Annotated in this window: 112 protein-coding genes, 1 tRNA gene and 1 riboswitch (1 of these 114 only partly in view); of the genes, 54 read left to right on the top strand and 59 right to left on the bottom strand. The window is 67.1% G+C overall.

The features are described from left to right. Positions 1-202 carry the 3' end of a 3-mercaptopyruvate sulfurtransferase gene (gene sseA / locus ACWIGM_RS16900; RefSeq protein WP_454027125.1) on the top strand. 653 nt of this gene lie to the left of the window's left edge, so 202 of the gene's 855 nt are visible here — the last part of the coding sequence; its start codon lies off the left edge, out of view; the stop codon is at positions 200-202. A 3-nt stretch (positions 203-205) separates the two neighbouring features. On the opposite strand, the gene ACWIGM_RS16895 is transcribed toward sseA, so the two are convergent. Next, entirely contained in the window at positions 206-1,129 is a 924-nt protein-coding gene (locus tag ACWIGM_RS16895) for a glutaminase (protein ID WP_454027124.1), read from the bottom strand. A 128-nt stretch (positions 1,130-1,257) separates the two neighbouring features. On the opposite strand from ACWIGM_RS16895, the gene ACWIGM_RS16890 reads away from it, so the two are divergent. After that, positions 1,258-2,007 carry a proteasome-type protease gene (locus ACWIGM_RS16890; RefSeq protein WP_454027123.1) on the top strand — a complete coding sequence of 250 codons (750 nt, stop codon included), beginning with the start codon at positions 1,258-1,260 and terminating at the stop codon, positions 2,005-2,007. Here the strand turns inward: ACWIGM_RS16890 and ACWIGM_RS16885 are convergent, their stop codons facing one another. From ACWIGM_RS16885 to ACWIGM_RS16870, 4 genes are all read right to left on the bottom strand, one after another. Continuing rightward, entirely contained in the window at positions 2,008-2,637 is a 630-nt protein-coding gene (locus ACWIGM_RS16885; protein ID WP_454027122.1) for an ankyrin repeat domain-containing protein, read from the bottom strand. A gap of 292 nt (positions 2,638-2,929) precedes the next feature. Further along, positions 2,930-3,541 (bottom strand): hypothetical protein, encoded by a 612-nt coding sequence (locus tag ACWIGM_RS16880; protein ID WP_454027121.1) that lies wholly within the window; start codon positions 3,539-3,541, stop codon positions 2,930-2,932. A gap of 119 nt (positions 3,542-3,660) precedes the next feature. Next, positions 3,661-4,152 (bottom strand): tRNA (N6-threonylcarbamoyladenosine(37)-N6)-methyltransferase TrmO, encoded by a 492-nt coding sequence (tsaA, locus tag ACWIGM_RS16875; RefSeq protein WP_454027120.1) that lies wholly within the window; start codon positions 4,150-4,152, stop codon positions 3,661-3,663. A gap of 8 nt (positions 4,153-4,160) precedes the next feature. Then, on the bottom strand, positions 4,161-4,367 hold the full coding sequence (locus ACWIGM_RS16870) for a TOBE domain-containing protein (RefSeq protein ID WP_454027119.1): 207 nt from the start codon (positions 4,365-4,367) through the stop codon (positions 4,161-4,163). Between the two features lie 114 nt (positions 4,368-4,481). Here ACWIGM_RS16870 and modA point away from each other — a divergent pair, with 114 nt between their 5' ends. Genes modA through modC form a run of 3 tightly spaced genes read left to right on the top strand, consistent with a single transcriptional unit; the run spans position 4,482 to position 7,085 of the window. Next, a complete protein-coding gene (gene modA / locus ACWIGM_RS16865; RefSeq protein ID WP_454027118.1) occupies positions 4,482-5,288 on the top strand; it encodes a molybdate ABC transporter substrate-binding protein in 807 nt (268 codons plus the stop codon). 10 nt (positions 5,289-5,298) lie between these two features. Next, complete coding sequence (gene modB, locus ACWIGM_RS16860; protein WP_454027117.1) at positions 5,299-5,997, top strand: molybdate ABC transporter permease subunit; 699 nt, start codon at positions 5,299-5,301, stop codon at positions 5,995-5,997. Then, positions 5,994-7,085 (top strand): molybdenum ABC transporter ATP-binding protein, encoded by a 1,092-nt coding sequence (modC, locus tag ACWIGM_RS16855; protein ID WP_454027116.1) that lies wholly within the window; start codon positions 5,994-5,996, stop codon positions 7,083-7,085. The genes modB and modC overlap by 4 nt, the downstream gene beginning before the upstream one ends. A gap of 4 nt (positions 7,086-7,089) precedes the next feature. Here modC and ACWIGM_RS16850 read toward each other — a convergent pair whose 3' ends face one another. The 3 genes from ACWIGM_RS16850 to ACWIGM_RS16840 all read right to left on the bottom strand — a co-directional run bounded on the left by ACWIGM_RS16850 (position 7,090) and on the right by ACWIGM_RS16840 (position 9,066). Next, positions 7,090-7,491: a winged helix-turn-helix domain-containing protein gene (locus tag ACWIGM_RS16850; protein ID WP_454027115.1), complete on the bottom strand. Its 402-nt coding sequence runs from the start codon at positions 7,489-7,491 to the stop codon at positions 7,090-7,092. A gap of 26 nt (positions 7,492-7,517) precedes the next feature. Continuing rightward, positions 7,518-8,153 carry a pyridoxamine 5'-phosphate oxidase family protein gene (locus ACWIGM_RS16845; protein ID WP_454027114.1) on the bottom strand — a complete coding sequence of 212 codons (636 nt, stop codon included), beginning with the start codon at positions 8,151-8,153 and terminating at the stop codon, positions 7,518-7,520. Between the two features lie 85 nt (positions 8,154-8,238). Continuing rightward, on the bottom strand, positions 8,239-9,066 hold the full coding sequence (locus tag ACWIGM_RS16840; protein WP_454027113.1) for a phosphogluconate dehydrogenase C-terminal domain-containing protein: 828 nt from the start codon (positions 9,064-9,066) through the stop codon (positions 8,239-8,241). A 220-nt stretch (positions 9,067-9,286) separates the two neighbouring features. On the opposite strand from ACWIGM_RS16840, the gene ACWIGM_RS16835 reads away from it, so the two are divergent. Genes ACWIGM_RS16835 through ACWIGM_RS16825 form a run of 3 tightly spaced genes read left to right on the top strand, consistent with a single transcriptional unit; the run spans position 9,287 to position 12,154 of the window. Next, positions 9,287-10,480: a CaiB/BaiF CoA transferase family protein gene (locus tag ACWIGM_RS16835; RefSeq protein WP_454027112.1), complete on the top strand. Its 1,194-nt coding sequence runs from the start codon at positions 9,287-9,289 to the stop codon at positions 10,478-10,480. Positions 10,481-10,490: 10 nt separating this feature from the next. Next, positions 10,491-11,273, top strand: a complete 783-nt coding sequence (locus ACWIGM_RS16830) for an enoyl-CoA hydratase/isomerase family protein (RefSeq protein WP_454027111.1) — start codon at positions 10,491-10,493, stop codon at positions 11,271-11,273. Beyond that, positions 11,270-12,154, top strand: coding sequence for an NAD(P)-dependent oxidoreductase (locus tag ACWIGM_RS16825; protein WP_454027110.1), 885 nt, complete (start codon positions 11,270-11,272; stop codon positions 12,152-12,154). The genes ACWIGM_RS16830 and ACWIGM_RS16825 overlap by 4 nt, the downstream gene beginning before the upstream one ends. A 7-nt stretch (positions 12,155-12,161) precedes the next feature. Here ACWIGM_RS16825 and ACWIGM_RS16820 read toward each other — a convergent pair whose 3' ends face one another. Next, positions 12,162-12,896 carry a GntR family transcriptional regulator gene (locus ACWIGM_RS16820; RefSeq protein ID WP_346359627.1) on the bottom strand — a complete coding sequence of 245 codons (735 nt, stop codon included), beginning with the start codon at positions 12,894-12,896 and terminating at the stop codon, positions 12,162-12,164. Between the two features lie 119 nt (positions 12,897-13,015). Between ACWIGM_RS16820 and ACWIGM_RS16815 the strand changes: the two genes are divergently transcribed. The 8 genes from ACWIGM_RS16815 (at position 13,016) to ACWIGM_RS16780 (ending at position 21,594) form a co-directional block, all read left to right on the top strand. Beyond that, positions 13,016-13,687: a cyclase family protein gene (locus tag ACWIGM_RS16815; RefSeq protein ID WP_454027109.1), complete on the top strand. Its 672-nt coding sequence runs from the start codon at positions 13,016-13,018 to the stop codon at positions 13,685-13,687. Between the two features lie 39 nt (positions 13,688-13,726). Then, positions 13,727-15,124 carry a flagellar biosynthesis protein FlgA gene (locus ACWIGM_RS16810; protein WP_454027108.1) on the top strand — a complete coding sequence of 466 codons (1,398 nt, stop codon included), beginning with the start codon at positions 13,727-13,729 and terminating at the stop codon, positions 15,122-15,124. A gap of 166 nt (positions 15,125-15,290) precedes the next feature. Then, positions 15,291-16,256, top strand: coding sequence for an amidohydrolase family protein (locus ACWIGM_RS16805; protein ID WP_454027107.1), 966 nt, complete (start codon positions 15,291-15,293; stop codon positions 16,254-16,256). Then, positions 16,256-16,798 carry a TRAP transporter small permease gene (locus tag ACWIGM_RS16800; protein WP_454027106.1) on the top strand — a complete coding sequence of 181 codons (543 nt, stop codon included), beginning with the start codon at positions 16,256-16,258 and terminating at the stop codon, positions 16,796-16,798. The genes ACWIGM_RS16805 and ACWIGM_RS16800 overlap by 1 nt, the downstream gene beginning before the upstream one ends. Then, positions 16,798-18,081 (top strand): TRAP transporter large permease subunit, encoded by a 1,284-nt coding sequence (locus ACWIGM_RS16795; RefSeq protein ID WP_454027105.1) that lies wholly within the window; start codon positions 16,798-16,800, stop codon positions 18,079-18,081. The genes ACWIGM_RS16800 and ACWIGM_RS16795 overlap by 1 nt, the downstream gene beginning before the upstream one ends. 38 nt (positions 18,082-18,119) lie before the next feature. Continuing rightward, positions 18,120-19,115, top strand: a complete 996-nt coding sequence (locus ACWIGM_RS16790; protein WP_454027104.1) for a TRAP transporter substrate-binding protein — start codon at positions 18,120-18,122, stop codon at positions 19,113-19,115. 286 nt (positions 19,116-19,401) lie between these two features. After that, positions 19,402-20,727: an LLM class flavin-dependent oxidoreductase gene (locus tag ACWIGM_RS16785; protein ID WP_454027103.1), complete on the top strand. Its 1,326-nt coding sequence runs from the start codon at positions 19,402-19,404 to the stop codon at positions 20,725-20,727. A 375-nt stretch (positions 20,728-21,102) separates the two neighbouring features. Beyond that, positions 21,103-21,594: a GAF domain-containing protein gene (locus ACWIGM_RS16780; RefSeq protein ID WP_454027102.1), complete on the top strand. Its 492-nt coding sequence runs from the start codon at positions 21,103-21,105 to the stop codon at positions 21,592-21,594. 4 nt (positions 21,595-21,598) lie between these two features. Here the strand turns inward: ACWIGM_RS16780 and ACWIGM_RS16775 are convergent, their stop codons facing one another. Together ACWIGM_RS16775 and ACWIGM_RS16770 are read right to left on the bottom strand one after the other, a co-directional pair. Then, the gene (locus ACWIGM_RS16775) at positions 21,599-22,645 is read right to left on the bottom strand and encodes an aldo/keto reductase (protein WP_454027101.1); all 1,047 of its coding nucleotides are present in this window, start codon (positions 22,643-22,645) and stop codon (positions 21,599-21,601) included. A gap of 139 nt (positions 22,646-22,784) precedes the next feature. Further along, complete coding sequence (locus ACWIGM_RS16770; protein WP_454027100.1) at positions 22,785-23,555, bottom strand: DeoR/GlpR family DNA-binding transcription regulator; 771 nt, start codon at positions 23,553-23,555, stop codon at positions 22,785-22,787. Here ACWIGM_RS16770 and ACWIGM_RS16765 point away from each other — a divergent pair. The 6 genes from ACWIGM_RS16765 to ACWIGM_RS16740 all read left to right on the top strand — a co-directional run bounded on the left by ACWIGM_RS16765 (position 23,532) and on the right by ACWIGM_RS16740 (position 29,671). Next, entirely contained in the window at positions 23,532-23,837 is a 306-nt protein-coding gene (locus ACWIGM_RS16765; RefSeq protein ID WP_454027099.1) for a hypothetical protein, read from the top strand. The two genes, ACWIGM_RS16770 and ACWIGM_RS16765, sit on opposite strands and share 24 nt — an antisense overlap. Further along, the gene (locus ACWIGM_RS16760; protein WP_454027098.1) at positions 23,834-24,748 is read left to right on the top strand and encodes a PfkB family carbohydrate kinase; all 915 of its coding nucleotides are present in this window, start codon (positions 23,834-23,836) and stop codon (positions 24,746-24,748) included. Before ACWIGM_RS16765 ends, ACWIGM_RS16760 begins: the two co-directional genes overlap by 4 nt. A gap of 189 nt (positions 24,749-24,937) precedes the next feature. Next, positions 24,938-26,344: a class II fructose-bisphosphate aldolase gene (locus ACWIGM_RS16755; protein WP_454027097.1), complete on the top strand. Its 1,407-nt coding sequence runs from the start codon at positions 24,938-24,940 to the stop codon at positions 26,342-26,344. Positions 26,345-26,427: 83 nt separating this feature from the next. Next, positions 26,428-27,708, top strand: a complete 1,281-nt coding sequence (locus tag ACWIGM_RS16750) for an ABC transporter substrate-binding protein (RefSeq protein ID WP_454027096.1) — start codon at positions 26,428-26,430, stop codon at positions 27,706-27,708. A 179-nt stretch (positions 27,709-27,887) separates the two neighbouring features. Then, positions 27,888-28,781, top strand: a complete 894-nt coding sequence (locus ACWIGM_RS16745) for a carbohydrate ABC transporter permease (protein WP_454027095.1) — start codon at positions 27,888-27,890, stop codon at positions 28,779-28,781. After that, complete coding sequence (locus ACWIGM_RS16740; protein ID WP_454027094.1) at positions 28,778-29,671, top strand: carbohydrate ABC transporter permease; 894 nt, start codon at positions 28,778-28,780, stop codon at positions 29,669-29,671. The genes ACWIGM_RS16745 and ACWIGM_RS16740 overlap by 4 nt, the downstream gene beginning before the upstream one ends. 129 nt (positions 29,672-29,800) lie before the next feature. On the opposite strand, the gene ACWIGM_RS16735 is transcribed toward ACWIGM_RS16740, so the two are convergent. Beyond that, complete coding sequence (locus ACWIGM_RS16735) at positions 29,801-30,280, bottom strand: Lrp/AsnC family transcriptional regulator (RefSeq protein ID WP_454027093.1); 480 nt, start codon at positions 30,278-30,280, stop codon at positions 29,801-29,803. A gap of 117 nt (positions 30,281-30,397) precedes the next feature. On the opposite strand from ACWIGM_RS16735, the gene ACWIGM_RS16730 reads away from it, so the two are divergent. Next, complete coding sequence (locus ACWIGM_RS16730; protein WP_454028013.1) at positions 30,398-31,594, top strand: diaminopropionate ammonia-lyase; 1,197 nt, start codon at positions 30,398-30,400, stop codon at positions 31,592-31,594. Further along, positions 31,594-32,223 carry a glutathione S-transferase family protein gene (locus ACWIGM_RS16725; RefSeq protein WP_454027092.1) on the top strand — a complete coding sequence of 210 codons (630 nt, stop codon included), beginning with the start codon at positions 31,594-31,596 and terminating at the stop codon, positions 32,221-32,223. Before ACWIGM_RS16730 ends, ACWIGM_RS16725 begins: the two co-directional genes overlap by 1 nt. A 5-nt stretch (positions 32,224-32,228) precedes the next feature. Here the strand turns inward: ACWIGM_RS16725 and ACWIGM_RS16720 are convergent, their stop codons facing one another. Then, entirely contained in the window at positions 32,229-32,858 is a 630-nt protein-coding gene (locus ACWIGM_RS16720) for an FMN-binding negative transcriptional regulator (protein ID WP_454027091.1), read from the bottom strand. 73 nt (positions 32,859-32,931) lie between these two features. Here ACWIGM_RS16720 and pdxR point away from each other — a divergent pair, with 73 nt between their 5' ends. Together pdxR and ACWIGM_RS16710 are read left to right on the top strand one after the other, a co-directional pair. After that, a complete protein-coding gene (gene pdxR, locus ACWIGM_RS16715; protein ID WP_454027090.1) occupies positions 32,932-34,374 on the top strand; it encodes a MocR-like pyridoxine biosynthesis transcription factor PdxR in 1,443 nt (480 codons plus the stop codon). A gap of 60 nt (positions 34,375-34,434) precedes the next feature. After that, entirely contained in the window at positions 34,435-34,884 is a 450-nt protein-coding gene (locus ACWIGM_RS16710) for a hypothetical protein (RefSeq protein ID WP_454027089.1), read from the top strand. A gap of 12 nt (positions 34,885-34,896) precedes the next feature. On the opposite strand, the gene ACWIGM_RS16705 is transcribed toward ACWIGM_RS16710, so the two are convergent. Beyond that, a complete protein-coding gene (locus tag ACWIGM_RS16705) occupies positions 34,897-35,694 on the bottom strand; it encodes an aldolase (protein ID WP_454027088.1) in 798 nt (265 codons plus the stop codon). 208 nt (positions 35,695-35,902) lie between these two features. Between ACWIGM_RS16705 and ACWIGM_RS16700 the strand changes: the two genes are divergently transcribed. Next, on the top strand, positions 35,903-36,460 hold the full coding sequence (locus tag ACWIGM_RS16700) for a L,D-transpeptidase (protein ID WP_454027087.1): 558 nt from the start codon (positions 35,903-35,905) through the stop codon (positions 36,458-36,460). Positions 36,461-36,478: 18 nt separating this feature from the next. Here ACWIGM_RS16700 and ACWIGM_RS16695 read toward each other — a convergent pair whose 3' ends face one another. Beyond that, entirely contained in the window at positions 36,479-37,978 is a 1,500-nt protein-coding gene (locus ACWIGM_RS16695; protein ID WP_454027086.1) for a tripartite tricarboxylate transporter permease, read from the bottom strand. Beyond that, the gene (locus ACWIGM_RS16690) at positions 37,975-38,475 is read right to left on the bottom strand and encodes a tripartite tricarboxylate transporter TctB family protein (protein ID WP_454027085.1); all 501 of its coding nucleotides are present in this window, start codon (positions 38,473-38,475) and stop codon (positions 37,975-37,977) included. Before ACWIGM_RS16690 ends, ACWIGM_RS16695 begins: the two co-directional genes overlap by 4 nt. A gap of 136 nt (positions 38,476-38,611) precedes the next feature. On the opposite strand from ACWIGM_RS16690, the gene ACWIGM_RS16685 reads away from it, so the two are divergent. Next, on the top strand, positions 38,612-39,679 hold the full coding sequence (locus ACWIGM_RS16685; RefSeq protein ID WP_454027084.1) for a mandelate racemase/muconate lactonizing enzyme family protein: 1,068 nt from the start codon (positions 38,612-38,614) through the stop codon (positions 39,677-39,679). 7 nt (positions 39,680-39,686) lie between these two features. On the opposite strand, the gene ACWIGM_RS16680 is transcribed toward ACWIGM_RS16685, so the two are convergent. Beyond that, entirely contained in the window at positions 39,687-40,658 is a 972-nt protein-coding gene (locus ACWIGM_RS16680) for a Bug family tripartite tricarboxylate transporter substrate binding protein (protein WP_454027083.1), read from the bottom strand. Between the two features lie 73 nt (positions 40,659-40,731). Then, a complete protein-coding gene (locus ACWIGM_RS16675) occupies positions 40,732-42,195 on the bottom strand; it encodes an aromatic amino acid lyase (RefSeq protein WP_454027082.1) in 1,464 nt (487 codons plus the stop codon). 195 nt (positions 42,196-42,390) lie between these two features. Between ACWIGM_RS16675 and ACWIGM_RS16670 the strand changes: the two genes are divergently transcribed. Beyond that, positions 42,391-43,140 carry a GntR family transcriptional regulator gene (locus ACWIGM_RS16670; RefSeq protein ID WP_454027081.1) on the top strand — a complete coding sequence of 250 codons (750 nt, stop codon included), beginning with the start codon at positions 42,391-42,393 and terminating at the stop codon, positions 43,138-43,140. 22 nt (positions 43,141-43,162) lie between these two features. Here ACWIGM_RS16670 and ACWIGM_RS16665 read toward each other — a convergent pair whose 3' ends face one another. Genes ACWIGM_RS16665 through ACWIGM_RS16645 form a run of 5 tightly spaced genes read right to left on the bottom strand, consistent with a single transcriptional unit; the run spans position 43,163 to position 47,288 of the window. Further along, a complete protein-coding gene (locus ACWIGM_RS16665; RefSeq protein ID WP_454027080.1) occupies positions 43,163-43,942 on the bottom strand; it encodes an enoyl-CoA hydratase/isomerase family protein in 780 nt (259 codons plus the stop codon). Positions 43,943-43,967: 25 nt separating this feature from the next. Further along, the gene (locus ACWIGM_RS16660; RefSeq protein WP_454027079.1) at positions 43,968-44,843 is read right to left on the bottom strand and encodes an amidohydrolase family protein; all 876 of its coding nucleotides are present in this window, start codon (positions 44,841-44,843) and stop codon (positions 43,968-43,970) included. Next, entirely contained in the window at positions 44,843-45,454 is a 612-nt protein-coding gene (locus tag ACWIGM_RS16655) for a carboxymuconolactone decarboxylase family protein (RefSeq protein ID WP_454027078.1), read from the bottom strand. Before ACWIGM_RS16655 ends, ACWIGM_RS16660 begins: the two co-directional genes overlap by 1 nt. A 21-nt stretch (positions 45,455-45,475) precedes the next feature. Then, the gene (locus ACWIGM_RS16650; protein WP_454027077.1) at positions 45,476-46,678 is read right to left on the bottom strand and encodes a CaiB/BaiF CoA transferase family protein; all 1,203 of its coding nucleotides are present in this window, start codon (positions 46,676-46,678) and stop codon (positions 45,476-45,478) included. Then, complete coding sequence (locus ACWIGM_RS16645) at positions 46,671-47,288, bottom strand: glutathione S-transferase family protein (protein ID WP_454028012.1); 618 nt, start codon at positions 47,286-47,288, stop codon at positions 46,671-46,673. Before ACWIGM_RS16645 ends, ACWIGM_RS16650 begins: the two co-directional genes overlap by 8 nt. 261 nt (positions 47,289-47,549) lie before the next feature. Here ACWIGM_RS16645 and ACWIGM_RS16640 point away from each other — a divergent pair, with 261 nt between their 5' ends. Together ACWIGM_RS16640 and ACWIGM_RS16635 are read left to right on the top strand one after the other, a co-directional pair. Then, positions 47,550-48,563 (top strand): amino acid ABC transporter substrate-binding protein, encoded by a 1,014-nt coding sequence (locus ACWIGM_RS16640; protein ID WP_454027076.1) that lies wholly within the window; start codon positions 47,550-47,552, stop codon positions 48,561-48,563. 168 nt (positions 48,564-48,731) lie between these two features. Further along, positions 48,732-49,451, top strand: a complete 720-nt coding sequence (locus ACWIGM_RS16635; RefSeq protein WP_454027075.1) for a response regulator — start codon at positions 48,732-48,734, stop codon at positions 49,449-49,451. Here ACWIGM_RS16635 and ACWIGM_RS16630 read toward each other — a convergent pair. The 5 genes from ACWIGM_RS16630 to ACWIGM_RS16610 form a co-directional block, all read right to left on the bottom strand. Beyond that, the gene (locus tag ACWIGM_RS16630; protein WP_454027074.1) at positions 49,448-52,117 is read right to left on the bottom strand and encodes an ATP-binding protein; all 2,670 of its coding nucleotides are present in this window, start codon (positions 52,115-52,117) and stop codon (positions 49,448-49,450) included. The genes ACWIGM_RS16635 and ACWIGM_RS16630 overlap by 4 nt on opposite strands. Next, positions 52,114-53,061: an ABC transporter substrate-binding protein gene (locus tag ACWIGM_RS16625; RefSeq protein ID WP_454027073.1), complete on the bottom strand. Its 948-nt coding sequence runs from the start codon at positions 53,059-53,061 to the stop codon at positions 52,114-52,116. The genes ACWIGM_RS16630 and ACWIGM_RS16625 overlap by 4 nt, the downstream gene beginning before the upstream one ends. 161 nt (positions 53,062-53,222) lie before the next feature. Next, positions 53,223-54,785: an ABC transporter substrate-binding protein gene (locus ACWIGM_RS16620; protein WP_454027072.1), complete on the bottom strand. Its 1,563-nt coding sequence runs from the start codon at positions 54,783-54,785 to the stop codon at positions 53,223-53,225. Between the two features lie 84 nt (positions 54,786-54,869). Next, on the bottom strand, positions 54,870-55,769 hold the full coding sequence (locus ACWIGM_RS16615; protein WP_454027071.1) for an ABC transporter permease: 900 nt from the start codon (positions 55,767-55,769) through the stop codon (positions 54,870-54,872). A gap of 8 nt (positions 55,770-55,777) precedes the next feature. Continuing rightward, the gene (locus tag ACWIGM_RS16610) at positions 55,778-56,719 is read right to left on the bottom strand and encodes an ABC transporter permease (RefSeq protein ID WP_454027070.1); all 942 of its coding nucleotides are present in this window, start codon (positions 56,717-56,719) and stop codon (positions 55,778-55,780) included. A gap of 196 nt (positions 56,720-56,915) precedes the next feature. Between ACWIGM_RS16610 and ACWIGM_RS16605 the strand changes: the two genes are divergently transcribed. From ACWIGM_RS16605 to ACWIGM_RS16575, 7 genes are all read left to right on the top strand, one after another. Continuing rightward, positions 56,916-57,947 carry a LacI family DNA-binding transcriptional regulator gene (locus ACWIGM_RS16605; protein WP_454027069.1) on the top strand — a complete coding sequence of 344 codons (1,032 nt, stop codon included), beginning with the start codon at positions 56,916-56,918 and terminating at the stop codon, positions 57,945-57,947. Beyond that, positions 57,937-59,343: an amidase gene (locus ACWIGM_RS16600; protein WP_454027068.1), complete on the top strand. Its 1,407-nt coding sequence runs from the start codon at positions 57,937-57,939 to the stop codon at positions 59,341-59,343. Before ACWIGM_RS16605 ends, ACWIGM_RS16600 begins: the two co-directional genes overlap by 11 nt. A 163-nt stretch (positions 59,344-59,506) precedes the next feature. Continuing rightward, positions 59,507-59,701 (top strand): hypothetical protein, encoded by a 195-nt coding sequence (locus ACWIGM_RS16595; RefSeq protein WP_454027067.1) that lies wholly within the window; start codon positions 59,507-59,509, stop codon positions 59,699-59,701. A 213-nt stretch (positions 59,702-59,914) separates the two neighbouring features. After that, positions 59,915-60,125, top strand: a riboswitch (cobalamin riboswitch). A 108-nt stretch (positions 60,126-60,233) separates the two neighbouring features. Next, a complete protein-coding gene (locus tag ACWIGM_RS16590; protein ID WP_454027066.1) occupies positions 60,234-61,373 on the top strand; it encodes an ABC transporter substrate-binding protein in 1,140 nt (379 codons plus the stop codon). Next, entirely contained in the window at positions 61,370-62,413 is a 1,044-nt protein-coding gene (locus ACWIGM_RS16585) for a FecCD family ABC transporter permease (RefSeq protein ID WP_454027065.1), read from the top strand. The genes ACWIGM_RS16590 and ACWIGM_RS16585 overlap by 4 nt, the downstream gene beginning before the upstream one ends. Further along, entirely contained in the window at positions 62,410-63,189 is a 780-nt protein-coding gene (locus ACWIGM_RS16580; RefSeq protein ID WP_454027064.1) for an ABC transporter ATP-binding protein, read from the top strand. The genes ACWIGM_RS16585 and ACWIGM_RS16580 overlap by 4 nt, the downstream gene beginning before the upstream one ends. After that, positions 63,186-63,842 carry a class I SAM-dependent methyltransferase gene (locus ACWIGM_RS16575; RefSeq protein WP_454027063.1) on the top strand — a complete coding sequence of 219 codons (657 nt, stop codon included), beginning with the start codon at positions 63,186-63,188 and terminating at the stop codon, positions 63,840-63,842. Before ACWIGM_RS16580 ends, ACWIGM_RS16575 begins: the two co-directional genes overlap by 4 nt. 138 nt (positions 63,843-63,980) lie before the next feature. On the opposite strand, the gene ACWIGM_RS16570 is transcribed toward ACWIGM_RS16575, so the two are convergent. Further along, positions 63,981-64,054: transfer RNA gene (locus ACWIGM_RS16570), tRNA-Gln, on the bottom strand. A 169-nt stretch (positions 64,055-64,223) separates the two neighbouring features. Further along, on the bottom strand, positions 64,224-65,711 hold the full coding sequence (glpK, locus tag ACWIGM_RS16565) for a glycerol kinase GlpK (RefSeq protein ID WP_454027062.1): 1,488 nt from the start codon (positions 65,709-65,711) through the stop codon (positions 64,224-64,226). Positions 65,712-65,960: 249 nt separating this feature from the next. On the opposite strand from glpK, the gene ACWIGM_RS16560 reads away from it, so the two are divergent. Both ACWIGM_RS16560 and ACWIGM_RS16555 read left to right on the top strand, forming a co-directional pair. Next, a complete protein-coding gene (locus tag ACWIGM_RS16560; protein ID WP_454027061.1) occupies positions 65,961-67,061 on the top strand; it encodes a Ppx/GppA phosphatase family protein in 1,101 nt (366 codons plus the stop codon). Then, positions 67,058-67,768, top strand: coding sequence for an RlmE family RNA methyltransferase (locus ACWIGM_RS16555; RefSeq protein WP_454027060.1), 711 nt, complete (start codon positions 67,058-67,060; stop codon positions 67,766-67,768). Before ACWIGM_RS16560 ends, ACWIGM_RS16555 begins: the two co-directional genes overlap by 4 nt. A gap of 5 nt (positions 67,769-67,773) precedes the next feature. On the opposite strand, the gene ACWIGM_RS16550 is transcribed toward ACWIGM_RS16555, so the two are convergent. Genes ACWIGM_RS16550 through ACWIGM_RS16540 form a run of 3 tightly spaced genes read right to left on the bottom strand, consistent with a single transcriptional unit; the run spans position 67,774 to position 70,718 of the window. Continuing rightward, positions 67,774-68,451, bottom strand: coding sequence for an ABC transporter ATP-binding protein (locus ACWIGM_RS16550; protein WP_454027059.1), 678 nt, complete (start codon positions 68,449-68,451; stop codon positions 67,774-67,776). After that, complete coding sequence (locus ACWIGM_RS16545; RefSeq protein ID WP_454027058.1) at positions 68,448-69,695, bottom strand: ABC transporter permease; 1,248 nt, start codon at positions 69,693-69,695, stop codon at positions 68,448-68,450. The genes ACWIGM_RS16550 and ACWIGM_RS16545 overlap by 4 nt, the downstream gene beginning before the upstream one ends. Positions 69,696-69,698: 3 nt before the next feature. After that, positions 69,699-70,718 carry an efflux RND transporter periplasmic adaptor subunit gene (locus tag ACWIGM_RS16540; RefSeq protein ID WP_454028011.1) on the bottom strand — a complete coding sequence of 340 codons (1,020 nt, stop codon included), beginning with the start codon at positions 70,716-70,718 and terminating at the stop codon, positions 69,699-69,701. Positions 70,719-70,857: 139 nt separating this feature from the next. Here ACWIGM_RS16540 and ACWIGM_RS16535 point away from each other — a divergent pair, with 139 nt between their 5' ends. Beyond that, complete coding sequence (locus tag ACWIGM_RS16535; RefSeq protein ID WP_454027057.1) at positions 70,858-71,547, top strand: TetR/AcrR family transcriptional regulator; 690 nt, start codon at positions 70,858-70,860, stop codon at positions 71,545-71,547. A 6-nt stretch (positions 71,548-71,553) separates the two neighbouring features. Here ACWIGM_RS16535 and ACWIGM_RS16530 read toward each other — a convergent pair whose 3' ends face one another. From ACWIGM_RS16530 to dctP, 4 genes are all read right to left on the bottom strand, one after another. Beyond that, positions 71,554-71,994, bottom strand: a complete 441-nt coding sequence (locus ACWIGM_RS16530; RefSeq protein WP_454027056.1) for a type II 3-dehydroquinate dehydratase — start codon at positions 71,992-71,994, stop codon at positions 71,554-71,556. 18 nt (positions 71,995-72,012) lie between these two features. Then, positions 72,013-73,308, bottom strand: coding sequence for a TRAP transporter large permease (locus tag ACWIGM_RS16525; RefSeq protein ID WP_454027055.1), 1,296 nt, complete (start codon positions 73,306-73,308; stop codon positions 72,013-72,015). Then, complete coding sequence (locus tag ACWIGM_RS16520; protein ID WP_454027054.1) at positions 73,305-73,823, bottom strand: TRAP transporter small permease; 519 nt, start codon at positions 73,821-73,823, stop codon at positions 73,305-73,307. Before ACWIGM_RS16520 ends, ACWIGM_RS16525 begins: the two co-directional genes overlap by 4 nt. 88 nt (positions 73,824-73,911) lie before the next feature. Then, positions 73,912-74,895: a TRAP transporter substrate-binding protein DctP gene (gene dctP, locus ACWIGM_RS16515; protein ID WP_454027053.1), complete on the bottom strand. Its 984-nt coding sequence runs from the start codon at positions 74,893-74,895 to the stop codon at positions 73,912-73,914. Between the two features lie 179 nt (positions 74,896-75,074). Between dctP and ACWIGM_RS16510 the strand changes: the two genes are divergently transcribed. Beyond that, the gene (locus tag ACWIGM_RS16510) at positions 75,075-75,749 is read left to right on the top strand and encodes a GntR family transcriptional regulator (RefSeq protein WP_454027052.1); all 675 of its coding nucleotides are present in this window, start codon (positions 75,075-75,077) and stop codon (positions 75,747-75,749) included. 73 nt (positions 75,750-75,822) lie between these two features. On the opposite strand, the gene glpX is transcribed toward ACWIGM_RS16510, so the two are convergent. Continuing rightward, the gene (gene glpX, locus ACWIGM_RS16505) at positions 75,823-76,821 is read right to left on the bottom strand and encodes a class II fructose-bisphosphatase (RefSeq protein ID WP_454027051.1); all 999 of its coding nucleotides are present in this window, start codon (positions 76,819-76,821) and stop codon (positions 75,823-75,825) included. Between the two features lie 95 nt (positions 76,822-76,916). After that, positions 76,917-78,257, bottom strand: coding sequence for a homoserine dehydrogenase (locus ACWIGM_RS16500; RefSeq protein WP_454028010.1), 1,341 nt, complete (start codon positions 78,255-78,257; stop codon positions 76,917-76,919). Between the two features lie 108 nt (positions 78,258-78,365). Between ACWIGM_RS16500 and ACWIGM_RS16495 the strand changes: the two genes are divergently transcribed. After that, positions 78,366-78,713, top strand: coding sequence for a VOC family protein (locus tag ACWIGM_RS16495; RefSeq protein ID WP_454027050.1), 348 nt, complete (start codon positions 78,366-78,368; stop codon positions 78,711-78,713). A gap of 15 nt (positions 78,714-78,728) precedes the next feature. Here the strand turns inward: ACWIGM_RS16495 and ACWIGM_RS16490 are convergent, their stop codons facing one another. The 4 genes from ACWIGM_RS16490 to ACWIGM_RS16475 all read right to left on the bottom strand — a co-directional run bounded on the left by ACWIGM_RS16490 (position 78,729) and on the right by ACWIGM_RS16475 (position 81,868). After that, on the bottom strand, positions 78,729-79,160 hold the full coding sequence (locus ACWIGM_RS16490; protein ID WP_454027049.1) for a hypothetical protein: 432 nt from the start codon (positions 79,158-79,160) through the stop codon (positions 78,729-78,731). Positions 79,161-79,432: 272 nt separating this feature from the next. Next, positions 79,433-80,653, bottom strand: coding sequence for an LL-diaminopimelate aminotransferase (locus ACWIGM_RS16485; protein WP_454027048.1), 1,221 nt, complete (start codon positions 80,651-80,653; stop codon positions 79,433-79,435). Between the two features lie 150 nt (positions 80,654-80,803). Continuing rightward, positions 80,804-81,430 (bottom strand): glutathione S-transferase family protein, encoded by a 627-nt coding sequence (locus ACWIGM_RS16480; protein WP_454027047.1) that lies wholly within the window; start codon positions 81,428-81,430, stop codon positions 80,804-80,806. 84 nt (positions 81,431-81,514) lie between these two features. Continuing rightward, positions 81,515-81,868, bottom strand: coding sequence for a hypothetical protein (locus tag ACWIGM_RS16475; RefSeq protein ID WP_454027046.1), 354 nt, complete (start codon positions 81,866-81,868; stop codon positions 81,515-81,517). 200 nt (positions 81,869-82,068) lie between these two features. Here ACWIGM_RS16475 and ACWIGM_RS16470 point away from each other — a divergent pair, with 200 nt between their 5' ends. After that, positions 82,069-83,817 carry a PHA/PHB synthase family protein gene (locus ACWIGM_RS16470; RefSeq protein WP_454028009.1) on the top strand — a complete coding sequence of 583 codons (1,749 nt, stop codon included), beginning with the start codon at positions 82,069-82,071 and terminating at the stop codon, positions 83,815-83,817. A gap of 145 nt (positions 83,818-83,962) precedes the next feature. Here the strand turns inward: ACWIGM_RS16470 and ACWIGM_RS16465 are convergent, their stop codons facing one another. After that, complete coding sequence (locus ACWIGM_RS16465; RefSeq protein ID WP_454027045.1) at positions 83,963-85,282, bottom strand: OmpP1/FadL family transporter; 1,320 nt, start codon at positions 85,280-85,282, stop codon at positions 83,963-83,965. A gap of 464 nt (positions 85,283-85,746) precedes the next feature. Here ACWIGM_RS16465 and ACWIGM_RS16460 point away from each other — a divergent pair, with 464 nt between their 5' ends. Next, entirely contained in the window at positions 85,747-86,595 is an 849-nt protein-coding gene (locus tag ACWIGM_RS16460) for a fumarylacetoacetate hydrolase family protein (RefSeq protein WP_454027044.1), read from the top strand. Positions 86,596-87,033: 438 nt separating this feature from the next. Here the strand turns inward: ACWIGM_RS16460 and argC are convergent, their stop codons facing one another. The 13 genes from argC to ACWIGM_RS16395 all read right to left on the bottom strand — a co-directional run bounded on the left by argC (position 87,034) and on the right by ACWIGM_RS16395 (position 97,341). Next, entirely contained in the window at positions 87,034-87,966 is a 933-nt protein-coding gene (gene argC, locus ACWIGM_RS16455; protein WP_454027043.1) for an N-acetyl-gamma-glutamyl-phosphate reductase, read from the bottom strand. Positions 87,967-88,400: 434 nt separating this feature from the next. After that, positions 88,401-89,357, bottom strand: a complete 957-nt coding sequence (gene speB, locus ACWIGM_RS16450) for an agmatinase (protein WP_454027042.1) — start codon at positions 89,355-89,357, stop codon at positions 88,401-88,403. Positions 89,358-89,378: 21 nt separating this feature from the next. Next, entirely contained in the window at positions 89,379-89,657 is a 279-nt protein-coding gene (locus ACWIGM_RS16445) for a hypothetical protein (RefSeq protein ID WP_454027041.1), read from the bottom strand. 111 nt (positions 89,658-89,768) lie between these two features. Further along, positions 89,769-90,524 (bottom strand): SDR family oxidoreductase, encoded by a 756-nt coding sequence (locus ACWIGM_RS16440; RefSeq protein WP_454027040.1) that lies wholly within the window; start codon positions 90,522-90,524, stop codon positions 89,769-89,771. 48 nt (positions 90,525-90,572) lie between these two features. Next, a complete protein-coding gene (locus ACWIGM_RS16435) occupies positions 90,573-91,556 on the bottom strand; it encodes a TRAP transporter substrate-binding protein (protein WP_454027039.1) in 984 nt (327 codons plus the stop codon). Further along, positions 91,547-93,409 (bottom strand): TRAP transporter large permease, encoded by a 1,863-nt coding sequence (locus ACWIGM_RS16430; RefSeq protein ID WP_454027038.1) that lies wholly within the window; start codon positions 93,407-93,409, stop codon positions 91,547-91,549. The genes ACWIGM_RS16435 and ACWIGM_RS16430 overlap by 10 nt, the downstream gene beginning before the upstream one ends. Before the next feature lie 19 nt (positions 93,410-93,428). Next, on the bottom strand, positions 93,429-93,743 hold the full coding sequence (locus ACWIGM_RS16425; RefSeq protein ID WP_057192325.1) for an NIPSNAP family protein: 315 nt from the start codon (positions 93,741-93,743) through the stop codon (positions 93,429-93,431). A 245-nt stretch (positions 93,744-93,988) separates the two neighbouring features. Then, the gene (locus ACWIGM_RS16420; RefSeq protein WP_454027037.1) at positions 93,989-94,492 is read right to left on the bottom strand and encodes a GNAT family N-acetyltransferase; all 504 of its coding nucleotides are present in this window, start codon (positions 94,490-94,492) and stop codon (positions 93,989-93,991) included. Between the two features lie 88 nt (positions 94,493-94,580). Beyond that, the gene (locus ACWIGM_RS16415; protein ID WP_454027036.1) at positions 94,581-94,814 is read right to left on the bottom strand and encodes a hypothetical protein; all 234 of its coding nucleotides are present in this window, start codon (positions 94,812-94,814) and stop codon (positions 94,581-94,583) included. Positions 94,815-94,897: 83 nt separating this feature from the next. Beyond that, positions 94,898-95,104 (bottom strand): hypothetical protein, encoded by a 207-nt coding sequence (locus ACWIGM_RS16410; protein ID WP_454027035.1) that lies wholly within the window; start codon positions 95,102-95,104, stop codon positions 94,898-94,900. Between the two features lie 218 nt (positions 95,105-95,322). Continuing rightward, the gene (locus ACWIGM_RS16405) at positions 95,323-95,547 is read right to left on the bottom strand and encodes a hypothetical protein (protein WP_454027034.1); all 225 of its coding nucleotides are present in this window, start codon (positions 95,545-95,547) and stop codon (positions 95,323-95,325) included. 9 nt (positions 95,548-95,556) lie between these two features. Further along, positions 95,557-95,805 carry a hypothetical protein gene (locus ACWIGM_RS16400; RefSeq protein ID WP_092157061.1) on the bottom strand — a complete coding sequence of 83 codons (249 nt, stop codon included), beginning with the start codon at positions 95,803-95,805 and terminating at the stop codon, positions 95,557-95,559. Positions 95,806-96,015: 210 nt separating this feature from the next. Further along, entirely contained in the window at positions 96,016-97,341 is a 1,326-nt protein-coding gene (locus ACWIGM_RS16395; protein ID WP_454027033.1) for an MFS transporter, read from the bottom strand. Positions 97,342-97,586: 245 nt separating this feature from the next. Between ACWIGM_RS16395 and cyoA the strand changes: the two genes are divergently transcribed. Genes cyoA through ACWIGM_RS16370 form a run of 5 tightly spaced genes read left to right on the top strand, consistent with a single transcriptional unit; the run spans position 97,587 to position 102,405 of the window. After that, positions 97,587-98,609, top strand: coding sequence for a ubiquinol oxidase subunit II (gene cyoA, locus ACWIGM_RS16390; protein WP_454027032.1), 1,023 nt, complete (start codon positions 97,587-97,589; stop codon positions 98,607-98,609). A 25-nt stretch (positions 98,610-98,634) separates the two neighbouring features. After that, positions 98,635-100,635, top strand: a complete 2,001-nt coding sequence (gene cyoB / locus ACWIGM_RS16385) for a cytochrome o ubiquinol oxidase subunit I (protein ID WP_454027031.1) — start codon at positions 98,635-98,637, stop codon at positions 100,633-100,635. 9 nt (positions 100,636-100,644) lie between these two features. After that, positions 100,645-101,274, top strand: a complete 630-nt coding sequence (cyoC, locus tag ACWIGM_RS16380) for a cytochrome o ubiquinol oxidase subunit III (RefSeq protein WP_454027030.1) — start codon at positions 100,645-100,647, stop codon at positions 101,272-101,274. Further along, the gene (cyoD, locus tag ACWIGM_RS16375; protein WP_454027029.1) at positions 101,271-101,648 is read left to right on the top strand and encodes a cytochrome o ubiquinol oxidase subunit IV; all 378 of its coding nucleotides are present in this window, start codon (positions 101,271-101,273) and stop codon (positions 101,646-101,648) included. The genes cyoC and cyoD overlap by 4 nt, the downstream gene beginning before the upstream one ends. A 10-nt stretch (positions 101,649-101,658) precedes the next feature. Next, positions 101,659-102,405 carry an SURF1 family protein gene (locus tag ACWIGM_RS16370; protein WP_454027028.1) on the top strand — a complete coding sequence of 249 codons (747 nt, stop codon included), beginning with the start codon at positions 101,659-101,661 and terminating at the stop codon, positions 102,403-102,405. Positions 102,406-102,423: 18 nt separating this feature from the next. Here ACWIGM_RS16370 and ACWIGM_RS16365 read toward each other — a convergent pair whose 3' ends face one another. Further along, entirely contained in the window at positions 102,424-103,317 is an 894-nt protein-coding gene (locus ACWIGM_RS16365) for a helix-turn-helix domain-containing protein (protein ID WP_454027027.1), read from the bottom strand. A 246-nt stretch (positions 103,318-103,563) separates the two neighbouring features. Here ACWIGM_RS16365 and ACWIGM_RS16360 point away from each other — a divergent pair, with 246 nt between their 5' ends. From ACWIGM_RS16360 to ACWIGM_RS16345, 4 genes are all read left to right on the top strand, one after another. Further along, on the top strand, positions 103,564-105,762 hold the full coding sequence (locus ACWIGM_RS16360; RefSeq protein ID WP_454027026.1) for a TonB-dependent siderophore receptor: 2,199 nt from the start codon (positions 103,564-103,566) through the stop codon (positions 105,760-105,762). Between the two features lie 69 nt (positions 105,763-105,831). Further along, the gene (locus tag ACWIGM_RS16355) at positions 105,832-106,719 is read left to right on the top strand and encodes an ABC transporter substrate-binding protein (protein WP_454027025.1); all 888 of its coding nucleotides are present in this window, start codon (positions 105,832-105,834) and stop codon (positions 106,717-106,719) included. Beyond that, positions 106,712-108,709 carry a Fe(3+)-hydroxamate ABC transporter permease FhuB gene (gene fhuB, locus ACWIGM_RS16350; protein WP_454027024.1) on the top strand — a complete coding sequence of 666 codons (1,998 nt, stop codon included), beginning with the start codon at positions 106,712-106,714 and terminating at the stop codon, positions 108,707-108,709. The genes ACWIGM_RS16355 and fhuB overlap by 8 nt, the downstream gene beginning before the upstream one ends. Continuing rightward, on the top strand, positions 108,702-109,502 hold the full coding sequence (locus ACWIGM_RS16345; protein WP_454027023.1) for an ATP-binding cassette domain-containing protein: 801 nt from the start codon (positions 108,702-108,704) through the stop codon (positions 109,500-109,502). Before fhuB ends, ACWIGM_RS16345 begins: the two co-directional genes overlap by 8 nt. A 79-nt stretch (positions 109,503-109,581) precedes the next feature. Here the strand turns inward: ACWIGM_RS16345 and ACWIGM_RS16340 are convergent, their stop codons facing one another. Then, positions 109,582-110,286: a L,D-transpeptidase gene (locus tag ACWIGM_RS16340; protein WP_454027022.1), complete on the bottom strand. Its 705-nt coding sequence runs from the start codon at positions 110,284-110,286 to the stop codon at positions 109,582-109,584. Positions 110,287-110,469: the final 183 nt, after the last annotated feature.

Raw genomic sequence — 110,469 nt, 5'->3', positions numbered from 1 at the left:
AGAGATCGTCTCGGCCTTCCGGAGCGCCGGCGTCGATCTCGACCGGCCGGTGATGACGACCTGCGGCTCCGGCGTCTCCGCCGTGATCCTGTCGACGGCACTGGAATCGATCGGCAAGTCGACCCGCGCGGTCTATGACGGCTCCTGGTCGGAATGGGGCGCGAGCGAGCGGCCGATCGCGACCGGGCCGGCGAAAGCCTGACCTTCAAAACACCGACCAGCCGGTGCGCTCGACCAGGCGTTCGAGCGCGATCGCACCGACATGCGAGGTTCCCGCGGCATTGAGCCCGGGCGACCAGACCGCGATCGCCGCCTGCTTCGGCACGATGGCGAGGATGCCACCGCCGACGCCGCTTTTGCCGGGCAGGCCGACCTTGAAAGCGAACTCGCCCGAGGCGTCGTAATGGCCGCAGGTCATCATCAGCGCCTTGACGCGGCGGGCCCGCGCCGGGCGGCAGACCATGTCGCCGGTCAGCGGGTCGACGCCGTCGCCGGCAAGGAACAGGCCGGCACGCGCGAGCTGGGCGCAGCTCAGGCTGAGCGCGCATTGGTGGAAATAGACGTCGAGCACCTGGGCGACCGGGTTCTTCAGGTTGCCGAAGGCGCGGATGAAATTGGCCAGGCTGGCATTTCGGAAGCCGGTCTGCGCCTCCGAACCCGCAACCTCGTCATCGATCGAGACTGAGCGGTCGCCCGAGCGCTCGCGCAGGAAGGCGAGAATCTCGGCCACCGTCTTCTTCGGCGTCCGGCCGGTCAGCAGCGAATCGGTGACGACCAGCGCCCCAGCATTGATGAACGGATTGCGCGGCACGCCGCGCTCCTGCTCGAGCTGGACGATCGAGTTGAAGGGCGAGCCTGAGGGTTCGCGCCCGACCCGGTGCCAGAGCCGGGCACCGACCCGCTCCAGCGCCAGCGTCAAAGTGAAGACCTTGGAGATGCTCTGGATCGAGAACGGGACATCGGCGTCGCCAGCCTGCGCGCGCTCGCCGGCGCAGGTGATGACGGCAAGGCCGAAACGGCGCGGATCGACGCGCGACAGCGCCGGAATGTAATCCGCCACCTTGCCGGCGCCGATGTGCTCGGCGACGTCGTCATGAACGGAAGCGACGATGTCCGACAGGTTGCGCATGCCCGAACTCCGCCACTGCCCAAGTCGAGGCGACCTTGGCATTCGGCCGAACGTGTCGCAATCGCGTCAGCGAGAGCTTGGCAAAGTCCTCGCTGCTACGCATGCTGTCCGGCGCTGGGGAGCCGCCAATGACCTATTGCCTCGGGATTCTGTTGCCGTCAGGGCTGATCCTCGCTTCCGATTCCCGCTCCAGCGCCGGCGTCGACCAGATCGCTGTGGTCAAGAAACTCGCTCTGTTCGAAGTGCCGAACGAACGGGTGATCGCGATCCTCTCGGCCGGAAACCTGGCGACGACGCAAGCCGTGATCACCATGATCCGGCAATACACTAGGCATAAGCAGGATCTTTCGACCGGGGCAGAGAACCGCGACATCCTGGCGGCGCGCACCATGTTCGACGTGGCGCAGATCGTCGGCGGCGTGCTGCGCGAGGTGCTGCGCGCCAATCGCGCCTTCGTCGAACCCTATGGTGACCCGAACGGCTCCTTCATCGTCGCCGGCCAGATCGCCGGCGAACCGCATCGGCTCTTCCAGGTCTACTCGGCCGGCAATTTCGTGGAGGCCTCGGGACGCACCCAATTCCTCCAGCTCGGCGAGACCAAATACGGCAAGCCGATCCTCGACCGGGCGCTGCAAGAGGCAAGCGGGCTCGACGAGGCGGCCAAGCTCACCTTGCTCTCCTTCGACGCAACGGTGCGTTCCAACCTCTCGGTCGCGCCGCCGATCGACCTGCTGCGTTACGAGGCCGACAGCTTCTCGACCCGGCATCTCGCCAAATACGACAGCAATCACCCCTATTGGGCCGATCTGCGCCAGCGCTACAGCGACGGGCTGACGGCGCTGGTCGCGAGCTTGCCGGCGCCGGATTTCCCGGCCTGACTACTGCAGCAACGCGACCATCGCCGCATAGCCGCGGCGGCGGGCATGTTCGAGCGGCGTCGTGCCCTCGCGGTCGGCAAGGTCGCGACGCGCGCCCGCCCCGACCAGCGCCCGCACCGTCTCGACATGGCGCGGCCCGCCATTGCCGAGGATCACCGCCTCGATCAGGGCGGTCCAGCCGAGATTGTTGACATGGTCGAGCGGCGCACCGGCCGTGATCAATTCGCGCACCACGCCGTCATGGCCAAGATGGGCCGCCGCGATCAGCGCCGTGCCGCGATAGGGACTGGTGATCGCACGTGGGTTTCCGCCGATGGCCAGCGCAGTGCGCATCGTCTCGATGTCGTCAGCGACGCCTGCAATCGTGATCGCGTCATAAGCCTGACCGTCGAGGGCGCGAGGATCGGCGCCGGCCTTGACGAGTTCGCGCATCGCCTCGCGCTGGCGAGCATGGGCGGCGACATGCAGCGCGGTGCGGCCCTGGCTGTCCCGGGCATCGAGCCCGCCGCCGGTCGCGGCCGCTTGCCGGAGAGCCGCGAGATCGCCGCGATAGGCCGCAAGATGCAGCCCGCCATAGGCGGACACTTCGGCCGCGGACGGCGGAACCTGGGCAGTCGCGGTCCCGCTCACGCTCAGAACACCAGCGACGACCAGACTCAGAAACGCGCCTCGGCAAACGTTCTCCCCGCGTCGTTTCGTCTCAGCCATCTGCTGGCGCCCCTCAATTTCGCTCGATCGGCGCGAAAAAACGCAACCTGCTCAAAATAGGGTCAGCTTTGCTGTCCCTTCCCCCTTGCGGGCTGAGCCGGGTCGCCCTATCTCCTGTGCACCGCAGCAGAGATGCTGTGGCGCCCTCCTTGGGCGTTTCCTCCCTAGACTTGGGCCTGCGCTCCGGCGTGGGCCTTTTTCTTTGCGCGGAAGGCTAGCGCGACTTACCTCCGCCAGACAACAGCGGCTCTTCGTCAACGGGAGCGAATCTCCAGATCACCATGCGCCCGACGGCCGCAGGATGCTCTAGCGAAACTCGATTCTCGCCAGCCCCCCGCACGCTCCGGGCGCCGCGCTTGTCACCGGGCACGATGAGGCGCAACCCATCCCGATCGGACAATGTGCGCCCGTCAACCCGCTCGGCCACCATCACGGCCCTGCCTCCCAGGTCAGGGATGATCTCGCCCAGCGAGAACGCGACGGAATAGCCGTCTCGACCGGTGACGACGAATGTGCGCTGAAGATCAGCGTGGGACGATGGTTGCTTGGCAAGGCCAAGGCTCAACAGGAGCTCCCACAGCAGGACACCTTCGAAGCGGCCGCTCTGCTCGCCCTTCGACGACAGGAAAGCGACGGACTGCTCGATGCGAGGGAGCCTGTCGAGACTGGCCGGCCCGAGCTGTACCCTCGTCCCTCCCGAACCCGTGATCTCCAGGCTTGGCCCTGGGCCCGGCCTGTCACCCGAGCCTGCCTCCTGCCCGGACACCGGCGCGCAGAAAATAAGCGCGAGGCCGATCATGATGACGCCGCAACGCCGAATGAGCATATCAACACCTCGTAATATCCGTTCGGATATTACGCTAGCGGCTCGAAACGGCATTTCCAATAGCCACGCCGACGCCGGGCCGCGGTTGGGCAAGCCCGGTCCCAAACCCGAATCCGAGGCTAACCGACCTCGTAGTCACCCGGTTGCGGCGGGGCGATTGGCGTGAACAGGCTTCGGTCGGGCTTCAAGTCGAGCAATGGCGTGCCGTCGAGGCAATCGAGGCCGCGGACCGAGAGGATGGGCCCCTCGCGCGAAACGAAGGTCGCTATCGAGGTCCCGATCGGGTTCGGCCTGACCGGCGTGCGCAAGGCGAAGGTGCCATGGGTCTCGCCATTGTTCGCCGGGCTCTGGCGCACGAGATCACGCCGCGATTCGTGCAGCCAGTAGAGCACCTCCAGCCGTTCGAAAGCCTCGACGCCATCGAGCGCGGCATCCCAGGGCGCGAACAGCTCGATCGTGCAGATCGGCCCGTCCGCCCTGCCCTGCCGCGGGCAGGTCAGGCGCGAGGTCCAGGGCGTATGGATGCGGCCGATGAAGACGAGACCCGCATCGGTCGCCGCTGGCGGCTCGACTGCGACCTCGGCTCGGCGAATCTCGTTCTCGCGGACCATCGCAGCGGTCAGTCGATCGCGATCATCACATCGGAGGCCTTCACCACGGCATAGGCCTTCTGCCCGACCGCGAGCTTGAGCTCGTCGACGGCGGCATTGGTGATCGCCGAGGTGACGATGACGCCGCCGACATCGAGCTTCACATGGGCGGTGGTCGCGCCCTTGACGATCTCGGTGATGGTGCCTTTGAGCTGGTTGCGGGCGGAAATCTTCATGCTGGTCTCCCCGATCTGACAAGCTTGCGAGCCGGCCTCCGCCGGACTCGACCTTTGGTCGCTCGCCGTTATATTCGGCTGCACATAGCGACAGCAACCGCAGCGAGGACCCTCATGCCGTCGAACCGCCGAAACGTTCTGGGTTTCACCGCCGCGCTGCTGATCGGCGTCGCGTCCTTCACCGGCCCTGCCCTCGCCCAGAGCAAGGAACTGGTGATCTTCGCCGCCGCCAGCCTGAAGAACGCGCTCGACGAGGCGGCGGCCAACTGGGTCAAGGAGAGCGGCAAGCCGGCGCCGAAGATCTCCTATGCGGCAAGCAACGCGCTGGCGAAGCAGCTCGAACAGGGCGCGCCGGCCGATCTCTTCCTCTCGGCTGATCTCGACTGGATGGACTACGCCCAGCAGAAGAACCTGATCATCAAGGAGAGCCGGGTCAGCCTGCTCGCCAACCGGATCGCGCTGATCGCGCCGTCCGATGCCACGACCAAAGCCACGTTGGCGCCGGGCGTCGACCTCACCGCCGCGCTCGGCCAGGGCCGGCTCGCCATGGGCAATGTCGATTCGGTGCCGGCCGGCAAATACGGCAAGGCGGCGCTGGAGAAGCTCGGCGGCTGGGACAAGGTCAAGGACAAGATCGCGCAGAGCGACAATGTCCGCGCCGCGCTGCTGCTGGTCTCGCGCGGCGAAGCGCCGCTCGGCATCGTCTACACCACCGACGCTGCCGCCGACCCCAAGGTCAAGGTGATCGCGACCTTCCCGGAGGACACGCACCCGCCGATCATCTACCCGGTCGCCATCACCAAGGATTCCGCCAATCCCGATGCGCAGGGCTTCCTCACCTATCTGCGCGGCAATGGCGCCAAGGCCAGCTTCGAGAAGCAGGGCTTCACGGTGCTGAACAAGCCCGCCAGCTCCTCATAAGGGACTGCTCGTGAGTGACTGGCTGACGCCGGAGGAGTGGACGGCCGTCCGCCTCAGCCTCGTCGTCGCCACCACCGCCATGCTGGCGAGCCTGCCTCTGGGGCTCGCCATCGCCTGGCTGCTGGCGCGCGGGCGCTTCTGGGGCAAGTCGCTGCTCGACGCCGTCATCCATCTGCCGCTGATCCTGCCGCCGGTCGTCACCGGCTATCTCCTGCTGATCGGCTTCGGCCGGCGCGGGCCGATCGGCCAATTCCTCTATGACTGGTTCGGCATCGTCCTCTCCTTCCGCTGGACGGGCGCCGCGCTCGCCTGCGCGGTGATGGGCTTTCCACTGATGGTCCGGGCGATCCGGCTCTCGATCGAGGCGATCGACCGCAAGCTCGAGGATGCCGCTGGAACGCTCGGCGCCGGCCCGTTCTGGGTGTTCCTGACCGTGACGCTGCCGCTCGCTCTGCCCGGCATCCTCGCGGGCATGATCCTGTGCTTTGCCAAGGCGATGGGCGAATTCGGCGCGACCATCACCTTCGTCTCCAACATCCCAGGCGAGACGCAGACCCTGCCCTCGGCGATCTACACCTTCACCCAGGTGCCGAACGGCGATGCCGGGGCGATGCGGCTGACCCTGATCTCGATCGCGATCTCGGTCGTGGCGCTGTTCGCCTCGGAATTCCTGGCGCGATTGGTCGGCCGGCGGATCGCCGTCGAATGAGCGCGGTCATCGAGGTTTCCGTGGCGCATCGGCTCGGCGCCTTCGCGCTCGATGCCGCTTTCGCTTCGGATGGGCGCCTGACGGCGCTGTTCGGCCGCTCCGGCTCGGGCAAGACCTCGCTGGTCAACGTCATCTCCGGACTGATCAGGCCGCAATCTGGCCGCGTCGTCATCGACGGCCGCGTGATGGTCGACAGCGCCGCCGGCATCTTCGTGCCCAAGCACAAGCGCCGCATCGGCTATGTCTTCCAGGAAGCGCGGCTCTTCCCGCATCTCTCCGTCAGGCAGAACCTGCTCTATGGCCGCTGGTTCGCGCCGAAGGCCGAGGATGGCGGCAGCAAGCTCGACGACGTGCTCGACCTGCTCGGCATCGGCCATCTGCTGCAGCGGCAACCGGGCGCGCTCTCCGGCGGCGAGAAGCAGCGCGTCGCGATCGGCCGGGCCTTACTGGCCAAGCCGCGCCTATTGCTGATGGACGAGCCGCTCGCCTCGCTCGACGAAGAGCGCAAGGCTGAGATCCTGCCCTATATCGAGCGCCTGCGTGACGGCTTCGGCATTCCGATCGTTTATGTCTCGCATTCGATCGCCGAGGTGGCGCGGCTGGCGACGCATCTCGTCATCCTCGACCAGGGCAAGGTGTCGATGAGCGGGCCAACCGCCGAATTGATGTCGCGCCCCGACGTGCCGATCCTCTCCCCTTCGGCGGAGGCCGGCGCGATTCTCGACGCGCGCGTGCTGCGCCACGAGCCGGAGCACGGCCTGACGATTCTGGAGACCGCAGCCGGGCCGTTGCAGATCGCCCGGCGCAATGTGCCGGAGGGGGCGGCGCTGCGCGTGCGAATCCTCGCCAGCGACGTGATGCTGAGCCTGAAGCCGCTCGACGGGATCAGCGCGCTCAACGTCCTGCCGGGACGGGTCTCGGCGATCGGCGCGCCCCACGGCGATGGTGGCGCATTGGAAGTCAGACTCGACTGCAACGGCGTCGGCCTGCTCGCCCGTCTCACCGTGAAATCGGCCGAGCAGTTGCGCCTGGCCCCCGGCAGCGCGGTCTATGCGGTGATCAAGAGTGTCTCGATCGATATGCCGTGAGCGCTCAGGCCTTCCTGCCGGGCTCGCGCGCCGCAGGGGCCGTTGGTGAAACCGCGTCGCGCAGCGCGGCGATTTCCTTCTCCCCCGCTGCCAGCGCCTTCGCCTCGATCGCGCGATAATTCGCGACGATCTCTCGCCCGAGCGCCGTCAGATGGGCGCCGCCGCCCTTCGCCCCGCCCGGCTGCGCCTCGACCAGCGGCGCGCGGAAGATGCGGTTGAGATCGTCGACCAATAGCCAGGCACGGCGATACGACATCTTCATCGAGCGGCCGGCAGCCGAAATCGAGCCGGTCTCGCCGATTGCCTCCAGCAACTGCACCTTGCCCGGACCGAGGCGACCGCCCGGCGCGAAGTCGAGCCGGAAGCTGAAGCGCGTCGCCGGCAAGGACTGGTCAGCCTTCGGCATAGCCTGCTCTCCGCGGCCGCGCGCGCTCAATAGAGCCGCGAGCGGTAGGCCTCTTCCAGATTAGCGTCGGCCTCGGCGGCATCGACCGCCCTGGTCTGCTCAGCGACGATGCGGCCGAGCGTCGGGAAGCTCGAGCGCTCGACCTGCGCCTCCTGCGCCCAGAGCTTCGAGCGGAGCAGCGCCTTGCCACAATGGAAATAGGCTTCGTCGACCTCGACGATCAGGCCGAGCTTCGGCGCCTTCTCCTGCATGGCCATCGGCTCCAGCAGCGCAGCGTCCGTCGTCATCCGGGCCCTGCCGTTGACGCGCAGCGTCTCGGTGATGCCCGGCACGAAGAAGACCAGGCCGACGCCCGGCGAACTCAGCACGTTGCGGAAGGAATCGACCCGGTTGTTGCCGCGCCGATCGGGGATCAGCAGCGTCCGCTCGTCGAGCACCTCGACGAAGCCCGGCCCGTCGCCGCGCGGGCTGGCATCCACGCCGCCCTCGCTGTCGGCGGTGGCCAGCACGAGAAAGGGCGAGAGCGCGATGAAGTCGCGGCAAAACTTGTCGAGCCGGTCGAGCACCTTCTTCTGCACGACCAGGGACTCTTCGCCAACGATCGCGCGCAGTTGAGCTGCATCGTCGACCGTCGTGCCCGGCTTCTGGCTGATCGCGCTCATTTCATGTCTCCAAAAGCATGCCGACCCGGCCGGCGAAGCAGGCATAACATGGCTTCGAAATCGACCGAAGCCTCGCCGCACAACCTCAGGTGATGCGCCGGACGCTGTCGGCGATCTCCTGCGGCTCGAACAGGCGCTTCCAGTCAGGTTTCAGGATCGTCTCCTTGCCGAAGACAATCGCCTTGTTGCAGGCGTCGGAGAACACGCCCTGGACTTCGCCGAAGGTCACGGCCGCCAGGATGTTCATATGACCGAGCAGGAAATCGCGCGCCGCCTCGCGCGGCACGCCGCGGGCGATCGCCTCCTCCATCGCCTCGCGCATCGCGTCGAGCAGCGTGGCGCAGACGGTTTCCGATAGGCCGGGCTCGAGGATCGCCATCTGCTCGACGGTAACGCGGTGCGAGCGCATCACCGGCGCCCAGATCGCCCGCGCCACCTCCTCGCCGAGGGCGTAGTGCGCCTCCGGCCCCTGCATCAATGCATTGACGATGTGCTGCTTGGCGGCGATGCCGCCGAAATGATCGGCGCGCGCCGCCTCCTCGGTCTCGTCATTGAAGATCGGCGGATGGCAGGGATGGGTGACGAAATAGGTGATGTCGGCCCGCTCAGGCAGATGACCGGCATGGGGTGCCGCGGCGTCGAGGATGATAACGATCGTCCCGGCCGCCAGCTTTGGCACGAGACCGGCGGCCACCGCGCCGACGGCTGTATCTGGCACGGCCAGGATCACGACGTCAGCCCCGTTGATCGCCGCATCCGGCGCGGTGCAGGCGGCGCCAAAAGCCTCACGAATGCGCTCCTGGCCAGCCGGGCTGATCTCGACATGGCGCGTCTCGAAGCGCGAACGGGCGAGATTGCGGCCAAGCCGCATGCCCATCTTGCCGCCGGCACCGAACAGTGCGACCACCGTCATCGTCGTTCTCCTGCGTGCGCGCGTCCGTTGCCGACGCTGTCCGACAAGCTCGCAAGGCTTTCCGCCGGACGTCAACGCCGGTGTTCCAACGCTCGTGTACTCCCGTTGTCCGGCTGACGCATGGGTCGCCTGCCGATCTTGCATGCAAGATGGCGTCAAAGATTGACGCCCCGGAACGATGACGGGATAGTCGGCCCCCTCGTCACGCATCCGGATCATCATGCCTCGCCCGACGCCGTCCACCGCCCTCGAACGCTTGCGCGTGCTCGACCTGACGCGCGTGCGCGCCGGGCCGACCTGCGCCCGCATCTTCGCCGATTTCGGCGCGGACGTGATCAAGATCGAAAGCCCACCGGGGCTCGATCCGAACGAAAACATGAGCGGGCCGCGGCATGGCTACGACATGCAGAACCTGCACCGGAACAAGCGCTCGCTGACGCTCAATCTGAAGACCGAGTCCGGCAAGGCGATCCTGCGCAAGCTGATCGCCGATGCCGACCTGCTGGTCGAAAACTTCCGGCCGGATGTGAAGGAGCGGCTCGGCCTCGATTTCGAGACGCTGCATGCGCTCAACCCACGCCTGATCCTGGTCTCGATCTCGGGCTTCGGCCAGAGCGGGCCCTATCGCCTGCGCGCCGGCTTCGACCAGATCGCCCAGGGCATGGGCGGGATGATGTCGGTGACCGGCCTGCCCGGCCAGGGGCCAGTGCGCGCCGGCATCGCCGTCGCCGATTCCGCCGCCGGGCTCTATGGCGCGATCGGGGCGCTGGTGGCGCTGCAGGAACGCGCCATCTCCGGCAAGGGGCAGTGGGTGCAGACCTCGCTGCTCGAAGCGCAGATCGGCATGATGGACTTCCAGGTCGCGCGCTATCTGGTCGAGGGCAAGGTGCCGCCGCAGGCCGGCAACGACCATCCCTATGCGACGCCGATGGGCGTCTATGCGACGCGCGACGGCCACATCAATCTCGGCGTCGGTGCCGAGGGCCATTGGCGCTCCTTCTGCGGCGCGCTCGGCCGGCCGGAGCTCGCGACCGATCCGCGCTATGACAGCATGGAGAAGCGCTTCGCGGCGCGGCCGGAACTGCGCGTGCTGCTCGAGGAGATCATGTCGACGCAGGACAGCGCCTACTGGCTCGACGCCTGCGAGAAGGCCTCGGTGCCGGCCGGGCCGATCTATGCGGTCGATGCCGTCTTCGACGATCCGCAGGTGCAGCACCTCGGCATCGCGCAGCCGGTCAATCATCCCGCGATCGGCGACATCCGCGTCGTCGGCCAGCCCGTCAGCCTGTCACGCACGCCCTCCAGCATCGCGACGCCGACGCCTGACGCCGGCGACCACAACCTCGAAATCCTCACCGAGCTCGGCTTCGACGAGGCGGCCATTGCCGGCCTCAAGGCCGAAGGCGCGATCTGAAAGGCATCCGATGAACGACGAGATTCTCTACGACGTCGCCGATGGCGTCGGCACGGTCACGCTCAACCGGCCGCAGGCGCGCAATGCGCTGACCTTCGCCATGTATGAGGGGCTGGCCGAGATCCTCGGCAACCCCGAGAAGCATGGCGCGCCGAAGGTGTTCGTCGTCACCGGCGCCGGCGAGAAGGCCTTCGCCGCCGGCACCGACATCTCGCAGTTCCGCGAGTTCAAGACAGCGGAGGACGCCCTCGCCTATGAGAACCGGATCGAGCGGGTGATCACCACGATCGAAAGCTGCATGGTGCCGACCATCGCGGCGATTGCGGGCGCGGTCACCGGCGGCGGCGCGGCAATCGCCTGCGCCTGCGACCTCCGGATCGCGACACAATCGGCCCGTTTCGGCTTCCCGGTGGCGCGCACGCTCGGCAACTGCCTGTCGATGGCGAACTATGCCCGGCTCGCCAGCCTGCTCGGCCCGGCCCGCGTCAAGGACATCATCTTCACCGCAAGGCTGGTCGAGGCCGAAGAAGGCCATCGCATCGGCCTCTACAACGAGCTTGTCGCCGACCATGCCGCGCTGATGACGCGGGTGAAGGAGCTGGCGGAGACGATCCGCGGCCACGCCCCGCTGACGATGCGCGCCACCAAGGAGGCGCTGCGCCGGCTCACGGCCGCGGCGAGCGCCGATATCCACGGCGATGACCTCGTCACACTCTGCTATACCAGCGCCGATTTCCGCGAGGGCATGGAAGCCTTCCTCGGCAAGCGCACGCCGAACTGGCAGGGCAAATGAGCGAGACGATCGGCTTCATCGGCCTCGGGCTGATGGGCGCTGGCTTCTGCAAGCGCCTGATCGCGACCGGCCGCAAGGTGGTCGGCTACGATCTCGACCCGGCCCGGCGGGCTGAAGCCGAGGCGCTCAGCGTTACCCTCGCCGCCTCCCCGGCCGAGGTCGCCGAGCGCGCCAATCCCGTCTGCATTGCGGTCACCACCACCAAGGCGGTGCAGATGGTGGTAACAGGCGAAGGCGGCATCCTCTCTACGAAGCCGAAGCCGGGCGCGATCGTCATCGACTTCTCGACGACCGAGATCGGCGTGACCAAGGCACTCGGCGTGGCGCTGGCGGAAGCCGGCATCGGTTTCATCGATGCGCCGGTCTCGGGCGGGCCACCAGCAGCGGAAGCCGGCAAGCTCGCGATCATGGCCGGCGGCGCGCCGGAGACGATCGAGGCTGTGCGGCCGCTGGCCGAGAGCCTCGGCCTCTTCACCCATATGGGCGCGGTCGGCGCCGGCCAAGCCACCAAGCTGGTCAACCAGGCGCTGTGCCTGACCAACTATGTCGTCGTGGCGGAATCGCTGCGGCTGGCCGAGGCCTATGGCGTCGATGCCGACAAGATCCCGGCGGCGCTGGCGCCGGGCCTCGGCAATTCGGCGGTACTGCAGGCGATGATGCCGCGCATGGTCGCGCGCGACTTCGCGCCGAAGGGCTATGCCAGGCAGGTGCTGAAGGACCTGGAGATGCTGATGGAGGCCGGGCGCGAGCAACACCTCGCCATGCCGATGGTCGCCCAGGCAACGACGCTCTATCGGATGCTGGTCGCGCAGGGCGATAGCGAGCTCGACGCGATCGCAGTGCTGAAGCTGCTGCCGGAGGTCGAGCAGCCTCCACACTGACCTGCGATCAGGCGCCGTCCGGCTTGGCGGCCTTGTCCTTCAGCGCCGCGACGAGCCCGGAGAGACCATTGCGGACATGCTCGCGCAGGCGCTGGCTCGCCAGCGCGGCATCGCCGGCGGTGAGCGCTGCCAGGATCTGCTCATGTTCCTGGATCGCCATCTTCCAGCGCTTCGGCCAGAGGTTCGAGGAGTAGCGGGCGCGGTCGACCCGGAGCGCCAGCAGTTCCCAGATCCAGAGCAGGACGGGATTGCCGGAGAGTTCGACGATGCGGCGATGGAAGGCCTTGTTGGCCTCGAAATAACCCGGCAGCTCGTCGCGGGTGTGATGCAGCATCATCCTGTAATGCAACATGCCGATCTCGGCGACGGCTTCGTCGGTGGCGCGCGCCGCGGCGAGTTCGCCGGCCAGGCCCTCGATCGTCGAGACGACATCGATCAGCGCCTCGATCTCGCCGACATCGAGCTCGGCTACCACCGACGACTTGTTCGGCAGCGCCCGCAACAAGCCATCCTGGGTCAGCGTCTTGATCGCCTCACGCACCGGCGTGCGTGAGACGCCGAGCTGCAGGCAGAGCTCGCGCTCGTTCAGCTTGGCGCCCGGCGCCAGCGCCCCGGTGACGATCAGATTGCGTAGTTTTGCGACCGTGCTGCCGTGCAGGGCGCCCTTGCGCCGGCCCGGCTCGGGCTGCGGAACCTGAGCGAGAAGCGCTGCGAGCGGGGTCGTGTCGGCCGGACTATCCATGACGCTCTGTATATCGCGTGGCCGCTCCGCTGTCGAAAAATTCTTGCATACAAGAATTCAGGCACCTAGAACGGAGCCGCCGGCGAGCCGGCATCCCTTTCCGCAATCCGGACAGCGCCATGCACATCGTCGACCTTTCCATGCCGATCGCGCCGCATTTCCGCTGGCCGGTGGAGCTTTCGATCAAGGGCGACATCGCGGCGGGCGACCAGTTCCGGGTGTCGAAGATCAACGGCCCCTGCCATGGCTTCTCGCATGTCGATGCGCCCGCCCATTTCGTCGCCGGCGCGCCGACGATCGAGGCGACGCCGCTGAGCCGGGTGGTCGGCCCCTGCCGGGTGCTCGATTTGAGCGGGCGCCCCGCTAACGAGCCGATCGGCCCCGAGCACCTCGCCGCTGCCGATGCCGGCGGGGCCGATGGCGAGATCCTGCTGCTGGCGACGCAGTGGAACGACCGGCGCGACTATCATGACAAGAGATTCTGGACCGAAGCGCCCTGGCTGACGCTGGAGGCGGCGCAGTGGCTGGCGGAGCGCAAGCCGACCGCCGTCGCCTTCGACTTCCCTCAGGACTATCCGATCCGCCTCCTGCTCGAAGGCAAGGAGGTGCCCAAGCCCGAGCATGTCACCCACCACGTCCTGCTCAGCCACGGCGTCACGCTGATCGAATACGTCGTCAACACCAGCAGACTGACGGCGCCGCGCAACCTGTTCTCGGCAGCGCCGCTGCTGATCCCCAACGCCGACGGCGCCCCCGCCCGCATCTACGCCATTGAGGGCCTGGCCGTCTGACGGCCGCCGCCCTGCCCCAATCGAACGAAAGCGACCCCAGTGAACATCGAGAACCTGTTCGCGCTGAAGCCCAGCGCGCCCGATCGCGTGATCTCCGCCGCCCTGGTCGGCGCCGGCGAATTCGGCGCGAGCTTCATCGGCCAGGCCCGGCGGGCCCCGCATATCGAGCCGCGCGTCGTCTGCGACCTCGACATCGGCCGCGCCCGCAAGGCGGCGCTCGCCGGCGGCCTGAGCGAGGGCGAGATCATCGCCTGCCATAGCACCGCCGAGGCCAAGGCCGCGCTCGATCGCGGGCTGGTCGCGCTGATCGGCGATGCCGCCCATCTCGAAGGGTTGCCGGTCGATGTCGTCGTCGAGGCGACCGGCGATCCGGAAGGCGCAGCGATGACCGCACTCGCGGCGATCGAAGCCGGGCGCCATCTCGTCATGGTGACCAAGGAGGCCGAATGCATCATCGGCCCGATCCTGGCGCATCGTGCCAGGCAGAACGGCGTTGTGCATACCCCGGTCGACGGCGACCAGCCGAGCCTGCTGATCGGCCTGATCGGCTGGGCCCGCGTACTCGGCCTGCCGATCGTCGCCGCCGGCAAGTCATCTGAATCCGATTTCGTCTGGGATCCGGAGGCCGGCACTGTGACGGCCTGGGAGAAGGCCGTGCCGGCAGCCGATTTCGCCGCGGCCTTTGGCAAGCTCGGCAGCGATCCGCGTGGCCTGCTCGACGCCCGCGCAAAGCTGCCCTTCCCGCGCGCCACCGTGCCCGATCTCTGCGAGATGGGCATCGTCGCCAACCATACCGGGCTGATGCCGGACGTGGCCGCGATGCATGCACCGATCGCGCGAACCACCGAATTGCCGAGCCTCTTCCGGCCGGCGGCCGAAGGCGGCCTGCTCTCCGGCACCGGCCGCGTCGACATGTTCAACTGCCTGAGAAGGCCGGACGAGCTCTCCTTCGCCGGCGGCGTCTTCGTGATCGCCGAGACGCCGGACCTCGCCACCGGCAAGCTCTTTGCCGGCAAAGGCATCCCCTGCTCGCCGGATGGCCGCTACGTCCTGCTGCACAATCCGGTGCACCTGCTCGGGGCAGAGGCGCCGATGTCGGCGCTGTCCGCCGCGCTGCTCGGCCAGTCGACCGGTGGCGCCGAGGTGCTGCCGCGCGTCGACCTGACGGCACGGGCGAGCCACGACCTCGAACCCGGCGAGACGCTGACCATGGGCTATCGCCATGTCATCGAGGGGCTGGAGCCGCAATTGACCCCTGCCCGACCGCTCGGGCCGAGCGAGCCGGTTCCGTATTACCTCACTGCCGGCCGGCCGGTGGTGCGCAAGGTGGCGCGCGGTGCCGTCGTCACCTGCGCCGACATCGCACTCGACGAAAGCACCACACTGGTTCGCCTGCGCCGCGAGCAGGACGCGCTGTTCAACCCCGGCGCGCTTTGACTTTGCGGCAACATTCTGTATGCAGCATACAACACTCAGATAAAACTAATCGAAAGCGGGCGACCGCTGAGGAAACCATCGGGAGGCAGGGATGACGGGCGCGAGCACCGGACCGGCCGGGCACAGCCCGAACCACACCTGCCTTCCGCCGCAGCGGAGCTGAGCCATGGTCGCCAGCTCCGACCAGCGCGCCCGCTTCCTCGCCTCCGGCGCCGATGATGATCTGCCGATCATCGACGCCCACCACCATTTCTTCGATCTTGCGCGCAATTATCACCCCTGGCTGAGCGACCACCCGGTCGCCTTCCGCTATGGCGACTACAGCGCGATCAAGCGCGACTTCATGCCGGCCGATTATCGCCGCACCATCGACGGACATCTCGTCGTCGGCAGCGTGCTGATGGAAGGCGAATGGGACCCGCGCGATCCGATCGGCGAGATGCGCTGGGCTTCCGAGGTCGCGCTGGAGCACCGTCTGCCGAGCGCCGCGATCGGCCAGATCTGGCTCGATCGCGACGATGCCGCCGAGGTCGTCGCGGCCTATCGGGAGATGCCGCTGGTTCGCAGCGTCCGGCACAAGCCCAAGGCCGTCGCCCGCGCCGATCACCGACCGGATTTCGCCGCGCCCGGCTCGATGCGTGATCGCAGATGGCGCGACGGCTACGCCCTGCTAGCCGGCGCCGGGCTCAACTTCGACCTGCAGACGCCGTGGTGGCATCTGGACGAAGCCGCCGAGCTCGCCCGCGATTTCCCCGAGACCACCATCATCCTGAACCATGCCGGCCTGCCTGCCGATCGCAGCGCCGAGGGGCTAGCCGCCTGGCGCGCAGCCCTGGACCGGCTGGCGCACGAGCCCAATGCGGTCGCCAAGATCTCCGGCATCGGCGTACCCGGGCAGCAGTGGACGTTGGAGTTGCAGGCGCCGGTGATCGACGGCGTGATCTCGGCTTTCGGCATCGAGCGCTGTGCCTTCGCCAGCAATTTCCCGGTCGACAGCCTCTGCGCTCCGTTCGGCACGATATTCGACGTGTTCAAGGCGGCGGTCCATGAGCGGCCGGCCACTGAGCGCCTCGCTTTGTTCCACGACAACGCCGCGCGCTGGTACGGGCTCGCCGCCAACGGAGCCGCCTGATGAAACTACGCGCCTTGCTCCTGCGCCTGACCGAAGACGTACTGATCGCCGGCTTCGTCGTGATGATCGCGATGGTCTTCGGCAATGTCGTGCTGCGCTACGCCTTCAGCTCCGGCATCATCTCCTCGGAGGAATTGTCGCGGCTGATCTTCGTCTGGCTGACCTTCGGCGGCGCGTTCCTGGTGGCGAAGGACGGCCAGCATCTCGGCATGACCACCGTCGTCACCATGCTCGGCCGCAACGGCCGCTGGTGGTGCCGGCTCGCGGTCGAGGCGCTGTCGCTGCTCTGCATGGGCATGCTGATCGTCGGCTGTTGGCAGCAGGGCGTCATCAATATCGAGAACCACCAGCCGGTCACCGGCGTGCCGGTCGCGGTGACCTACCTCGCCGGCCTCGTCGGCGGCATCGGCATCGGCGCGCTCAATCTGATCGCGCTGACGCGTCTCCTGACCGGCCGCATGCCGGATGACGAGCTCGTCGTCGGGGCGGAATCGGAAGAGCTCACCGCCTTCGAGAACCAGCAGGCGGCGGAGAAGCGCTGATGACCGTCTTCATCTTCCTGGGCTCGCTGATCGGGGCGATGGCGCTCGGCATGCCGATCGCGATGGCGCTGCTGGTCTGCGGCGTCGCGCTGATGCTGCAGCTCGACACCTTCGACTCGCAGATCCTGGCGCAGAACCTGATCGGCGGCGCCGATTCTTTCCCGCTGATGGCCGTGCCCTTTTTCATGCTCGCCGGCGAATTGATGAATGCCGGCGGCCTGTCGCGCCGGATCATCGCGCTCGCGGTGACGCTGATCGGCCATGTCCGCGGCGGGCTCGGCTACGTCGCGGTGCTGGCGGCGCTGGTGATGGCGAGCATTTCCGGCTCGGCCGTCGCCGACACCGCCGCGCTCGCCGCGATCCTGCTGCCGATGATGAAGCAGGCCGGCTACAACCTGCCGCGCGCCGCCGGACTGATCTCGGCCGGCGGCATCATTGCGCCGGTGATCCCGCCCTCGATCGGCTTCGTCGTCTTCGGCGTCGCCGCCGGCGTCTCGATCACGCGGCTGTTCATCGCCGGCATCGTACCCGGCATCCTGATGGGCGTCGCCTTGCTGATCACCTGGTACATCGTCGCCCGCGACGAGCCGGCCGCCCGCGTCAAGCGCGCATCCTTACGCGAGATTGGCCAGGCGGTCCTCGACGGGCTCTGGGCGCTCGGCCTGCCGGTATTGATCATCGGCGGCATGAAGGCCGGCGCCTTCACGCCGACCGAAGCGGCTGTGGTCGCTGCGGTCTATGCCGCCTTCGTCGGCGGATTCATCTATCGCGAGCTGAAATTCGAGCATCTGCGCCCCGCTTTGCTCGCGGCGCTGAAGACCTCGGCGGCTGTGATGTTCCTGGTCGCGGCGGCGATGGTCTCGGCCTGGCTGATCACCATCGCCGACATTCCCGCCCAGGTCTCGGCCCTGCTCGGCCCGCTGATCGACAACAAGACCCTGCTGATGCTGGCGATGATGCTGCTCGTCGTCGTCGTCGGCACCGCGCTCGACTTCATCCCGACCGTGCTGATCCTGACGCCGGTGCTGATGCCGATCGTCAAGCAGGCCGGCATCGATCCGGTCTATTTCGGCGTGATGTTCATCATCAACAACGCCATCGGCCTGCTCACACCGCCAGTCGGCACGGTGCTCAACGTCGTCTGCGCCGTCGGCCGCATCCCGATGGACCGCGTCATCAAGGGCGTCATGCCGTTCCTGCTGGCGCAGCTCGCCGTGCTGCTGCTGCTGATCTTCGTGCCCGAGATCGTCACGGTCCCGGCGCGCTGGCTCTACGGGCGCTGAGGCGCCCGCCCCCACAACAAAACAGGGAGGACAAGCTCATGACCATCACCCGCAGGACCGCTTTGACCGGCGCTGGCGCCGGCATCGGCCTCTTCGCCATCGGCCACCCGGCCTTGGCGCAGGCGGTGAAGCTGCGCTTCGCCCACCCGCACCCGGAAGCCGACAGCTGGCACAAGGCCGCCCTGCTCTTTGCCGAGCAGGTCAAGGCCAAGAGCCAGGGCCGCTATGAGGTCCAGGTCTTCCCGAACGGTGCGCTCGGCTCCGATGCCCAGACGATCAGCGCGGTGCGCGGCGGCTCGCTCGACATCTGCCTGACCGGCAACCCTTTCTTCACCGGCCTGGCGCCCAAGCTCAACGTGCTCGACCTGCCCTTCCTGATCCAGAGCCGCAAGCACGCGGCCGCCGTGATGGACGGCCCGATCGGCGACGGCCTGCGCAAGGAGCTCGAAGGCTCGAACCTCAAGGCGCTCGCCACCTGGGAGATCGGCTGGCGCAACCTCACCAACAACCGCCGTCCGGTCGCGGCCGCCCCCGATCTCAAGGGCCTCAAGATCCGCACCACGCCGAACCCGGCCCATATCAAGGCCTTCCAGCTGCTCGGCGCGATCCCGACCCCGATGGCCTTCACCGAGCTCTTCACCGCGCTGGAGACCGGCACGGTCGACGGCCAGGAGAACCCGGTGACACTGATCCTCAACGCCAAGTTCAACGAGGTGCAGAAGCATCTCTCGCTGACGCGCCATGCCTTCACCACCGGCCCGGTCGTGATGAACAGGAGCAAATTCGACGCGATGCCGGCCGATATCCAGCAGATGCTGGCTGCCATCGCGCTGGAATGCGCCGGCATCCAGCGCAAGATGAACGAGGATACGGAAGGCTCGAGCCTCGCCGAATTGAAGAAGGCCGGCATGCAAGCGGTCGAGACCCCCGATCGCGACTCCTTCGCCAAGATCGTCACTGCCGAGGTCGAAAAGGAGTTCGTCGGCAAGTACGGCAGCGACGTGCTGGACGCGATCAAGAAGGCGGCTGTCTGAGGGACGGACGCCAACGCCGTCATGCTCGCCCTTGTGGCGAGCATCCACGTCTTGAACACTGCGCTGGCCGAGTGAAGACGTGAATGGTCGGGACAAGCCCGACCATGACGCGAATGGCTCCGCCGAAGGGAGAGCAATTCTCCCTATCTCTCAGCCCAGGAAGACAATTTTGGCGTAGCTGCTGATCCAAAGAGAAGATTCTTGGCTTTTTGCGCGAAGCCATGGCGCAGCGGCGGACACAGGCATAGCTCAGCCTCCACTGAGCAACCGCCTGCCGAGGCCAGCCATGACGACCGCGCGCCAGCTTCACTTGGGGGCCTTCATGCGCCCCGTCAGCATCCATACCGGCGCCTGGCGCTATCCCGGCGCCTATCCCGATGCGAACTTCAATTTCGACCACCTGAAGCGCTTCGCCAGGAAGCTCGAGGCCGGCAAGTTCGACGCCTTCTTCATGGCCGACCATCTCGCCGTGCTGAACATGCCGGTCGAGGCGCTGAAGCGCAGCCACACGGTGACCTCGTTCGAGCCGTTCACCCTGCTCTCGGCGCTTGCCGGCGCGACCGAGCGCATCGGCCTCGTCGCCACCGCCTCGACCACCTTCGACGCGCCCTATCACATCGCCCGGCGCTTCGCCTCGCTCGACCATATCAGCGGCGGCCGCGCCGGCTGGAACATCGTCACGACCTCGAACCCGGACGCGGCGCTGAACTTCGGCCTCGATGCCGAGGTCGACCACGGCGAACGCTATGACCGGGCGCGCGAATTCTACGATGTCGTCACCGGGCTATGGGATTCCTTCGCCGACGACGCCTTTATCCGCGATCGCGAGAGCGGACTCTATTTCGACCCGGATAAAATGCGGCGCATCGATCACAAGGGCGAACATCTCTCGGTCCGAGGGCCGCTCAATATCGCAAGGCCGCCGCAGGGCTGGCCGGTGATCGTCCAGGCCGGCGCCTCCGAGCTCGGCCGCCAGCTCGCGGCCGAGACGGCAGAGGTCGTGTTCGCGGCGCATGGCACGCTCGCTGCCGGCCAGGCCTTCTACGCCGATGTGAAGGGCCGGATGGAAAAGGTCGGCCGCAATCCCGATCACCTCAAGATCCTGCCGGGCGTGCTGACCGTGGTCGGCGACAGCGTCGAGGAAGCCCGCGAGAAGCGGGCGCTGCTCGATTCCTTCGTGCACTATGACAGCGCCATCGCCTCGCTCTCGATCGCGCTCGGTCATGACGCGACCGGCTTCGATCCGGACGGCCCTCTCCCCGAGATTCCAGAGACCAACCACAGCAAGAGCGGCCGCGAGCGGACGATCGCGCTCGCCCGCCGCGAGAACCTGACCGTGCGCCAGCTTGCCCAGCGCCTCGGTGGCTATGGCGGGCTCGCTTTCGTCGGCACGCCCAAGACGATCGCCGACGAGATGGAGCAATGGCTCACCGAGCGCGGCAGCGACGGCTTCAACGTGATGTTCCCCTATCTGCCGGAAGGGCTCGACGACTTCGTCGACAAGGTCGTGCCGGAATTGCAGCGGCGCGGCCTGTTCCGCCGGGAGTATCAGGGGCCGACGCTGCGCGACCATCTCGGCCTGCCGCGGCCGGCCAATCGCCATTTCGCCTGAACCTTCCCCGGCGAGACGCCGCCGCGGACGATTTCGCCAATTGTCATCAAACCTTTGAACAGCCGTTTCATTGACCCCGGAGCGGCGATTGCGAATGATCTGAACATCGAACCGCAGCGATGCGGGCCGATCGCGGGATTTGCCGGAGCAGCTTGCACCGCGTCACCAAAGCTAAAAGCGCCACGAGATTGTCGTGGGCTCCCGATCTGGAGACGCATGATGGTCTACGTGCTTTACTTCGCCAGGCGGCAGTTGCGGCGGCTCTCCGCCTTCCTGCTCTGGACGCGCAGCTGCCCCCCGCCCTCCGGCCGGCAATAGCCCTCGCAAAACCCGCTCCGGCGGCGCATATCCAGCCGCGACTTTACGGAGGCGACGATGTTCCAGGCGGCGACGATCTCGGCCAGCGACAAGCCGGGCTTCTACAGGGATCTGGTCCAGCAGCTCGAAGGCCTGCTGCATGGCGAGCGCGATGCGATCGCCAACGCCGCCAACCTGTCGGCGCTGCTCTATGATGCGATGCCGCGGCTGAACTGGGCCGGCTTCTATCTGATGCGCGGCGGCGAGCTGGTGCTCGGACCTTTCCAGGGCAAGCCGGCCTGCGTGCGCATCCCGGTCGGGCGCGGCGTCTGCGGCACGGCGGTGGCGCGACGCGAGTCAGTGCTGGTCGAGGATGTGCATGCCTTCCCCGGCCATATCGCCTGCGATGCCGCCTCGCGTTCCGAGCTGGTCGTGCCGCTGATCCGTGATGGCGAGGTCATCGGCGTGATCGATCTCGATAGCCCGGAACCCGGCCGTTTCGACGCCGACGACCAGGCCGGCATCGAAGCGATCGCCAGCCTCTATCTCGAAGCCAGCGACCGCTTCTGACGGCTCAACCCACCCGGCGCGGATCCGGTTTGCTGCGGTTCGCGCCCTGGCGCTCCAGCATCCAGCCCGGATATTCCTTCGGCAGAGCACTGACGGCGTCGAGCTTCGCCAGCTCTTCGGCCGTGAAGGTGATCTCGCTCGCGGCAATGTTCTCCGCGAGCTGCTCGGGCCGCTTGGCGCCGACGATCACGCTGGTCACGGCCGGCTGGTGCAGCAGCCAGGCGAGCGCGACCTGCGCGACCGAGGCCTTGTGCGCCTCGGCGATCGGACGCATCGCGTCGATCACGTCATAGCCGCGCTCGCGATCGACCGGCGGGAAGTCGAAGCTGGCGCGCCTGCCCTCACCGCCCTGCTCGTTGCGGCGATCGTATTTGCCGGAGAGCAGGCCGCCGGCGAGCGGGCTCCAGACCATCAGCCCGACCTTCTCGGAGAGCAGCATCGGCGCGATCTCACGCTCGAGGTCGCGGCCGGCGATGGTGTAATAGGCCTGCAGCGAGGCGATGCGGGCAAGGTGCCGCCGCTCGCTGATGCCGAGCGCCTTGGCGACCTGCCAGGCCGCCCAGTTGGAAACGCCGACATAGCGCACCAGCCCCTGCCGGACGAGCGCGTCGAGCGCTTCCAGCGTCTCCTCCATCGGCGTGACGCTGTCGAAGGCGTGGATCTGGTAGAGGTCGATATGGTCGAGCTGGAGTCGCTTCAGGCTGGCCTTGGCCTGTTCGAGGATGTGGTAACGGCTGGCGCCGGAGCCGTTCGGCCCCTGCCCCATCCGGCCGTAGACCTTGGTGGCGACCACGACCTCGTCGCGGGCGATGCCGAGATTGCGCAGGGCCTGCCCGGTGATCCGCTCGGAATTGCCTTCGGCGTAGACATTGGCGGTGTCGATGAAATTGATGCCGGCAGCGAGCGCGGTCTTCACCAGCGCATCGGCCTCCTGCTGGTCGAGCCGGCCGATATTGCCCCAGATGCCAGTGTCACCGCCCCCGAAGGTCATGGTGCCCAGGCACAATTCGGAGACGAGCAGGCCGGTCTGGCCAAGCGTTTGATAGCGCATGACGTGTCTCTTTCGACGATAGGATTTTTCGACTGACGAGGCCGCGGCGGGAAGCGCCCATATGGCGCGGGGCGGCCTGCACATAGGATAGGAGCCCGACCTGCCAACGCGCAACGCGCCGGCGCTCACCGTTGCGTGATCAGCCGGCTACAATCAGTTCGCAACGCGCATCGCGGATCATCTGCGCCGTCGCCGCTGCCGGCTGCCGATCGGTCACCAGCGTCGAAATCTCGCTGAGATGCGCCAGGCGCGACATCGCCACCCGGCTGAACTTGGTGTGATCGGCGAGCAGGACCGAGCGACGGGCATTGCGCAGCATGGTGCGGCCGACCACCGCCTCGTCGTCGCGATATTCGAGCAGGTTCCCGGCCGCATCGATGCCGCCGATGCTGGTCATGTGCAGGTCGCAGCGATAATTCTCGATGAAGGCGGCGGCGTGCATGCCGCCGCAGGCGCGGTTCGGCCCGAGCCAGTGGCCGCCGGTGATCAGGATCGAGATCTCCGGGCATTTGTCGAGGATCGCGGCCGCAGCCGTGCTGTTGGTGACGACGCGCAGGCCGCGCGGGCGGCGCTCGGCGATCGCCTTGGCGAGCGCGTCCATGGTGGTGCCGGGCGTCATGAACAGCGAGGTGCCCGGCGTCACCAGTTCGGCGGCCGCCTGGGCCATCGCGGCTTTCTCGCTTGCCGTCTCGACAACCCGCAAGCCGTAGTCGGTGTTCGCGGTCGAGAGATTGGCGCTGGCGCCGCCATGATGGCGGCGTAGCAGGCCACGGTCGGCGAGGTCCTGCAGATCACGCCGCACCGTCTGCGGCGTGACATTGAAGGCCGAGACGATCTCCTCGATCGCGACATAGCCGCGCTTGCCGAGGATATCGAGAATGTCAGCGTGACGTTTGCTCAGCGGTTCCATGGCAGGCCTGCTTCAGAGCCGAACCCGGGCGGGTTGCACAACCTGATCGTTGAAACCGTCTCTACGACCACTCGCGCCCTTCACGCAATGCGCGTTTGCGAAAATGGTGTTGCGAAAGTGAAAGCGTCGGGCATCATCTCCTTCGCCGCGCAACCGGATCCTGCCGGCACGACAGAAAACGAGATCCGGCCGGGACGAAACATGCTCACCAAGCGGCCAGGACGCCGGCGGATACGCCGCATTGAATCGATCGTCGTTCCCGGCAAGGGATGCCGGGCATGAGCGGCCGCCTGATCGTCTGCGTCGGCAATCTCGTCCAGGACGAGGTCTTCGAGGTCGAGGCCCTGCCCTCCGCCGGTATCAAGACCGGTGTGCTCGGTTATGTCGAGCGCTTCGGCGGGCCGGCCGCGACGGCCGCCGTGGCGATCTGCCATCTCGGCGGGCAGGCCGCCTATTGGGGTCGGGTCGGCGCCGATGCGGCCGGCGAAACTGGCCTGCGCCTGCTACGCGGCCATGGCGTCGATTGCAGCGGCGTCGCCATCCTGCCCGAAGGGCGCACGTTGCGGGCGATCGTCCTGGTCGACAGGCGCGGCGAGCGCAGCATCGTCTCGAACCGGCGCAGCCTGTCACAGGATGCGAGCGTGCTGCCGCAGGACGGGCTGGACCAGGCTGGCGCCGTGCTGGCCGACACGCGCTGGCCGGGCGGGGCGGCGATCGTGCTCGATCGCGCGCATGCTGCCGGCATCCCGAGCGTGCTCGATGTCGACGGCGGCACGCCGGAGGACAACCGCCGCCTGATCGCCAAGGCCGACCATATCGTCTTCTCGGCCGAGGGCCTGCGCGATTACGCTGGCGACGGCCCGGCCGACGAACTGCTGCGGCGCTGCGCCAACGGCTCCGGCAAGGTCTTCGCTGTGACGCGCGGCAGCGCCGGCAGTCTCTGGCTGATCGGAGGCGAACTCGTCAGCGTCCCTGCCTTCAAGGTCGCAGCGAAGGACACCACTGGCTGCGGCGACGTCTTCCATGGCGCCTATGCGCTCGGGCTGTGCGAGGGGCAAAGCCCCTTCGAAGCCGCACGCCTCGCGGCCGCTGTCGCGGCCCTCAAGGCCGAGCGCGCCAATGGCTGGGACGGCATGCCCGATCGCGCCGCCGTCCAGGCCCTGCTGACGACCGGTGAAACGCATCCGAACTGAGAGCCGAACCGATTGCGCATTGCAACATAGCTTATGCTGCAATGCGCGAAAACGATAATATTACTTGCGATAACGAAAACAACATGCATTGATTGCGAATGTGATGAGGCGGCTCCCCAGCCCGCCCGCCGGAAGCCCGGAAGCCCGCCGGCGCTGTCCGTTTCGAAGCCGTTTTCGAAGGTATGACCCATGGCATGCGCCTCGCTCGCTGAGCTGACCGACGACCTCAAGACGATCGGCGTCGATCTTGCCGGCTCCTCGCCCGACTTCAGCAAGAGCAAGCGCCCGCCGGATGCGATGCTCGACCGGTGGGCTGAAACCGCAGCCCTCGCAGAGCCGGAAGCGCGCGCGGTGGCGATCTGGGCGATCCGCGAGGCCGCCCATGCCGCGGGCATCGTGCCGGCCTCGATCCAGGAGCTCTATCTCGCCTGCGCCGCCGGCAAATGGTCGGGCAAGACCGTACCGGCGATGAACCTGCGCGGCTGGAGCTATCATACCTGCCGCGCGGTCTTCCGCGCCGGCAAGGAGCTCGATTCCAAACTCTTCATCTTCGAGCAGGCGGTGGGCGAAGCGCTTTACGCCCAGCAGCCGCCGCTGGAATACGCCGCGGCGGTGCTGGCCGCAGCGCTGCGCGAGGGCCATACCGGCCCGGTCTTCCTGCAGGCTGACCACGACCAGATCAACGCCAAGGCCTATCTCGCCGACCCGAAGGCGGAAGTCCGCAAGCTCGAGAACATCATGCGCGAGCAGATCGCGGCCGGCATGTACAGCATCGACATCGACGCCTCGACGGTGGTCGACCTGTCGCTGGCGACGGTCGAGGACCAGCAGCGCGTCAATGCCGAGCTGACCGCGCATTTCACCGAGTTCGTGCGCGGGATCGAGCCCAAGGGCGTCTCGATCTCGCTCGGCGCCGAGATCGGCGAGGTCGGCCACGAGAACACCACGCCGGAAGAGCTGCGCGCCTTCATGAAGGTCTATCTGGCGGAGATGGCCAAGCGCGCCGCCAAGCTGCCGATCGTCAGCAAGATCTCGATCAATTCCGGCACCTATCACGGCGGCAAGGTCCTGCCGGACGGCACGCTTGCCGAGGTCAACGTCGATTACGACCTGCTGAAGACGATCTCGACGATCTGCCGCAAGGACTACAACATGGCGGGCGCAGTCCAGCACGGCGCCTCGACCCTGCCCGGCACGCAGCTCGCCAAGCTTCCGGTGGCGGAAGCGGTCGAGGTCCATCTCGCGCTCGGCTTCAACAACCTGATCTTCGACCACCCTGCCCTGCCGCAGGCGATCAGGGATCAGATCAAGGAATACACCTTCGCCAATCACCTCTCCGAGAAGGGGGTGGGCGAGACCGACGCGCAGTTCTTCTACAACACCCGCAAGAAGTCCTGGAAGGTGATGAAGAAGCCGTTCTGGGAGATGCCGAAGGCAGCCGAGACCGCGATCATGGCCTCGCTGCAGGAGATGTTCCGCAACATGTTCACCTGGATGAATGTAGGCGGGACCAGCAGACTGGTCGATGAGAACACCACGCTGGTCAAGGTCGCCCCGCCGGTGCCGGAAGCCCTGCTCAAGGCGCGCGCGGCCTGAAGCCGCCGGACCACGCATCCGCAGAAAGCGGAGCGACAATAAAAAGATCGAACAAAATCAACGATCAACGGGAGGAAACGCATATGGATCAGCATCGCAGGTCTTCCTTGCTGACACTCGCGGCGATGGCGCTCGCCTCGGCGATCAGCCTGCCGACGCTCGCCCTGGCCCAGCAGAAGGAGGTTCGCTGGGGCCAGTGGAAGGGCACCGAGGTCGGCGAGAAGTTCATGGGCGAGCTCAAGGCCGCCTTCGAGAAGGACCATCCCGACATCAAGCTGACGCCGGTCGACTCGCCGTTCACCGGCTTCCACGACCGCGCCATCGTGCTGCACCAGGCCAAGAAGCTGCCGGACGTGCTGCTGGTCCAGGTCGACTGGGTGGCCGAGTTCGCCGATCTCGGCATGATCGAGCCGATCGATGCGCGCATCGCCAAGGAGCCGAAGGAGTTCTTCGCGAACATCCCGGAGACCTTCCACGCCAAGTGGAAGGGCAAGCAGTACTACCTGCCGATCGAGAGCGGCGCGGTCGCGCTGTTCTGGAACACCGACCTGTTCAAGGCCGCCGGCCTCTCCGGCCCGCCCAAGACCTGGGAGGAGTTCGCCGAGTACTCGCGCAAGCTGACCAATCCGGACAAGCGCCAGTTCGCGGTCACCGGCACGCTCCAGGCCGAGCCGCCGACCAACATGACCTACGACATCTATCCGCTGCTGCTGCAGGGCGGCGCGACGATCATGGATCCGGCGACCAGCAAGGCCGTGTTCAACAGCCCCGAGGGCGTCGCCGCGATCGAGTGGTATATCGAGCGGATGAACAAGGACAAAGTCTCGGTGCCCGGCGTGCTGAGCAATGGCGAGAAGGAGAAGCGCGCCAACTTCGCCTCCGGCAATGTCGCGATGATGTTCGAGGGGCCCTGGGGCGTCGCCATCCAGAAGCAGCTCAACCCGAACCTCAATTACGACATCGCCCCGCTGCCGAAGGGCAAGAGCACCGGCACCATGGTGCGCGGCTCGCTCAACACCATCAGCAGCCAGGCGCAGGACAAGGACGCGGCCTGGACGTTCATGAAATGGCTCTCGGGGCCGAAGGGCATCGAGATGTGGGCGAAGGGCACCGGCGGCTTCCCGGCCCGCACCGATGTCTCCAGCCAGGACTGGTTCAAGGAGCGCAAGCTCTTCCAGGCTTTCGTGACGCAGATGGCGCAGCCGAACGCGCAGTCGCCGTTCCTGTCGATGCCCAACGCCGTGCAGATGAACAAGGTGATGACCACCGAGATTCAGAACGCAGTGCAGGGCAAGAAGACCGCCAAGCAGGCGCTGGATGACGCCGCGGCCGAATGGAACAAGGTCCTCGCCGCGGCGAAGTGACATCGAAGCACTCGTCGTCCCGGGCGACCGAAGGGAGACCCGGGACCCACGCCTGAGCCTTTCGTCCGTGGGGCTCGGGCACGGATCCCGGATCGGCGCGGCTACGCCGCTTGTCCGGGGTGACCCCGATTTTCTGACAGGCCGGCCGTAAGCCGCCCTTCCGCAACGATCGGCGAGTCATGCTGCTGACGCTCAAACGCAAATACCGCGAGGAATTCCTGGCCGCGTCCTTCCTGTGGCCGTCCTTGCTGATCCTCGTCGCGCTTCTGATCTACCCGCTGATCGACGTGGTCCGCCTGAGCTTCCACGACAGCAACCTCCAGCGCGAGGTCTGGGTCGGCTTCGGCAACTATATCGCGCTCGCCAATGACCCGCTGTTCTGGCGTGCCTTCTGGCAGACCGTCGTCTTCACCTTCTTCAGCGTCGTGTTGCACCTCGTGATCGGGCTCGGTCTCGCGCTGCTGCTCAACATGAATCTCGACCCGGCCTTCCGCACCCTCGCGCGTGGCCTGCTGATCGTGCCCTGGCTGCTGGCGCCGACCGTCGCCGGCATGATCTGGGTGCTGATGCTGCAGCCCTTCGGCGTGCTCAACGGCCTGCTCGCCTCGCTCGGCATCATCGACGCCAACTTCACCATCTCCTGGCTCGGCGATCCCGCGACGGCGCTGGGATCGGTGACGGCGATGAATGTCTGGCGCGCCTTCCCCTTCTTCATGGTGATGCTGCTCGCCGGCCTGCAGGCGATCCCGAAGCAGCTTTATGAGGCCGCGGAGATCGACGGCGCCTCGCTGTTCCGGCAGTTCTGGCACATCACTTTGCCGCAGCTGCGCGGCGTCATCACTACGATCGTGCTGCTCGACTCGATCTGGACCTTCCGCGCCTTCGACCCGGTCTATGTGATGACTGGCGGTGGCCCGGCACACGGCTCGGAAGTGCTGGCGACGGCGATCTATTTCGACGGCTTCCAGAAGCTGAAATTCGGCTACGCCTCGGCCGAAGCCGTGGTCATGTTCATCGTGCTCTTCATCGTCAGCGCCATCTATGTCCGCCGAACCATGAGCAATCAGCAATGACCCTCGCCCAGCCTATCGCCGCGGCGCACCCTCGCCCCTATCTCGGCAAGATCGGCATTCGCGGGCGTGAGCGACTGATCAACGCCGCCTCCTATCTCCTGCTGCTGATCGCGATCGGGATCGTGTTCTTCCCGCTCGCCTGGATGCTGACGGTCTCGGTCAGGCCGAACATCGAGGTGATGCGGATGCCACCGACATGGCTGCCGCAGGTGTTCACGCTCGAGGGCTACCGCAAGATCTTCGCCAGCCCGCGCTATCTCCTCGTCTTCGCCAACACGATGGTGATCTCACTCCTGCTGACAGTGCTCTCGCTGATCCTCGGGGCGATGGCGGCCTATGCGCTGGCGCGCTTCAAGTTCGCCGGGCAGCGGGCGGTGCTGATGTTCCTGATCACCACACAGATGTTCCCGCTGGTGCTGCTCTGCATCCCCTATTTCCGGATCTTCATCACGCTCGGGCTCTACGACACCCGCACCTCGCTGATCGTGGTCTACCTGACCTTCACCTTGCCCTTCTGCATCCTGATGCTGCGCAGCTACTTCATCAACATTCCGCGCGACATCGAGGAGGCGGCGATGGTCGACGGCTGCTCGCGGCTGGGGGCGATCTTCCGGACGCTGGTGCCTATGTCCTATCCGGCCTTCATCGGCGCCGGGCTCTACACCTTCCTGCTCGCCTGGAACGAATTCCTGTTCGCTGTGGTGCTGATCGAATCCTGGGAGAACCGGGTGCTGACCATGGCGATCTACAGCCTGATGGCCGAGTTCGTCACCGACTGGAACACCATGATGGCCTTCTCGGTGCTGGCGAGCCTGCCTCTGGTGATGGCCTTCATCTTCCTGCAGAAGTTCATGGTCCAGGGCATGACCGCAGGCGCGCTGACGTCTTAGCGGAGGCTCGCCGCCTTCCATCTCGTCATGCTCGCCCTTGTGGCGAGCATCCACGTCTTGAACACCGCCCAGCCCGAAGCAAGACGTGGATGGCCGGGACAAGCCCGACCATGACAGGGAGGCTGCGTTTTACCCCACCGGCACGCAGAGCCCCGCCTTGACCCGGTCCATTGCGACGAAAGTCCGGAACTTGCGGATATTGGCGTCGGCGAAGAAGAGCCGGCGGGTCAGCGCCTCATAGGCCGTCATGCTCGGCACCAGCACGACCAGCATGAAATCGACCTCGCCGGTGACGTAGTAGCATTGCTGTACCTCAGGCGCGGCGAGGAAGGCGCGCTTGGCGGCGTCGATGTCTTTTGCCGTCTCGCTGACCAATTCGATCTCGACGAAGATGGTGATCGGATGGCCGAGCGCCGCCGGCTCGACCACCGCGACATTGGCGGTGATGACGCCGTCCTTCTCCATCCGGCGGATGCGGCGCTGCACGGCCGGCGCAGACAGATTGACCTTCTCGCCGATCACGCGCTGCGGCGTCGTGTTGTCCTGCTGCAGGATGGCGAGGATCGCCCGGTCGAAGGCATCGAGGGCGGAAGCGGACGTTTCACTCAAGCGCAGCTCCAGGGGCAATGATCGTGAAACAAACTTGCAAGGCTGACGGGTGATTGCAGCGCCTTTTTCGCGACGCTTGCAATATCTCTTCACCTGGACATCTCAATGAGGCAAGCCGTGCTCCTGCTCAACCAGCTCCCGGACTTCCGCCAGCCGCTCCACCCCGTCGATGCGGAAACGCTCGGCCCCGCCGGGGCCGACGCGATCGAGCGGCACCTCGCCTGGCGGGCCGAGCATGTGCAGACGCCCCTGCGGGCCCTGCCCAATCTCGCTTCGGAGCTCGGCATCGGCGCGCTGCATCTCAAGGACGAAGGCCAGCGGCTCGGCCTCGGCAGCTTCAAGGCTCTGGGAGGCGCCTATGCGGTGACGCGCCTGGTACTGGAGGCGGAGAGCGAACGGCTCGGACGAACACTCGACGAAGCTGACCTGAACTCGCCCGAGGTCCGCGCGATCGCGGCCGGGATGACCTTCGCTTGCGCCACCGACGGCAATCACGGCCGCTCGGTCGCGCAGGGCGCGCAACTCGTCGGCGCGCGCTCGGTGATCTTCATGCATGGCGGCGTTAGCGAGCCGCGTGCCGCGGCGATCGCCCGCTTCGGCGCGCAGATCGTGCGCGTCCCCGGCACCTATGACGACTCCATCGTCGAGGCCGCCCGCGTCGCTAATGAACAGGGCTGGACCACCGTCTCCGACACCTCCTGGGACGGCTATGAGCGCATCCCCGGCCTCGTCATGCAGGGTTACACCGCAATCATCCGCGAGGCGCTGCGCCAGTTGCCGGAGCTGCCGACCCATGTCTTCGTCCAGGCCGGAGTCGGCGGCATCGCCGCGGCGATCGCGGCGCAGCTCTCGCTGGTGCTCGGCGACAAGCGGCCGGTCTTCACCGTGGTCGATCCGGCCCGCGCCGCCTGCCTGTTCGAGAGCGCCCGCGCCGGACGGCCGACCAAGATCGCCCATGGCGCGCCGACGGTGATGGCGATGCTCGAATGCTATGATCCCTCGCCGCTCGCTTGGCGCGTGCTGTCGCGCACGGCCGATGCTTTCATGACGGTGGAGGACGAGGTCGCGGTCGAGGCGATGAACCGGCTGGCGCGCCCGGCCGGCGGCGACCCTGCGATCGTCGCCGGCGAGAGCGGCGCGGCCGGTTTCGCCGGTTTGCTGGCAGCGTTGCGCGATCCGCAGGCGCGCGCGGCGCTGAAGCTCGACGCGTCCTCGCGCGTCTTCGCGGTGATCACCGAGGGCGCGACCGATCCGGAGCGCTATGCCGAATTGGTCGGGCTGACGCCGGCCGAGGTCACCGGGAAGACCGCGTGATGTCCGGCAAGCTCACTTTGCTCTACCAGAGCCACTCGCCCTATGCCCGCAAGGTACTGGTCAGCGCCCATGAGCTCGGGCTGGCTAACCGTCTCGACGTCGTCCATCACGAGACCAGCCCGACCAATCGCAACGACGCCGTCTTCGCGCAGAACCCGCTCGGCAAGGTGCCGGTGCTGCTGACGCCCGATGCCGGTGCGCTCTTCGATTCCGTGGTGATCTGCGACTATCTCGACCGGCTCGCCGGAGAAGGCACGCTGATTCCGCGCGAAGGGCCGGCGCGTTACGAAGCCTTGCGGCTACAGGCGCTGGCGCAGGGCCTGTGCGATGCCGGGATTGCGGTACGCTGGGATACCGAGCGCCGACCCGAGGCGTTGCGCTACCCAGCGCTCGCGGCGGGCCAGACGACCAAGCTGCTCGAAGCCTATGACTACCTGGAAACGCTAGCCGACCTCGACGGCCCGGTGACCGTCGGCGAGATCGGTCTGGCGACGGCGCTGGCCTGGGTCAGCTTCCGGCGCCTGCCGGATTTCCGCGAGCGGGCGCCGCGTCTCGCCGGCTGGTATGACCGCTTCAACCAGCGCCCGTCGATGCGCGCCACGCCCTATGAAGGCGAGACGCACGACTGAACACTTCAGCCCTCGGTCGGCACCATCGCCGCAACAGCCAGGTCGCTGGCGCGCTCGCTCGTGGATAGCCCCTCGGCAACGCCGACGCGATCGGCCAGCGGGCGGTTCTGGCTCATCTTGCGCTTGCCTTCGAGCCGGGTGATCGGGATGCGCAGGCCGACGATGCCGCGCAGCTGCGCCCGCACGAAGTCGGGCGGCGCGTCATCGACTGCCCAAGGCTCGGAGCGCGGACCCTCGTGCAGATTGGTTAGGCGCGTCACCGCATCGAGCAGGCGCTCGGGATCGTCGAAGAACTCGGCCGGGCCATAGGCGTGGACCGCCTGGTAGTTCCAGGTCGGCACGACCTTGCCGGTCTCCCGCTTGGTCTCGTACCAGGACGGCGTGACATAGGCATCGGGCCCGCTGAACAGGACCATGGCCTCGCCGATCGCCGCGGCCTTCCATTGCGGATTGGCGCGGGCGAGATGGCCATGGAGCACGCCGAACTCACCCTCCTCCGCCGCCAGGATCAGCGGCAGCGGCGTCGCGAGCAGTCCCTCAGCCGTGGCGGTGACGAGGGTGGCGAGCCGGCAGGCACGCATCATCGCGTGGATCTCGGCGCGGTCGTCGACGCGGAAGGCCGGCGGCGTGTACATCGAATGGTCTCCTTGCGGTCGCCGCCGTCATGCCGCTAATCTGGCCTGTGTGAAACGACCAGTTTCGAGCAATATGACCGGACCAGTTGGAGCTGAGATCGGCGCCCAACGCCAAGTCGTCGCAGCGATCAAGCGGGAGATCGCGGCCGGTGTCCATGCACCCGGCTCGTGCCTGCCCTCGACCCGCGCGCTCGCGGCCGAATGGGGCCTGTCGCGCACCACCGTCACCGCCGCCTTCGAGCAATTGGCGGCCGAGGGCTATCTCGAGACCCGGCCGGGAGCGCGGGCCCGGGTCGCCACCGGCCTGGCGCAGCCGGAGCCGGCTGGGGGAAGCGCGCCGGCATCGCGCCCGACCGAACTTTCCGCCTATGGCAGGCGGCTCGCAGCCGCCGCACCGATTCCGTGGAATCCGCAGCCCTTCGCGCTCGATTTCCGCTATGGCGAGCTCGCCGGCGGCGACTTCCCGACGCTCGCCTGGCGGCGGGCGCTGGCAAATGCAGTGACCAGGCGGCCGGCCCGCCTGCGCTATGGCGATCCGCGCGGCCTGCCGGAGCTGCGCGCGGCGCTGCAAGGCTATCTCTGGCGTGCCCGCGGGATGCGCTGCGAGGCCGACGACATCCTCGTCGTCAACGGCTCGCAGCAGGGCTTCGACCTCTGCACCCGACTGCTGCTCGATCCCGGCGACCGCGTCGTCATCGAGGATCCCGGCTACAATCTGGCGCGCCAGGCCTTTCTGACAGCGGGCGCCGAGCTTTCGCCGCAGTCGGTCGATCGCGAGGGCATGCAGACCGCTACGTTGCCGCCGGCACGGCTCGCCTTCGTCACGCCCTCGCATCAGTTGCCGCTCGGCAGCATCCTGTCAGCGCCGCGCCGGCAGGAGCTGCTCGCCTGGGCGGCGCGCCATGGCGCCTTCGTCATCGAGGATGATTACGACGCCGAATACCGCCACGGCGTCGGCCCGGTGCCACCGCTGCGCTCGCTCGATCGGGCCGGCAGCGTGATCTATCTCGGCACGGTGTCGAAGACGCTCTCGCCGACCTTGCGGCTCGGCTATCTCGTGCTGCCGCCGGCGCTGCGCGAGGTCTTCGCCCGGGCCAAGCGCATGATCGACCGGCACACGCCCGAGCTCGAACAGGCGGCCCTGGCCGAGCTGATCGCAAGCGGCGCCTATGAGCGGCATGTCCGCCGTATCCGGCGTCGCAATGGCGAGCGGCGAACTGCCTTGCTGAAAGCGCTGCGCGAGCGGTTGGGCGAGCGCGTCACCATCACCGGCACCGATGCCGGCCTGCATGTCCTCGTCTGGATCAATGGGCTGCCGCAAACACGCGAGGCGGAGCTGACGGAGCGGGCCGCAGCGGCCTCGCTCGGCCTCTATGGCGTCAGCGGGCTCTATGACCGGCCGGACGATCCCGAACGCCGCGCCGGCCTCGTCATCGGTTACGCGGCGCTCGACGAGGCGCAGATCGCGGCCGGCATCGCGCGGCTGGATGGCTTGCTGTTGGAGCTGGGCTCCTAGAGCACCTAGACTGCTTGGCACCGCCAGGTGGTCAGCGGCAGCGGGGGGCAGGATGTCGTCATGAGCGCATCCATTGAACGAGCGCTGAAGCTGGCGGGCGCGTTCGCGGCGCTTTCAGTCGTCTGCTGGTTTGCCATGGAATGGTGGGTGACGCGATCGGCTGACATCCTCGTCATCGAGAAAGGCTCCGGCACCCTGCAGCCCAATGGCCCGCATTTCGTCGTCGTCGATGGCGGCCAGGCATTCATGGTCGGCATCTCCACCTTCGGGAGCGAAGATCGCAACGCGCTTTGGGAAAAGCTCAAGCCGGGTTGCCGATACAGCATCCGCTACATCGATCAGAGCCGCTATCCCATCCCCCGCGGGAAGAGCGGGATGAGTGGCGACTTCATCGCCAGCGCATCGCCGCTCGATTGCCCCGGCCTGTCGGTCGAAGCTGAAAGGAAAGCGCCCTCCGCGGAAAAGCTGCTCGACGGGCTGATCCGCGCTCGAAAGGCTCCTCAGCCCTAGCGGCGCCAGGCCTCAATCGCGATAGACCGGCTCTTCGGTATCGAGCTGGCGGCGGATCGAGGCCAGATGCAGGCGCGCCGATTCCGGATCGCCCTCGCGCATCTGTTGGTAGGCCGCCTCGGCAATCTCCGGCTTCACCGGCAGCACCTTGCGGCCGGTCGAAAGCGCCAGGGTCTGCACCTCGCAGGCGCGCTCGAGATAATAGAGATCGTCCCAGGCCTCGGCGATGTTGGGGGCCAGCACCATGACGCCATGGTGCTTCATGAAGACGATGTCGGCTTCGCCGACCGCACCGGCAATGCGGTCGCCTTCGCGCTCGTCGAGGGCAAGGCCGTTATAGTCGCGGTCGAACGCGGTGCGGCCATAGAACTTCAGCGCGGTCTGGCCGGCGAAGATCAGGGGGTCGCCCTCGGTCATCGAGAGCGCCGTCGCATAGGGCATGTGGGTGTGGAAGGCGACGCGGGCGCGCGGCAGGTTCTTGTGAACGCGCGCGTGGATATAGAAGGCCGTCGCTTCAGGCTGGCCCTCGCCGGCGACGACATTGCCGTGGAAGTCGCAGATCAGCAGCTTCGAGGCGGTGAGCTCGCGGAAGGCCCAGCCATAGGGGTTGACGATGAAGAGGTCGTCATAGCCCGGCACCAGCGCCGAGAAATGGTTGCAGATGCCCTCCTCGAAGCCATAGCGCGCCGCCATGCGGAAGCAGGCGGCGAGATCGCGCCGCGCCTCCCAGACCGCATCGGAATCGAGGTTCGGCTGGTTCAGGCCGGCGGGGATTGCCGGCGCCGCGCCGGCTTTGAGGGAGTGTGCCATGGCGTTAGTCTAGGGCCGCATCGACGCCGGGCAAGCGGGCCGCCCTGCACCAGGAGAACAGGCCTGCGGTGGTCGCCGCATACCGGCGATGATCTCGCCAGGCTCGTTTTGCGCGGCGGCATGATCGCCAGGACTGTCGGCGCTTCTGCCTTGACCCGGTTTTACCTCTTCCCCTTATATCCGGGCGGGGGGCCTTCAGAGGCCTATCATGCTACGCATCACCATACTCGCCGCCACATGTCTCGCTTTCGCGGCGCCTGCCCAAGCCTACAACAACCCGATCAGCCGCGGTCTCGCGGACTTCCTCAACATCTTCAGCGAACAGCCGATCCCGCGTCAGGTCGTGCCCTGGACCGGCAGGGAGGCGCCCGGCACGGTCGTGATCTCGACGAGCCAGCGCCGGCTCTACTACGTGCTCGGCCGTGGACAGGCGCTGCGCTATGGCGTCGGCGTCGGACGGCAGGGCTTCAGCTGGTCAGGCACCAAGACCGTGACGAGGAAGCGCGAATGGCCGGACTGGCGCCCGCCTGCGGCGATGCTCAAGCGCCGCCCAGACCTGCCACGCTACATGCCCGGCGGCATGGAGAATCCGCTCGGAGCCCGGGCGATCTATCTCGGCTCGAGCCTCTACCGCATCCACGGCTCCAACGAGCCCGACACGATCGGAGCCGCCGTCTCGTCGGGCTGCATCCGCATGACCAATCGCGACGTCATGGATCTCTATGACCGCGTCAGGCCAGGCACCAAGGTCGTGGTGCTGCGGTGACCCGGTCATCCCGCGCCATTAGGCCTCGGCTGCCACCGCCCTGACGCGCCGGAACGAGGGCAGCAGGATCATCGCCAGCAGCGCCGCCGCCATCATGAGCAAGGCGATGCAGACGGGACTGGCGAAGATGTCGACGCTGCCGTTCGACAGCAGCATGGCGCGGCGCAGGTTCTCCTCCATCGCCGGCCCGAGGATGAAGGCGAGGACGAGCGGCGCCAGCGGACAATCCAGCAGCGAGAGGACGATGCCGAGCACCCCGAACAGGGCAAGGAGCGCGACCTCGAAGGGGCTGTAATTCACCGAATAGATGCCGATGCAGCAGAACAGCAGGATCGCCGGGAACATCAGCCGGTAAGGCACCTGCAGGAGCCTGACCCAGAGGCCGATCAGCGGCAGGTTGATGACGAGCAGCATCAGATTGCCGAGCCACATCGAGGCGATCAGCCCCCAGAACAGCCCGGGTTGGACGGAAGCGAGGTTCGGGCTCGGCGCGATGCCGTGGATCAGCATCGCGCCGGCCATCATCGCCATCACCGAGTTGCTGGGGATACCGAGCGCAAGCATCGGGATGAAGGAGGCCTGGGCGCCGGCATTGTTGGCGGCCTCGGGGCCAGCAACGCCTTCGATCGCGCCATGGCCGAAGCGCTCGGGCGATGATGACAGCTTCTTCTCGGTCGAATAGGAGGCGAAAGAGGCCATCATCGCGCTGCCGCCCGGCAGGATGCCGAGCAAAGCGCCGATGCCAGTGCCGCGCAAGGCAGCGGGCCAGGCCGCCCGGAAATCAGCCGCGGTCAGCCGCAGCGTCGAGACGGCCTGGGCGCGCTCGCCGCCCTGCTCCGGCCGCGCCAGGTTGAGCACGATCTCGGCGATGCCGAACACGCCCATCGACAGGGCGGCGATGCCGATGCCGTCGCGCAGTTCGGCGACGCCGAAGGTGAAGCGGTCGAGGCCGGTGTTGACGTCGGCGCCGACCAGGCCGAGCAGCAATCCGACCAGGATCATGCCGAAGGATTTCAGCAGCGAGCCCTGCGCAAACACGATCGCCGCGATCAGCCCCAGAACCATCAGGCAGAAATACTCCGCCGGGCCGAAGCGCTGCGCTACGGCGGTCAGCGCCGGGCTGAAGAAGGCGATCAGCAGGGTCGTGACCGTGCCGGCGAGGAAGGACGAGAGAGCCGCGGCAGCCAGGGCCGCCCCCGCCCTGCCCTGGCGCGCCATCTCATAGCCGTCGAGACAAGTGACGACCGAGGAGGATTCGCCCGGCAGCCGCATCAGGATCGCTGTGGTCGAGCCGCCATATTGCGCGCCGTAATAGATGCCGGCGAGCATGATCAGCGCCCCGGTCGGCTCAAGGTAATAGGTCAGCGGCAGCAGCATCGCCATGGTGGCGATCGGCCCGAGCCCGGGCAGCACACCAATCAGCGTGCCGACCAGGGCGCCGAGGAAGCAGTACCAGAGGTTGATCGGCGTCGCGGCGACCGTGAGCCCGACGCCGAGCGATGAGATGATCTCGCTCACAGCGGCCAGACCCGGACCGGAAGCTTCAGCAGATAGCCGAACAGCAGCGCGCAGAACCCGGCGAACAGCACGGCGACCACCGGCACCTCGCGCCAGCGCGGCTGCGGATCTCCAAGCGCCGCCACCAGGATGCAGACGAGGCAGGCGAGGAACAGACCGGTCCGCTCGACCAGGCCGGCGAAGAGCAGGATCGCGGCGGCGATCCAGCCCATCGCCCGCAGCGGGAAGTCCGGCCAGCGAAAGGCCCGCAGCCGCATGCCCCTGATCATCACGACGAGGCCGGTGAGGACCAGAGCACCTGCGACGACGCGCGGCAGATAGCCGGGCCCCATATCCAGCGAACTGCCGACCGGATAGGCGCGGCCGATGAGAAGCGCGGCGATGCCCAGAGCTGCGAACAGCAGGCCTGCGAGGATATCACCGGTCGCGCGCACCGCCTGATCGTCGGCAACGATCTCTGCCGGCCCCGTCGAAGGAGCCTGATCCCCGTCCTGCATTCAGCCTCCCGCCGCACAACTGGCGGCCTTGACCGGCCGCTTATGTCATTAGGTCAGTTTTATATACTATTGACCTGATGACAAGCTCGGTGTGATAGGGTCAGCTGCATCGATCAATCACAGCCTGGGAATCTCGATGGCCATCAGCGCAGTCAGGACGGTCGCCATCGACCAGACGCTGTCGGATCCCGAATGGCGCTTCGCGCAGGGGCCGCTCACGCGCATCCGGGGCTTCGCCGTGATCGTCAGCGACGAGCAGGGCATCGAAGGACATGGCTATGTCCGCGCCATGCCACCCTGGACCGAGCCGCTGGAGGTGGTGAAGGCGAGCTTCGACTATCTCTGCGACGGCCTGGTCGGCCAGGACGAGACGGCGATCGGGGCGATCAGGGACCGGCTCGACCGCCGGCTGCACGGCGCCCTGCCGGTGAAGGCCGGGATCGAATGCGCCCTGCTCGACTTGAGGGCGCGGGCGCTCGGCGTGCCGCTGCACGATCTCTATGGCGGCAAGCGCCAGGACCGCTTCGCCAATACGCGGATCATTCCGCTGAAATCGCCGGAGCGCATGGCAGAGGTCGCCGAGGGGCTGGTCGCCGCCGGCTTCCGGCATCTGAAGGTCAAGGTCTCAGGCGAGCCGCAACTCGATCTCGACCGTGTTCGCGCCGTTCGAAGCGCGGTCGGAACCGAAATCGCGCTGATGATCGATGCCAATGAATCCTACACGCCGAAGGCGGCGGTGAAGGCGATCAACGCCATGGCGCGCTTCGGCCTGGAACTCGTCGAGCAGCCGACGGCCGCCACCGATTTCAAGAGCTTCATCGCCGTCGCGAAGGCGCTCGATGTTCCGGTCGAAGCCGATGAGAGCGCGCAGGACCTGCCCTCGATCCTGCAGATCGCCGAGGCCGGCCATGTCGAGTCGATCAATCTGCGCATCCTCAACCATGGCGGCCCGAGCCGAACGGCGCAGGCGGTCGCGATCTGCCGCGCCGCCAATCTCGGCTTCCGCTTCGGCGCGGTGTTCGGCTCGAGCATCATCCACGCCCACACCGTGCATCTGGCGGCGAGCCTGCCGGCGCCGCGCTTCCCGCACGAGTTCTCGGAGATGGCGCTCCTGAACGACGACCGCTTCTCGGGCCTGAGCCTGGAGCGAGGCGAGGTCGCCGTACCGGCCGGAGCCGGTACGGGCCTGACGCTCGCGGACTGAGGCCGGCCTATTCGAACTTGAGCCCGGCCTTGGCGATGATCTCGGCATAGATGGCGATATCGTCCGCGATGATCTTGCCGAACGGGGCTGCCGGGAGATAGGCCGGCTCGCCGCCGAGCCCGCGCAGCTTCTCCTGCGTCGCCGGATCGGCCATGACACGGGCGAGCGTCACGTTCAGCTTGTCGGATATCGCCGACGGCAGCTTGGCCGGCCCGACCAGCCCGACCCAGGAATGCGCGACGAACTGCGGAAAGCCGCTTTCCTTCATGGTCGGCACGTCCGGGAACTCGGGCGAGCGCTTCTCGTTGGTGGTCGCCAGGATGCGGATCTTGCCGGCCTTGGCGAGGTCGCCGAGCTCGCCGCCGATCATCAGCGGCACGTGTCCGGCGACGATATCGTTCAAAGCCGGCCCACTGCCGCGATAGGGGATGTGCTTGATCGGCGCGCCCGAGGCGATGGCGACGAGCTCGCCCGCAAGATGGCTGTAGGTGCCGATGCCGCTGGAGGCATAGCCGAGCGTGTTCGGCTTCTGCTTGGCCAGCGCGACCATCTCCGCGATCGACTTCACCGGCAGGCCGGGATAGGCGCCGATGAAAGTGAAGCCCTCGATCAGCCGGGCGACAGGCGTGAAGTCCTTGACCGAGTCATAGGGCAGCTTCTTGTCGACATTCGGCAGGATCGCCAGCACGCCGGCCGAGGAGAGCAGCAAGGTGTGGCCGTCGGGCTGGGCCTTTGCGACGAAATCGGCGCCGATCGCCCCGCCGGCGCCCGGGCGGCTTTCAACCAGGAAGGGCTGGCCGAGATCCTTGCTCAGCGCATCGGCGATCAGCCGCGCGACCGCCTCGACGCGGCCGCCCGGCGCGAACGGCACGATCATCCTGACCGGCTTGGTCGGATAGCTCTGGGCGGCGGCTCCGCCAAGGCTCAGCGCGAGCAGCCCGAGCGCAGCGGCAAAACTTCGAAAGCGCAGTGATTTCATGGTCGTCTCCCCTTTTTCTATTGTATTGAATCGGCCCGCTCCCGGTCGGGCGGGTCGGTCCCGCCCGGGTGGATCAACTCTCCTGCGCCGGCGCCATCAGCCCATCGACCCGCGCCGCCTGCGCATCGAGATGGTCGAGCAGCGCCTTGATGTGGGGCACGCGCTGCCCCGGCCCGGCATAGGGGACCGCCTCACGCACCAGGGCGAAGAGCCGGCCCGTGACCGCACCCAGCGGCGAGACCTTGCGCATCTCGACCGCCTGCGCGGCGACGAGCAGCTCCATCGCGAAGATCGAGCGGCACAGCGTCGCAAGATCGCCGGCGCGGCGGGCGGCGAGACCGGCCATGCTGGCACGGTCGAGGTTGCCGTTCGAGTGGCTCGAGCTGGCGAGCTCACTCACGACCGGCGCCGCCAGCAGGCGCGCCTCCGAGGTGATCGACTTGTGGAACTGCGCGAGGCCGTTGAAGCCGGGCAGCCCGACCCCGTCTTCCTCGATCAGGCCGACGCTCAGGCCGGACCAGAAGGAATCGGCCTGCTTGGCGAGGCGCTCGGTCGAGCTGGTGACCACCGGCGACAAGGCGAGCCGCGCGACGTCGAGCGCCATCGCCAGCGCGACCATGTCGAAATTGGCGACCGAGACCAGTTCGCCCTGCTCGATGGCGACGACCGGGTTGTTCTGGCTGGCGCGCAGCTCTATCGCGATCTGCCGGCCGGCGAAAGCGAGGCTGTCGGCAGCGGTCCCGTGGATCAGCGGCAGCGAGCGGAAGCTCAGCGGATCCTGCAGATGGCGGGGACCGCCCGGCTTCGCGATGTAGCTGCCGGCGAGATAGCGCCGGATCGCGCCGCCATGGCTCAGCACGCCGTCGAACGGCCGCGACGCCAGGGCAGCGTCCGAGACCACCGACGGGTTCGCCGCGAAACCTTCCATGCTGAGCGCGCCGACCAGGGTGGCGAAGTCCAGCATCCGCGACAGGTCATGGTACGCCATTGCGCCCATGCCCAGCGAGAGCGCGCTCGAATTCAGCAAAGCAAGCGCCTCGCCGGCCGCGAAATCGTGGTCGCGGTAGAGCTCGAGGGCGAGATCGGAGATCGGCGACATGTCGCTCTCGCCCATCGAGCCCCAGAGATGCACCGGGATCTGGCGGTTCGTGTTGAGGGCATCGACGAGCCGGTCAGCGAGCACGCGCCGGACACCGAGATAGCCGCTCGCCATCCCGTTCAGCAGCACGGCCATCATCGCCCTCACCGCCTCATGCGAGGCGAGCGGCCCGTGCCCCATATTGTGGGTGAGCAGCAGGCGCCGGTTGAACTCGGCCACCCGCTCCGGCGCGAGCATGACCCCGGTCTTCGCGCCGACGCTGCTCGTGACGCCATAGACCTTCTCACCGCGACGCACGATGTCGTCGACGACCTTGCGCGAGGCCTCGATCCGGCTGAGGGCCTCGGCACTGAGCGCGACTTTCGCGCCCTGGCGCGCGATCCGTACGATCGTCGCGGGGTCGAGATCCCGCCCGGTGATATCGATCGTGCCAGACATTCCACTCTACCCTTCCAATCAGCCAAGGCCGCCAGGCGCCATCGCGGGCCCGATCATGCGCATTCGAGACATAAAGGGCAATAAGCTAGTTGATTATGTTTTATGATCGAAAGCCGGCCACCGGGCTTACATTTGGCGGGAGGATGAGCTAACTTGTCTGGCTAGCCGGGCAGTCGCGCCGGCGAAGGGAGCCGCATGACCGTCAGCCGCGCCGCAGCGAAGCCGCTGGATTTCAGACGCACCGGGGTCTCCCGTTACAATCAGCTCGCGACCCTGTTCCGCCGGAGGATCGAAGCCGGTCAGTGGCCGGTCGGCGGCCAGATCCCGACGGTCGACGATCTCGCCGTCGAATGCGGTGTCGCACGCGCGACGATCCGCCAGGCGCTCGACCTGCTCGAGGCGGAGCAGTTGATCGAGCGCTACCGCGCCAGAGGCACCTTCGTCCGCAAGCGGCCTACCGAGGATCTATGGTGCGAGGTCGGCACGGACTGGTCCGGCCTGCTGCGGCCGAGCTACAGCGCCACGATCGAGATTCTGCGCGACGTACCGGACCGGATCCTGCACCCGTTCGAAGGACAGATCGGCGAACTCGCGCCAGCCTATCGCGAGGTCAGGCGCCGGCATTGGCGGCATGGCCAGCCCTTCCTCCTGGCTGATCTGCATATCGACGAATCCCTGCGCGAGCGGATTTCGCAGCACGACCTCGAATCGAAGACGGCGCTGCGCCTGATCTCGGAGGTGCCCGGTGTCGAGATCGCCGACGCACGCCAGACGCTGACCGTCGGCACCGCCGATGTCGAAACCGCCGAGGCCCTGACGATCTCGCTCGATGCGCCGGTCGCCTTCGTGCATCGTCAGGCCGTCGACCAGCGCGGCGTGCTGGTCCTCAGTGCGAAGGGCCTTTACCGGGGCGACGTGGTCAGGTTCGACGTCAAGCTGAAGTGACGCGACTGCCCGCGGGCGGCGATCAGCGCCCGGTGAAGACCGGCTTGCGCTTCTCGGCGAAAGCGCGCTGCGCTTCCTTGGTGTCCTCGGTCTGTGCCAGTGCGACGGTCTGTGACTGCTCGAAGCGATAGGCATCCCGCAGCGCCAGCCCCTCGGTCACGTTGAACGAGCGCTTGGCGGCCTGGACCGCGAGCGGGCTCTTGCTCGCGATATCGCGCGCCATGTCCTGCGCGAAACCGAGCAGCTCCGCTGCCGGTATGCAGGCCGAAGCGACGCCCATCCGGTAGAGGTCCGGGCCATGGATCCGCCGCGCCGTGTAGATCAGCATGCGGGCGTCGGATTCGCGGAAGAAGCGGCGGATATGGCTGACGCCGCCGGCGAGGCCGACATCGACCTCGGTCATGGCGAAGAAGCCCTCCTCCGCCACGAGGATGATGTCGCAGCACAGCGCCAGCACGCAGCCGGCGCCAATCGCGGCGCCGTTGACGGCGGCGATCACCGGCTTGCCGCACTCCATCACAGCGTCGAAGGAAGCGCGCACCAGCCGGTTGTGGCGCGGATAGGCTCCGGCTTCGTCCGCAAGGCCCGGCCGTTCCTTGAGATCGGCGCCGGCCGAGAACGCTTTGCCAGCACCTGTCAGCACGATGGCCCGGACCTCGGCACTGTCGTTCAAGCGGTCGAAGATGGCGACGATCTCCTCCCGGAACCGGCGATTCTGGGCGTTCACGGGCGCACGATCGAGCGTCACGGTCGCGACGTGGTCGGCGATCTCAACCTTGAAGCACTCATAGCTGTCGGTCATGTCGGTCTCCTTCGTCCGCGCTGGCTCAGAAGCCGTAGAGCGCGCGGGGATTGTCCACGAGAATGCGCTGCCGGAGCGCCTCGTCCGGAACCCAGTCCCGGAACAGGTCGAGCAGATGGCCGATATCGGGCGCCTTGTCGGCGAGGCGCAAGTGCGGCCAGTCCGAGCCCCAGACCATTCGCTCCGGATTGGCGTCGATCAGCGCGTCGTGGAACGGCCGCAGGTCGGCATAGTCAGGAAATGCCTGCGAGCAGCGGCAGAGCACGAGCTTGACCCAGAGCCAGCCCTCGCGGACCGCCGCCAGGATCGCCCGGAAGGCAGGGTCGTCGACACCGCGCGCGACGACGAGGCCGGCCATGTGATCGAGCGCCACCGGCAGGCCGGCAGCCCGATAGAGCGGCAGCAGCGCGACATGCTGGTCGACGCTTGCCCAAACCTCGGCATGCCAGCCGCGTGCGCCTAGCCGAGGCGCCAGCTCCATCAGCGCATCGCTGCCGACGGCACCCGGAAAGCGCCCGGTGCCACCCGGCACCGTCATGTCGTTGAAGCGCAGGCCGCGCACGCCGAGCTCGTGCCAGTCGTCGAGCTGGGCGTCGGTCACGCTGGCGTCAGCCGCCGCCACGCCCCTGATCCGCCCGCCCGATCGGCCTGTCGCATCGAGGATCGCGGCGGGATCGCTGCCATAAGCGCCGGGCTGGACCAGGACGCCGCGGGCGAGCCCGATCTCGTGGAGCATGTCGCGATGTGCCGCCGCCGGCGCCAGCGGCGGCACATAGTGCATCGCATGAGACACCGGAAAGGCGTCGTAGGGGCCAAAGACATGGGCATGGCAGTCGCTGGCGCCGTCAGGTAGCGCCCAGCCCGGCGCCCGATGCGAGCGCGGTGTCGTGGTCTCGCTCATCACACCTGCACCGCGCTCTCGGCCTGCCGCGGCGCCGGCAGTATCGTCGGACCGGCTCCCTCGACCGCCAATGGCGGCTGTGCGCCATCGGGCAGCGGGATCTCATGCGCGTTCAACGTCAGCGACACCATGGTGTAGTAGCCGATGACGCCGGTCAGCTCGACCGCTCCGCGCTCGCCCCAGCGCGCCACGACGGCCGCATGAACCGCATCGGGAAGGCGCCCCGTCTGCAGCAGCAGCCGGGCGTAATCGTAGATCTCGACCTCGGCCGCCTCCGCGAAAACGGGGCTCTCGCCGAGCCGAATCGCCTCGATGCACGCAGGATCCAGCCCGGCCGCACGCGCCGCCTCGGCATGGATGTGGAATTCGAGCTGGCTGTTCCAGTAGCGGCCGACGACGATGATCGCGAGCTCGTTTAGCTTTGCCGGGAGCGAGGTCGAATAGCGCAGGAACTCGCCCATGCGTGACCAGCGCGTCGCCAGCTCGGGGCTGTGGATGACTGCGCGCAGCGGCCCGACGAGCCGGCCGCGCGGGCCCGAGACGACCTCATCATAGACCTTGCGCTGCTCGTCGCTCAGTTCGTCGGGTGTCGGGAGGTGAAGGCGGGCCATGCTGATCTCCAGGGGCCGGCCTCAGGCCAGCCCGATCTCCTGCAGGATCTCGTCGGTGTGCTGTCCGAGCAGCGGTGGCGCCCGGTCAAAGGCGAGCGGCTCGTTGCGGAAGTTCAGCGGGCTGATCACCTGCGGAACCTGTCCGGCGCTGGGATGCGGCAGTTCCCGCAACAGGCCGCGATGCTTGACCTGCGGATCGTCGAAGACCTCCGGCACGGTATTGATCGGTGCGCAGGGCACACCGGCCGCGTCGAGAGCCGCGATCAGGTCATCGCGATTGCGGCCCGCAAATGCTGCCCGCAGCATCGGATCGAGGAGAGCGTGGTTGCGGACGCGCGCCGGGTTGGTGGCGAAGCGCTCATCCGATGACCAGCCGGGCTGCTCCAGGATAGCGGCGAGCTTGGCGAACTGGCCGTCATTGCCTACGGCCAGGACGATCGAGCCATCGGCGCAGGGAAAAACGTCCTGCGGCTGAATGTTGGGGTGACGATTACCGCCGCGCGACGGGGGCTTGCCCGAGAGCAGCCAGTTCATCGCCTGGTTGGCGAGAAAGGCCGTCTGCACGTCGAGCATGGCAAGATCGATATAGTCGCCCTGCCCCGTCTCGCTGCGCCGCGCCAGCGCCGCCAGCACGCCGATGGTCGTGTACATGCCAGTCATGATGTCGACGATCGGAACGCCGACCTTCTGCGGCCCGGCACCGGGCATGCCGTCGCGCTCACCGGTGATGCTCATCAGGCCGCCCATTGCCTGGATCGCGAAATCATAGGCGGCAGCCTCCCGGCGCGGGCCGCTCTGCCCGAAGCCGGTGACCGAGGCATAGATCAGGCGCGGATTGACGGCCTTCAACGCGTCGTAATCGAGCCCGTAGCGCTTGAGGGCACCAACCTTGTAGTTCTCGACGACGATGTCGCTGACGGCGGCGAGGCGGCGGATCGCCTCCTGGCCCTGCTCCGTCGCGATGTCGAGCGTGATCGAGCGCTTGCCGCGATTGACCGAAAGATAGTACCCGGCCTCGCGCGTCGACTGCCCCTGCTCATCCTTCAGGAAAGGCGGGCCCCAGGAGCGCGTGTCGTCGCCGACATCCGGGCGCTCGACCTTGATCACATCGGCGCCGAGATCGGCGAGGATCTGGGTCGCCCACGGCCCGGCCATGATCCGGCTGAGGTCGAGCACGCGGACATGGCTCAGGGGCCCCTGCCGGGAGTGGCCAGCGTCAGACATCGTCGACGATCTCGGTTGCGATTGCGGAGGGGCGCTTGCGGAATTCCTCGTGCCAGGCGGCAAGCGCCGGGCGCCCTGCCCGCCAATCGAGATCGGTGAAGCGGAAATCGAGATAGGACAGGCAGCAGCCGAGCGCGATGCCGGACAATCCGAGCGGGCCTGGCGCGATCGGGCCGGCCTCGCGCTCCAGACGTGCGAGCGCTGCCAGGTACTTGGTCTCGAACGCCGTCAGCCACGCTGCGGTCTGCGCCTCGCGCGGCTTCCCGCGCTCGTTGCGCCAGAGGATCATGACGTCGAGGAGACCGGTTGCCAGAGCATGCCGGCTCAGTTCCCGGAAGCGCTCCAGACCACTGGCCGGGATGATGAGCCCCCCGCCCGCGAGCGAGTCGAAATACTCGCAGATGACGCCGGAATCGATCAGGACCGTGCCGTCATCGAGCACCAGCGTCGGAATCTTTCCCAGCGGATTGTGGGGGAGCAGATCAGGATTCGGCGCCGTCATCGCCGCCACCGTTCGCCGCAGCGTCAGCCGGTCGACCAGACCGAGCTCATGCGCAGCGACCATCACCTTGCGGACGAAAGGTGATCGCGGCGACCAGTGAAGCAACATCTTGCCCAAGCGAGGCCTCTCCCATTTAGCTTATCAGCTAGTTTTATGGCCTATATCAGCCGCCCCTCCCCTTGTCGAGGCGGCAGGAAAGGCCTCCACAACGGCAAGAGCTGAATAGAACCCTTCACGAGACCGGCCTGAGACCGCTGTCTCCGCACAGCCATGGCGGCCATGTCGAAACTGCAAGGTCCTGCGATTGACCCGATCATGAACGGAATATAGGCTAGTTTAATGACCTAAAAACAATCGGGAGGAGAAGCTATGAAACTGGCATGGGCTACGCTGGGCGCGCTGAGCATCGCGATTCCGTTGACGACGGCCGGGGCTGCGACATTGGACACGGTGAAGTCGCGTGGCCAGCTGATCTGCGGAACGAGCCCGGGCGTGCCCGGCTTCTCCCTGCCCGATGGGCAGGGCCAATGGAACGGGCTCGACGTCGATCTCTGCAAGGCGGTCGCGGCGGCGATCTTCGGCGACCCGGCCAAGGTCAAATATGTCCCGCTGAACCCGAAGGACCGCTTCGCTGCGGTCCAGTCGGGCGAGGTCGACGTCCTGTCCCGGCAAGCGACCTGGACGCTGTCGCGGGACAGCTCGCTCGGCCTCTCCTTCTCGCCGATCACCTATTTCGACGGGCAGGCCCTGATGGTGAAGAAGGCGCTCGGCGTCAAATCCGCCAAGGAGCTGAACAGCGCCACGATCTGCGTCCAGGGCGGCACCACCACCGAGCTCAACATCGCCGATTTCTTCCAGAAGAACGGGCTGAAATACGACCCGGTCTCCTTCGCCTCCGGCGACGAGGCGATCAAGGCTTTCGAGGCCGGACGCTGCGACGCCTTCACCACCGATGCCTCGGCCCTCTACGCCTACAGGCTGAAGGTGGCGAACCCGCAGGACTTCGTCGTCCTGCCCGAGCTGATCTCGAAGGAGCCGCTTGGCCCGGCGGTGCGCCGCGGTGACGAAGCCTGGGCGAACATCGTCAGATGGACCCACTACGCGATGGTCAACGCTGAGGAATTGGGCCTGACCTCGGCCAATGTCGACCAGCAGCTCAAGTCGGACAATCCAGAGGTCAAGCGTTTCCTCGGCGTCGACGGCAAGCTCGGCGAAGGCCTCGGCCTGTCCAACGACTGGGCCTACAGAATCGTCAAGCAGGTCGGGAACTACGGCGAGAGCTATGAGCGCTCGCTCGGCCCGAACTCGCCCCTCGGCATTCCGCGCGGGACGAACAACCTCTGGACCAAGGGCGGGCTGCAATACGCCCCGCCGCTCCGATAGGAGCGGCCCCCGCGCAAAAGCGCCCGCGGGTCGATGGTTCGGTGAACAACCGTCAACAATCTGGCCCGCAGCCGCTTGCAGTACATCGATCCCTGTTGGATCGTCCGCTCAGCCGGAATCCCGGAAGGCCCATGGAAGCGGGCCCGGCTGGCCAGGAAACCAGAGCTGATGAATGCGACACCTCGCGAGCGGCTCGTCATCGTGGAGGACGATCCCGTCACCCGCGCGGTGATTGCGGGGTACTTCACGGATCAAGGCTTCCATGTCGAGGAAGCGGAGACCATCGCGCAGGCGAAGCGCGCCGTCCGCAGCTTCAAGCCTGAGCTGGTCTTCATCGACGTCGTCCTGCCCGACGGGGATGGGTTCGACCTGGCCCGCGAGCTGCAATCGTTCTCGGACGCCGGCATCATCTTCGTGACGCACCGCGATGCCGACACCGACCGGATCGTCGGCCTCGAACTCGCCGGTGACCATTATGTCAGCAAGCCCGTCGACCTGCGCGACCTTCTCGCCAGGACCCGGTCATTGCTGCGCCGGCGCAGGATCGAGCGCGACACGGCACGCCGCAACACCACCGCCACGTTCGGCCCGTTCCATATCGACCTGTTGCGGCGCGAGCTCGCGACGATCAACGGCGAACCGATCCGCCTGACGCGCGGGGAGTTCGACCTGCTCGCGGCGCTCGTCGAGAGCGACAGCCACCCCCTGACCCGCGACTACCTGATCGAGGTCGTCAGCAATCGCAACACCAATGTCGACGCGCGCAGCGTGGACGCGTTGATCGCACGCCTGCGGAAGAAGCTGCGCGATGCAGGTGCGCCAGGGCTGATCGTGACCGTCGGCGGGATCGGCTACAAGCTCGGCGTGCCCGCCGAACGAGACGTCTAGGGCGCGGTCGCGGCGATAGGCGCCTGCTCCAGCTTGGCGAGGACTGCGAAGGCGTCGCTCCGGGCCTCGTGGAGCGCCTCGATCGCCAGCGCCAGCGCCTCGAGGTCGGTGCCGACCGCATCGCGTTCCAGCGCAGAGGCCAGCGCGAAGACCCGGCCGAAACCGACAGCCCCGGCCGAACTGGCGAGCTGGTGCGCCAACCGCCTGAGCTCGGCCCGATCCGGCGCCGCCAGCGCCGCCTGCATCTCCCTCAGGATCGCCTCCGACACGCTCGTGAACAGAGAGACCAGCTGCCGCGTGCGCCCCTCTCCGATCAGGCGGCTCTGGGCCTGAAAGAAGACCAGGTCGACGGATTGGTCCGCCGACAGGGCCGAGACCGGCCTCGGGCCGCTACGCCCCCGCCCGATCACCTGCAGGAGGGCCACGGAGGTGATCGGCTTGGACAGGATCGTCGTCAGCCCCGCCGCCCGCATCCGCCGCATCGTCTCCGGGGAGACATCGGCCGTCAGCGCGACGATCCGCGGCAGCGCGATGCCGGGCAAGGCGCGGATCGCCAAGGCAGTTTCGATTCCGTCGATCCCGCTCATGTGCATGTCGAGCAGAACGAGGTCGAAAGCGCTCTTGCGCAGCGTTTTCAGCGCCGCCTCACCCGAGGGCACAGCCTGCACCTTGTGCCCGGCCTTGCCGACCATGAGCCGGGCGACCTCTCGCGTCACAGGATCATCATCGACCACGAGAATCCGTTGCAACTGCCCGATCGCCATCTTTCCCGACTGCGCCGCAGCCTTCGCCGCAGCAATCGGCAGGTTGACCGAGAAGGTGCTGCCTTGCCCACTGGCGCTGACGACCGAGATCGAGCCGCCCATCAGCTCCGCCAGCTTGTTGCAGATCGCCAGACCAAGCCCGACGCCGCCATTGCGGCGACCGGTTTCCGGATCGACCTGCACGAAATCCCGGAAGATGGCGCCCTGCATTGCCGGATCGATGCCGATGCCCGTGTCGCGCACCGTCAGCATCAACTCCCCGCCCTTCCCCGGCTGCGCGGACTGCAACTCGGCGCCGAGCTCGACCTCACCCCGTTCGGTAAAGCTGATCGCGTTGCGCAACAGGTTGACCAGGATGCGGTGGATCTTGCCGGCGTCGCCGTGGAGGCGCATGCCATCGGGCGGCCGGCGTAGCGTCAGGGCCAGCCCCTTCTGCTCGGCCAGGGGGCGCATCAACGCCGCGGCACCACCAAGCAGGACCCCCAGCTCGAAATCGCGCGGATCCAGCCCCTCGGTCCCGGCCTCGAGCCGCGACAGGTCGAGCGTCGCATTGGCCAGGTCGACCAGGGCCTCGCCGGAGGCCGCAGCCATGGTGACGAGGCGTCGGTCGCGCTGGCTCAGGCGGCCTCGGTCGATCAGCTCCAGCACGCCGAGCACGCCCGCGAGCGGGGTGCGGATGTCGTGTCCGACCACGGCGAGGAACCGGGACTTCGCCCGCGTCGCTTCCTCGGCCGCCTTCTGCCCGGCGGAAGCGAGTTCGAGCGCCTTCGCCAGAGCCTCGGTGCGCACGGCGACCCGGTCCTCCAGAACAGTGCGGCTCTCAGCGAGGCGCTGGGCCATCAGGTTGAACTGTTCCCCGAGCTCCTGCAGCTCGTCGCCGGTGCGGATGTCGATCCGCTCGTCGAGCTGCCCCTGGCCGATCCGCGCTGCGCCTGCGCCGAGGGCCTTGATCGGAGCGACGAGCTTGCGGCTCAGCACGATGCCGGCCAGGACCGCGATGACCAGCGTGATGGCAAGAAGCGCCAGCGAGCGCAGGATCGAGGCGTATATCGGCGCGAAGGCCTCGCTTTCCGGGAGGTCGACCACGACATTCCAGTCCAGAGCCGGGACGGCCGCCATCACGGACAGGACCCTTCGGCCCTCGACATCCGTCACCAGAAGCCCGGCGCCCCGGTCACCCGCAGCTCCATGCGCGTTCACCAGATCGGCGAGGTTGGTATTGCGGAGGACGAAGCGAAGATCCGGATGCGCGATCAGCCGTCCGGATCGCGTGACGATATAGGCGCGGCCCGCCTCTCCAACCTTGAGCCGGGACACCAGATCACGAATGAAGACGAGATTGACGGTCGCCTGCGCTACCCAATTGGGCGCGGATGCTGAGCGCCTGAGCAGCACCATATGAGGCTCGGAGCCGCGCCGGAACTCGACATCTCCATAGAAGCTGCCTTGCTCGCGCGCCGCCAGAACGCCGGGGTCAGCCGACCAGTCGATGCCACTGCCTGTCCGGTCCTTCGCGAAACGCGAGAGCAGGAGCTGTTCGCGTCCCGCCGGATCGATCAGACGCAGCTCGAGGATGGCAGGAACCTGGCGCAGCAGCCGCAGGCCGTCGAGGCGGCGCTCCTCAGATGAGCTGTTGCCGGCACCGCTCTGGGCCGCCCAGTCGAGATGCCCCATGATCTCGGCAACGAAGGCGCCGATCCGCTGCGCCGCGGCGCGGGCCTGCTCCTGCTGGACCCGCACCAGGAGCGCCTTCTGGTCCGAAAAGGCGGAGAAGGTCGTGACGGCGGCGTTGAGCCCGAGGGCAAGACAGATCGCGATGCCGACGAAAATCGCATACTTGCGGGCAAGGCCGCCGCGCGGATGCGGTCCCCTGCTGCTTGCGCCCGTGCCGCGCTCGATCACGAGATGATCCGATTCGCGCGGATGCGCAGCGATGGCGGCAAGCTCAATCCCAGGGCGGCGGCAGCGCCTTCATGGATGACCAGCTCGAAGCTGCGCGAAAACTGCACCGGCAGCTCGGCGACATTGGCGCCGCGCAGGATGAGATCGACATAGGATGCCATCAGCCCGGCCGCTTCCTCCCGCGCACCGGTATATGACATCAATCCGCCCTGCAGCGTGAACGTATCGAACGGGTAGATGGCCGGCAGCGCCTCCCGCGCGGCGGCGGCTGTGCAGGCAGCAGCATGACGGAATGTGAAGCTGTCCGGCAGGAACAGCAGGCCGCCCCCTGCCCCTGCGGCGGCGAACCGGCCGATCTCGCTCCCGATCGCGGCCGGCTCGGTCACGTGAATGATCTCGACGGCGAGCGCCTCTCCCGAAGCGCCGGCCCGCAGGCTGGCCAGATAGGTCTTGCCGGCGGCCGGCGTCGTATGCGGGTTGAAGACGACGCCGATGCGGCGCGTCGCCGGCGCGATCTCGGCCAGCAGCTCGACCCATTTTTCCGACATGGCGGGCGCGTTGTTGCTGAAGCCGGTGGCATTGCCGTCCGGGCGCTCGAGCGTGCGTACGAAGCCGCTGCCGACGGGATCGGATGCCGTGGAGAACAATACGGGGATCTGCCGGGTTTCGGCCAGGACGGCGGCAGTCTCGGCGCTGGAGCCGACGAGGATGATATCGGGCCTGTCGCGGACCACCTCGGCGGCGGCCCGGACCAGATCATCGTCGCTCGGACCCGAGAAGCGCCAGGTCACGCGCAGATTGCGTCCCTCGACCCAGCCCCGCTCGGCCAGCAACTGTTTGAATTCGATGATCCTGGTACGCACGAGCGGATGATCGAGCGGGACTCCGACCATGACCGAGAGCCGCCTGACCGGCTCAGCCGACCGGGCCAGACGAGCGGGCATGGCGAGCCCGCATGTTGCCAGAGCAACCAGAAGGGAGCGGCGACGCATGAGCAAACCAGGATGGACGAGGGGCGCCCCAGCCGCGCCCCTTGCGCCAAGCTTCGCATGCTCCGCCGGGGCGCGTCGAGAGAGTCGCGCCCCAGCTTCCTCAGCGGGCAAGTTCAGCGCGCGCGGCTGACGTTCCAGTAGACCGGCACGCCCGGTGTGAGCAGCCCGGCCAGGTTCGCCTGATGGCCGCGGACGAGCCAGAACTGGCCGACCGGGACGTAAGGAACGGTCTCGACGGCGCGTTCCTGGATCTGGCGCGCGATCGCCTTGCGGCCATTCAGGTCCGGTGCGGAGGTGAAGGCTTCGCGCAGCTTCTCGATCGCCTCGTCGCAAGGCCAGCCGAACCAGGCCTTGTCGCAGTTCGAGCGCAGAGCGAGATGCCCGACCGGCTCCGACATGTCGGGCGCAGCCGGGCCGGACAGGAAGGCCGACCAGCCGCCCTGCTCGACCGGATTCTTGCTGGTGCGGCGGCTGGAGAGCGTGCCCCAGTCCATCGCCTGGTAATCGACGTTGAGGCCGATATCCCGCATCATCTGCGCCACCACCAGCGTATGGGGGCTGAGTGCGGTTTCGGTCGCATCGAGAAGCACTATCTTCTCGCCCTTGTAGCCGCTTTCGGCGATCAGCTTCTTGGCTGCCACCGCATCGGGCTTCGGCCAGGCGGCATCGGTGAAGTACGGCGAGTCGCACATGTAGACGGAGGGGCAATTGGCATAGAGCGCCTTGTCCTCGACATAGGCGCGCAGGGTCAGCTCCTGATCGACCAGGCGCAGGATCGCCTGGCGCAGCTTGGGATTGCTGAAGGGCGGCTGCAGCTGGTTCATCCGGAAGACACCCTGCAGGGCCGAGAGCCTGGCGATCTTGACGCGCGCATTGCCCTTGACCAGCGGGATCATGTCCGGCGGCAACTCCTCGAAGATGTCGATCTCGCCGGCCTGAAGGGCGTTCAGGGCGGTCTGCGCATCCGGCATGATCTGCCATTCGACCCGATCGACCTTGGCGACCTTGCCGCCGGCGAGCCCGTCCGGCTCCTCGCTGCGCGGGAGATACATCGGGGCCTTCGCGTAGACGATTTTGGCGCCGGGCGACCATTGTTCCTTGACCAGCATGAACGGCCCCGACCCCGTCGCATCGGTGATGTTCTGGCTGGAGGGCGTCGCGGCGATCCGGGCCGGCATGATCACCGGCAGCATCGAGCTCGGCTTGCCGAGCGCCTCGAGGACGAGCCCCCAGCGGTTCTTCAGGACGAGCGTCACCGTCCTGGCGTCGGTCGCGCTCAGCGAAGCCGTGTTGGCGAAGAGCTGCTGGCCGAGCCCGTCGCGCTCGCCCCAGCGCTTCAGCGAGGCGACGACGTCATCGGCCGTCACCGGCTGGTTATCGTGGAACTTCAGCCCGTCGCGCAGCACGAAGGTCCAGGTCAGCCCGTCCGGCGAGGCCGTGTAGTTCGCGACCATCTGCGGCTTGATCAGCCCGGCCGAATCCTGCGCGAACAGCATGTCGTAGACCATGTAGCCATGGTTGCGGACCATGTAGTCCGAGGTGGTCATCGGATCGAGCGTGCGCAGGTCGCCGAAGGGCCTGACCTTGAGTACGCTCTGCGCCGCCGCCGGCAACGCGGCGAGCGTCAATGCCAGCGCCGCCGAACCGAGCGCCATTCGCCTGATGAAACCCGTCATCCTGTCCTCCCTGATTGCAGCCTGTCCCAGCCCGCCTGAGCGGCGGCGTTCTTCTTGATGTCTCCCAGGCGCCTGCCGGCCAGCTCAACTCCTGAGCTTGCGGGCGAGGCGCGGGTCGATGGAATCGCGCAAGGCGTCGCCGAGCACGTTGACGGTGAGCACCAGCAGCGCGAGCGCGATCCCGGGAAAGGCGATCATCCAAGGCGCGCGCTGCATGAAGGGCCTGGCCTCGGCCAGCATGTTGCCCCAGCTCGGTATGGTCGGCGGCGTGCCGGCGCCGAGAAAGGACAGGATCGATTCCACGATCATCGCCGAGGCGAAGACATAGGTCGCCTGCACGATGATCGGCGCCGCGGCGTTGGGCAGGATGTGGACGAAGAGCATGCGCGGCAACCGCACTGCGCTGGCGGTGGCCGCCTCGACATAGGCGTGCTCGCGCACGACGAGCACGGATGCGCGCACGATCCGGACCATGCGCGGGGTCTCGGCGACGCTGATCGCGATGACGACATTCGTCACGCTCGAGCCGAACAGCGACATCAGGGCGATGGCGAGCAGGATGCCGGGAATGGCCATGATCCCGTCCATGACCCGCATGACGATGCCGTCGAGCCAGCGGACATAACCGGTGACGAGCCCGACCAGCAGGCCGACGACGACCGTGACCGCCATGACGAGCGCCCCGACGGTCAACGAGATCGCCGCCCCGTTCATGGTGCGCGAGAAGGTCGAGCGCCCGACCTGGTCGGTGCCAAAAAGATGATCGAGGCTGGGCGGGCGCAAGCGCTGCAGCGGGTTCAATCGCACGGGATCGACCAGCAGGACCGGCGCCAACAGCGCGACTAGCACGAAGAAGGCCACGACGCACAGCCCTGCAAGGATGACCGGGTTGGCCCGAACGAAGCGCCAGGCCGCAACCGCCAGCGCGGATTTGTTCGGCGCTACCGCGCCTGGTCCCGAGTGCTCGGTTTCCACCATCGCCATCGCTCGCCTCAATAGCGAATGCGCGGGTCGAACAGCGCGTAGCTGAGATCGACCAGGAAGTTCACGACGACGTAGATGACCGAGAAGACCAGGATCAGCCCCTGCACCACGGGGTAGTCGCGGCGCAGGATCGCATCCGTGGTCAATCGGCCGAGGCCAGGGATGTTGAAGACCGTCTCGGTGACGACGACGCCGCCCAGCAGCGCGGCGATGCCAACGCCGACCACCGTGACGATCGGGATGGCGGCGTTCTTCAAGGCGTGCCGGATGACGATGCGGCGCGGCCCGACACCCTTGGCCCGGGCCGTGCGGACATAGTCATCGGCCAGCACCTCGAGCAGGCTCGCCCGGGTGATCCTCGCCAGCAGCGCCGCATAGAGCATCGCCAGAGCCGTCCCGGGCAGGACGAGGCTGTGCAGGCAAGGCAGCAAACCTTCGGCGAGCGGCACATAGCCCTGCGTCGGGAACCAGCCAAGCGTCAGCGCGAAGACGTAGACGAGCAGGAAGGCGACGACGAAGACCGGCGACGAGAAGCCGAGCATCGCGAAGGCCATCACCGCCCGATCGAAGCGGCTGCCCGCCTTCACTGCAGCGATGGTACCGAGCGGCAGCGCGATCACCAGCGCCATCACGATCGCGACCAGCGCCAACATGGCAGTCGGCTCGGCCCGCATCCGGATCAGTTGCGTGACCGGCATGTCGGAGAAGACCGAGCGCCCGAGATCGCCGCGCGCGATCTGACCGGCCCAGGCGGCAAGCTGGTCGATCAGGGGCCGGTTGAGGCCGAGCTGCTCGCGAATGGTCTCTATCTGCGCCGTCGTCGCCTGATCGCCCGCGATCAGGATCGCAGGATCGCCCGGGGTCAGGCGCAGCAGAAAGAAGACGAAGAGCGCGACGAAGGCGAGGACCGGCACGGTGGCGGCAAGGCGGCGCAGGAAGAACGGCATCATGATGCGCGTCTCCCATTTCCGCGCCGGCGGCAGCACGGCTTCGACACGTTAGCCTCCCTAGGCAGCATTCACATTTTGAAACGTTTCAATGCAAGCTCTCACACCTTATAACCAGTCGCAAGCCCCGCACTACGGCAACTTGCGTCAAAAATGCTTGGCCTCTAGAAGTAGTTTGAACCGTTTCACAGAGAGGCTCATGGCGACGATCCGTGACGTGGCTCGCTTGGCCGATGTGTCGGTGGCGACCGTCTCGAATGCCCTGAACAATGCCGAGCGCGTCAGCCCGGAGCTGCTCGGCCGCGTTCGCGCTGCCATGGCGAAGCTGAACTACGCCCCGCATGCCGGCGCACGCTCGCTCAGGAAGCGCTCGAGCGGGCTGCTCGGCCTGATCGTCGCCGACATCACCAACCCGTTCTTCTCCGACCTGTTCGAGGCGATCGAGGACGCGGCGGCGGCCCGCGGCTATCTCGTCCTGCTCTGCAATTCGAGCGAGCGCAGCGAGCGGGAGGAAGCCCATCTGCGCATGCTGCGGAACCAGCGGATCGACGGGCTGATCCTGGCGCCGACCGGTGCGGTCTCGATCCATCGCGCCTCGCTCCTCGCGCAGCTCGAAGTACCGATCGTGCTGGTCGACCGGGCGATGGACGGGCTCGGCTACGATGCCGTCACCCTCGACAACCGCAAAGCAGGCTTCGAAGCGACGAGCCAGCTGATTGCTTGCGGACACGGGCGCATCGCGCTGATCAATGGACCGGAGATTCTCAGGACCGCGGCCGATCGCATGCAGGGCTATCGAGAGGCCCTGCTGGCCAATGGCCTCCCCTTCGATCCGGCGCTTGTTCGCGATGCCGGCTTCCAGGAGCAGCCGGCCGTCGAGGCGCTCTCCGACCTGCTGGCGCAGGACGACCCGCCGACGGCCGTGCTCGCGACCAACAACCTCATGACCATCGGCGCGATGAAAGCTTTGGCCGATCGCGGCCTGGCCTGCCCCGACGACATATCGCTCGTGGGCATCGACGACCTGCCCTGGGCCGATGCAGTGCAGCCGCGACTCACCGCCATGGTCCAGCCGGTTCGCGCCATGGGCGAGGCAGCCTTCGACATGCTGGCCCAGCGGATCGCCGGGACGCGGCTCGGCCCGGGCAGCACCGTCGTGATGCCAGCGGATCTCATCGTCCGCCGCTCCTGCGGTGCGCCCCAGCCCATCCGGAGCTTCCATGGCGAATGATCTGACGTCGCTCAGTGCCGTAGCCGTGCGTGGGCTGCTGCAGGCCGGCAAGGTGAGCTCGGTCGAGCTCGTCCAGGCGGCGCAGGCGCGCCTCGCCATCGTCGAGCCGCTGGTCAACGCCGTGCCAACGCTCTGCATCGAGCGGGCCCTGGCGCAGGCCACAGAACAGGACACTCAGCGGCGCGCCGGCCAGAGCAGCGTTCTGGGCGGCATCCCGATCGTCGTGAAGGACAACAACGACGTCGGCGGCGTGCGCAACACCGGCGGAACCTCGATCTTCCGCGACCGGATCTCTGAAGCTTCCGACCGCACCGTCGCCTTGATGGAGACCAATGGCGCGGTCGTGCTCGGCAAGTCGAACCTGTCGGAGCTCGGCGGTGCGCAGACCACCAACAGCGTCCACGGCACGACGCGTAACCCTTACGACATCCGCCTCACCTGCGGCGGCTCCTCCGGCGGCGCGGCCGTCGCGCTGGCGACCGGCGAAGCCTGGCTGGCGCATGGCAACGATTATGGCGGCAGCCTGCGTATCCCCGCGGCCTTCTGCAACGTCACGGGTTTGCGCCCCACCCCCGGGCGTATTCCGCGCAAGCGCCTCGCCGATCCGTTCGACACCATCGCCGTCGAAGGACCGATGGCGCGCGACGTCGCCGATCTTGCGCTGTTCTTCGACGCGATGACCGGCTTCGATCCCGGCGACTTCCTGACCAGTCCATCGCACGAGCCGCTCTTCCTCGCCGCCGCGCAGGACCCGAGGCGACCGGCCCGGGTCGCCCTGTCCGCCGATCTCGGCGAGCTACCTATCGCTCCGGCGATCCGGAATGCCCTGGACCGTTTCGCGGTGCTGCTGGAAAAGGCCGGAACCATCGTCCATCGCGGCGCTCCCTCGGTGGCCGGAGCGATGGACGCGTTTCGGGCGCTGCGCGGCGAAGGCTTCTTCGCGACCTGGGAGCCCCTGCTCGATACCCATCGCGAGCAGTTCCCGGCGCCGGTGATGGCCGATCTCGTTCGCGGCCGCGATCAATCCGGAGCGGCGATCGTCGCGGCCAATCGCTATCGCAGCGAACTCTACCGCCGCACCGTCGATCTCCTCGACGAGCACGACTTCCTGGTCTGCCCGGCAACACAGGTCCTGCCCTTCCCGGCGCAAACGCTGTTCCCGACCGAGATCGAAGGCCGGCCGATGCAGGACTATCTCGACTGGATCTCGATCACCGCGATCTGGTCGCTGACCGGGCTTCCGGCGATCGCAATCCCGATCGGCTTCTCGCCGGAAGGCCTGCCGATCGGCATCCAGATTTTGTCGCATGGCCGGCGCGAAGCGGACCTGTTCAGGCTCGCCGCCTGGATCGAGCGCGAGCTCGCACTGCCGACCGCGCCGATCGATCCGCACTGAGCCGAGCGCGACAGTTCACAGGAGATCGATCGGCGCCGAAGATCGCCTCGCCGTGGCGCCGATGACGGCTCCGTCAAGACGGCCAGGGCTTGAACAGGCCACGAGACTACCCAAATCGCTACTCGAAAGGGGCCCTCGCCGCATCGCGCAACGGAGCTTCGCCATGGATACCGAGAAGCTGAAGCAGTTTCGTAAGCAATCGATCGAGAAGGCCCTTCGTGCCGGGCTCCCCGCCTATTTCCTCGACGAATGCGCCGATGACGGGGTGATCCGCGTCAAACCCAATGGCGTCGCGGAGCGGATCGTCGTCCTGCAGGGCCAGGCCCGGATCAGCCCGTTCGAGTGCCGATCCTGCTGAGCTTTGGCTCCGGCCGACCTCGCCGTCGATCGCGGTGAGGCCGGACCATCATCGTCATCCGGAGAGGCCGGTTCGCGACGATCCAGCTGGCTTGCGGGGCGGCTCGCTCCTGGCCTGGCAACCGCCCGAAACACGGCCAGGACCTTGCGATCCCCGACACCGGCGTCACGACGGCGATCACCAGCGGCGCTTGACGGTTCGGCCCGGCCCTATAGGTTGAGCCGCGATCGAGGTTCTCCGGGCTGTCCCCCGGAGCTAAGAGGGAATTCGGTGGGGCGCCCAGCGCCGAAGCCGAGGCTGCCCCCGCAACTGTAAGCGGCGAGCTCTCTGTCCATCGTCCACTGGCGCATCTGGCGCCGGGAAGGCCGGGCGGAACCGGCATCGACCCGCGAGCCAGGAGACCTGCCCCGGTCGTCGAAGACGTCTTTCGGACGGGGTGTTCCGGAGCTGTGTGTCGATGGCGGCCTTGGCCTCCATCCATCCACGCCCCTGCGCAGCTCCTCGTTCGTCATCTCGGGGAGCGATGAAATCCATGTTCATGCAGATTGCCGCCCGCGCCATCGCGGAGACCTTGACGGCTGAGCGCAGCCAGTCCTATCAGAAATGCAACATTGTAACAATCAAGGTTGCTTCTGTGCCGACCCCGCACCAGTTCGCTCGCCGTCTCCGCCTGCCGATCGCCGGGCTCCTCGGCTTCCTCGCCGCGGGCGCGGCCTGCGCCGCACCGACGCAATACCCGCTGACCCTTGAGAATTGCCGCGAAAGCGTGACCTTTACCGCTCCGCCCAAGCGCGTCGTCGCGATCGGCCAGACCCAGACCGAGATCCTCTACGCACTCGGCCTCGGCGACCGTGTCGTCGGCACGGCGGTGTGGTTCTCGCCGGTCGCAAAACCCTATGAAGCGGTCAACGCCAAGGTGAAGCGCCTCGCGGACAATGATCCGAGCTTCGAGGCGGTGCTGGCGCAGGAACCCGACCTCGTCACCGCGATGTTCGAATGGCATGTCGGGCCGAACGGCATCGTCGGCAAGCGCGCCCAGTTCGCGGGGGTGAAGGTACCGACCTATGTCTCGCCGACCGATTGCATCGGCAAGGACAATTCCGGCGCGGGCGACGGCGTGCGCACCCAGATGTTCACGATGGAGCTGGTCTATCGCAACATCCGCGAATTCGGGCAGATCTTCGACGTCGCCGAGCGGGCCGAGACGCTCGTCGCCGAGCTGAAAGCGCGCGAGGACAAGGCGGTCGCGGCCGTCGCCAGCCTCAAGGCCAGGGACGTGCCGGTCGTGGTCTGGTTCTCCAGCCGCGACATCAAGGGCGACGGTTTCATGGCCGGTAAGAACGGCGTGCCGGCCTATATCCTGTCGAAGCTCGGCGCCCGCAACATCATCAGCACCAATGAGGAATGGCCGCTGGTCGGCTGGGAGAGCATCGCCGGCGCCAACCCGGCGGTGATCGTCACGGTGAAGATGGATCGCCGCCGCTTCCCGGCCGACGATATCGAGAAGAAGCTCGATTTCCTGAAGACCGATCCCGTCGCCAGCAAGCTCGATGCGGTGAAGAACAACCGGATCGTGATCCTCGATGTCGGTGCGACCCGCGCCGGGCTCGACACGGTCGACGGCATCGAGACGCTCGCCAAGGCGATCTCCGGCTTCGGCCTTTCCCCTTGAGCCACGCCGCCCACGGCCCGAACTGGCCGGCGCGGATCGCGATCGCGCTGGCCTCGCTCGTCGCGCTCACCATCTCGGTGGCGCTGGCGGTGACGATCGGCGAGATGCGCATTCCTCTGGGCACCGCGCTGCGGGCGCTCGGCAACGGGCTGTTCAAGCTCGATTTTCCGGTGAGCGCGATCCAGCAGGGCGTGATCTTCGATTATCGCCTGAGCCGGGCGCTGATGGCCGGGCTCTGCGGCGGCGCGCTCGCGCTCTCGGGCGCGATCCTGCAGGCGCTGCTGCGCAACCCGCTGGCAGAGCCCTATGTTCTCGGCATCTCCGCTGGCGCCTCGACCGGCGCCGTCGCGGTGCTGATCCTCGGCGTCGGCATTGGCGGCACCGCGCTGACGCTCTCGGCCGGCGCCTTCATCGGCTCCTGCGCCGCGCTTGCCGTGGTCGCCCTGCTGGCGACGGGTGCGGGCGGGGCGAGCGATCGTGTCATTCTTGCCGGCGTCGCCACCTCGCAGCTCTTCAATGCGGCGACGGCGACGATCGTCACGACGATGGCCAGCGCCGAACAGGCACGCGGCGTGATGTTCTGGCTGCTCGGGAATTTCGGCGGCGTGCGCTGGCCGGATCTGTGGATCGCGGCGCCGGTCGCCTTCATCGGCTTCGGCATCTGCATGCTGCACGCCAAGGCACTCGACGCCTTCGCCTTCGGCGTCGATGCCGCCGCCTCACTCGGCGTCGCGGTGACGCGGGTCAAGGTCGTGCTCTTCGCGACAACCGCCGTGATGACCGCAGTGATGGTCTCGATTGTCGGCACGGTCGGCTTCGTCGGTTTGATCATCCCCCATGCCGCCCGTTTCCTGGTCGGCTCCGGCCATGCCCGTCTGCTGCCGGCCTGCCTCGTTGTCGGCGCGATCTTCATGATCCTCGCCGACATCCTGTCGCGCGTGCTGATCCCGCAGCAGATCCTGCCGATCGGCGTGGTGACGGCGCTGTTCGGGGCGCCGGTCTTTGCGCTCATCCTCTATCGGGCAAGGCGGCCGGCATGACGCTCGCCACGCGTGAGGTGCGCTGGGGCGCAGCCGGCCGGATGATCGTCGACGGGGTGACGCTGCAGGCGGCACCCGGCCGGGTGCTCGGCCTGATCGGGCCGAACGGCTCGGGCAAGTCGAGCCTGCTGCGATTGCTCTGCCGCCTGCGCAATGTCGCGAGCGGCGTCGTCACCCTCGACGAGCGCAATATCGCTGCCGTGCCGCGCCGCGAGCTCGCCCGGCGCCTGGCCTTCGTCGAGCAGCAGGCGACGACAGAGATCCAGCTCTCCGTCTGCGACGTCGTCCGTCTCGGCCGCACACCGCATCGCGCCGCGCTCGCCTCCTGGAGCGACGCCGACGAGGCGGCCGTGAACGAGGCGCTCGCAAGGGTCGGGCTCAGCGAGCGGCACGACCAGTTCTGGCACACGCTCTCAGGCGGCGAGCGCCAGCGGGTCCATATCGCCCGCGCGCTGGCGCAGGAACCGAGCGAGCTCATCCTGGACGAGCCGACCAACCATCTCGACATCCAGCACCAGCTCTCGATCCTGAGCCTGGTCCGCCGCCTCGGCATCACCTGCATCATGGCGCTGCACGACCTCAACCTCGCGGCGATGTTCTGCGACGAGATCGCGCTGCTGCACGAAGGGCGGCTGCAGGCGGCCGGGGCACCGGACGAGGTGCTGACCGCCGAGGCGATCCAGCGCATTTTTGGCGTCGCAGTCTCGATTCGTCAGGGCGCGTCGGGACGCCGGCACATCGAATATCTGATCGAACCGGAACGGAGGCAGTCATGAAGCCGGCCGAGGCACAGACCCAGGTTTCCGATTACTGGACCCGGCGCGCGCCGGCTTTCGACGGCGTCGCTTCGCATGTCGCCCAAGCTTCGCTCTGGCGCGACGTCCTCGCAACCGCCTTCGAAGCCGAGGAGGCGAAGGACGTCGTCGATCTCGGTACCGGTACCGGCGCCTGTGCGTTGATCGCCGCATCGCTGGGACATCGCGTGCGGGCCTGCGACGGCTCGGCCGGGATGCTTATCGTTGCTCGGCAGGCCGCCGCGGCCTCCGGACTCGACGTCGCCTTCGAACAGGCCCTGATCGAGGAGGCTTCGTTCGCCCCAGGTTCGGCGGACATCGTGACCCTGCGCAATGTGCTCTGGACGCTGCCCGAGCCGATGGCAGCGCTGCGCAAGGCCCACCTTGTCCTGCGCGCGGGTGGGCGGGTGCTTGTCTCCGACGGGCTCTGGTCGATCGCACCGCAATACCGATCGACCTATCCGGACGCGCTCACCGCCAGCCTGCCGCGCCATGACGGGCTGACCGAAGACGATGCCAGGGCGATGCTGAGCGAAGCCGGCTTCGGCCCGGCGCGAAGCTGGCAGCATCTGTTCCCGGCCTCGCCCTATCCCGGCGACGTGCCGATGTTCGTGCTGACGGCGACAAAGAGCTGATCCGCGCGTCGCGCTAGCGGCGCCGGCTTTCGATCGCAATTTCGCTGCGGCCAGGGCGGAAGCGTCCTGGCGGCCGAGGCAATCGCCCCGACGATGGCAACGCTTGACGCTATTTGGCTTCTTGGCGCCACCGGAAAGTGGCTGGGGGACTAGGATTCGAACCTAGACAACCAGAGTCAGAGTCTGGGGTCCTACCGTTAGACGATCCCCCAACGGGCGCGTTGTCTGCGACGCGTCGGATGGCCGCGATCTAAACAACCTCGCGCCGGGTTGCAAGCCTTCTGTGACGATTTCGACATGCAAGCTGGTCACGGCGCCCTGCGCGACAACCTGGAAACAATTGCCAGCGCCGGCCGGACGGGCATCGGCCTGCAGAAACGCTCAGCCGGCGCTGAGCGTGCGCCTGACCGCATCGCGCCAGCCGGCGACGTGGTTGCGGCGTGTTTCCTCGGCGAGGCCGGGCGAGAAGCGCCGCTCCAGCCGCCAGCGATCGGCGAACTGCGTCGGCTCGGGTAGCAGGCCGGCGTCGAGGCCGGCGAGATAGGCAGCACCCAGTGCCGTCGTCTCCAGAACCTGCGGCCGGTCGACCGGGGCGGCGAGGATGTCGGCGAGGCGCTGCATCGTCCAGTCGGAGGCGACCATGCCGCCATCGACGCGCAGCACCGTCTCGGCGCCATCAGCCTCGGGCCAGTCCGAGCGCATCGCCTCGAGCAGATCGAGCGTCTGGAAGCAGACCGAATCAAGCGCGGCGCGGGCGAATTCGCGCGGGCCGGTGTTGCGCGTCAGCCCGAACATGGCGCCGCGGGCATGGGCGTCCCAATGCGGCGCGCCGAGGCCGGTGAAGGCCGGCACCAGATAGACCTGCTGACCGGGATCGGCATTGGCCGCGAGCGGGCCGCTGTCGGAGGCCTTCTCGATGATGCCGAGCCCGTCACGCAGCCATTGCACCGCAGCGCCGGCGATGAAGATCGAGCCTTCCAACGCGTAATGGCGCACGCCCTTGAGCTGATAGGCCACGGTCGAGAGCAGGCGATTCTGCGAGGTGACGGCCTTGGTGCCGGTGTTGAGCAGCGCGAAGCAGCCCGTACCGTAAGTCGATTTCAGCATGCCGGGCTCGAAGCAGGCCTGGCCGACGGTCGCCGCCTGCTGGTCGCCGGCGATACCGCGAATCGCGATTGGCCCGCCGAGCAGGCCGGGCTCGCTGTCGCCGAAATGGGCGGCGCAGTCGCGCACCTCCGGCAGCATCGCCGCGGGAATGTCGAGCAGCGCCAGCAACTCCTCGTCCCAACGCCCTTTGTGGATGTCGAACAGCATGGTGCGCGAGGCGTTGGTCGCATCGGTGGCGTGGACGCGTCCGCCAGTCAGGCGCCAGAGCAGGAAGCAATCGACCGTACCGAAGGCGAGCTCGCCGCGGCTCGCGCGCTCGCGGGCGCCGGGGACATGGTCGAGGATCCAGGCGATCTTGGTGCCGGAGAAATAGGGATCGATGCGCAGGCCGGTACGCTCGGCGACGAGCTTGCCATGGCCTTCCGCCTCCAGCGCAGCGCAGCGCTCGGCGGTGCGCCGATCCTGCCAGACGATGGCGCGGTGGATCGCCTGGCCGGTCGTGCGGTCCCAGACCAGAGTCGTCTCGCGCTGGTTGGTGATGCCGATCGCGGCGACCTCCCCTGCTCGCGCCTGCGCACGAGCGAGCGCCTGCCGGCAGACTGCGAGCGTGCTCTCCCAGAGATCCTCGGCCTCGTGCTCGACCCAGCCCGAGGCAGGATAATGCTGCGGGAATTCCTGCTGGGCGCTGGCGACCGGCTGCAGATTCTCGTCGAACAGGATGGCGCGTGAGGACGTCGTGCCCTGGTCAATCGCCAGAATCATGCGCCGCGCCGCCATGCCGTTTCTCCCGAATTGGTCGTCGCCGGCTTCAAGAGGCCAGCCGGCGCCGAGCTTTGCCGCGAAGACGGGATGCAGGCAAGCTCGGCCGAGCCCCGCCGCAGTTTCGCCACAGGTTCTGCTTGGCAGGGGCCGCGTGCTGTTGTTACGCTGCCCTTCGAATGGAAACGTTCCAGCTTCATGCTGGACTCCGGTAGGCCACCATGACGGCCCTGGCCGGCGAAGGGTTAGCAAGTGACGGTCGAAGACCGCCAGGATTCCGACCGCCCCCTCGTGGCGGCGGTCCCCCTACCGGGCGAGCGGCCCGCGCCGCCGGACGCCGTTCGGTTTGCTCCGGCCCCATTCCAGCGCCCTCACCCCGCCACCTATGCCGCGCTCGATCTCGGCACCAATAACTGTCGCCTGCTGATCGCGCGGCCGGCGCAGCACGGCTTTCGCGTCGTCGACGCCTTCTCGCGGATCGTGCGGCTCGGCGAGGGGCTGAGCGCCAGCGGCCGGCTCTGCGACGACGCGATGGACCGCGCCGTCGAGGCGCTCAAGGTCTGCAAGAGCAAGATGGACCATCGCGGCGTCACCCGCGCGCGCCTGATCACAACCGAGGCCTGTCGGGCGGCGACCAACGGGGTCGAGTTCGTCCGGCGCGTCGGCGAGGAGGCGCTGCTGAACCTCGAGATCGTCGACCAGCGCACGGAAGCTTCGCTCGCCGTCACCGGCTGCGCTGCGCTGGCGGCGCCCGAGGCCGGTGCGGTGATCGTCTTCGACATCGGCGGCGGCTCGACCGAGATCGTCTGGCTCGGCGGGCGCGAGGCCGGGCGCGACCCGGCCCAGCGTATCCGTGAATGGGCCTCGCTGCCGATCGGTGTCGTCTCGGTGGCGGAGCGCTATGGCGGCGTCGAGGTCGGGCGCGAGAAGTTCGAGCGCATGGTCGACGATTGCAGCGAGGCCCTGGCGCCTTTCGCGGCGAAAGCGGCGGCGGCCCGGAGCGCGCCGAATTTCCACCTGCTCGGCACCTCGGGCACGGTGACGACCGTCGCCGGCATCCATCTGCGCCTGCCGCGCTATGACCGGCGCCAGGTCGACGGGCTGTGGATGCAGGATGGCGACATCTGCAGCGTCATCGACGAACTCGTCGCGATGGACTATGCCCAGCGTCAGGCCAATGCCTGCATCGGCCGCGAGCGGGCCGATCTGGTGCTCGCCGGCTGCGCCATCTTCGAGGCGATCCGGCGCGCTTTCCCAAGCCCGAAGGTGCGCATCGCTGACCGCGGCCTGCGCGAGGGCATTCTGCTCAGGATGATGCACGAGGACCGCGCCTGGTGGCGCCGAAGGCAATGACGACGACGAAATCAGGCGGCGGCGCACGCGACCTGCGCATCAAGGTCAAGAAGCCCGCCAAGCGCAGCCATTCCTCGCAGCTCTGGCTCGAGCGCCAGCTCAACGACCCCTATGTGAAGCGGGCGCGCGAGATGGGCTATCGCTCGCGCGCGGCGTTCAAGCTCGCCGAGATGGACGAGCGCTACAAATTCCTGAAGCCCGGCCAGAAGCTGGTCGATCTCGGCTGCGCGCCGGGCGGTTGGTGCCAGGTCGCCGGCGTCAAGGTCGGACTCGAGCACGGCAAGGGCAAGATCATCGGCATCGACCTGCTGCCGGTCGATCCGATCCCGCATGTCGATTTGATCCAGCTCGACTTCATGGCGGAGGAAGCCCCTGCCCTGCTGATGGAGAAGCTCGGTGGCAAGGCCGACGGCGTGATGTCCGACATGGCCGGAAACACCACCGGCCACAAGAAGACCGACCACCTCAGGATCATCGGCCTCGCCGAAGCGGCGGTGGAGTTCGCCAACGATGTGCTGGCGCCGGGCGGCTTCTTCCTGGCCAAGCTGTTCCAGGGCGGCGACTCGGCCGGGCTGCTGACGCAGCTCAAGCGCGACTTCACCCAGGTCCGCAACATCAAGCCGGCGGCGAGCCGGGCCGATTCCTCCGAGCTCTACGTTCTGGCGACAGGATTTCGGCGCAAGGCCGAGCCGGACGCGGAAGACTGACCGCTTCAACCCTCGGCCAGCCGGCCGTCGACCAGATGGATGCGGCGGCTCGCCTTGGCAGCCATGTCCGTATCGTGGGTCACGGCGATCACCGTCTTGCCGCGCTCGCGCACCAGGGCATCGAGAATCGAAAAGACCTGTTCGGAATTCCTGCTGTCGAGGCTGCCGGTCGGCTCGTCGGCGAGGATCAGCGGCGGATCATTGGCGAGGGAGCGGGCGACGGCGACGCGCTGGCGCTGGCCGCCCGAGAGCTGGTCGGGCCGCTTGTCGAGATGGTCGGCGAGTCCGAGCGCCGTCAGCAGCTCCGTCGAGCGCTCGTGCATGGCGGCGGCGCCGAGCCGGCCGAGGCGGCGCATCGGGATCTCGACATTCTCCCGCACCGTGAACTCCGGCAGCAGGAAGTGGAACTGGAAGACGAAGCCGAGCGTCGCCAGCCGGATCGCCGCGCGCTCGCGCTCGCTGAGCCCGGCAGTATCCCTGCCCTCGATGGCGAGCGTCCCATCGCTCGGCCTGTCGAGCAGCCCAAGCAGATAGAGCAGCGAGGACTTGCCCGAGCCGGAGGGACCGGTGATGGCAACGAACTCGCCCGCGCCGATCATCAGGCTGATGTCCTCGACCAGCGTCACCGGCACGGCGGCCGGCAGGACGCGGGTCAGCCCCCTGGTCTCGATCAGCGGGCTCATGTCGCGCCCCGGATGATATCGACCGGGTTGAGCCGCGCCGCCTGCCGGGCCGGCAGGTAACCGGCGACGCCAGCCGAAACGAGGGCGAAGCCGGCGGCGATCAGGTAGTGCCAGATGCTCCAGGCCAGCGGCAGGCGTGTGATCTCCTGCGCCACATTCGCGCCCGACAATTCGAAGCGGACCAGCGAGAGCGCAAAGCAGAGGAGGAAGCCGAACGCCCAGCCGATCAGCGAGCCGCCGGCGCCGAGCGCCAGCCCCTCAAGCAGGAAGAGGCGGCGCATGTCGGTCTCGGTGAAGCCGAGCGACTTCAGGATGGCGATGTCGCGCGCCTTCTCATGGGTGATGGTCGAGATGATGTTGAAGATGCCGAAGCCGGCCACCAGCAGGATCGCGCCGACGACCGTGTACATGATGACATTGCGGATCACGAGCGCTTCCAGCAACGACTCGTTCGCCTCCTGCCAGGCCATCGCCTTGTAGCCGAGCTGCGCCTCGGCCCGGCGCGCCACCTGCGGCGCGGCGTCGGGATCGTCGAGCTTCAGCCTGATCTCGTTGATCGCATTCGGGCGCTCGCTGAGGATCTGGGCGTTCTTGAGCAGGACATAGCCCTCGCCCTCGTCGCGGGCGGTGGTGCCGGTGTGGAACAGGCCGACGATCTTGAAGGCGCGGCTCTGGCCGGTGGAGGAGACGACCGTCACCGTGGTGCCGGGTTCGGCGCCGAGGCGCTGAGCCAGCTTGTCGCCGACGACGATGTTGTTGCCGCCGGCGATCAGCGAGGTGAAGCTGCCCTGGCGGAAATCCTTGGCGAGCGAGGAGACCTTCATCTCCGCCTGCGGCTCGATGCCGATGATGGCGATGCCGACATCGCGGCCGGAATAGCGCACCACCCCTTGCGTCTTCAGGCTGAGCGCCAGCCGCCCCGGCACCCAGGCCCTGAGCATCGCCACCGCCTCGGTCGGGTTGAGGATACCGCGCCGATCGTCCTTCGGCCGCAAGCCAGCGATCTGTACGGAAGCAAAGGCGTCCTGCGCCGGCTGGCGGCGGGCGTTGCGGTACTCGTCGGTGATGTCGACATGCGGCATGGTGTCGACCAGCCTCGCGACGAAATCGTCCTCGCCACCCTGCATCAGCGACGCCATGGCGATCGAGAAGCCGACGCCAAGCGCGACACCGATGATCGCGACCAGGGTCTGCCGGCCGCGGCCACGGATATGCGTCAGCGCCAGGGCCAGGATCAGGCGCATGGTTCAGCCGCCTTGCGGCGCGACGCGAGCACCATCCGAAAGCTTGTCCGGAAAGGGCGTGATCACGCGGACCTGCTCGGGCAGTCCCGAGAGCACCTCGACATCGCCGGTGCCGCGAATGCCTATCGATAGCTCGCGGCGGCGGGCACGATCGCCGTCGAGGACGAAGACGGCATTGCCCTGAACGGCGGCGACCGGCAGCAGCAGCGCCTGCTTCGCGACCCGCACGATGATGTTGAGCTCGACCGTCATGCCGATCAGCAGCAGCGTGTCGTCCGGCAGAGCAAGATAGACGCGGTAGGTCTTGGCGACGGGATCGCCCTTGGGCGTGATGCTGTCGACGGTCCCCTCCAGCGTCTTTCCTGGAAAGGCGTCGGCCCGGATCAAGGCGCGCTGGCCCGGCTTGACCTGGGGGATGTCCTCCTCATTGACCTCGGCGACGACGCGCAATGGCCTGGCCTCGCCGATCCAGAACAGCACGGTGCCGGGCTCGGCGATCTCGCCGACCTCGCCGTCGCGGCGCAGCACGGTGCCGCGCATCGGGGCGCGCAACACATAATTCTCCAGACGCGCGGTCTGGCCGGCGATCAGGGCCGAGGCCTGGCCCATCTCGCTGCGCGCCCGGTCGAGCGCCTGCTGGCTCATGACATTGCGCTCGACCAGCACGGCGAGCCGGTCATGCTCGGCGGTGGCGAGCTTCTGGCGGGCCTTGAGCTCGGCCAAGGTCGCCTCGGCCTGAACGCTGTCGAGGCGGGCGAGGACATGCCCCTGCTCGACGCGCTGACCTTCACAATCGCAGCGCTCGACGATGCGCTCGCGCACCAGCGCGGTGACCTTGGCCCAGTTGCGCGGCTCGACCGTGCCGGTGGCATAGACGATCTCGGCAGCATCGCCACGTTTGGGCGCGACGGTGGCGACCGCCATCGGCTTCGTCACGAACCAATAGCCGCCGCCAGCAGCGGCGATGGCCGCAACGACGAGAAAACTGCGAGCGAACTTCACGGCATCCTCCGCAGGAGCCATCACGCCGGCGGCCTCTGCCCGGACGATTCACCCTGGCAGGACGCGTTGCACCGGCAGCGTCTTGCGCGCACAATCACGAAAGACCGACCGTCGGTCATTATACAGACCGACGGTCGGTCGTCAAACGAGAGCGAGTCGTATGCCCCGTGTCGTGAAGTCCGCGGATGATCGCAGGAACGAGATTCTCGACGGCGCTCAGGCGCTGTTCTTCGAGCGCGGCTACGAGCGGACGACGGTCAATGACGTGATCGCCAGGATCGGCATCTCGAAGGGCGGCTTCTACCACCACTTCACCGCCAAGGAGGATCTGCTGGAGGCGATCACCGCCCGGCTGGCGCAGGATGCCGTCGCGCGCGTCCGCGACATCCTCGACGATCCCGCGCTCAGCGCCCTGGAGCGGCTGAACGGCTTCATGGCGCGCTCACGCAGCATGAAGCTGGCGGATGCGCCGAAGTTCAGAGCCGCCTTCGACGTGGTCTTCCGGCCGGAGAACCTGTTGCTCTATCACCGGATCAACGCCGCCTCGATCGCGGTGATGCGGCCGGTCCTGGCGAGGATCATCGCCCAGGGCAAGGCCGAGGGCGCCTTCACCGTACCCGATCCCGAGGCCGCGGCGGACATCCTGCTGCATCTCAACGCCAGCACGCACGACGCCGTCGCGCGCACGATCGAGGCGATGGGAACCGCCGGGGAAGACGCCGCGATCGACGCGCTGGATCAGCGCTTCCAGTTCCAGGGCATCGTGATGGACCGCATCCTCGGCCTGCCCGATGGCAGCCTGACCATCGTCGAGCCGGGCTTCACCCGCGCGGTGATGACGGCGCGCTGACGGAAGTCAGTCGGCGCGTTCCACCATATCGATCGCCGCCTTGACCGCCACCGCATAGCCCTGCGGGCCGAGCCCGGCGATCACCGCCGTCGCGGCGAGCGAGACATAGGACTTGTGGTAGTGCGGCTCGCGCCGATGGATGTTCGAGATGTGCAGCTCGACGATCGGCCCCGGGAACATCTTCAGCGCATCGAGGATCGCGATCGAGGTGAAGGAATAGGCGGCCGGGTTGATGATGATCGCCGCACCCTCGTCGATCGCCTCATGGATCCAGTCGATCAGTTCGTATTCGCGGTTGCTTTGGCGGAAGACGACCTCGCGCCCACCGGCGGCCTGCCGGCAGAGCACCTCGACCTCGGCGAGCGTGGTCGAGCCGTAGATCTGCGGCTCGCGCGTGCCGAGCCGGTTCAGATTCGGGCCGTTGAGGACATAGATCGGCTTGCTCACGGGAACGGTCCTCTCCTGTCAGCCCTGGTAGCCCATCAGGCGCGGCAGCCAGAGCACGAGGCTCGGGAAGAAGGTGATCAGCGCCAGGGCGACGATCATCGCGCCGAGGAACGGCATGCATTCGCGCACGATCTGGCGCAGCGGCACCTCGGCGATGTTGGTCATGATGAAGAGCAAGAGGCCGTAGGGCGGCGTGATCAGGCCGAGCATGATGTTGACGGTCACCACCACGCCGAAATGCACCATGTCGATGCCGAGCGCCTTGGCAGTCGGGATCAGCACCGGCACGACGATCAGCAGGATCGCGGTGCCCTCGAGCAGGCAACCGAGGATCAATAGCAGCACGTTGACCAGGATCAGGAAGCCGAGTGGCGACAGGTTCCAGCCGGCCAGGAAGGCGCGCAGGCTGTCGGGGATGTTCTCGATGGTGACGACGTAGTTGAAGACCAGCGCGCCGGCGATCAGCATGCCGATCGAAGCGGTGGTGCGGGCGCTGTAGGCCAGGGAGTTGTAGAAGGCCTGCAGGCTGACGCTGCGATACAGCAGCACCGAGACGGCGAGCGCATAGGCGGCGGCGACCGCCGCCGCCTCGGTCGGCGTGGTCGCGCCGCCATAGATGCCGCCGAGCAGCACGACCGGCATCATCAGCGCCGGAAAGGCGCGCCAGGTGATGCCGGGCCATTGCCGCAGCGGGATCGGCGGCTCGACCGGGAAATTGCGGCGCTTCGCAGCCGAGGCGACGATCACCATCTGCGCCAGTGCCATCAGCAGGCCGGGAATGACGCCGCCGAGGAAAAGGAAGCCGATCGAGGCGTCGGAAACCAGCGCGTAGATCACCATCGGGATCGAGGGCGGGATGATCGGCCCGATCACCGAGGAGACGGCAGTCAGCGCCGCGGCGAAGGCCGGCGGGTACTTGCCGTCCTTGGTCATCATCGCCTGCATCATCCGGCCAGTGCCGGCGGCGTCGGCGATGGCCGAGCCGGACATGCCGGCGAAGATCACGCTCTGGACGATGTTGACATGGGCGAGCCCGCCCCTGAAGCGGCCGACCAGCGCATCGCAGAAGCGCAGCAGGCGCTCGGTCATCGAGCCGATGTTCATCAGCTCCGCCGCCAGGATGAAGAGCGGCACGGCGAGGATGACGTAGTTGGTGTACATGCCGTTGAGCAGCTGCTCGGCAGCGATCGAGAGATCCTGCCCGGCGACGAGCAGATAGAGGATCGAGCCGGCAATCATCGCATGGCCGATCGGCAGGCCGAGCAGCGAGAGCGTGACGATCGCGAGGATGGCGAGGGAGAACGGCGTGCTCATACGCCAGAGCTCGCCTTGGTCGGATCGAAGGCCTCCGGCGCCTTGCCGCGCAGTGCCCGGAAGCCGAGCCAGAGATAGCGGATGATCGCGCCGACCGCGAAGGCGATGTAGATCGCGTAGACCCAGTTGAAGGGCAGCTTGAGATAGGCGGTGCGCTCGACCTTCATGAAGCTGACGTAGTCGACCATCGCGGGCAGCGAGATCACGTAGAGGACGACGAGCGCAATCGCCGTGATCAGCGCCATCACGCGCCGTGGCCCCGGCCCGACCGCGCCATAGATGATGTCGAAGCGGATCTCCTCGTTCTCGCGCAGCACGAAGCCCGCCCCGAACAGCACCAGCCAGAGCCAGAGGATGACACTGATCTCGTGCGTCCAGCCGATCGGGAAGTTGAGCAGATAGCGGAAGACGATCTGCACCAGGAAGACCAGGAACATCGCGCCAAGCATCAGCGCGAGCAGGTTCTCGGCCCGGCGCGCCATGAAGGCGCCGAGAGCTTTCAGCGAGTTCGGCATTGCCCCTCCGGTGAAATTCGGCCCGCCGGCCCCTCCATCGGCGGGCCACGCCAGCCCCGAAGGGCCAGCGCTAGACCTCGTTTGCGCCTTAGAGCGCGTTGATCTTGTCGAGCATGCCGGGCACCCAGCCCTTGGCCAGCTCGGATTCCAGGTACTTCTTCTGGGCGAAATCACGGAAAGCCTTGAGGTCGGGCGTATAGACTTCGAGCCCCTGCTTCTTGAAGAAGTCGACCAGCTCGGCCTCCTTGGCGAGATGCTCCTTTGTGCTCCAGTCGATCGCAGCGTCGGCCGCAGCCTGGAAGGCGGCCTGCTTCTTGGCATCCATCCCGTCCCAGATGCGCTTGGTGACGCAGAGCAGGTCGAAGCCGACGAGATGCGAGGTCAGCACGATCTGCGAGGAGACCTCGTAGAACTTCATGTTCTGGACGTTGGGCAGCGGGTTGTCCTGGCCGTCGATCGCGCCGCTTTGCAGGCCGGTATAGACCTCGGCATAGGCCATTGGCGTCGGATTGGCGCCGAGCGACTGGCCGAGGAACTGCCAGGCGTCGCCGCCCGGCATGCGCAATTTGACACCGGCGAGATCGGCCGGGGTGCTGACCTTCTTCTTCGGCTTGAGGCCGACCTGGCGGGCGCCGAAATAGGTCGGCCCGAGGATTTTGATGTTGAGCTTGTCCTCGGCCATCTTCTTGAGTTCGGCGCCGACCGGGCTGGCGAAGACCTTCTTGAGATGGTCGGCGTCGCGGAAGAGATAGGCCGAGGTGACGATCGACCAGGCCGGGATCTGGTTAGAGACGTCCTGCGGCGCGATATTCCCCATTTCGAGGTTGTTGCGCTGCATGGCGACGAGCTCGGTGCCCTGCTTGAACAGGTTGCCGCCGTAATAGGGCTGCAGCGTGAAGTCGTCTTTGATGGCCTCGCCGAAGCGCTTCATCATCTCGGCCCGGATGTCCTGCTCCGAGAACACCGCCGAGAAGCGCAGGTTGGGCTTGGCCTGCGCCAAGGCCGCACCACCCGTCAGCGCGAGTGTGCCACCGGCGGCCAGCAGAGCGCGCCTGTCGATACCCTGTTTCATGCCGTTCCTCCCCGTGCGGGTTGGCCCCGCTTCGTAGCAAACCATGCCCAATGGAAAATCATCAATCAACTGGTATTTTGAATTTCCTATGATGATTTTGATTTCACCATAGCGATTGTACCTCCCCTGCTCCACCGCTAAGCTGATGTCGCCAGCCGCTGTTCCGGACGGACCCACGCATGTTGAATTACGCGCCGCCGACCGCATCGATCGGAGAGCTCGCCTATCGCCGCATCCGGGCGGACATCGTCTTCGGGCGCCTCGCACCGGCGCAGCGGCTCAAGCTCGATGACCTGCGCGAGACCTACGGCACCAGCGTCAGCACGCTGCGCGAGATCCTGAACCGGCTCTCATCGGAGGGCCTCGTCGAGGCGGAGGGGCAGAAAGGCTTCATGGTCGCGCCGGTCTCCGCCAGCAATCTGAGCGAGATCGCGGCGCTGCGTCTCCTGCTGGAGGGGCATGCCCTCGCCCAGTCCTTCACCGCCGGCGACATGGAATGGGAGGGCCGCGTCGTCGCTGCCCACCACAAGCTGGCGCTGATGGAAAAGCGCATGCTCGACAGTGACCGGGCCGATCCCGAGCTGTGGAAGCGCTATGACTGGGAGTTCCATCACGCGCTGATCTCGGCCTGCGGCTCGCAGGTGCTGATGGAGACGCATGCCTCGGTCTACGACCGCTATCTGCGCTACCAGATGGTCGCCGTGATCTTCCGCGGCGAAGTGGCGGCGCAGGAGCACCAGATCCTGCTCGACTGCGCGATGCGGCGCGACATTGCGCGCGCGACCGAGGTCCTGGCGACGCATATCAACGCCTGCGTCGAGCACACCCTCGCCGGCGGCAGGTTGCAGGACTGAGCAAGCCAGCAAAGAAGAAGGCCCGCTCCGCCTCTGCGCGGAACGGGCCTGCCTGTCACGACAAGCTGTAGGCTCAGTCGAGCTTGAACTTCGAGAGCTCGCGGTGCTCGCCATAGATGCGGCGGACCGTGCCGGTGATCGAGCGGTAGACGATCGTCTCGGTCTCGATCACCTCGGGCCCGAAGCGCACGCCCGAAAGCATGCCGCCATCGGTGACGCCGGTGGCGCAGACGATGACGTCGCCCGAGGCCATCTCGGCCATGTCGTATTTGTGGTTCGGATCCTTGACGCCCATGGTCGCGGCGCGCTGGCGCTTCTCCTCGGTGTCGAGGATGAGGCGGCCCTGCATCTGGCCGCCGACGCAGCGCAGCGCCGCCGCGGCGAGCACGCCTTCGGGCGCGCCGCCGATGCCGAGATAGAGGTCGATGCCGGTCTTCTCCGGCTCGGTGCAGAAGATCACGCCGGCGACGTCGCCATCGGTGATCAGGCGGATCGAGGCGCCGGTCTTGCGGACCTCCTCGATCAGCTTGGCGTGGCGCGGCCGATCCATGATCAGCGTCGAGATCTCATGCGGCTTGACGCCCTTGGCGCGGGCGAGCGCGTTGACGTTGTCAGCCGGGCTGGCGTCGAGATCGACGATCCCCTGCGGATAGCCGGGGCCGATCGCGATCTTATCCATGTAGACGTCGGGGGCGTAGAGCAATTGGCCGGCGCCGGCCATCGCCATCACCGCGATCGAGCCGGGCATGTCCTTGGCGCAGAGCGTCGTGCCTTCGAGCGGATCAACGGCGATGTGGACCTTCGGGCCAGTGCCGAGGCCGACCTTCTCGCCGATATAGAGCATCGGCGCCTCGTCGCGCTCGCCCTCGCCGATGACGATCTCACCGTTGATCGGCAGGCGGTTGAGCTCGCGCCGCATCGCATCGACCGCCGCCTGGTCGGCCGCCTTCTCATTGCCGTGGCCGCGCCAGCGCGCGGCGGAGACGGCGGCGCGTTCGGTGACGCGCACCAGTTCCATCGAGAGGAAGCGCTCGATGATCTGATCGGGCGAAATGCGAAGGTCTTCGGACATGGGGACTCCCTAGCGCGTTTAGCGGATGGCCGAGGTGAATAGCGAACGGATTGGCGAGGATATGGCGAAGCCGTGGACGACCGCGCCTTCCATGCTCATTCCCGCTCGATGCGGATGACTTGCGGCGCCTCGGCGATGTGACCGTCGGCGCTGACCTTCTCCAGCGCGTCACGGATCGCGTGCTCGCTGGTGGCGTAGGTGATCAGCACGACCGGGACCGGCGCGCCCGAGCGTCCGCCGGGATCGCGCTGGGCGGCGATCTCGGAACGGCGCTGGACGATGCTCTCGAGCGAGATGTCGGCTTCCGCCATGCGGGTCGCGATCGCGGCCGCAGCGCCGGGACGGTCGGCAACGGCGAGGCGGATATAGTAGCCGCCTTCATGGCGCTGCATCGGCGCACGGGTCGGCTGCTCCAGCCGCGCCACCGGCATGCCGAAGGGCTGGCCGGCGGTGCCGCGGGCAACGTCGGCGATGTCGGCGATCACGGCCGAGGCAGTCGGGCCGCCGCCAGCACCAGGACCGACCAGGGTGATCTCGCGGACGGCATCGGCGTCGATGGTGACGGCGTTGGTGACGCCCATCACCTGCGCGATCGCCGACGATTTCGGCACCATGGTCGGGTGCACGCGCTGCTCGATGCCGGTCTTGGTGCGCTCGGCGACGCCGAGCAGCTTGATCCGGTAGCCGAGTTCGTCGGCCATCTTCAGATCGAGGGGCGTGATCGAGGAAATACCTTCGACATGAATCGCTTCGGCGTCGATCTTCGTACCGAAGGCGAGGCTGGTCAGGATGGCGAGCTTGTGCGCGGTATCGAAGCCCTCGACATCGAAGGTCGGGTCCGCTTCGGCATAGCCGAGGCGCTGGGCGTCCTTCAGGCAAGCCTCGAAGGTCAGGCCTTCCAGCTCCATGCGCGAGAGGATGTAATTGCAGGTGCCGTTGAGGATGCCGTAGAGCCGGGTGACGTTGTTGCCCGAGAGCGCCTCGCGCAGCGTCTTCACCACCGGGATGCCGCCGGCCGAGGAGGCCTCGAAAGCGAGCGCTGCTCCGTTGCTCTCGGCGAGCTCGGCGAGCGCGACGCCATGGGCGGCAAGCAGCGCCTTGTTGGCGGTGACGACATGCTTGCCGGCGGAGAGCGCGGTCTCGACCGCCTTTTTGGCCGGCCCGTCAGAGCCGCCGATCAATTCGATCAGACAGTCGATCTCAGGCGAAGCGGCGAGCGCGACGGGATCGTCGAACCAGGTGAAGCCCGAGAGATCGATGCCCCGATCGCGATTGCGGTCGCGAGCCGAGACCGCCGTCACCCGGATCGGCCGGCCGCAGCGGGCGGCGAGCGCGTTCTCCTGGCGCTTCAGAATGCCGGCGACCGCCGCGCCGACTGTTCCCAGGCCGGCAATGCCGACGCGCAGGGGCCTGATCTCGGAGGGAGCAGCGTGCATGGTCATGAGCGGCGGGGTCGCATGAGGCGCGCGGGGAGTCAACGGCGAAGGGGTGGAGGGAACCCCTTCGGAAATGCCGGATTGAGTAGGCAACGAAGAGGTATCGCGATGCTGAAGGTCGGCTCGATCGTCTGGGGCGTGCGCGACGTGCCGCGCGCCATCGCCTTCTGGACGGAGGCACTCGCCTATGAGCCGCTGCGACCGCCCTCACCCGACTGGGCGATCCTGGTGCCGTGCGCAGGCCCCGGCGTGCAGCTCGCGATCACGCAGGTCTCTTCTGAGGCGCCGGATCATCAGCGCCACCATCTCGACCTCTATGCCAGCGATCGCGAAGCCGAGGTCGAGCGCCTGCTGCGCATCGGCGCGAAGCGCGCCGACTGGCGTTATCCCGAGGGCGCCGACTACATCGTGCTGGAAGATCCGGACGGAAACCGCTTCTGCGTCATCGAGAAGTGACGAGGCTCGCCGCCTTCACTCGAAGCGGCAGACGACCTCGGCGGCGAGCTTGTGGACCTTGCCACCCTCGAAACCGAGATAGATGCGCAGGAGCTGGTTGCCGAAGGCCGTGATCTTGATGGTGCGCAGCGCCTCGACGCTGTCGCCATCCGCCTGGGTGGAGTTCTCGTCGACCGGCTTCCAGAACCAGGGTTTTGGCGCCTTGATCACGGTCTGCGCCAGCAGCTGTTCGGCCTCGGCCCGTCCCATGCCGGCCGGGAAATACTTCGCCACGATCTCGGTGGCGTCGCGGCCGCATTCCTTGGCGCGCGAGGCGGTCAGCACCTCGGCGATCAGCGCCGAGTCGGTATCGGTCGTGCGGCCGCGCGAGAAATCATAGGTCGCGAACAGGCAGACCAGCGCGAACAGGCCGAAAACGATCCCGATCAACCGACCTTTCGAGATCATGGTGCGCTCTTCGTCCCTGCTATCCGCCCGGGCGCTTGGGTTCCCATGTTTCGATGGTCCGGTCCAGTGCCGGCGCGCAACACCGCCACCCGTCTTTTCCGGAATGGCTACCCACGCCCTTAAGCGCGCCCTCCCCGTCATGGTCGGGCTTGTCTCGACCATCCACGTCTTCGCTTTACTGATCGAGAGCGGCGTTCAAGACGTGGATGCTCGCCACAAGGGCGAGCATGACGGGCTGGAACAGCGTGATGGTTATCGAGCGGGCCTGCGCCCTACCCCGCCTTCGGCATCTGGATGACGTTGTGCAGGGTCTGGTCGGCGGTCTTCAGGAAGCGGCCGATATTGCGTGCCGCCTGGCGGATGCGCTGCTCGTTCTCGACGATGGCGATGCGGACATAGTCGTCGCCATGCTCGCCAAAGCCGATACCCGGCGCGACTGCGACCTCGGCCTTCTCGATCAGCAGCTTGGAGAACTCCAGCGAGCCGAGATGGCGGAACTTCTCCGGGATCGGCACCCAGGCGAACATCGAGGCCTGCGGCGCCGGAAACTCCCAGCCGGCCTTACCGAAGCTCTCGACCAGCGCATCGCGGCGCTTGCGATAGATCTCGCGCATCTCGCGGATGCAGTCGTCCGGGCCGTTCAGCGCCGCCGCCGCCGCGACCTGGATCGGCGTGTAGGCGCCATAGTCGAGATAGGACTTCACCCGCGCCAGCGCCGCCAGCAGCCGCTCATTGCCGACGGCGAAGCCCATGCGCCAGCCGGCCATGGAGAAGGTCTTCGACATCGAGGTGAACTCGACGGCGACGTCGATCGCGCCTTGCACCTGCAGCATCGAGGGCGGCGGGTCGTTCTCGTCGAAATAGACCTCGGCATAGGCGAGATCGGAAAGCAGGATCAATTCGTGCCGCTTCGCGAAGGCGACGAGATCGCGATAGAAATCGAGCGAGGCGGTATAGGCGGTCGGGTTCGCCGGATAGCAGGTGACGAGCGCGATCGGCTTCGGCACCGAATGCGCCATGGCCCGCTCCACCGCCGGGAAGAAGGCCGGGGTCGGCTCAGCCGGAACCGAGCGGATCACGCCGCCTGCCATCAGGAAGCCGAAGGCGTGGATCGGATAGCTCGGATTGGGCACGAGCACGACGTCGCCCGGGCCGGTGATGGCCTGCGCCATATTGGCGAAGCCTTCCTTCGAGCCGAGGGTGGCGACGACCTGGGTGTCGGGATTGAGCGTCACGCCGAAGCGGCGCTGATAATAATGCGCCTGGGCGCGGCGCAAACCGGCGATGCCCTTCGAGGCGGAATAGCGATCGGTGCGCGGCTTGCCGGCGGTCTCGACCAGCTTTTCGATGACGTGCTTCGGCGCCGGCAGATCGGGATTGCCCATGCCGAGATCGATGATGTCGACGCCCTTGGCGCGCTCGGCGGCCTTGATCTTGTTGACCTGTTCGAAAACGTAGGGCGGCAGGCGTTTGATGCGGTGGAAATCGGTCATTTCGAGAACAGGTCCTTGCGGATCGCTGCGCCGGAGCGCAACAAATCACATTCTTGCGTTGCGATGCCTTACCACCGCAGCTTTCGTCCCGACAGTTCAAAAAACGCAAGATTCAACGAAAGCCGCCGCATGCCACCTTGGAGCAACGCCTCAGGCCGGCGGAATGAAGGGCTGGCTGATCGCCTGGAACGCATCCAGTGCCTCGCAGCGGGCCGAATGTGCCTGCAGGGCCGGATAGTCGCTTAGAACGACGAGATCGGGATGCGCATCGCCGGCGAACCGCAGCGCGCAAGCGAGCGCGATGTCGGCATGGCCGATGCGGTCACCGAACCACCAGTCGCCGCTGCGCTCGGCCCTCTCCCGCTCCAGGGCGGCGAGGACGCCTGTGATCTGGCTGCGGCAGCGCCCGGCCCAGATCTCAGAGACTTGGTCGTGCAGCCGCAATTCGTAGAACAGACTCACTGCCTTCTCGGCCAGCCCCGTCGCCAGCGCGGCGACGCGCAAGGCCCGATGGCGTGCCGGCTCCCGGCGCGGGAACAGGGCGCTTTCGGAAGGAACAAGACTGTCGAGATAGTCGAGCATGGCATGGCTCTCGACCAGCACGAGCCCATCGTCGAGCTCGAGCGTCGGCACGCGAACCAGGGGATTGAGGGGCGCGATCCTGTCGCCGTCGCCGAAGACCGACCAGGGCCGGTGCTCGAAAGGCAACTCGTAGAGCGTCAGCGCGATGCCGACGCGCCGCACGAAAGGCGAATCATACTGGCCGATCAGGATCATCGCTGGCGCTCCGCTGCGGAGCCGTCATTGGAACGGCCGGGGAAGCCTCAGGCAAGCGATCTGCGCTCCGCCGCGCCTGCTCCGTCACTCCTTGGGCAGCGTCGGCGCGACCGGCGGCGGCAGGACCTTGCCGAGATCCTGCGCCTGCGTGCCCGCCGCCTCATTGGAGATTCGCTTGGCGTCGAGCTCCGCCTCGAGCTTCTTGAACTCGTCGACGGTCTTGCGCTTGGCCTCGCGCGAGACGGTGGTGCCGATCGGAATGTACTTCGGATCCTGAGGCCGGGTTTCGGTCACGAACGACTTGGGGTCGCTGGGTTTGGTCGCAAAATCGGTCAGTTCAGCCACGCCGCGCGCGGCTTCGCAGCCACCGAGCAGCGCTCCGGCGAGTACGGCAAGCCCGGCCGCCTTGAGCGAGGTTTGTGTCCGCCTGTCAGCCATCGCCCTGCTTCCGCAAAATTTCTTTGTCACTCATACCGGTTAGGTCCTTAATGGGTCCAAAATAGGGAGTGCAACTCCTGCGTAAGGCTACCGAGGGGAGCGTCATCATGTGTCCGCCTGCTGACGAGAAGGGCAAAGCCGGGCAAAAGCCCGCCGAGACGCCGTTCGCGGAGCTGCCGGCGGTGCCCGACTTCGAGGCGATGGCGCAGAACATGGGCAAGCTGGTCGAGCAGGCCGGCAAGGTGACGGCCGCCTATCTGAAGCCGATCGAGCGGGGCGAAGCCAAGACCGGCCAGGCCGACGAGGCGAGCGAGATGGTCAAGGTGCTCGGCCGTGTCGCCGAGCGCTGGGTCAACGACCCGCAGAAGATCATCGAGGCCCAAGGCGCGCTCACCAGCGACTTCCTCAGCTTGTGGAGCGCGACGCTGAAGCGCCTCGGTGGCGAGCAGGTCGAGCCGGTGATCGCACCGGAGAAGCGCGACGCCCGCTTCGCCGATCCCGAATGGAACACCCACCCGGTCTTCGACTTCGTCAAGCAGGCCTATCTGCTGACCACGCGCTGGGCCGAGAACATGGTCGAGCAGGCCGACGAGCTCGACCCGCATACCCGCGACAAGGCCCGCTTCTATGTGAAGCAGATCGCAGGAGCTCTCTCCCCGTCCAATTTCGTCGCGACCAATCCCGAGCTGCTGCGCGAGACCATGGCGCAGAACGGCGAGAATCTGGTGCGCGGCATGAAGATGCTGGCCGAGGATGTCGAGGCCGGCGGCGGCGAGCTCAAGATCCGGCAGTCAGACGCCGGCGCCTTCCAGATCGGCGTTAACATCGCGACGACGCCCGGCAAGGTCATCTACCGCAACGACATCATCGAGCTGATCCAGTACGCGCCGACGACCGAGACGGTGCTGAAGCGGCCGCTGCTGATCGTGCCGCCCTGGATCAACAAGTTCTATATTCTCGACCTCAACGCCGAGAAGAGCTTCATCCGCTGGTGCGTCGCGCAGGGGCTGACGGTCTTCTGCATCTCCTGGGTCAACCCGGACCACCGGCACGCGCTCAAGGACTTCGAGAGCTATATGCGCGAGGGCATCTTCGCCGCGCTCGAGGCGATCGAAGAGGTGACGGGCGAGAAGCAGGTGTCCTCAATCGGCTACTGCGTCGGCGGCACGCTGCTCGGCGTGACGCTGGCCTATATGGCGGCGGTGAAGGACAAGCGCATCGCCAGCGCGACCTTCTTCACCACGCAGGTCGATTTCAGCCATGCCGGCGAGCTCTCGGTCTTCGTCGACGAGGAGCAGATCCGTTCCGTCGAGGAGCAGATGGCCGAGCGCGGCTATCTCGACGGCGCCCGCATGTCCGGCGCCTTCAACATGCTCAGGCCGAACGACCTGATCTGGTCCTATGCCGTCAACAACTACCTGAAGGGCAAGGCGCCGACGCCGTTCGACCTGCTCTACTGGAATTCGGACTCGACCCGGATGCCGGCGGCGAACCACTCCTTCTACCTGCGCAACTGCTATCTCGAGAACAAGCTGAGCAAGGGCGAGATGCGCGTTGGCGGCAAGCTGCTCGACCTCAGGAAGGTGACGATCCCGGTCTACAATCTCGCGACGCGCGAGGACCACATCGCCCCGGCGAAATCGGTGTTCCTGGGCTCACAGACCTTCGGCGGCCCGGTCGACTACGTCATGGCCGGCTCCGGCCATATCGCCGGCGTCGTCAACCCACCGAACAAGGTCAAGTACCAGTACTGGACCGGCCCGAAGCCGGAAGGCGCTTTCGATGATTGGGTCAGGAAAACCGAAGAGCATCCGGGCTCCTGGTGGCCGCATTGGCTCGCCTGGCTGGAGAAGCAGGCGCCCAAGCGGGTCAAGCCGCGCATTCCCGGTGAAGGCCCCCTGCCCGCGCTCGAGGATGCGCCGGGCAGCTATGTGAAGATCAAGGCTTAGTTGGTAGGCGCCGGCCGCGGGCCGGTCCGCGTTCCCGGCATTCGGCGACCGGGCCGTTTGCCCAGGCACCGGCGAGACGATCCATTCACCTCAAATAAAAGAGCCGGCCCGAAGGCCGGCTCTTTCGTCATCGCCGAAGCGTCGATCAGTTTTTGCGAACGACCGGGCGAACCGGGATCGTCTCCGTCGGATTGTCCCAGCGATAGGTCAGGCCGGCCGAGACGATGTGGATATAGGGCTTGGCCTCGGCCGTGTAGAACACCGCCTGCTGCTGCGGATGGGCACCGGTATAGTCCACCGAGGCCTTCTTCACGTGGATGTAGGTGTAGCCGAGGTCAAGCTTCAGCTTGTCCGTGAGCTGATAGCTGCCACCGGCCGAGAGCCAGAGCCGATCATTGTCGGAGATGAAGATCGTCCGGTTGTGATCGTTGACCGCGGAAAGCTCGTAGCCGACACCGGCACGCAGGGTCAGGTCGCGATTGTACTTGTACTCGGCGCCGGCCGAGAAGAACCAGGCGTCGTCATACTGGAAGTTCAGGCTGGTGACCGGCTGGCCGCTGAGCTTGCTGACGATCGGGATATTGCGGAAGCGGCTCCAGTTCGTCCATTCGACACCGGCGTGGACCTGCCACTGCTCGTTGATCTCCTGCGAGACACCGAACACGACCGAGTCGGGCAGGTTGAGATTGGCCTTGACCGGGACGACGCCGAGCGGCGTGCGGAAGGTGCCGTCCAGCGTCTGCCGCACCGCCGAGCGATAGGCGATGCCGATATTGGTGCCCTTCCACGGGGTCAGGTTGACACCGAAGCGATAGCCGAGGTCGATCGTGTCGCCCTCGATGATCACCGGCGCAGCGGTCGGAGCGACGCCGGATGCGGTCTTCAGAGCAGCGTTCAGCCACTGGACCTGCACGGCCGCACCAACCGAGATCCAGTCATTGACCTGATAACCGATGGTCGGCGAGACGTTGACCGTCGCGACCTTGGCGGAACGGCCATAGACCTGCGCGGCATGCACCTGGTTCTCCGGCTTCGAACGCAGCCCGTAGGGCGCGCCGGTGGTCAGGCCGATCCAGAAGCGGTCGGTGAGCTGCCAGGCCGAGTAGGAGGCCGGGATGAAGGCGCCGTCGCCGCCGATATTGCCGGTGCCGTTCTGCACCGGGCTGGCCGGACCGTTGGGCGCACCGAGCCGGGTCACCGAGGTCGGATCATAGCTCGCATTCGCGTTGATATAGGTGAAGTTCCACTGGCTGTTGCGGCCGGGGAACATCGTGATCGTCGCCGGGTTCCAGGCCATCGAGCCCATGCCGATGCCGCCCGAGGCGGCGCCCGCATACGCCATGCCGAGACCTTCGGCGCTCTGACCGGAGCGGATCGCGAACGAGCTCGCCGAAGCTGCGCCAGCCGCGAGCAGCGCCGAAAGCGAGACGGTGGCGGCGGCGGTGAATTTCAGGAGGCTCTTCATCGCGGCGTCTTCCCCAGGCTGAGGTTCTTGTTGTGGCGGTTGCGGCGAAGCGTGCCGCGGGAATCTGCCAACACCATGCCGCCAGCTTGTTTCCGCCGCAATCCCGCCCAGATCGCCTTCAAATCGCCCTGCTAGGCGAGTTGCCGGCAGCAGCATCGCCAAAAACGCGCAAAAACGGCGCGTTTCGCGCGTCTTGCCCGGAAGCTGGCGCGGAAAAGATGGTTTACATGCGAACTATCGTGGATTTTGCCATTGTGCGTCGCAACATAGGCTTTTCCACCGGCTCGAGCCGACAACGCTGTTTAGCGGGGACCGTTGCACAAGCGCCACAACTCCCGGCATGCCCGCAGGCATGGCATGCGTCCTGGCGGGCTTGCATCAGAACGGCACTCCGCACAGGATCGCCGCGACCTCAGGTCCTTGTTCACGCACCTGTTTGAAACGATTGAAAAGGGGGAAACGACGTGAAATTGGTTCGTTACGGCGCATTCGGCCAGGAGAAGCCCGGCCTCGTCGACGCCGCCGGCAAGCTCCGCGATCTTTCGGCCCATGTCTCCGACATCGCCGGGGCCGCCTTGAAGTCGGCCTCGCTCGCCAAGCTGAAGGCGCTCTCTCCCGAATCACTGCCGCTGGTCGATGGTTCGGCGCGGATCGGCGCCTGTGTCGGCGACGTCCGCAACTTCATCGCCGTCGGGCTCAACTTCGCCGACCATGCCGCCGAGACCGGCGCCGCGATCCCGGCCGAGCCGATCCTGTTCAACAAGGCGCCGAACTGCATCGTCGGCCCCAATGACGACGTGATCATCCCGAAGAACTCGAAGAAGACCGACTGGGAGGTCGAGCTCGCCATCGTGATCGGCGATGGCGGCTCCTATATCGCCGAGAAGGACGCAATGGCGGCGATCGCCGGCTTCTGCGTCTGCAACGACGTCTCCGAGCGCGAATTCCAGACCGAGCGCGGCGGGCAATGGGCCAAGGGCAAGGGCTGCCCGACCTTCGGCCCGCTCGGCCCCTGGCTGGTGACGCCGGACGAGATCGCCGACGTGCAGAACCTGGCGATGTGGCTCGAGGTCGATGGCGAGCGCGTCCAGAACGGCTCGACCAAGACGATGATCTTCGGCGCCGCCTATCTCGTCCACTATATCAGCCAGTTCATGCGGCTGGATCCGGGTGATGTCATCACCACCGGCACGCCGCCCGGTGTCGGCCTCGGCTTCAAGCCGCCGCGCTTCCTCAAGGGTGGCGAGACCGTGGCGCTCGGCATCGAGGGCCTGGGGACGCAAAAGCAGCTCTTCAAGCCTTACGCCGCCTGATTCAAAATGCGCTGCCGGGGATCGTTCGACCTCAACCCCGGCAGCGCCGACCGCCTTGACCTGACAAGGCTGCCTCAGTCTCGGATACGCCCGTTCGGGCTCGGAAACGCGATCACCTGCGCCGACATGGTTGTCCGCATGCCGGGTATTGCGAGCTGGCTTCCCAGCTCGCCTTGGTCGGAGCCCCCCAGCCCCTGCTCCGCCGATCGCTCGGTCACGGCGGCAGCTGCACGCTCGCGTTCCAATCTGCGCCGGCTGCGCGCCAGACGCACGCCCAACGTATCGAATCCCGGCATCGAATCGCCCCCGCTCTAGCCGCTGAACTCAGCTATGAGCGCGAGCACAGCCGGCTGCATCCCCCATTTGGGGGGTGCAGCCGCTGTTTCATTGCCGCCTACGGGCGTCGATGCGGCTGAGGAGGCAGGATGTGAACGGCTGTCAACATTCCGGCAGGCCGAGCATCAGCCGGATGTTCTGGACGGCGGCGCCGGACGCGCCCTTGCCGAGATTGTCGAGCCGGGCGACGAGCACGGCCTGGCCAAGATCGGCGTTGCCGTAGACGCGCAGCTCGAGCTTGTTGGTATCGTTCAGCGCCTCCGGCTCAAGCTTGCCGCCAGCCTCCGCCGGCAGGACGCTGACAAAGGTCGAGCCGGCATAGCGCTCGGCCAGCGCCGTTTCGAGATCGGCGGGCTTGGGCTTACCGGGCAGCGTGTCGAGGTGCAGCGGAATCGAGACCAGCATGCCCTGCCGGAAATTACCGACCGAGGGCACGAAGATCGGCCGCCGCTCCAGCCGCGAATAGACCTGCAGCTCGGGCAAATGCTTGTGCTTGAGGCCGAGACCATAGAGCTCGAAATCGGGCGCGGTGCCGGCCTCATAGGCCTCGATCATGCTCTTGCCGCCGCCGGAATAGCCGGAGACCGCATTAACGGTGATGGGATAGTCCGCCGGCAGCAGCCCGGCATCGACGAGCGGGCGCAGCAGCGCGATGCCGCCGGTCGGATAGCAGCCGGGATTGGCGACGCGGTTGGCGTTGGCGACCTTCTGGGCGAAGCCCCGCTCGAGCTCGGCGAAGCCATAGGTCCAGTCCGGCGCGACGCGATGCGCGGTCGAGGCATCGACGATCTTGGGCGCGTTGCTGCCGAGTTCGTCCGCGAGCGCCACGGATTCCTTGGCGGCATCGTCAGGCAGACAGAGCACGACGAGATCGACGCGGGCCATCATGTCCTTGCGGGCGGCAGGATCCTTGCGCTTGTCGGGATCGATGCTCTTGACCACGACCTCCGGCACATCGGCGAGACGCTCGCGGATACCGAGCCCAGTGGTGCCGGCTTCGCCGTCGATGAAGATGGATTTCAGGTTCTGGCTCATCGGACCCTCGCAAGGCGTCTGGTGGAAGCGGGCGGAACTGGTTGGCTGGCTTTGGAATTCGCCCTTGTCGCAAAACCGGACTTCACTTTTGCGACGGGCATAAAAAAACCGCGCTCCAGGCGCGGTCGCGGGCGTTCGGACTAGAAGCCGAGCGTCATCGCGGGCGCGCCGGGGCGGCCTGTTCGGTGCGACGTCGGGTCGGGTTCACGGTCATGGGGCGTATATGTTCCGGGCAGGGGCGGCTGTCAATGAGCTGTACCTAATCGTCGGCACGCCCTCTGCGTCATGGTCGGGCTTGTCCCGACCATCCACGTGTTTGCTTCGCGGATGGAGCGCGGTGTCCAAAACGTGGATGCTCGCCACAAGGGCGAGCATGACGGCGGTGGATGCCGCAGCGTTCAGAATCACCTGGCAGCCGAAGCTGCCATCGCGATTCAACCCGCCTTCTTCAGCGCCAGCGCCTGCAGATAATGCTGCGCCACTGCCGCACCGGCGATCGCGGTCGCGTCGGCATGATCGTAAGGCGGCGAGACCTCGACGATGTCAATGCCGCGGAAATCGAGCTCGCGGATCGCCCAGACCATCCGCAGCGCCTCGGCCGAGGAGAAGCCGCCGGAAACCGGGGTTCCGGTACCCGGCGCGAAGGCGGGATCGAGCGCGTCGATGTCGAAGGTGAGATAGGCCGGTCCCTGCCCGACACGCTCCTTGATCCGCGCCGCGATGCCATCGACGCCGAGCGCATGGGCCTGATAGGCATCGATCACCATGATCCCGCAATCGCGCGGCGCGACGGTGCGGATGCCGACCTGGATCGAGCGCTCGGTGTCGATCAGTCCCTCGCGCACCGCCTCGAGCACGAAGGTGCCGTGGCTGATCGCGCCGACGCCGTCATCCCAGGTGTCCTGATGCGCGTCGAACTGGACGATGGCGAGCTTGCCATGGCGGGCGACATGCGCACGCAGCAGCGGCAGCGTGATGAAATGGTCGCCGCCGAGGGTGACGAGCTGGGCGCCGCTGGCGATGATCGCAGCCGCCTCGCTCTCGATCGCCCGGGCGCAGCCCTGCAAGTCGCTGCGCGGCAAGAGGCAATCGCCATAGTCGACCACTGCGAGCGTCTCGAACGGGTCGATGCGCGAGGGGTATTGCGCATCGCCATCGAAGATCGCGCTGACGCGGCGCATCGCCTGCGGCCCGAAGCGGGTGCCAGGCCGGTTCGAGACGGCAAGGTCGAAGGGCACGCCCCAGACCACGGCATCGCAGCCAGTGACGTCCTTGCTGTAGCGGCGGCGCATGAAGGAGAGCGCGCCGGCATAGGTCGGGTCGTGGGCCGGGCCCTTGCGGTCGCCGGTGAAGGCGTGGTCGATCGGCGGGTTCTGCGTGGGTTCGGTCATGTCGAAAAATCCGTCGGAAAGTCAGCGCCGGCCGTTGAGCCAGACATAGAGGCACCAGGGCAGGATCAGGGCGAGCCCGGTCAGGACGAGCCGCAGCGTCGTCCAGGCGACCGGGTATTGCAGCGCCCTGCCGTCGAGCTCCGGCACGCCGTGGATCAGGCCGAGCGCGAAGGCCGGCGCCAGGAAGACGATCAACGCGTTGACGATGCGCTTGCCGCGCAGCAGGTCGCTGCGCGCCAGCGCCAGCAGGGCCGGCACTGCGACCATGCCGAAGGCGATCAGGACGAGCAGGACGCGCATGGCGGCTTCCGGTTGAACAGGGCGGCAGCCGATTTAGCACGCCCGGGCCGCGGCTCCAGCCGTCCGCGGCTGTTCTCGCAGCCGATTCTGTCGTTTGAGCCCCGGAGCGGGCTATCGCCCACCACCGACCCGGATGATCGAGCCGACCATGTAGGACGCGGCCTCGGAGAGCGCGAACAGCACGGCTTCGGCGATCTCCTCCGGTTCGGCGACGCGCTTCAGCGGGATCGTCGGCGCGATCCGGTCGACGCGGCCGGCATCGCCGGTCGAGAGCGCGTGGATATCGGTCTGCGTCATGCCCGGCGCGACCGCGTTGACGCGGATGCCGGCGGGCGCGAGCTCGATCGCGAGGCCAATGGTCATGGAATCGACCGCGGCCTTCGAGGCCGCGTACCAGACGTATTCGTTGGGCGAGCCGAGCCCGGCGGCGATCGAGGAGATGTTGACGATGGCGCGGTTCTTCGCGCCCTCATTGGCGAGCAGGGTCTGGGCTGCCTCGCGCGCCACCAGGATCGCGCCGGTGACGTTGAGATCGATGCAGGCGCGGATGACCTGCGGGTCCGATTTGGCGAGCGGGCTGCTCTTGCCGGTGATGGCGGCATTGTTGACCACCGCGGTCAGCGGCCCGAGCGCCGCCTTGGCCTGCGCGAAGACGCGGGCGATATCGGCGGGGCTCGCCATGTCGCCCTGGATCGCGACCGCCCTCGCCCCTGCCCGCCCGCAGGACGCGACGACATCGGCCGCCGCCTGCGCATTGCCCTGGTAATTGACGGCGACGTCATAGCCGCGCTCGGCGGCGAAACGGCAGATCGCGGCGCCGATGCCGCGGCTGCCGCCGGTGACGAGGAGGACGGGACGGTCGGACATGCGGACGGCTTTCCTATGACATCAATTCGGAATGGATGGCGGCCGGACTCAGGCGCTGCTGGCGATCGCCTCGATCTTCTCGAGCCCGCCCAGCTTCGGCGCGAAGGAGGCCCAGACCTTGCGCGCGCCGGCTTCCCAGCCGGGGCGGTCCTCCGGCTGCACGACCTTGCCGCCCTCGGCCTTCGCCTTGGCCATCGAGGCATCCTCGTCGGCGATAATGAGATCGTCGAAATAGCCCGCGCCTTCCGCAGCTGCGGCCGCGAAGGCTGCCTTGTCCTCAGGCGAAAGGCCCTTCCAGAAGCTGGCCGAGACCGCCACCACACCGGAGGCCCAGATATGGCCGGTCTCGATCAGATAGGGCACGACCTCGTGCAGCTTGAAGCCGACATAGGCGGACTTGGTCAGGTCCATGCAGTCGACGACGCCAGTCTTCAGCGCGTTGTAGGTCTCCGGGATCGGGATCGGCGTCGGGTAGGCGCCAAAGCCGGACCAGAGCTCGGTGTGCAGCGGGCTCTGGATGACGCGGATGCGCTTGCCCTTGACGCTGGCCGGCGTGGTCAGCGGCTCCTTGGCGAGGAGATGACGGGCGCCGTAATTGATGAATCCGAGCACGACGAAGCCCTGCGCCTCGTATTTGCGCTTCAGCTCCTCGCCGAGCGGGCCGGCCAGAACGCGCTTCAGATGCCCGCGGTCCCGGAACAGGAACGGCAGATCGAGGATCTGCCCGTCCGGCACCCAGGACGACAGCGCCGAGATCGTGAACAGCGAGGCCTGGACCGAGCCGAGCCGCAGACCCTCGGCCACCTCCTTCTCGCCGCCGAGCGCGGCATTGGGCACGACGCGCAGGTCGAAGCGGCCGGGAGCAGTCTGCGACAGCTTCTCGGTGACGCGGCGCCAGATCCGGGTTTCCGGCTTGTCCTCGCCGAGCAGCGAGGCGACCGTGACCGGCCGGCCTGCGGCGAAGGCGCGGCCCGACAGGATGGCTGGTGCCGCGATCGAGGCGGCAGCGAAGGCGCGGCGGGTCAAAGCCATCGGAACAACTCCTTGAAGGCAACAGGTAGCGACGGCCAGGCCGCCACCGCAAGGCAGAGGATGAAGAGCGCGACGAGAAGGCTCGCCAGCAGGGGCAGCACCGCGCGGAAGACCGCGGCCGGCGACAATCGCATGATGCCGCTGACGACATAGACGAGGATGCCGAGCGGCGGCGTCAGCCCGTGGATCATCAGGTTGACCACCAGCACGACGCCGAACTGGATCGGGTCGAGGCCGGCGGCGATGGCGGCTGGCAGCAGCAGCGGCGCCAGCAGGAGGATCGCCGCGCCGATATCGAGGAAGAGGCCCGCGACCAGCAGGACGAGGTTGGAGAGCAGCATCACCGCGAGCGGCCCGCCGCCCAGCGCCGTCACCAACCCGGCCATCTGCTCGGAGACACGGTCGACCGCGAGCAGGAAGGCGAAGGGCGCGGAAGCGCCGATCAGCAGCCCGACCGCCGCGGCCTCCCCCGCCGCCTTGCGCAAGGAGGCCAGCGCGGTGCCGCCGTTCAGGCTGCGCAGCAGCAGGCAGGCGACGACAGCGTAGGCAACCGCGAGCGCCGAGGCTTCCGTCACCGTGACCACCCCGAAGCGGATGCCGACCACGACGACGATGCCAAGCCCGATCGCCGGGAGTGCGCCAACGAAGGACCGCGCCCGCTCCGCACCGCTGGCACGGGGGGCGGAATCGACGACGCTGCGCACGCTGAGATGGATGCCGATGGCGAGCGCCATCGTCAGCACCGCACCCGCGACGAAGCCGCCGACCAGCAGCGACCCGACCGAGAGATTGGTCGCGGCCGCCAGGATCAGGAAGGCGATCGAGGGCGGGATGATGTTGTCGAGCATCGAGACGCCGGCGACGATCGCCGCCGCATTGGCTGGCGGATAGCCGCGCGCGACCAGCGCCGGGGCCATCACCTTGGCGCCGAAGGCGGCGTTGGCAACCGAGGAACCTGAGGCACCGGAGAACAGCACGCTCGCGACCAGCGCCGTCTGCGCCAGCCCGGCCCGGAAATGCCCGACCAGCGCCGCAGCGAAGCGCACCAACCGCTCGGCGAGACCGCCGGCAGTCAAAAGTTCGCCGGCGAGCAGGAAGAACGGGATCGCCAGCAGCAAGAATTTCGAGACGCCCGCCACCGTGTTCTGGACGATGGCCGGCTCGGGCAGCAGGCCGCCGAAGGCGCCCGAGAGTGAAACGCCGGCGATGAGTGCGAAAGGCAGAGGCGCGCCGAGCAGGAGTCCTGCCCCCGCGGCCAGCCCGGCGATGAGGCTCGGCGTTCCGACGAAGAGGCCTGACGCGCTGTTTGCGAGCACATAGAGACCCGTCCCGAGCAGCAGCGCGGCGAGCGCCGCCGGCCAGGATTGCGCCAGCGCCGCCCGCCAGAGCACAAGGACGAGCGTCAGCCCGCCGCCGATGGCGAAGATCGCGAAGCGCAGGCTCTCCGGCAGGCCGAGTACGGTCGAAGTACCGCCGACCAGCGCCGCGACGCTGGCGCCGCCGAGCGCCAGCACCAGCGCGCCATGGACGGCGATCGCCTCGGCCAGGACAGCGGCAATGCGCCGGCCTGGCGCAGGCAGCAGGTTGACGACGACATCGAGCCGCATGGCGAGCGCGCTCGTCGCCGCGAGCGGTGCGCCGACCGCGACCAGCGCGACATTGAGCCAGATGGCGAGCTCGTCCGACCAGACGAGGCCGTCGCCGAACAGGTAGCGACGGGTGACCGCCGCCATCACCACGAGGAAGAGCACAGCGAGGATCGCCGCACCCAGCCATTCGAGGCAAGCCACGAGCGCGGCGAGCCCGCATCCACCCAGCGGCCCAGCGGATGGTCGAGTCGGCGCAGCGGTCACAGCAGCGCCCTGCACCACATCAGCGCAGTGGCGAGAAATGCGTCGGCCGCAGGATCCGGCTGCGCATCTCGAGCACGTAGGGAGCCGCCTTGGCGCGGAAGACCTGCCAGCGCGGATCGGCCTCCATCGCAGCGCGCCGGCGCTCGCGATCGCCGGCATCCTCGAAGCGCCACATATGCACGACCTCGTTGACCACCCCCGTATCGGTGGTGAACCAGCCGATCAGATGGCCGAGATGGGAGATCTGCAGCTCCATCCCCTCGGCGACGTAGAGATCGAGATAGTCGCGCACATGCGCGGGCTTGATGGCGTAGGTGCGCTCGTCGAGGATCATCGTGCCCCCTTCATGGCAGAACGGCTAAGCCGGGCAGCGGCCGAGCGATCAGATAGCCGTCTTCGCGCCAAAGCCCAACCGGCATGACTCCGGCCCTGGCTGCGATCGCTGCATGACGGAGGTCGTCATCGGCCGGCGGCCAGCCCTCCACGACAGGAGCAGCGCGCGCAAACAGCCTAGCGGAGAAGAATGAGCTGCGATCCCGGCCCGGAAGAACAGCATCTTGTTTTTTGCCGACCGAAGGCTCAGCCGCCGCGCAGATAGAGATCGCTCCCGGCCTCGCCGCGATAGCCCTGCGCGGCGAGCGCAAATCCGGCCCGCCGCAGCAGGTGCACCGAGGCGCCGTTGGCCGGGTCGACCGTCGCCCTGACCGGCGCGATGCCGCGCTCCCCAGCGAAAGCGACGAGGCCGGCGAGCAATTCCCTGCCCAGCCCCCTGCCCCAGCTGGCGCGGCGGAGGCCATAGATCACTTCTTCCGTGCCATCGCCCGGCCGGGCGAAGCCGGCCCAGCCGATCAGCTCGCCGCTGGCGCGCTCGACCACGGCGCCGGTGCCATAGCCGAAACGTTCGAGATTGGCCGCCGAGCGCTCAATCCAGAGCGCCGCGACATCCGGCGCGAGCGGCTGCCCGTCGTCGACGAAGCGATGCACGTCCGGATCGGCGAAGAGCGCGACGAGCAAGGGCCCGTCGGCAATCACGAAGGGGCGCACGGCGAGACGCGCCGTCACGAGCTGGGAAGCGTGGATCATGTGCCCGACTGACAGGTGGCGCGACCGGAATCGGGCAGGAGCGGAGGTCCCGAACGGACGAGGTCCGAGCTCGGCCGGAGACCCGCGGCTATTCCTCTTCGGAACTGTAAGGTCGCTCGGGACGGGAGGGCCGCTGCCCGGCCTGGCGGTCATAGCGGCGCTCGCGGTCGCGATCCTGCGTCATCACGCAGTTGGCGTAGGCGTCGGTGCCGCGCTGGAAGCCATAGGCGTCGCAGCGCGAACGGTCCTGGACGATCGGGTCCGGCGTGCTCGCGCAAGCACTGAGCGCCAGGGTGAGAGCAGATGCGGCGATGATCCTCATGGCGCGAGGATGAAAGCGGCGCATGGCTGCTTTGCGGCGACAATCCGGCGGGGATGGGGAGACAGCTGCGCCGGCTCAGGTCGTCAGCGCACGGTATCCTCGGCTGCGCTTTCGAGAATCCTGACAGTCTCTTCCAGGCTTTCCTTCACGCCGAGCTGGAAGTCCTTGCGGAAGCCGATGATGGTGTCGGGCGGCTGGCCCTTGAAGGTGTAGACGACGCTGACCTGATCGGGATTGACGTAGACGGGCTTGCCGTCGCTGGGCGACGTGAACTTGCAGAGCTTGGGCATGCGACGTGTCTCCGGAACGGTCCGAGCGATTCAATCATCACAGCCTAGCGCGCTTTCCGTTCGATCGCAGACGATCGAACGAAAAGAATTCGCGCAGAATCAAAAGCTGAGCATGTTCCGATCGCAACAGTGGTGCCCACTTTTGCGTAACATGCTTTGCAAAGGCGCAGGCCTCGCCACAGCCGTGGCGAGGCCTGCGCAAGGACCATAGCGTATGATCAGCGCGCGATACGGGCGCGCCCGCCGCAGAAGCGCTGCTCCACCGCGCGCTCATAGCCGAGCTCGCGGTCATAGACCATGACGGTGCGGGTCAGGCAGTCGCCCTCCTGCACCAGCCCGGTGTTGATGAGGCGGCCATTGGGATCGGCGACGACGGTCGGACCGCAGGCCGCTGCCGCGGACGCAAGGCCGAGGGCGACGATGAACTTCGCAGTACGGGTCATATCAGCCTCTCACATGTAGAGGCCGCGGCCACAGCGGCGCACGCGCCGGTGCTCGTAGTAGCCGGTATAGCGGTTGAACACCCGCACGGTCTTGTAGAGGCAGTATTTGCCGTCGTTGCGACCGTCGTAATAGGTCCGGCCGGTGTCGAGATCGACCCCGAGGAATTCATCCTTGCCCTTCTTGCCCTGGGCGAAGGCCGGAGCCGCCGCGAGGCTGAGAGCAGCGAACCCTGCTGCGGCGATGGCTATCTTGAGCATGGCAGTTCTCCTGTCTTGCGGCGGAAATATGTCCAGCACCGCTCGCGGGCCCTTGCGGCGGTCAGTTGGACTTTCGCATGTCAGGCGTGATCGTCCATAGCGAGCATGCCGTGTCGGAATGCTCGCCCCGGGACTCCGGCAGATCGTGGAAATCCTGCAAGGCTCGGCAGCCGTTCCGAGAAAGAGGGCCGCGAACGTATCGCGATATCCTCAGTCGTAGCGTGCTTCCAGCCGCCGATCGATCGTCAGCGCCGCCAGCGTGCAGAGCGCGCCGGAGAGCAGGTAGATGCCGACCCAGGCGAGGCCGAAGGTGCTCGACACCGTTAACGCCACCAGCGGAGCAAAGCCCGCGCCGAGCAGCCAGGCGAGGTCGGAGGTCAGCGCCGCGCCGGTGTAGCGGTATTGCGGGCCGAAGCTGTTCGCGACCGCACCGGCGGTCTGGCCGTAGGACAGCCCGAGCAGTCCGAAGCCGATGACCACATAGATCGTCTGCCCGGCCAGGCTGTCGCCGAAGAGCAGCGGCGCGACGACGCTCGACAGGCTAAAGAGCGCGATCATTCCGCCGGAAAGCAGCAGCGTGTTGCGGCGCCCGATCTGGTCGGCAATCAGGCCGGAGGTGACGATCGCACCGGCGCCGACCACGGCACCGGCCGCCTGTACCAGCAGGAATTCGGAGACCGAGCGATTGGTGAAGAGATTGATCCAGCTGACCGGGAAGATCGTGACGAGATGGAAGAGCGCGAAGCTCGCCAGCGGCACGAAGGCGCCGAGGATGATCGTGCGGCCATGGGCGCGGATGAGCTCGGACATCGGCACCGGCATCAGCTCGCGCGTTTCCATCAGCTGGGCGAATTCGTGGGTCGCGACCATGCGCAGGCGGGCGAACAGCGCCACGACATTGATCGTCAGCGCGACGAAGAACGGATAGCGCCAGCCCCAGCCGAGGAAGTCCTCCTTCGAGAGCGCGCCCTCGAAATAGGCGAAGAGCCCGGCGGCGAGGATGAAGCCGAAGGGGGCGCCGAGCTGCGGCAGCATGGCGTACCAGCCGCGCCGGTTGGCGGGGGCGTTGAGCGCGAGCAGCGAGGACAGGCCGTCCCAGGCGCCGCCAAGCGCGATGCCCTGCAGCAGGCGGAAGGCGGCTAGGATGACGCAGGACCAGATGCCGATCGTCTGATAGCCCGGCAGGAAGGCGATGGCCGCGGTCGAGCCGCCGAGCAGGAAGAGCGCGGCGGTGAGCTTGGTCGCTCGGCCGTAATTGCGGTCGATCGCGAAGAACAGCACCGAGCCGAGCGGACGCGTCACGAAGGCGAGCGCGAAGATGCCGAAGCTGTAGAGCGTGCCGGTGAGCCGGTCGACGAAGGGGAAGACCAGCTCGGGGAAGACCAGCACGCAGCCGAGGCCGAAGACGAAGAAGTCGAAATACTCCGACGTCCGCCCGATGATGACGCCGAGCGCGATGTCGGCGGGGGTGACGTGGTCGCGCCCGTGCTCGTCCGTCAGATGCCCTGGAGAATGGCTCGCCGCGTCAGCGCTCATGACCGCGAACTCCTAAGCTGGCGGACGTGCCGGACCGACCGGGCTTGCCCGCACCTCGTGCAAATGGATACGGTGGATAGAAGCGACCCGTCAAACTGCCGCAATGAGACAGATTGTCTTATGTGCGGTGCGAAAGAATGGACATAGACAACGGCTGTTCCCCGAACAGGGAGGTCTTAAGTCTCTTGCGGATCTTTCGACTTTTAACGGTTTTACCGCTCTTCGCCCTGCTCGGCGGGTGCCAGATGGTGCTGCTTGCGCCCTCCGGCGATGTTGCGATGCAGCAACGCAACCTCATGCTCGCCTCCGTCGCGCTGATGCTGCTCGTCATCATCCCGGTGATGGCGCTGACGATCTTCTTCGCCTGGCGCTACCGCGCCTCGGCCAAGGCGACCTATCATCCGGAGTGGAACCATTCGCTGCCGCTCGAGGTGGTGATCTGGTCGGTGCCGCTGCTGATCATCGTCGTCCTCGGCGCGATGACCTGGATGGGCACGCATCTGCTCGATCCATATCGGCCGCTCAACCGCATCAGCGCCGGCAAGCCGGTGGTCGAGGCGAGAGCGGGCAGTACCGCGGTCAGGAAGCAGCCCATGGTCATCCAGGTCGTGGCGCTCGACTGGAAATGGCTCTTCCTCTACCCGGCGCAGGGCATCGCCTCGCTCAACGAAGTGGTGGCGCCGGTCGACCAGCCGATCGAGTTCCGCATCACCTCCTCCGCGGTGATGAACTCGCTGTTCATTCCAGCGCTCGCCGGCCAGATCTACGCCATGCCCGGCATGCAGACCAAGCTCAACGCCGTGATCAACCATCCCGGCGAGTTCGAGGGCTTCTCGGCCAATTACAGCGGCGCCGGCTTCTCCGACATGCGCTTCCGCTTCCGCGGGGTCGACGACAAAGCCTTCGGCGAGTGGGTGCAGGGCGCGATCCGGGGCGGCAGCACGCTCGGGCGCGACGAATACCTCGTGCTGGAGCGGCCGAGCGAGCGCGAACCCGTGCGCTATTTCCGCGACATCCCGTCCGACCTCTTCACCGCCATCCTCAACATGTGCGTCGACCGCGCCAAGATGTGCACACGCGACATGATGGCGATGGACGCCAAGGGCGGCGGCGGCAAGGAGGGCATTCATACCGTCACGGCGCTCGAATACGACAAGAGCGTGCGCCGCGGCGGGCAGCCGCTGCCGCCGCGTCCTTTCGTGATGGCGATCTGCACGCCGACCGATGTCTACGGCGCCGCGGGCGTCACCGCCCGCGCCGTCAACTGAGCCGCACCCGCGAGCCGAGGGACCGATGACCTCCTATCCCGACTGGTGGAAGCTCCTCTTCGGACGCCTCACCCTCGAATCGTTCCCCTATCACGAGCCGATCCTGGTCGTGACCTTCGCGGTGGTCGTGCTCGGCGGGCTCGCGGTCGTCGCGCTGATCACGAAGTACAGGCTCTGGGGCTATCTCTGGCACGACTGGTTCACCAGCGTGGACCACAAGAAGATCGGGGTCATGTACATGATCCTCGGCGTGATCATGCTGCTGCGCGGCTTCGCCGACGCGCTGATGATGCGCGGCCAGCAGGCGATCGCCTTCGCCGGCAACGAGGGCTATCTGCCGCCGCATCATTACGACCAGATCTTCACCGCCCATGGCGTGATCATGATCTTCTTCGTGGCGATGCCCTTCGTCACCGGGCTGATGAACTATGTCGTGCCGCTGCAGATCGGCGCGCGCGACGTCGCCTTCCCATTCCTCAACAATTTCAGCTTCTGGATGACCGTCGGCGGCGCCGTGCTGATCATGGCCTCGCTCTTCATCGGCGAGTTCGCCAAGGTCGGCTGGCTCGCCTATCCACCGCTCTCGGGGGCCGCCTACTCGCCCGGGGTGGGCATGGACTATTATCTCTGGGGTCTGCAGATCGCGGGCATCGGCACGACCCTGTCGGGCGTCAACCTGATCGCGACCATCGTCAAGATGCGCGCGCCCGGCATGGACCTGATGAAGATGCCGATCTTCACCTGGACCTCGCTGTGCACCAACGTCCTGATCGTCGCGACCTTCCCGATCCTGGCGGCGACGCTCGCGCTGCTGACGCTCGACCGCTATGTCGGGACCAACTTCTTCACGAACGATCTCGGCGGCAACCCGATGATGTACGTGAACCTGATCTGGATCTGGGGCCACCCGGAGGTCTACATCCTGATCCTGCCGCTCTTCGGCGTCTATTCCGAAGTTGCCTCGACCTTCTGCGGCAAGCGCCTCTTCGGCTACGCCTCGATGGTCTATGCGACGGTGGTCATCACCATCCTGTCCTACCTGGTCTGGCTGCACCACTTCTTCACGATGGGCTCGGGCGCCAGCGTGAACTCCTTCTTCGGCATCACGACGATGATCATCTCGATCCCGACCGGGGCGAAGATCTTCAACTGGCTGTTCACGATGTATCGCGGCCGCATCCGCTTCGAGCTGCCGATGATGTGGCTCCTCGCCTTCATGATCACCTTCGTCATCGGCGGCATGACCGGTGTGATGCTCGCGGTGCCGCCGGCCGATTTCGTGCTGCACAACAGCCTGTTCCTGATCGCCCATTTCCACAACGTCATCATCGGCGGCGTGGTCTTCGGCGTCTTCGCCGGCATCGCCTACTGGTTCCCCAAGGCCTTCGGCTTCAAGCTCGACACGTTCTGGGGCCACCTCTCCTTCTGGTTCTGGGTGGTCGGCTTCTACGTCGCCTTCATGCCGCTCTACATCCTCGGCCTGATGGGCGTGACGCGCCGTCTCAGCCGCTTCGAGGACCCTTCCCTGCAGATCTGGTTCGTGATCGCGGCGGTCGGCGCGGTGCTGATCGCGCTCGGCATCGCCTGCTTCCTGATCCAGATCGGCGTCAGCATCCTGCGCCGCGAGCAGTTGCGCGACGTAACCGGCGATCCCTGGGGCGGGCGCACGCTGGAGTGGTCGACCTCCTCGCCGCCGCCGGCCTACAACTTCGCCTTCTCGCCGATCGTGCACGATCTCGATGCCTGGGCCGACATGAAGAAGCGCGGCTATAGCCGCCCGCTCGCGGGCTTCCGGCCGATCCATATGCCGAGGAACACCGGCGCCGGCGTGATCATCGCAGGCCTCGCGACGATCTGCGGCTTCGCGTTGATCTGGTACATCTGGTGGCTGGCGGCGCTCTCCTTCGTCGGCGTGCTCGCGGCCGTGATCATCCATACCTTCAACTACGATCGCGACTTCCATATTCCGGCCGACGAGGTCGTGCAGGCGGAAGACGCGCGCACCCAGCTTCTGGGGCGGGCCTGAGGGGTGATGATGGCTAAGGCGACAGCGCAGACCGCGGACGGAGCTCCGGCGTTCTACGTCACCGGGGAGGAGCACGCGCACTCCGGCGGCTCGACCATGCTCGGCTTCTGGCTCTATCTGATGAGCGACTGCCTGGTCTTCGCAGTCCTCTTCGCGACCTATGGCGTGCTCGGGCGAAATTATGCGGCGGGCCCCTCCGGCGCCGACCTGTTCGACCTGAAGCTGGTGGCGGTCAATACCGCCATGCTGCTGTTCTCCTCGATCACCTATGGCTTCGCCATGCTGGCGATGGACAAGGGCCGGCAGGCGGCTGTGCAGGGCTGGCTGGTGGTGACCGGCCTGTTCGGCCTCGCCTTCCTCGGGATCGAGCTCTACGAGTTCGCCCACCTGATCCACGAAGGCGCGACGCCGATGCGCAGCGCCTTCCTGTCCTCCTTCTTCACGCTGGTCGGCACCCACGGGCTGCACGTCACCTTCGGCCTGATCTGGATGGTCGTGCTGATGACGCAGGTCTCGCGGCACGGGCTGATCGAGGCGAACCGGCGCCGGCTCCTGTGCCTCTCGATGTTCTGGCACTTCCTCGACGTCGTCTGGATCGGCGTCTTCACCTTCGTCTACCTGATGGGCGTGCTGAAATGAGCCAGAACCAGGCCGAGGCCCAGGGTGGCCATGATGACGGGCACGGCGCCGACCATGTGCCGCATGGCAGCCTGCGCGGCTATATCACCGGCTTCCTGCTCTCCGTCGTCCTGACCGCGATCCCGTTCTGGCTCGTCATGAACGACGTGCTGGGCAATTCGACGCTGACGGCGATCGTGATCATGCTCTTCGCCGCCGTGCAGATCGTCGTCCACATGGTCTATTTCCTGCACATGAACGGCCGCTCGGAGGGTGGCTGGACGATGCTGGCGCTGATCTTCACGATCATCATCGTGGCGATCGCGCTCTCGGGCTCGCTCTGGGTGATGTACCACCTCAACACCAACATGATGCCAGACCTGCACAAGATGTGAGGCCGGGCCTGTGCCAGCAGACGCCGAGGGCGCGGGACACAGTGGCGTTGCGCGGACTGTCTTCGTCGCCGGGCTTTGCCTCGCCACGCTGGTCTTCACCGGCCTCGGCATCTGGCAGCTCCAGCGGCTGAGCTGGAAGCTCGATCTGATCGCCCGCGTCGAGGCGCGTCTCGCCGTTGCGCCGGTCGCTGCGCCAAGGCCGGCGGAATGGAACGGGCTCACCGTCGCGGCCGATGAATACCGCCGCGTCGTCCTGCAAGGACGCTATCTCGATACCCCGGAGACGCTGACCATGGCAGTGACGGAGCGCGGCCCGGGCTTATGGGTGCTGGCACCGTTCCGCACGAACGAGGGCTTCACGGTCATCGTCAACCGCGGCTTCGTGCCGGAGGCAAGGCGCACAGCGGAGGAAAGGCGCAAGGTTGCCGGCGAGGACGCGAAGGTGGTCGGGCTATTGCGGCTGAGCGAGCCGGATGGCGGCTTCCTGCGCGCCAACGACCCGGCTGCCGGCCGCTGGTATTCACGCGACGTGGCAGCGATCGCACAGGCACGGGAGCTCGGCCCGGTCGCGCCCTATTTCGTCGATGCCGACGCGGCGACTGAGCCAGGCCCGCTGCCGCTGGGCGGCATGACCCAGGTCGCGTTCCGCAACACCCATCTGGTCTACGCGCTGACCTGGTTCTGCCTCGCGCTGATGAGCGCCGGAGCCGTCGCGTATTTGTTCAGGAAAAGACCGGAAGAGCAGGCATCGGCCTGACGCCAGCGCCGCGCCGGGTCAGCTTTGGCGCCCTGCTGCCGCACCGCGACGCCAGACAGCCGGCGTCTCGCCGACCATGCGGCGGAAGACTCGGGTGAAATGCGCCTGGTCGGAAAAGCCGGCATCGGCCGCGATCTCGGTCAGGGGGCGGTCGCCCGCCGCGAGCAGGCGCTGGCCGCGCTCGATGCGGGCCTTGAGCTGCCATTGATGCGGCGGCAGGCCGGTCGAGGCCTTGAAGGCGTGGCTGAAATGCGATTGCGACATGCCGACGAGTTCGGCGAGGTCCTGCAGCCGGATCGTGCCGGCCGCATGCTCGCTGATGTAGTCGGTCACCGCCTCGAGCTGCCAGCCGCTCAGCGGCGCGCGCCGGCGCGGCGCATTGGCCCGCACGCCGAACAGATCGATCAGCACGGCGAGCACGAGCCCGTCGCCGTAGAGGTCGTGGCGGGCATCCGGCTCTGCGCATTCATCGGCGATCAGGCGCGACAGCGTCAGGATACGGGGGTTCGAGAAGGCGATGCGCGGCTGCGCCAGCCGCTCCGGTGACAACGCCTCCCCCAGCCGCTCACTGACCGTGGCCGCATCGAAGTGCAGATCGAGATGGCGGATGCGCATGCGCTGCTGCGTGCGGCCCCAGACCGGCACGCCGGCCGGCATGAAACTGATCGCGTTGGCGCGGGCGCTGCTCGAAATGCCGGGCTCGTTGCGATTGAGCCGGGTCTCGAAATTGCCGCCGACCTTGTCGAGCACCACGAACAGGCGCGGATGCTCGGAGACGTATTCGCCGCTGGCGCCGGCCTGGCACTCGGCCTGCCAGAGATCGGCGACGACGCCGTTCCAGACCCGGTATTTCAGCGCGCCGATGACGCTGATGCCTTCGCGGACCGAACGCATGCGCGGCTGGAAACCCATGTCTAGCCTCCGAGGCGGCGACAATCGCCTTGCGGCGCGTGATCAAAATGCAACGTGGTCAAGACAATTGTAGACGCGCGCCCAAGATCGTTCAATGCATGACAGGAACGATCAATCCCGCCCTGCGTGTTGCTGATATTGCCCAACGGAAAGCTGAACCCCGCCTTTGAACGATTCTAAATTTGATCAGTTCTGAAATGGCGGCATTTGCTGGGGCTTGAATTGCAAATGTGCTACACGCTGAAGATGAAGACTGGATTTATTCTTGGGTCGACTGCCTCGCTCGCTGTGCTCTGTGCCGGCGCTGCTCTGGCGCAGGGGCAGCCAACCGGCACGGTGCAGCTCGACACGATCACGGTCGAGGGCGATGGCGGCACGACGACCGGGCCGGTGAACGGCTATGTCGCGACGCGCTCGGCGACCGGCTCGAAGGCGAACACGTCGATCACCGCGATCCCGCAGGCCGTCTCGGTGCTCGGTCGCGACGAGATCGACGATCGCAAGGCGCTCAAGGTCGACGAAGCACTGCGCTACACCGCCGGCGTCGCCGCCCAGACCTTCGGGCCGGATCCCGATACCGACTGGATCTTCATCCGCGGCTTCCAGGCGACGCAGACCGGCGTCTTCATGGATGGTCTGCAGCTCTATGCCTATGGCTTCGGCGGCTTCCAGATCGACCCCTTCCTGCTCGAGCGGGTCGAGGTGCTGAAGGGGCCAGCCTCGGTGCTCTATGGCGGTTCGACGCCCGGCGGCATCGTCAACCTCGTCAGCAAGCGCCCGAACGGCAAGAACTTCGGCTATGTCGAGGCCGGCATCAACAATTGGGGCAACGCCTATCTCGGCCTCGATATCGGCGTCAGCGACAAGCAGGGCATCTGGAGCACGCGCCTGACCGGCAAGCTCTCCGGCGGCGACCAGTACACCGACTATTCCAAGGATTTCCGCGGCGTGCTCATGCCGCAGATCAGCTACCAGCCCAATGGCGCGACCCGCTTCACCGCCTATGGCATGTACGCCGCGCTCGACCAGACCCGTGTCGGCGACGGCTTCCTGCCCTATGTCGGCACGGTGGTGAATGCGCCCTTCGGCAAGATCCGGCGCGGCGCCTTCTATGGCGAGCCCTCGATCGACGATCAGGAGCGCACCCAGACCCTGCTCGGCTACGAGTTCCAGCACCAGTTCGCCAACAACTGGACCTTCACGCAGAACCTGCGCTACGGCGTGATGAAGGGCTCGCAGCTCGGCCCATACGGCTTCGGCTATGCCGGCGCGGACGCGCCCTTCGGCGACCGGCTGCAGCCGGTCGGACCCGACTACCAGCTCTATCGCATCGGCTTCCAGGAGCGGACGCGGGTCCGGACCTTCACGGTCGACAACCGTGTCGACGGCAAGGTCGTCACCGGGCCGCTCGAGCATTCGCTGCTCTTCGGGATCGACTACAAGTATTTCAACATCGACCACACCCAGGCCTCGGGCGGCGCGACCACGATCAGCGTCACCAACCCGGTCTATGGCGCGCAGCAGGGCCCGGCCGGCGTCTATCTCAACCAGGACCTGAAGCATCACCAGATCGGCTTCTACGCCCAGGACCAGATCCGCTTCGGCGGCGGCTGGCTGCTGACGCTGAACGGCCGCTACGACTATGTCGACAAGAAATCGGTCAGCCCTGCCGGCCTGCTGTTCTCGCCGACCTATGACAAGAAGGAGGCGTCCTGGAGCGGCCGCGCCGGCCTCGGCTACGAGTTCGCCAACGGGCTGACCCCCTATGTCAGCGCCGCGACCTTCTTCACCCCCGTCTTCGACGCCGTGCCCAACCTGCTCGGTGGACCCGGCCAGCCCTTCCGTCCGGAGGAAGGCCAGCAGTTCGAAGCCGGCGTGAAGTACAAGCCGGGCTTCATGGACGCGCTGCTGACGGCTTCGGTCTTCCACATCACCAAGCAGAACGTGCTGAACCCGGCTCCGACCGCCCTCAACCCGTTCGCGCAGCAGCAACTCGGCGAGGTCACCTCGCGCGGCTTCGAGTTCGAGGCCAAGGCCAACATCACCAAGGACCTGAAGCTGCTCGCCTCGTTCACCGCCTTCGACCTGAAGACGACCAAGGACACGCGCCCGCTGCTGGTCGGCAAGACGCCGGTCGTCGTGCCCGAGGTCACCGCCTCGGCCTGGCTCGACTACACCGTGCCGGAGGGCGCCTTCAAAGGCCTCGGGCTCGGCGCCGGCGTCCGCTATGTCGGCAGCTCCTACGCCAATGCCGAGAACTCGCTGAAAGTGCCGTCGGCGACCGTGGTTGATGCCGCGATCCGCTACCAGATCGGCAATTGGGGCATGGCGCTCAACGTCACCAACCTGTTCGACAAGGTCTATGTGAAGAGCTGCAACGGCCAGTCCGGATGTGGCTATGGCGACGCCCGCACCGTGACCGTCTCGGCCAATTATCGGTGGTAGAGCCCTCTTGCCCGAATGCCCTGGGGGCCGCGGTCCGCCGCGGCCTTCGCCCGTGATAGACCGGCTGACATGACCGACCGCAGGATCTTGCCGAGACGGCGCGATGCACTCGCCATGCTGGCGGCGGCAGCGCTGCCATCGGCGGTTCACGCCGCCGGCCTGCGCATCGCCACCGTCGACTGGTCGGTGCTGGAGACCCTGCTCGCGCTCGGCATCGCCCCGGTCGCGGCACCCGAATTGCTGCAGTTCCGCGAGGTCGCGATCGAGCCTCTGGTCCCGGCCACCGTCACCGACCTCGGCTTGCGCGGCACCGTCAATTTCGAACTCCTGCTGCTCTGCCGGCCGGAGCTGATCTACTCGTCGAGCTTCTATGTCAGCTCGGAGCCCGGGCTCAGCCGGATCGCGCCGGTCGAACGCTTCTCGATCTATGCGCCGGGCCGCTCCCCTTACGAGCCGGCCGCGGCGATGATGCGCAGCATCGGCGCCCGCCTCGGCAGGAGCGACGAGGCCGAGCGCTATATCGCCGCGACCGAAGCGGAGTTCGCCAGTCTGCGTGACCGGCTGAAGCCACATGCGGCGCGGCCGGTGATCCCGATCAATCTCGGCGATGCCAGGCATTTTCGCGTCTTCGGCACCGACAGCATGTTCGGCGAGGTACTGAAGCGGCTCGGCCTTGCCAATGCCTGGACCGACGATACCAGCTATTCCGCCATGGCCCCGGTCGGCCTCGAAGCGCTGGCGCGGATTCCGGACGCCTGGATCGCCCTGATCCCGCCGATTCCGCCCGGTGCACTCGAAGTGCTGTCGGCCAGCACCTTCTGGAACGCCCTGCCGAGCATACGCGCAGGGCGTTTGCTGCAGCTCGCCTCGATCAACCCCTATGGCGGCCTGCCGGCAGCGCGGCGCTTCGCGCGGCTCCTCACCGAGGCGCTGCTGACGGAGAGAGCTCGTGGCTGAAGCCGTACTGCCCCTGCGCCCGCGACGGCTCCGCCAGTCCGCGATCTGGCTCGCCGCGATCCTCGTGACCGCGGCGCTCCTCGCCGCCGTCGTGACGACGCGCCCGCCGCTGGTCGCTCCGGCCGAACTCGCGCACGCACTGGGGTCGATCCTGCTCTGGCACAGCCTCGTGCCGCGCTCCGTCACCGCGCTGATCTGCGGCGCCACGCTCGGACTGGCGGGCCTGCTGCTGCAGCGCGTCCTGCGCAATCCCATCGCCGATGCCTCGACGCTCGGCGTCGTCTCGGGCGCGCAACTGGCGCTGACGATTGCGACCGCCTTCGCCCCGGCGGCGATCGCCTTTTCGCGCGAGAGCGTCGCGCTTGCCGGCGCGATCGCCGCCGTAGCGCTGGTGCTCGGCCTGAGCTGGCGGCGCGGACTCGAACCGCTGACGGTGGTGCTCTCCGGCATGGTGGTCGCGCTGCTCGCCGCGGCGTTGAGTGCGACCGTCATCCTGGCCAAGGGCGACTATATGCTCTCGCTCTTCATCTGGGGGGCGGGCTCGCTCAGCCAGCAGAGCTGGGATGCCGTCCTGTCGCTCGGCCCGCGCCTGCTGCTCGGCTGGCTCGCCGCGGCGCTGCTGCTGCGCCCGCTAGCCTTGCTCAGCCTCGACGACGGCACGGCGCGGAGCCTCGGCCTTGCCTTGCACACCACCCGCATCGCCGTGCTCGGCATCGCGATCTGGCTCGCGGCCAGCGTCACTGCCGAGGTCGGCGTCATCGGTTTCGCCGGCCTTGCCGCCCCAGCACTGGCGCGCGAGATCGGGGCGCGCACGCCGCGCCAGCTCCTGCTGGCGGCGCCGGCTGTCGGGGCGCTTCTGCTCTCGATCACCGACAGCGCCGTCCAGCTGCTCGGCTCCGGCTTTACCGATTTTGCCCCGACCGGCGCTGCCACCGCCCTGCTCGGCGGCCCGCTGCTGCTCTGGCTGATGCGCCGCGTGCCACCGGCCCCGCCGGCGCAGACGGTCGATGCCATGGCTCCGACGCATCGCATCGGCCGTGCGCTTCCGGCGCTGGCAGGCCTCGCCGCCACGATCGCGATCGTCAGCGTGCTCGGCCTCGTCCTCGGGCGCGGACCCCAGGGCTGGGAACTGGCGACCGGTCGCTTGTTCACCGAGCTGCTGCCCTTCCGCGGCCCACGCCTCGTCGCGGCCGGTGCTGCCGGAGCCTTGCTCGGCGCCGCCGGGTGCCTGATGCAGCGTCTCACCGCCAATCCGCTGGCCGGGCCGGAAGTTCTGGGCGTCAGCGCCGGTGGCGGCGTCGGACTGACGCTGGCGCTCGCATTATTGCCGTTCAGCCCGTTCTCGATGCTGGCCGGCATCGCTGGTGGCTCGCTCGCCGTGCTCATCGTCATGCTGGGCCTGGCCGCCCGGCCCGGCATCGGCTCGCAGCGTCTGTTGCTCGCCGGCATCGCCATGGGCGCGCTCTGCATGGCGCTGGTCTCGACCGCGCTCGCCAAGGGCGACCTGCGCGCCTATGTGCTGCTGACCTGGCTGTCAGGCTCGACCAACCGTGTCGGCGAGATCGAGGTCTGGATCGGCCTGGCCGGCTGCCTAGTCCTGCTCGCGCCACTCTTCCTGGCGACGCGCTGGCTCGACCTGATGCCGCTTGGCGAAGCGACCAGCCGCAGCCTCGGCCTCGGCGTCAAACGCAGTCGCCTCATCCTTGCTGCCGTCTCGGCATTGGCGACGGCGGTTGCCTCGCTGCTGATCGGCCCGCTCAGCCTGATCGGGCTGATCGCGCCGCATCTGGCGCGTCTCGCCGGCTTTGCGCGCGGTCGCGACCAGCTCGTCGCCTCGATCCTGGTCGGCTGCGGCGTGATGATCCTGGCCGACTGGCTCGCACGCCTCGTCGCCTTCCCCTATCAGGTCCCGACTGGGCTGTTTGCGGCGCTGATCGGCGGGCCCTACCTGATCTGGCTGTTGAACCGCACGGGGAACCGGCATGGCTGACGAGACCGCCCTGGATGCGGGCGAGCCGCTCTTTGCTCTCGACGCCGTCGGTTTTTCCGTCGCCGGCCGGGCCCTGCTCGAGCCGCTGAAGCTCGATCTGGCGGCCGGCCGAGTGACCGGTCTCATCGGCCATAACGGCTCCGGCAAGTCGACGCTGCTGAAGCTGCTGGCGCGGCAACTGCGTCCCTCGCGCGGCAGCCTGCACTTTGCCGGCCGGCCGATCGAAAGCTGGCAGAAGCGCGCCTTCGCCCGGCGCGTCGCCTATTTGCCGCAGCAGACGCCCGCCGCCGCCGGCATGCTGGTCCGGGAACTGGTCGCGCTCGGCCGCTATCCCTGGCACGGCGCGCTCGGCCGCTTCGGTCAGCGTGACCGCGACAGGGTTGCCGAGGCGATGGCGCTGACCGATGTCGAACGCTTCGCCGATCGCCTGATCGACAGCCTGTCCGGCGGCGAGCGCCAGCGTGCCTGGCTCGCTATGCTGGTCGCGCAGGACGCAGACTGCCTCCTGCTCGACGAGCCGATCGCTGCGCTCGACCTCGCCCATCAGATCGAGGTGCTGAGCCTGGTTCGGCAGCTGTCACACCAGGCGGGCCTCGGCATCGTCGTCGTGCTGCACGACGTCAACATGGCCGCGCGCTTCTGCGACGAGATCATCGCGCTGCATTCAGGCCGGCTCATCGCGCGCGGCACGCCTGAGCAGATCGTCCGCCCCGACGTCCTGCAGAGAGTCTACGGTGTCGAGGTCGGCGTGATGCCCCATCCGGAAGGCGGCCGGCCGCTCGCCTTCATCTGACAGAACTCGCGATTCAGCGCGCGTGACCGGTCAGCCGGAGCAGCCCTGCCTCCTGCGCGCCACAGCCGGCGCGCCATCGTCACACGGGCAGTACGGTGACCGGCGTTCCCAGCGCGACGCGGGCATAGAGATGGACGATGTCCTGGTTGATCATCCGGATACAGCCCGAGGAGACATTGGTGCCGACGGTATAGGGCTCGGTCGTGCCGTGGATACGGTAGCCGAGATCGCGCCCCTCACCGAAGAGATAGAGGGTGCGGGCGCCAAGCGGGCTCTTCGCCCCGCCGCGGACGCCGAGGCCGCGCGGCGTCGGCTCGAGCTGGGCCCGGATCTGCGGATCGCGCTCGATCATCTCCTGCGGCGGCACCCAGTCGGGCCAGTCGCGCTTCATGTTGATCTTGGCCTGGCCTGTCCAGCCAAAGCCCTCGCGGCCGACGCCGACGCCATAGCGCGTCGCGACCCCGCGCGATTCGACGAAATAGAGATGGTAGGAGCCGGGATCGACGACGATGGAGCCCGGCGGCTCGGCGCCGCGGAACTCGACCGTCTGGCGCAGATAGCGCGGCTCGATGCTCTGGTAGTCGATCGCCGGCACCGGGAAGCGCTCGCCGGGATATTCCACATAGACCTGCGCATAGTTCGGGCGCGCCAGGGTGCGCGTCGAACTGCGCCCGCTCGGAGCGCCGATGTCAGGTAACGCGACGATGCTTCCGCCACCGCAGCCGGCGAGGCCGGGGGCGAGGAGCGAGAGGGAAGATATGGTAAAGGAACGGCGGTTCAGCATGGACACATCTCAGGCAAGGCTTTCGCAAAAGCATCGACTTAGATGGTTACGAGCCGATGAACGCCGCCGCTGCGACTGAAGTCCCCTCCTCAGAACCTCATCTCGATCCTGCCCTTGAGAGCGTGATCGCGGGAGCGTTCGCCGATTGCCGCGGAGTAGGTCAGCCCGAGGGCGGTGGCTTGC

The organism is Allobosea sp. NPDC055332, assembly GCF_053645455.1.
The sequence above is the reverse complement of the archived record's forward strand: the minus strand, read 5'-3'. Positions and strand labels throughout refer to the sequence as shown.

Bases quoted from the DNA above. Each gene is read 5' to 3' on its own strand.
- ACWIGM_RS16625 (WP_454027073.1), bottom strand. From the start codon at position 53,061: ATGCCCGCTCGTCTGGCCCGGTCGGCTGAGCCGGTCAGGCGGCTCTCG.
- ACWIGM_RS16490 (WP_454027049.1), bottom strand. From the start codon at position 79,160: ATGATCTCGAAAGGTCGGTTGATCGGGATCGTTTTCGGCCTGTTCGCG.
- ACWIGM_RS16440 (WP_454027040.1), bottom strand. From the start codon at position 90,524: ATGTCCGACCGTCCCGTCCTCCTCGTCACCGGCGGCAGCCGCGGCATC.
- ACWIGM_RS16740 (WP_454027094.1), top strand. From the start codon at position 28,778: ATGACCCTCGCCCAGCCTATCGCCGCGGCGCACCCTCGCCCCTATCTC.
- ACWIGM_RS16480 (WP_454027047.1), bottom strand. From the start codon at position 81,430: ATGATCCTGATCGGCCAGTATGATTCGCCTTTCGTGCGGCGCGTCGGC.
- ACWIGM_RS16785 (WP_454027103.1), top strand. From the start codon at position 19,402: ATGACGACCGCGCGCCAGCTTCACTTGGGGGCCTTCATGCGCCCCGTC.
- ACWIGM_RS16635 (WP_454027075.1), top strand. From the start codon at position 48,732: ATGAATGCGACACCTCGCGAGCGGCTCGTCATCGTGGAGGACGATCCC.
- ACWIGM_RS16540 (WP_454028011.1), bottom strand. From the start codon at position 70,718: ATGGCTCCTGCGGAGGATGCCGTGAAGTTCGCTCGCAGTTTTCTCGTC.
- ACWIGM_RS16415 (WP_454027036.1), bottom strand. From the start codon at position 94,814: ATGAGGATCATCGCCGCATCTGCTCTCACCCTGGCGCTCAGTGCTTGC.
- ACWIGM_RS16835 (WP_454027112.1), top strand. From the start codon at position 9,287: ATGCCTCGCCCGACGCCGTCCACCGCCCTCGAACGCTTGCGCGTGCTC.
- glpK (WP_454027062.1), bottom strand. From the start codon at position 65,711: ATGATTCTGGCGATTGACCAGGGCACGACGTCCTCACGCGCCATCCTG.
- ACWIGM_RS16580 (WP_454027064.1), top strand. From the start codon at position 62,410: ATGACGCTCGCCACGCGTGAGGTGCGCTGGGGCGCAGCCGGCCGGATG.
- modA (WP_454027118.1), top strand. From the start codon at position 4,482: ATGCCGTCGAACCGCCGAAACGTTCTGGGTTTCACCGCCGCGCTGCTG.
- ACWIGM_RS16485 (WP_454027048.1), bottom strand. From the start codon at position 80,653: ATGACCGATTTCCACCGCATCAAACGCCTGCCGCCCTACGTTTTCGAA.
- ACWIGM_RS16750 (WP_454027096.1), top strand. From the start codon at position 26,428: ATGGATCAGCATCGCAGGTCTTCCTTGCTGACACTCGCGGCGATGGCG.
- cyoA (WP_454027032.1), top strand. From the start codon at position 97,587: ATGGTGCTGCTTGCGCCCTCCGGCGATGTTGCGATGCAGCAACGCAAC.
- ACWIGM_RS16425 (WP_057192325.1), bottom strand. From the start codon at position 93,743: ATGATCCTCGACGAGCGCACCTACGCCATCAAGCCCGCGCATGTGCGC.
- ACWIGM_RS16895 (WP_454027124.1), bottom strand. From the start codon at position 1,129: ATGCGCAACCTGTCGGACATCGTCGCTTCCGTTCATGACGACGTCGCC.
- ACWIGM_RS16705 (WP_454027088.1), bottom strand. From the start codon at position 35,694: ATGGCACACTCCCTCAAAGCCGGCGCGGCGCCGGCAATCCCCGCCGGC.
- ACWIGM_RS16340 (WP_454027022.1), bottom strand. From the start codon at position 110,286: ATGCTGAACCGCCGTTCCTTTACCATATCTTCCCTCTCGCTCCTCGCC.
- ACWIGM_RS16690 (WP_454027085.1), bottom strand. From the start codon at position 38,475: ATGCAGGACGGGGATCAGGCTCCTTCGACGGGGCCGGCAGAGATCGTT.
- ACWIGM_RS16360 (WP_454027026.1), top strand. From the start codon at position 103,564: ATGAAGACTGGATTTATTCTTGGGTCGACTGCCTCGCTCGCTGTGCTC.
- ACWIGM_RS16870 (WP_454027119.1), bottom strand. From the start codon at position 4,367: ATGAAGATTTCCGCCCGCAACCAGCTCAAAGGCACCATCACCGAGATC.
- ACWIGM_RS16395 (WP_454027033.1), bottom strand. From the start codon at position 97,341: ATGAGCGCTGACGCGGCGAGCCATTCTCCAGGGCATCTGACGGACGAG.
- argC (WP_454027043.1), bottom strand. From the start codon at position 87,966: ATGAGCCAGAACCTGAAATCCATCTTCATCGACGGCGAAGCCGGCACC.
- ACWIGM_RS16410 (WP_454027035.1), bottom strand. From the start codon at position 95,104: ATGCCCAAGCTCTGCAAGTTCACGTCGCCCAGCGACGGCAAGCCCGTC.
- ACWIGM_RS16545 (WP_454027058.1), bottom strand. From the start codon at position 69,695: ATGCGCCTGATCCTGGCCCTGGCGCTGACGCATATCCGTGGCCGCGGC.
- ACWIGM_RS16880 (WP_454027121.1), bottom strand. From the start codon at position 3,541: ATGCTCATTCGGCGTTGCGGCGTCATCATGATCGGCCTCGCGCTTATT.
- pdxR (WP_454027090.1), top strand. From the start codon at position 32,932: ATGACCGGACCAGTTGGAGCTGAGATCGGCGCCCAACGCCAAGTCGTC.
- ACWIGM_RS16495 (WP_454027050.1), top strand. From the start codon at position 78,366: ATGCTGAAGGTCGGCTCGATCGTCTGGGGCGTGCGCGACGTGCCGCGC.
- ACWIGM_RS16665 (WP_454027080.1), bottom strand. From the start codon at position 43,942: ATGACCGACAGCTATGAGTGCTTCAAGGTTGAGATCGCCGACCACGTC.
- ACWIGM_RS16590 (WP_454027066.1), top strand. From the start codon at position 60,234: ATGTTCATGCAGATTGCCGCCCGCGCCATCGCGGAGACCTTGACGGCT.
- cyoB (WP_454027031.1), top strand. From the start codon at position 98,635: ATGACCTCCTATCCCGACTGGTGGAAGCTCCTCTTCGGACGCCTCACC.
- speB (WP_454027042.1), bottom strand. From the start codon at position 89,357: ATGACCGAACCCACGCAGAACCCGCCGATCGACCACGCCTTCACCGGC.
- ACWIGM_RS16575 (WP_454027063.1), top strand. From the start codon at position 63,186: ATGAAGCCGGCCGAGGCACAGACCCAGGTTTCCGATTACTGGACCCGG.
- ACWIGM_RS16550 (WP_454027059.1), bottom strand. From the start codon at position 68,451: ATGAGCCCGCTGATCGAGACCAGGGGGCTGACCCGCGTCCTGCCGGCC.
- ACWIGM_RS16520 (WP_454027054.1), bottom strand. From the start codon at position 73,823: ATGCCGAACTCGCTGAAAGCTCTCGGCGCCTTCATGGCGCGCCGGGCC.
- cyoD (WP_454027029.1), top strand. From the start codon at position 101,271: ATGAGCCAGAACCAGGCCGAGGCCCAGGGTGGCCATGATGACGGGCAC.
- ACWIGM_RS16555 (WP_454027060.1), top strand. From the start codon at position 67,058: ATGACGACGACGAAATCAGGCGGCGGCGCACGCGACCTGCGCATCAAG.
- ACWIGM_RS16605 (WP_454027069.1), top strand. From the start codon at position 56,916: ATGGCGACGATCCGTGACGTGGCTCGCTTGGCCGATGTGTCGGTGGCG.
- glpX (WP_454027051.1), bottom strand. From the start codon at position 76,821: ATGTCCGAAGACCTTCGCATTTCGCCCGATCAGATCATCGAGCGCTTC.
- ACWIGM_RS16685 (WP_454027084.1), top strand. From the start codon at position 38,612: ATGGCCATCAGCGCAGTCAGGACGGTCGCCATCGACCAGACGCTGTCG.
- ACWIGM_RS16640 (WP_454027076.1), top strand. From the start codon at position 47,550: ATGAAACTGGCATGGGCTACGCTGGGCGCGCTGAGCATCGCGATTCCG.
- ACWIGM_RS16645 (WP_454028012.1), bottom strand. From the start codon at position 47,288: ATGTTGCTTCACTGGTCGCCGCGATCACCTTTCGTCCGCAAGGTGATG.
- dctP (WP_454027053.1), bottom strand. From the start codon at position 74,895: ATGAAACAGGGTATCGACAGGCGCGCTCTGCTGGCCGCCGGTGGCACA.
- ACWIGM_RS16795 (WP_454027105.1), top strand. From the start codon at position 16,798: ATGACCGTCTTCATCTTCCTGGGCTCGCTGATCGGGGCGATGGCGCTC.
- ACWIGM_RS16500 (WP_454028010.1), bottom strand. From the start codon at position 78,257: ATGCACGCTGCTCCCTCCGAGATCAGGCCCCTGCGCGTCGGCATTGCC.
- ACWIGM_RS16345 (WP_454027023.1), top strand. From the start codon at position 108,702: ATGGCTGACGAGACCGCCCTGGATGCGGGCGAGCCGCTCTTTGCTCTC.
- tsaA (WP_454027120.1), bottom strand. From the start codon at position 4,152: ATGGTCCGCGAGAACGAGATTCGCCGAGCCGAGGTCGCAGTCGAGCCG.
- ACWIGM_RS16755 (WP_454027097.1), top strand. From the start codon at position 24,938: ATGGCATGCGCCTCGCTCGCTGAGCTGACCGACGACCTCAAGACGATC.
- ACWIGM_RS16745 (WP_454027095.1), top strand. From the start codon at position 27,888: ATGCTGCTGACGCTCAAACGCAAATACCGCGAGGAATTCCTGGCCGCG.
- ACWIGM_RS16420 (WP_454027037.1), bottom strand. From the start codon at position 94,492: ATGATCCACGCTTCCCAGCTCGTGACGGCGCGTCTCGCCGTGCGCCCC.
- ACWIGM_RS16525 (WP_454027055.1), bottom strand. From the start codon at position 73,308: ATGAGCACGCCGTTCTCCCTCGCCATCCTCGCGATCGTCACGCTCTCG.
- ACWIGM_RS16890 (WP_454027123.1), top strand. From the start codon at position 1,258: ATGACCTATTGCCTCGGGATTCTGTTGCCGTCAGGGCTGATCCTCGCT.
- ACWIGM_RS16615 (WP_454027071.1), bottom strand. From the start codon at position 55,769: ATGGCGATGGTGGAAACCGAGCACTCGGGACCAGGCGCGGTAGCGCCG.
- ACWIGM_RS16655 (WP_454027078.1), bottom strand. From the start codon at position 45,454: ATGGCCCGCCTTCACCTCCCGACACCCGACGAACTGAGCGACGAGCAG.
- ACWIGM_RS16660 (WP_454027079.1), bottom strand. From the start codon at position 44,843: ATGAGCGAGACCACGACACCGCGCTCGCATCGGGCGCCGGGCTGGGCG.
- ACWIGM_RS16805 (WP_454027107.1), top strand. From the start codon at position 15,291: ATGGTCGCCAGCTCCGACCAGCGCGCCCGCTTCCTCGCCTCCGGCGCC.
- cyoC (WP_454027030.1), top strand. From the start codon at position 100,645: ATGGCTAAGGCGACAGCGCAGACCGCGGACGGAGCTCCGGCGTTCTAC.
- ACWIGM_RS16595 (WP_454027067.1), top strand. From the start codon at position 59,507: ATGGATACCGAGAAGCTGAAGCAGTTTCGTAAGCAATCGATCGAGAAG.
- ACWIGM_RS16820 (WP_346359627.1), bottom strand. From the start codon at position 12,896: ATGGATAGTCCGGCCGACACGACCCCGCTCGCAGCGCTTCTCGCTCAG.
- ACWIGM_RS16710 (WP_454027089.1), top strand. From the start codon at position 34,435: ATGAGCGCATCCATTGAACGAGCGCTGAAGCTGGCGGGCGCGTTCGCG.
- ACWIGM_RS16445 (WP_454027041.1), bottom strand. From the start codon at position 89,657: ATGCGCGTCCTGCTCGTCCTGATCGCCTTCGGCATGGTCGCAGTGCCG.
- ACWIGM_RS16830 (WP_454027111.1), top strand. From the start codon at position 10,491: ATGAACGACGAGATTCTCTACGACGTCGCCGATGGCGTCGGCACGGTC.
- ACWIGM_RS16510 (WP_454027052.1), top strand. From the start codon at position 75,075: ATGTTGAATTACGCGCCGCCGACCGCATCGATCGGAGAGCTCGCCTAT.
- ACWIGM_RS16775 (WP_454027101.1), bottom strand. From the start codon at position 22,645: ATGCGCTATCAAACGCTTGGCCAGACCGGCCTGCTCGTCTCCGAATTG.
- ACWIGM_RS16800 (WP_454027106.1), top strand. From the start codon at position 16,256: ATGAAACTACGCGCCTTGCTCCTGCGCCTGACCGAAGACGTACTGATC.
- ACWIGM_RS16760 (WP_454027098.1), top strand. From the start codon at position 23,834: ATGAGCGGCCGCCTGATCGTCTGCGTCGGCAATCTCGTCCAGGACGAG.
- ACWIGM_RS16670 (WP_454027081.1), top strand. From the start codon at position 42,391: ATGACCGTCAGCCGCGCCGCAGCGAAGCCGCTGGATTTCAGACGCACC.
- modC (WP_454027116.1), top strand. From the start codon at position 5,994: ATGAGCGCGGTCATCGAGGTTTCCGTGGCGCATCGGCTCGGCGCCTTC.
- ACWIGM_RS16355 (WP_454027025.1), top strand. From the start codon at position 105,832: ATGACCGACCGCAGGATCTTGCCGAGACGGCGCGATGCACTCGCCATG.
- ACWIGM_RS16365 (WP_454027027.1), bottom strand. From the start codon at position 103,317: ATGGGTTTCCAGCCGCGCATGCGTTCGGTCCGCGAAGGCATCAGCGTC.
- ACWIGM_RS16650 (WP_454027077.1), bottom strand. From the start codon at position 46,678: ATGTCTGACGCTGGCCACTCCCGGCAGGGGCCCCTGAGCCATGTCCGC.
- ACWIGM_RS16405 (WP_454027034.1), bottom strand. From the start codon at position 95,547: ATGACCCGTACTGCGAAGTTCATCGTCGCCCTCGGCCTTGCGTCCGCG.
- ACWIGM_RS16700 (WP_454027087.1), top strand. From the start codon at position 35,903: ATGCTACGCATCACCATACTCGCCGCCACATGTCTCGCTTTCGCGGCG.
- ACWIGM_RS16475 (WP_454027046.1), bottom strand. From the start codon at position 81,868: ATGGCTGACAGGCGGACACAAACCTCGCTCAAGGCGGCCGGGCTTGCC.
- ACWIGM_RS16620 (WP_454027072.1), bottom strand. From the start codon at position 54,785: ATGACGGGTTTCATCAGGCGAATGGCGCTCGGTTCGGCGGCGCTGGCA.
- ACWIGM_RS16825 (WP_454027110.1), top strand. From the start codon at position 11,270: ATGAGCGAGACGATCGGCTTCATCGGCCTCGGGCTGATGGGCGCTGGC.
- ACWIGM_RS16680 (WP_454027083.1), bottom strand. From the start codon at position 40,658: ATGAAATCACTGCGCTTTCGAAGTTTTGCCGCTGCGCTCGGGCTGCTC.
- ACWIGM_RS16845 (WP_454027114.1), bottom strand. From the start codon at position 8,153: ATGAGCGCGATCAGCCAGAAGCCGGGCACGACGGTCGACGATGCAGCT.
- ACWIGM_RS16400 (WP_092157061.1), bottom strand. From the start codon at position 95,805: ATGCTCAAGATAGCCATCGCCGCAGCAGGGTTCGCTGCTCTCAGCCTC.
- ACWIGM_RS16790 (WP_454027104.1), top strand. From the start codon at position 18,120: ATGACCATCACCCGCAGGACCGCTTTGACCGGCGCTGGCGCCGGCATC.
- ACWIGM_RS16535 (WP_454027057.1), top strand. From the start codon at position 70,858: ATGCCCCGTGTCGTGAAGTCCGCGGATGATCGCAGGAACGAGATTCTC.
- ACWIGM_RS16725 (WP_454027092.1), top strand. From the start codon at position 31,594: ATGTCCGGCAAGCTCACTTTGCTCTACCAGAGCCACTCGCCCTATGCC.
- ACWIGM_RS16465 (WP_454027045.1), bottom strand. From the start codon at position 85,282: ATGAAGAGCCTCCTGAAATTCACCGCCGCCGCCACCGTCTCGCTTTCG.
- ACWIGM_RS16850 (WP_454027115.1), bottom strand. From the start codon at position 7,491: ATGCCGAAGGCTGACCAGTCCTTGCCGGCGACGCGCTTCAGCTTCCGG.
- ACWIGM_RS16675 (WP_454027082.1), bottom strand. From the start codon at position 42,195: ATGTCTGGCACGATCGATATCACCGGGCGGGATCTCGACCCCGCGACG.
- ACWIGM_RS16470 (WP_454028009.1), top strand. From the start codon at position 82,069: ATGGCGCAGAACATGGGCAAGCTGGTCGAGCAGGCCGGCAAGGTGACG.
- ACWIGM_RS16815 (WP_454027109.1), top strand. From the start codon at position 13,016: ATGCACATCGTCGACCTTTCCATGCCGATCGCGCCGCATTTCCGCTGG.
- ACWIGM_RS16840 (WP_454027113.1), bottom strand. From the start codon at position 9,066: ATGACGGTGGTCGCACTGTTCGGTGCCGGCGGCAAGATGGGCATGCGG.
- ACWIGM_RS16600 (WP_454027068.1), top strand. From the start codon at position 57,937: ATGGCGAATGATCTGACGTCGCTCAGTGCCGTAGCCGTGCGTGGGCTG.
- ACWIGM_RS16435 (WP_454027039.1), bottom strand. From the start codon at position 91,556: ATGGCTTTGACCCGCCGCGCCTTCGCTGCCGCCTCGATCGCGGCACCA.
- ACWIGM_RS16780 (WP_454027102.1), top strand. From the start codon at position 21,103: ATGTTCCAGGCGGCGACGATCTCGGCCAGCGACAAGCCGGGCTTCTAC.
- ACWIGM_RS16610 (WP_454027070.1), bottom strand. From the start codon at position 56,719: ATGATGCCGTTCTTCCTGCGCCGCCTTGCCGCCACCGTGCCGGTCCTC.
- ACWIGM_RS16770 (WP_454027100.1), bottom strand. From the start codon at position 23,555: ATGGAACCGCTGAGCAAACGTCACGCTGACATTCTCGATATCCTCGGC.
- ACWIGM_RS16720 (WP_454027091.1), bottom strand. From the start codon at position 32,858: ATGTACACGCCGCCGGCCTTCCGCGTCGACGACCGCGCCGAGATCCAC.